Origin of the sequence: Actinomadura rayongensis (assembly GCF_009831215.1) — a bacterium.
GTDB lineage: Bacteria > Actinomycetota > Actinomycetes > Streptosporangiales > Streptosporangiaceae > Spirillospora > Spirillospora rayongensis.
This window is the reverse complement of sequence record NZ_WUTW01000003.1, coordinates 63,325-178,667: the sequence shown is the minus strand read 5'-3', so window position 1 is coordinate 178,667 and position 115,343 is coordinate 63,325. Positions and strand designations below refer to the sequence as shown.

Below are 115,343 nucleotides of genomic sequence, written 5' to 3'. Positions count from 1 at the left end.
GAGCCGACGCCCTGCCGGTCGCCCAGGCGGAAGACGCGCGGGCGCTCAGGGCGGCAAGCACTGCGTCGCGCTGGCCCTCGGCGTCCGCGCACAGGCCCTCGGCGTCCGCGCGCAGGCCCCGACATTCGCGCACAGGCCCTCGGCGTCCGCGCGCAGGCCCCGGCGCTCGCGCACGTCCTCGGCGTTCGCGTGCAACCTCCGGCGGTCGCGCGCGCGTCTGCGGCGTCTGTGCGCAGGCCCCGGCGCTCGCGCGTCCGCGCACGGGCCGTCGGCGTCCGCGCGCACATCTGCGGCCTCCATGCGCGGACCCCCGCATTCGCGCGCACGTCTGCGGTGTCCGCGCGCAGGCCCCGGCGCTCGCGCGCACGTCCTTGGCGTTCGCGTGCAGCCCCCGGCGGTCGCGCGCACGTCTGCGGTGTCCACGAACCGGCCCCCGGCGTCCGCGCGCACGTCGTTGGCGTCCGCGCGCAGGCCGTCGGCGTCCGGGCGCGGGCACTGCGGCAGGCCGGACATCGCTCGCTGAGCTGTGGGCGTGGCGCAGGCTCGTCCGGGGGACCGCGTCCAGTCCCGCGAGGACGCTGCGCCTACCAGGGCAGCGTTCCGTTCGCGTCGAAGTAGCCGCCGGTGGGGCCCTCGCGACCGATCGACGCCATCCGGACGATGATCTCGGCGCCCTCCTCGACGCTCTGGTGTCCCTGGTTCAGGTTGAGGTCCGTGCTCGTGTAGCCCGGTTCAACGGCGTTGATCCGGAACTCGGGGAACGCCTTGGCGTACTGGACGGTGACCATGTTCAGCGCCGTCTTCGACGCCGGGTACGCGACGCCCGGATACGCGTGCGCCGGGTGGCCGGGCGTCGTCACGGTGGCCAGCGACGCGAGGCCGCTGCTGACGTTGACCACCACCGGCGCCGCCGACCGCCGCAGCAGCGGGAGGAACGCGTGGAGGACGCGGACGGCGCCGAACACGTTGGTCTCGAACGTGTCGCGCATGATGTCGGCAGTCAGGTCGGCCGCGCCGACGATGCCGTCCTCGGTCATCTCCCGCTGGACGCCCGCGTTGTTGACCAGGACGTCCAGCTCGCCCACAGCCGCCACGGCGTCCTGGACGGACGCGTCGTCGGTCACGTCGATCAGGATGGAGCGGGCGCCGATCCGCTCGGCCGCGCGCCGCCCGCGCTCGGCGTCCCGGCTGCCGAGCAGGACGGTGTGCCCGGCCGCCACGAGCCGCCGCGCGGTCTCGAACCCGAGGCCCTTGTTCGCTCCGGTGATCAGTGTCGTCGTCATGCCCACCAGCATCCGGTACATCGTTCCGTTTAGCCTGGCCCTGGCGGTACCAGGACGTTCCGCCCGCGAGCGGGCACAGTGGAGGCCATGACAGGCACCGAATTCGGGCAGGCGGTGCGGCGCTGGCGGGACCGGACGGCGCCGTCCGCGTCCGGTCTGCCGGCGGGCGGACGCCGCCGCGCCCCCGGCCTGCGCCGCGAAGAACTCGCCCTGCTGGCCGGCATCTCGGTGGACTACCTGACGCGGCTGGAACAGGGCCGCGCCGCCCGTCCGTCCGAGCAGGTGGTGGCGGCGCTGGGCCGCGCGCTACGGCTGACCGACGACGAACACGCCCATTTGTACCGGTTGGCCGGACTCGCTCCGCCCGGCGAGGGGACGGTCCCGACTCACATCACGCCGGGCGTCCACCGGATGCTGGACCGGCTCGCCGGAACGCCCGTCGCCGTGTCCGACGCGGCGGGAAACCTGCTGCTCGCCAACCCGCTGCACGTCGCGCTGATGGGGGAGCGGCGCGGCCCGGAGCGCAACGCGGTCTGGCGGACGTTCCTCGGCGCGGGCAGCCGCGTCCACTACGCGCCGGACGCGCGCCGCGCGCTGGAGGCCGCCCAGGTCTCCGCCCTGCGGACGGCGACGCTCCGCTACCCGGCGGACCGTGGGCTGCGCCGCCTCGTCGCCGACCTGCACGCGGGCAGCGCGCGGTTCGCCGAGCTGTGGGACGCGGGGACCGTCGGACGGTACGCGGTGTCCCGCAAGACCGTCCAACATCCGCTGGTCGGTGCGATCACGCTGGACTGCGACATGCTGCACGTCGAGAACGGCGACCTGAACGTCATCGTCTACACCGCCGAGCCGGGCACCGAGGACGCCGGACGGCTCGCGCTCCTCGGCGTCCTCGGCGCGCAAGATCTCGCCGGTCAGGATGCGTAGGTACCGAGCAGCAGCTCAAGGAGCGCGGAATCGGCCCGGGCAAGGATGCCCTCGCGGCCGGCGATATCGCGCAGGACACGTCCCGGGGAGTGCTGAACAATGCTCCGGCCGACCTCGGGATAAAGAGCGCACCCGAACACGCTGCGCTTCTCGCCGTCGAGAACGAGCCCCTGACCGTCCTGAACCTCGATCTCCTCCCAGGTGAACTCCGCCCCGCTCACCCGCGCGGCCTCTTCCGCCACAGCGCGTTCCTCATCCCAACGCTCCCGCAGAAAGCGCACGGCCGCGTCATCGGCCGCGATCTCACGAGGCGGAGGCCGCCACGAGGGCCGATATCCAGGCTCGTCGGCGTACTTGAAAGCGAGCAGCCGAACAATCTCCCCGTCGGCCCGCTCCCGGACGGCCCGGCGCGTCCGATGCCACGCCGCACCGAGCCGCGCGCACATCCGAAGGTGCCGTTCCAACGCGTCCGGGACGGGCTCGGCATCGGCGAGGACGTCCTCCAGGTCGTCCTCGCCGAACCAGGCATCGCGCGCCAGCAACGGATCCAGGAATCGCTCCACGACGCGGCTCATGGCCCAGAGTTTGTCAGCCCCGGGCGGATCAGGAGACCCGAGTTGCGCGTCCGAGGCAAAGCCGCCCCGCGCGCTTTCCTGGATCCTTGGGCGGTCGGACATGGTGCCGGTCCGCCGCCGGTCGGGGCGGCGGACCCCCATGCCGTCGGGGAGGTCACCAGATGACGAACACCGGTTACTCGCTGGACCTGAGCGAGGACGTCCAAGAAGTCAAACAGTGGGTGCACGAGTTCGCACGGGACGTCATCCGCCCGGCCGCCCACGAATGGGACGAACGCGAGGAGACCCCCTGGCCGATCATCCAGGAGGCCGCGAAAGTCGGCATCTACTCCCTGGACTTCTTCGCCGCGCAATGGCTGGAGCCGACGGGCCTCGGCATCCCGGTAGCCTTCGAAGAACTCTTCTGGGGCGACGCGGGCATCGGCCTGGCGATCGTCGGAACGGGCCTGGCCGCCGCCTCTGTGGCCGCCGTCGGCACGAACGACCAGATCGCCGAATGGGTCCCGCAGATGTTCGGCACGGCCGACGACGTGAAACTGGGCGCCTTCTGCGCGTCCGAACCCGACGCCGGCTCCGACGTGGGCTCCATCCGCACAAGAGCCGTCTACGACGAGGCCAACGACGAGTGGGTCCTGAACGGCACCAAAACCTGGGCCACGAACGGCGGAATAGCCGACGTCCACGTCGTCGTGGCGTCCGTCCACCCCGACCTGGGCAGCCGAGGCCAGGCCAGCTTCATCATCCCACCCGGAACCCAAGGCTTGAAACAAGGCCAAAAGTTCAAGAAGCACGGCATCCGCGCATCCCACACAGCCGAGGTCATCCTCGACAACGTACGAATCCCCGCCCACCTCATCGTGGGCGGCAAGGAAAAGTTCGACGAGCGCATAGCCCGAGTCCGCGAAGGCAAGCGGAGCCGAGGCCAAGCAGCGATGCGCACCTTCGAATCCACCCGCCCCAGCGTAGGCGCCGAGGCACTAGGCGTGGCAAGAGCAGCCTACGAGTACGCCCTGGACTACGCCCGGCAGCGCGAACAGTTCGGCCGCAAGATAGGCGACTTCCAAGCCGTGTCCTTCAAGCTGGCCGACATGAGAATGCAGATAGATGCGGCCCGCCTGATGGTCCACCGAGCCGCATGGATGGCCCGCAACGGCAAGGACTTCGACAACGCCGAAGGCTCCCAGGCGAAACTCCTGGCCTCCGAAGTGGCAGTCCGAGTAACCGAAGAAGCCATCCAGATCCTGGGCGGCAACGGCTACACCCGCGACTACCCCGTCGAACGCATGCACCGAGACGCGAAGATCTTCACCATCTTCGAGGGCACCAGCGAAATCCAACGCCTCGTCATAGGCCGCACCATCACCGGCCTCCCTCTCCGCTAGGAGACCAGCCCCGGCGGCTAACGGGCACGCGCGGCCTCAAGGATGTGGTGCAGACCGGCGGCCCCGTTGAGCACCGCGAAAACCGCAGAGCCCGAGCACACCGCTGCCACGAGCACGATCCCGAAATGCGGCCGGGGCGGTGGGGCGAGGAGCGCGGCGACCCGCCGGGGCACGGCACTGCCGCGCCGAAGCGTCACGAAGGCCAGTCCGCAGCGCCCCGGAGACCGGGGCACGGCCAGCGCGGCCTTGGCGATCGCGTGCGCGACCGTCCGGCGGTCTCCCACGGCCACGGCGGCCCGCTCGTCGGCCCACCGTTCGAGCGAGTACTGCAGGGATCGGCGCAACGGGCGCAACAGCGGATTCGCCGCCGCGAGGACGCGCACCCAGGCGCGGAAGAGGTGGTGCCGATCGTGCAGGTGGCCGCGCTCGTGGGCGAGCAGTGCCTGGGCCTGCCGCTCGTCCAGCGCATCGAGCATCGCGGTCGACACGAAGATCCGCCCCGGCCGACCGGGAAGGGTGAACGCACGCGCCTCCGCGTCACCGACCACGACGACCTCGCGTGAGCCGGGCGTGCGGGCCGCGGTCCGATACGCCGTGCGAAGCGACAGCGCCTCGCGCAGAGCGGAACCGACGAACGCGGCCAGGGCGGTGCCGAACGCCACGGCCGCCGCGAGGCCCACCGGCTTCCCGGTCCGGTCGATCCGGTCGAGGCCGGTGGGGGACAGCCGCCCGAGCACCTCGACTGCATGGAACCGGAGGGCGCCGTCGGCCGCGATCAGCCCGAGCCCCGCGAGCCCGGTCAGGGAGAGGACCGTCGTGAGAGCCGTCGTCGTCCACACCGCCGACCGCGGCGGAAGCCGTTCGATCAACCGCACGCCCGGCGCGGCGGCGAGCAGCGGCAGCACGAACGGAAAGACGTCCTCCAGGTCCAACGTGTTCACGCAGGACCCAGCAGGTCGCGCAGGATCTCTTCCTCCTGCTCGGAAAGGCCGCCGACGAACTGGCTGAGCACCGCGCGACGGTCCGTCTCGGCCGCCAGCGCCTCCCGCATGCGCAGCGCCGCGAGCCCGGATTGGTCGGCCACAGGCGTGTAGACGTAACCGCGGCCGTCCTTGAGCCGGACGAGAAGCCCCTTGTCCCGCATGCGGGTGAGGATCGTGACCACCGTGCTGTAGGTGAGGTCACCGCCGAGCCGGGCCTTGACCTCGGCGGGCGGCAGTGCGTCCTCGGCCTGCTGGAGAAGGCTCATGACCTCGCGTTCCAGTTCGCCTGGAGCGCGCCTGGCGCGGCGTGGCATGGCCCCTCCCCTGGATGCCGGCCGATTCTCGCTCGGCTGCGGCCGGCGGCAGGGCCGGGCGCGCCGGGCTCAGAGCCTACAGCGCGCGGTGCGGACGAGGACGCGGGCATCGGGCCGGACGGGACGGCCGCAGGTGCCGGCCTTACGAGGGGCGCCCGTCCGCTTCCGGACGGGGAAGCGCGGGCTGCCTGCGCCGGGCCGGGAGAACGGCGGCGATGACGACTCCGGCGATCAGGAGCAGTCCCCACAGCCCGCCGCTGGTCAGTTCGGCCGACACCGGACGGTGGTTCGGCAGGGTCACCGATGGTTCACGGACGTGTGTCTCGCGGTGTGTCGGGCTCGGTGTCGGAGCGGGCGCGATCTCCGGCAGGATCGGGCTCGGCGACGGGGACGCCGCGCTCTCGACCGGAATGCTGGGCGACGCGGTCGGCGCCTCGGGAGCGGGCGGCGGTGCGGCCCGGTGCCCGGAACCGGGCGCCTTCGTCGCCGCAGGAGGACGGGCGGCCGGGGGCGCGAGCGTGATCCGCACGGTCGCGCGGCGTTCAACGGCGTTCCGGGCGGTGACGATCGCCGTCAGCGTCACCGTGTCCGTTCCGTGCCGCTTTTTCGTACCGAGGACGAAGGGGACGGTGATCCCGGCGGCTCCGACGTCGCCCAGCGCACAGCGTCCGCCCGCGTCGCGCGTGCACGTCGGGCGCACGGACGCCCCGCCGGACACGCGGAAGTGGAGCGAGGCGTTCCGCGCGACGGGACCGGTCGCCGCGATCCAGGACTGTCCACTCAAAGCGTCCCCGCTGTGCGCCCCGGCCGCGCCGACGACCGAATGGACGACGAGGACCGGTGCGACCGGCGTCGGGTCGGCGGTTCCGGAGCCGGGCGACGGGCTCGACGTCGTGCCCGGCCCGGCTGCGCGGGCCGGCGCGACCGGGCCGACCGCCGCGAGGAGCACGAGTCCCGCGACGGCCGCCCACCGCACGCGGGCCTTTGCGCCGGATGGATCGCCGGGCGATCGGACGGTCCCGGCCGGCATCACGGGACGATCCAGTACTGCGCCTTCGTCAGGTTGCAGTCGTAGATCTGGAGTTGCGTACCGCTGGTCGTGCTCGACTTCGGGTCGTCGAGGCACTTCCCGGCATTGGGATTCCAGATCTGTCCGCTGGAATCGAGGTGCCACATCTGGGCCACTGTGCCGTTGCAGGTATAAAGCTGCACCAGCGTTCCGTTGGCGGTGCCCGACTCCGTGACGTCCAGGCACATCGTAGTGCCGCCCGACGTCATCGAGATCGTCTCGTCCGGGTTGAGCGACCAGTTCTGCGAAATCCTGTTGTTGCAGGTCCAGATCTGGACCTTGTTCTTGTTGGTCATGGTGCCTCCGTTGTTGTCGACGCACAACCCGGCGGACAGAGCGGAGACGATGGGGCCGACCATCGGGGCGGCCTTCCAGTAAGGAGCCATTTGGGCGGTGCTAAGCGCGCTCGCGAAATACATCACGTTGGAGATCTGTCCGTTGAAGTAGCTGCTCCTGGTCCTGGTCGTGTCGCCCGGTGCGTTGACCCACTGCCGCGTGTCGGTGTTGGGCGGGAACGTGCCCGCCCCGACGAAGACGAGCGGGTCGGCGTTGTTGACGGCCTGGCTCCCGGCCATCCCGATGCGAAGGTCGTTGTCGAGGTAGAAGCCCTGGTGATTTCCCGTGCTGTTGAGCAGCACGGTGTGCCATTGGCCGTCGTCGACGCGCTGCGGCGAGATCATCGGCGTTACCCCGCCGTTCCAGAACTGCGCGTACAGCTTCCCGTCGGTGCCGATGTACATCACCGGCATCGCGTTGGCGTTCGGTGTGCTCGGCACGTCGTTGCCGGTCGAGAACAGGATGCCGCCGGTTCCGGGATCGGCGCGGAACGAGAGCCCGATGGTGAGAACGTTCGAGGCGTGGAGGAGGTTGGTGGGAAGGGTGATGTAACCGCTGCTGCCGTCGAGATCCGCGACCGTGCCGCGCGTCGGGTCGTCGGCGAGCGTGACGCCGCCCGTGATGGCGGCGTCCTGGCCGCCCGTCGTGTCGGGCGTGCAGACCGCCGCCGCGCAACTGGCGGTGGCCCCGCCGCTGCTGGTCAGCGGCCACTGGTGGGCGGGGATCAGCAGGTTCGTCGCGGTTCCGCCGGCGAGGGACGTGCCCGTCAGGGTGTACGGGGTGGCGGTGGGCGCGGTCGCCGAGCCCGTCCGCCCCCACAGCTCGATCTTCCCGGCCGCGTTGACGTCCCCGGAGATCGGCGTCGGCGGCGCGGACCCCCACGGTGCGGTGATCTTCGTCCAGGTGCCGGCGGTGCCGATCAGCGCCGTAGCGCTCTGGTTCGGGTTGGTGGACTCCCATGTCTCGCCGGTTGTCCTCTTTACGGCGAAGAGCACCGGGATCCCGTTCGGCTGGGCGGTGACCAGGGTGAAGTTGTTCCAGTCGGCGGCGCCGTCGGGGGACTCGTCCTTCGCGGCGAGCGTCGCCGTCGCCGTGTAGTTGGACGGCCCGCAGCCCCCGCACGTGGAGTAGAGGTCGAGCTGGTAGCCGTTGGCCGCATCACCGACGATGCCGATCAGGTCCGCGACCCCGGTGCTCTGCAGACCGGCGTTCCCGGCCGCGACGAGCTGGAGCGGTTCGTCGTCGGGGTCCAGCAGCGGATCGGCGAACGTGCCCGCCGGAAGCGCGACCTGTTCTCCCGAGACCGGCAGGAGCGGCAGCGCGTCGCCGTTGCCCGAGAGGACATAGGCGGACCCCTGATGGTCGCCGGACGGGTAGTAGGCGAGCACGTCCTGGACGTGATTGCCGGTGAAGTCGCCGTGCAGGACCTGGACGCCGGTCCAGTCTCCCGGAGAGCCGGCCGTCTGCACGCCGGTCCCGGCGGCACCGATGTCGGTGGGAGTGGCCAGCCCGCCGGCCCCGTCCCCGGACGCCAGCCAGAGGCCCGGTGCGGCGCCGCCGCCGATCGTGAGCAGGTCGGGCCGGTGCTGCGGATCGCCGTCGACATCGCCGTCCGGATAGGGACTGGCGGGGCCGGCGACGGTGAAGACGGCGGAGGCGGACTCGCCGGGGTTGCCGCCCGCCGAGATCGAGAACACCGTGAGCGCGTTGGGACCGGCGTGGTGCAGCGGCACGGTGACGGTCTGGGCGCCGCCGCTCGCGGTCACCGTCACCGGCGCGCCGGAGTTGAGCTGGTACTTGTACCGGTTCGGAGCGGTGCCCGTGCAGGTCGTCGCGGGATCGGCGAGCAGGTCGGCGCAGGGCGCCAGCGTGACGGTGGCGGTTCCGCCGAGCGTTCCCCCGTTGCCGTTCGCGTCCGTCGCCACCGCCAGTCCCGGCGCGGGCGGCTGCGTCGGATCGTAGGTGAAGGCGCACGGGGATCCGGCCGAGCCGGTTCCGGTGCCGGGGCTCGCGTATTTGCCGTCCGAAGTGACCGTGTACCAGGAGTACTGGTAGGGCTTCGTGCGGCCGTCGGCGTGCCAGCCCTGGATCTGCGAGCGTTTGAGTGTGAGCGACGCGACCTGGCCGGACGTGACGGTGAGCGCGGTCGATGCGTTCGCCGGGTCTCCGGAGTCGTACACGGTCGATCCGCCGTAGTTCTTGACGACGAACCGGGTGCCGAGCTGGCCGCCGTCCCGGTCGGTCGGGACGACCTGGAACTTCACGTCGTCGTTGCCGATCACCACGGCGCCCGGACCGCTGGTCTGGCACGGGCCTCCGGGCGACGTCGCGGGGTGGCCCGGCAGGTCGGGGGCGTGGTCGTAGGTCGTCGACATCGAGATGTCGGACGTCACGAACTGCTTCCACGTGTTCTTGTCGCCCGAGTCGGCGGCCTTCAGCCCGAACGTCATGCTGGACGCCCCAGCGGCGTGGGACTGCATGAACGACGTCAGGTCGAAGCCGGCCCGCGCGCCGGAGCAGGCCGCCGGAGCGGCGGTGTCGATCGTCTGCTTCCACGACGGTTGGTTGTTCCACGTGGTGCTGGTCGAGATGGTGCCCGTCCAGCCGAGGTCGATGGTGGGATTGGGTGCCCCGCTGCACGAGTTGTACGGACCGTACTTGAAGGTCACGTTGAGCTGTGAGCTGGTGATGTGCGCGTTGTTCTGGAGTTGCGACGGCACGCTCATCCGCAGGAACGACCTGGCGACGAAGTGCGCGGGCGTGCTGGGGGAGACGTAACAGGAGTCCCAGCCGCAGTACCCCATCTGCAGGGTCGAGGGGTTCCAGTAGTGCTGGCTGTCGAAATAGCTCTGGACCTCGGCGGACGCCTGCACCTTGGAACCGGCGTACTGGGGCGTCCAGGTGGGATCCAGGTAGACGGGGTAGGCGGTGGTCCGGCCCGTCAGCAGCGCGCGGTCCGGCCGGAGCGTGAGGATCGCGGTGGTCCGGCCGGGGCGCCGGGACGTCGTGACGGCATTCGCCCGGATGCGTCCCACCCGCGCCCGGCTGCCCGGTGCCGTGGCGGACGACGGCGTCGCGGTCCGGACGGCGGTGGCCGAGACCCCGGCCGGCGGGTTCGTGGAGGAATCCCACATGGTGGGGGCGACGGCGCTGAAGACGGGCAGCCCGTCCGCGGACTCGACGGCCTGGAGGTTGCCCTGCGGGTCGGTGCTCACCTCCAGCCCGTCGGTCTCGATCGTCAGCTTGAGCTGGGACAGCGCCGGGTTCTTGGCGGCCTCGGCGGTCTTGACGGCCAGGGTGTCGCTGAACGCGCCCTGCGGTGTGACGGTGACGATCAGGTCGACGTCGGGCAGCACGTCCGGGTAGGTGGCCGAGGCGCCGTCGATCTCCGGGGCGGGCAGTGCGGTCGGCCAGGTCAGCGACAGTCGGTGGCCTTCGGTCGTGAGCGTCGCGAGAGGGCCGGACCCGCCGGCGGAGAGCTGGAGTCCGGCCGCGCTGACGGCCGGGGAGATGCCGTGCCCCGGGTCGGCGTGGAGGGTCGGATCGAGCGTCCGCCATCGGCCCGACTGCCACACGCGCTGGGGCAGGAGGCTCTGGACGGTGGTGAACGTCCCGTCGGGGTTGGCGGTCGTGGTGGAGATCCCGGTCGTGGCGGAGGGCAGCTCCACGCTCTGCCCCGTGGCCTTCGCCCGGGCGAGCGCGCGGGCCGATTCGGCGGCGGCCCGCGGCCCCCGCTCGACCGGAGCCCGGCGGGAGGGCGGCCTGCCGGCGTGCGCGGCGCCCATTCCGGAAATGGTCAGGGCAGTGGCCAGGACTCCCGCCGACAGCGCGGCCAGCGTCCGGCCGAACCGTCCGGGAAAGCCGGTGACGCGAGGTTGACAGAAGCGGTCTACTTCCCGGGGTCTCCTGCCCACAGCGCTGATCCCTCCACGATGGCGACACACCGTAACGGTGCGTGGCGCTCTGAACGCGTTCGCGTGGCGGTCTGATGACCAGCGCAAACAGGACGCACAGCGGATCTAACAGCCCGTTGGAATCTGTGTCCACGTGGCGTGAATCACGTCGTCGTGGTTTCGGACCGTAATCCCTGGTACAGCTACTTTTACAAGTTTGTCGTTACCGATCTGTGCCTTTCGCGGCACAAACTTTCGTGCCACAGTTCGCCTGCTTTCACGTTTCGGCCCGGCCGCGCGTCCACGCGGAGCACCCCGGACCCGAACGCGTCGGAGGCGTCGTATGGGCGGGCGATCGTGCCGGACACATCGCCGCGAGAAGGCGGGTCGGCATGAGGCGGGCAGGCTTCACGGGCTGGATCGACCGTGGCTGGGCGGCGTGGGTCTCCCGGGCGCGGTGGGTCCGGGCGCTCGTCGCGCTGGCGCTCATCGCGCCGCCGGTGCTCGGGTACGAGTTCTTCGACCGCGCCTTCTCCGCGCCGCACGCGTCCAGCGGCACGGCGGTCCACGACGTCCGCCGGCTGCGCGCCGCCAGACCCGCCGTGCCGACGGACGCCGCCGCCCGCAAGTACCGGACGGGGAACCGGCGTCTCCCGTCGGGAGGATCGGGGCTGGCGTCGTTCGACCTGACCCGCCTGGCGGCCTCGCGCGGACCGGCGGCCGGACGCGAGCGCGCCGGACGCACCCCGGTGTGGGCGCAGCCCATCGTTCCGGGAGGGGGCGCCTACCGGGGGCCGAAACAGGTCGCGGTGCAGGTCGCCCCGCAGAAGCAGGCGTACGCCGCCGGAGTGCGCGGCGTCCTGTTCACCGTCGCGCCGCGCGGAGGGACGGGCGCCGTCCAGATCGGTGTCGACTACGGGACGTTCAAGAACGCCTACGGCGGCGACTTCGGCTCGCGCCTGCGCCTCGTGCGACTGCCGTCATGCGTGCTCACGACGCCGCAACTGCCGGCCTGCCGGACGCAGAGCGAACTGCGCGCCGCCGGGAACCGCGTCGACAACCACAACGTCTACGCGCCGGTCGCGCTCGCCGCCGCCCCGACCGTTCTCGCCGCCACCAGCGGCACGGGCGAGGGCGACGGCGGCGGAGCGGCCGGGACGTACGCGGCGACGACGCTGAAGCCGTCCGGGACCTGGGGAGCCGGGGGTTCGACCGGTTCCTTCACCTACTCCTACCCGTTCGACGTCCCCCCGGCGGCGTCCAGCCTCGTTCCCACGGTCGGGTTGAACTACGACTCGGGCGCCGTGGACGGGCAGACGGCCTCGACCCAGACGCAGGCGAGCTGGGCGGGCGACGGCTGGTCACTGCCGCAGTCGTTCGTCGAGCAGTCGTTCGTGCCCTGCTCGGATTCACCGGAGGGCTCGGCCGCTCCCAAGTCCACCGCCGACGAGTGCTACGACGGCCAGATCCTGACGCTCTCGCTCAACGGCGCGTCCACGCCGCTCGTCTGGGACGCCACGAAGAAGACCTACACCCCGGCGGCCGACCACGGCGAGATCGTCAAGCACGTCACCGGAGCGAACAACGGGTCGGGCACGCATGACACCGACTATTGGCAGATCACCGACCGGACCGGCACGACCTACACCTTCGGCCGCAACCGGCTGCCGGGCTGGAGCACCGGCAAGCCGACCACCAACTCGGTCGACAGCCTTCCGGTGTACTCCGCTCACTCGGGCGACCCCTGCTACAACGCGACTTGGACGTCCTCGTGGTGCACCATGGCGTACCGCTGGAACCTGGACTACGTCACCGACGTGCACGGCAACGCGATGGCGTACTACTACAAGCAGGACACCAACGCATACGCCCGCGACGCCGACACCAGTGGAAGCACCACCCCGAACGCGAACGCGACCTACGACCGCGACTCCCACCTCGACCACATCGACTACGGCTTCACCGATGGCGCCGCCTACTCGGTGAACAGCGGGCACGCGCCCGACCAGGTCCTGTTCACCACCGGCGACCGCTGCCTGTCGGGCACGTGCGACCCGCTGGGGCAGAGCACCGCCGCGAACTGGCCGGACGTCCCCTACGACCTCAACTGCACGTCCGGGCAGGCGTGCAAGGTCGTCGCCCCGTCGTTCTGGTCCACTGTGCGGCTCACCGGCGTCAAGACGCAGCAGTGGAACGGCAGCGCGTACGCGGCCGTGGACTCCTGGAGCCTCACCCACACGTTCCCGGCGAACGGCGACGGGACGTCCCCGACCCTCTGGCTCTCGTCGATCACCCGTACCGGCTCGGACACGACCGCCGGCGGTTCCGCGGTGACGCTGCCCTCGGTGACGTTCACCGCGAAGGCCCTGGCCAACCGCGTCGACACCGTGACCGACGGGCTGCCGCCGCTGACGCGGATGCGCATCTCCTCGATCACCACCGAGACGGGGTCGGTCATCGGCGTGAACTACACGCTCACCGATCCCTGCTCGGCGTCGGCCAAACCCGCGGCGGCCGGCAATACGTCGTCCTGCTACCCGGTGTACTGGACACCGCACGATGTCATGCAGCCGCTGCTCGACTGGTTCAACAAGTATCAGGTCTCGTCCGTCACCCAGTCCGACCCGACGGGCGGCGGCGCGACGCTCTACACCGGCTACAAGTACCTGGACGGCGGCGCCTGGCACTACGACGACAACGAACTCGTCAAGGCCAAGTATCGGACCTACGGGCAGTGGCGCGGTTTCGGACGCGTCCAGACGTTCACCGGTCAAGGCAGCGACCCGCAGACCAAGACGGAGACGACCTACTACCGGGGGATGTCGAAGAACAACGGCTCCACCGTCGTCACCCTCACCGACTCGCAGGGCGGCACGCACGAGGACACCGACCAGTTCGCCGGGGCCGTCCTGGAGAGCACGACCTACGACTACTCCGGCGGCCCGGTCACGGGCTCGACGATCACCTCGTACTGGACGTCGCCCGCGGTGGCGACCCGGACCCGTACCGGGCTGCCCGCGCTGACCGCCAACGCCGTCGCGCCCGTCGAGACCTGGACGCGCCAGGCCGTCACGTCCGGCGGCACCACGACCTGGCGCAAGACCGAGACCGACACGTCCTACGACGCCGATGCCTCCTCGCCCACCTTCGGGCTCCCGCTCGTCGTCTATACGCACGGCGACCTGGCCGACGCGACGCAGCGGCGCTGCGCCGTCACGACGTACGCGCCGGTCAACGCGACCGCCAACGTCGCCGGACTGCCCGCCGAGGTCGAGACCGACGCGGCGGCGTGCGGCGGCACCGGGCCCGACGGGGCGACGGCCCCCGGCTCCGGCCAGGTCAACGCCCTCACCGCGCCCGTGTCGGTGAACCGGCCGACCGATGTGGTCTCCGACGAGCGCACCTACTACGACAACGTGACGCTCGCGACGACGTGGCCGCAGCCGTCCGCCCCGGCCTGGCCGCAGGCCGCGCCGACCAAGGGCGACGTCTCGGAGGTGCGCGTCGCCGACGGCTACACGGGCGGCGCGTTCACCTATCGCGTCACCGAGGCGAAGGTTTACGACTCCTACGGCCGCGTCACCGACTCCTTCGACGGCCTCGGGCGCAAGACGCACGTCGACATCTCGATGACCAACGGCCTCGTCACCGGCCAGACGACCACGAACCCGCTGAACCAGACCACGACGGAGACCCGCGACCCCCTGCGCGGACTGCCGGTCCACTCGACCGACCTCAACGGCATCGCGACGACCACGCACTACGACGGCCTCGGCCGGGTGAGCGCCGTGTGGGGTGCGAACCGGGCGACGACCGTCCCCGCGACCGTCCAGTTCACCTACGACCTGTCCAAGACTGCTCCGACCGTCGTCACGACGAAGACGATGAACGAGGCGCAGGGCTACATCACGTCCACCACGCTCTACGACGCCCTGCTGCGCGCCCGCCAGGTCCAGAAGCCCACGCCGCAGGGCGGGCGGCTCGTCACCGACACCTTCTACGACTCGCACGGCTGGACGTGGAAGACGAACGGCTCCTGGTGGGATCCGAACACCACTCCCGGCGGGACGCTCGTCGGCGTGGACGACGCGCAGGTCGCGAACCAGACCGTCACCGAGTTCGACGGGTCGGGACGTCCGGTCCTCGCGACGTCGTACTACGACTCCCAGGCCCGTGAACAGACGGCCACCGCCTACTACGGCGACAAGACCGTCACCGTTCCGCCGCAGGGCAATCCCGCCACGGCCACGTACACCGACGCGCTAGGGCGGACCACCGAACTCGACAGGTACACGACCAGGCCGACGGTCACCGTCACCACCGGGACCGGTACCGCGCCGATCACCCGGGTCGCCGTCGGCGGCGGCTCGACCACGGCTGACAACGGCCGGCCCCAGGCGATCAAGTACGTCTTCAACAAGGTCGGCCAGCAGACGGGCGTCCAGAACCTCGCCGCCCAGCAGACGTGGACGACGACGTACGACCTGCTGAACGAGCCGATCGCCAAGGACGACCCGGACGCCGGATCCTCGACCCTCCGCTACGACGCTGTGGGCAATCTCGTCCAGACGACCGACGCACGCGGCAAGACGGTCTCCTTTACCTATGACGCGCTGAACCGTAAGACCGGGCAGTACGACGCACCGGTCACCGGGCAGGCGTCCGCGAACCAGATGGCGTCGTGGGTCTACGACAACTCCAACAACGCCGTCTCGGGAATGACGTACCCGGTCGGGCAGCTCACCACGTCCACGTCCTACATCGGCGGCTCCGGGACGAGCGGGCAGGCGTACACGACCCAGGTCAAGGGCTTCAACGTCTTCGGGAAGCCGCTCGGCGAGACCGTCACGCTGCCGTCCGCCGAAGGAGCGCTGGCCTCGTCGCCGTACACCTTCACCCATACCTACACGGCGAACACGGGCCTGCCGTGGCGGACCACCTACCCGGCGAGCGGCTCGCTTCCCGCCGAGACCGTCACCACCGGATACTCGACGGCGCTGGATCTGCCGAACAGCCTGGCCGGGCTCTCGTCCTACCAGTTGAGCACGACGTACGACGCGATGGGCCAGGCGACGCAGCGCAAGATCGGCAACACGAGCGTCAACGCCTACGTCACCAATACCTACGATCCGCACACCGGCCGCCTGGCCGACTCGCAGACGGCGAACACCAACGCGTCGTCCACGCCCATCGACCACAACGCCTACGCCTACGACGCCGCCGGCAATCCGATCCGGCAGACCACGACGCGGCTCGGCACGCAGTCGGAGACCCAGTGCTTCGGCTATGACACCCTCGACCGGCTCACGCAGGCGTGGACGGCCACCGACAACTGCGTCAAGGATCCGTCGACCAGTGCGTCCGTCGTCGGATCGGGCATCGCGGGCGGCGCCTACTGGACGACCTGGGAACTGGACGCGCTCGGCCAGCGCAAGAAGCAGGTCGAGCACGGTCTCGGCGGCACCGGCGACCGGATCACCGCCTACAGCTATGACGGCAACGCGACCGGACAGCCGCACACCCTGACGTCCACCACGACGACCGTCGGCGGTGCCCAGACGGGCACGTCGAGCTTCACCTACGACAAGAGCGGGAACACGACCCAGCGGAACGTCGCCGACGGGAACACGAGTGACCAGCAGACGCTCACCTGGGACGACACCGACGAACTGACGGCCGTCACCACCAAGTCGGGCGGCACGAGCTACATCTACGACGCGTCCGGCAACCTTCTGCTCCAGAAGAGCCCCACCAAGGCGACCCTTTTCGTCGCCGGTGAGGAGATCACTCTCGACCGGGGCACCGGATCGATCACTGGAAGCCGTTTCTGCGCGCTGCCGGGAGGCGGCCAGATCGTCCGGACGGGCTCGGGAAGCTCTTTCACCTTCAAGGACAGCGACCTCAACGGCACCGCGCTGTTCTCGATCGGACCCGCGTTCACCGACCCGAACTGGCGGCAGCAGACGCCTTATGGTGCTCCCCGCGGCACGGCTCCGAACACATGGCCCGACGGGCACGGTTTCCTCGACAAGCCGCAGGACACCGTCACCGGTCTGACGAGCATGGGCGCACGCTGGTACGACCCGGTGACCGGACGGTTCGTCAGCCTCGACCCGGTCTTCCAGCCGGACGACGACCAGCAGCAGAACGGCTACACCTACGCGGGCTCCAACCCCGTCACCCGCAGCGACCCGAGCGGCCTCGACGGCCCGCTCCCTCCCGGCGAGCAGAACTGCCTTTACGGCGGAAAATGCGACTCGGACGGCCTGCACGACCCCGGCTGGACGTTCTGCCACCTCTTCGGCCTCTGCGGCCACCACGGCGGCGGCGGGTCGAGCGGCGGCTACAACGGCGGCGGCAGTTACGGCGGCGGCGGTGGCACCTACGGCGGTGGAGGAGGGGGCGGCGGTCAGGCCGTCAACCCCATCAACGAGATTCTCGAAGAGATCCAGCGCCAGAACGTCGAGGCACTGCTGCAGAAGATCGCTGCGCTGAAGGCGGCGATCCAGGCGCGAAAGAAGCGCCTGACCTGCACCAATCCGGACGGCTGCATCATCGCCGGAGCCCCGGTGAAAAAGGAGTCGCATTTCGACTGGGGCCAACTGGCCAGCGATCTCCTCGTCGACGGCGGCATGCTCCTCGGTCTCCTGGCGGGAGCGGAAGGCCCCGACGAGGTGGCCGGTGTGGTCGCACTGGCCGAGGAGACCGAATCCGGCGGCGCGGGCCTGCGAGCGCTCTACACACAGCTCACCAGCCTCGGCAGAGCGGAGACCATCACTGAGTCGTTCGATGAGCTGGAAGCCTCCATTCCCCGCGCCGAAAAGGAACTGGAAGAAGAAGAGGCCGCGCTGGGCTGCCACAGCTTCGCGGGCGCCACGAAGGTCCTCATGGCCGACGGCTCCAGCAAGCCCATCGACCAGATCAAGGTCGGCGACAAGATCGCCAATGCCGCCGCCGGCGTCCCCAAGGGCACCCGCGACAAGACGAACACCGTCACCGCCGTCCACGTCACCCACACCGACCGCAACTACACCGACGTCACCATCGCCACCCCCGACGGCCCGAAGACGATCGTCGGCACCTCGAACCACCCCTACTGGGACGCCACCACCCACGCATGGACCCTGGCCTCCCAACTCCGCCCAGGCGACCACCTCCAAACCATCGCAGGCCAAACCGCCCGAATCCTCACCCTGCACTCCTACACCGCAACGCGAACCACCTACGACCTCACCGTCAACGGCGTCCACACCTACTATGTAGAAGCAGGCAACACGTCAGTCCTCGTCCATAACGGGTCTCTCGATTGTGAGCTCGGTTCGGACGGTTGGCCTAAGCCGACTATGGACAATTGCGAGGCTTGCGCTCAGAAGATCCAGGAAAAAATCGGCGGCAAAGTGTATCGGGTGTCAGACAGCATGGGTGCGCCTAAGCTCGGCCCGTCTGTCAATGATCCGACCGGGCAGTGGTTCGAGCATTACGCCGTCATCAAAGACGGAACCGTCTACGATGCCTTTACTGGGCCGAATGGAATGCCGTTGGGCGAGTATCGGTCTCAGTGGGAGTATGGTGAGTACCTTAAATTTACCCCACATAATCCCGGAGGTTGAGCTAAGTGGCGCTGAGTGAACTCTGCTTCCATTTGCAAGAACGCCGCGGTATGTATCTGCCTGATGGGCGGTATGCGAGTGCCGTCGCTTTCGTCGAAGGATACAACACGGCGCTTGGTGGTGCGTCTTTGCGCGGCTTCCAGCAGTGGTTGTCCAAGCGCGTCTATGGCAGGGATTCTGGCGTTCATTGGTCCTACATTGTTGCCTCGATTCGGGTGAACGAATTGCGTGATGGCGGCATGGGTTTCGATCGGATTCCGCCGGATCAGGACGAGATTTTGATCAATGATCTCGTAGAGTTGATCGCTGAATTTGTGACCTGGTCCGCACGCGGTTTCGATGGGTGATGTTGGGTCTGGGCAGATGGATGTTGCTACTGAATCTCTAGCAAATTGAGCGTTGCTATTACTCCTTGATTGGGCGCAAAAATGTGTTCGCCTCAGCAGGTCAATCCTCGTCTATAACTGTGGCGACTGGGTCGAGGATCAGTGGAAGCTTGGATATGCTGATCACCATTCAAAGGCCTTCGTGGCCAAGACTGTGGACGGAAACGTGAACACCGTGATAGACAACGTGAATCAAAGCTATATTAATCGCCTCATGGGGAGGTGAATGTGGTTGATCTGAGAGTCACTTACGATCGCCGGGCTAACGCTGCCTATCTGTACTTGGCTCACTCTGGAGTGGGTGCCCGGGTCGCACATACATACCCGTGTGATCCGATCGATGTCGGAGGAATGATTAATCTTGACTTCGACCAGGATGGGTGCCTGGTCGGTGTAGAGGTATTGGATGCCCGTTCGAAGCTTCCTCGGCAACTGCTTGATGCGGCGGAACGGTTGGATTTAGGGGAGTAAATGGAACTCGATATCGATCATGAACGAGTTTTGGCGCGGGACATCATCAAACAATTTCCGTCGACGCGTCGCCGAGCCGCGCAGATTCCGCCAGAAGTTCGACGATTTTTGGGAAATTGATGTGCAGTTGGTGGACGGCCCTGAATATTTCACCCATGCGGCGCGGCTCTGCGGGCGGGTAGAAGTTTGGGTGGTAAATGTGATGACCCAGGTGATGAATAGGATCCTGGCCTGGGCCATTTTGTTTGAGCGGGCGACGGGAATCGAACCCGCGTAGCCAGTTTGGAAGTCAGCGGTACATGATCTTGTAACCAGCGCCGTCGCAGCTCAAGCGGGCTACACCTCTCCCCGCATGTCCCCGCTGAACCCCCTTGATCACCGCCCCAACGGGCACGCAGCGGGCACGCCGAATGGCCCACGAGGGACGCTCACCGCATGGTCGTCCCGGCTGTCATCGTCCCTGCACCTGCCAGACGAGCCGAGCCACGAGCCGGAGTGCTCGTTCGCGCGGACGGACCTTGAGTGGCACAGATGGTTTCGCGCGAACGAGTGCTCCGGGCCGCCAGGGTGTTCGGGGGACAGCGTGTCCCCCGAGTCGGCAACCTCAACCGATCTGACTCAACAGCCGGCACAGGGGCGGCGGCGCGGACCCACGGACGGCCGGATGCCGGGAGCTGGCAGCGGCGGGGCTTTCGCTCGGCCGTCCGGGCCGCCGGTCGGTGACCGGCACCCACGCCGCACGCGCCGACCGGCGGAGCCGGGCGGCCGGTGCGGCTGCGGCGACGCGCCGCCGCCCTTGATCCAAAACAGCCAAATTCGGCAAAGAATGATGTACAGTCTGTTTACATTTCTTCGGCCTAGCTAGATCTGGGCCTAGGGTTTTGGAGGTGGTAGATGGATCGCGCTACCTGGGCTATCGTCTTGTCGACGATTAGTGTTGCCATTTCGATGGTGGGGATTTTTTGGCAACTCGTATCGTATCGATTGTCTGGTTCTAGAATTAAAGTCAAAATGAAACCGGCGATGATTGATTTGAATGACCACATAGTCCGAGGTCCAGAGAGGGGGTGGGGTGACGTCGATATACCGTTCAGCTCCCCAAGGTGGAAAGTGGACGTTGTCGAATTGTCGATTATTAATAGTGGGCGGACGGCAGTTTCTATATCCGAGGTCTCTTTGGACTTCGGACGGCCGCACGGGATCAAGCGAGGTAGTCATAGGATCAGCGGTACGCCGGTCGAGATGTTTGGTGCTATAAAAGACGAAACGTTTCGGCTTGATGCAGGGGAGAGTCAAAAGGTAATTTTCGATTTCTGGCCAATGGCGACTGCGGCGCGAAACTACCGGAAAGGGCTAGGTAAATCGGGATCTCTCACCGTGAGGGCTTCTGTCGTCATGGCCGGGACTCGTGTTAGGCGTTCCCCGTGGCGCAAAAGATGGAAAATTGGCAGCGATCAAAACACTTTGCGTCTTTCTGAAAATTTTGATGCCGAAGCCGCTGCCTATTCTGTACTCTGGGGTAGGTTCAGAATTTCTGAGAATTTCTATTTTTTGAGCGAAGTGTGGTACGTTTTTCGCTCGCAAGTAGCTGAAGGGAAAACTCCGCACGAGATAAGTGACTACCTTAAGGAAGAGTTGAATATCGTATGTGGGCTCGCTGTTCTAGATGCATATAAGGCGTATAAACAACGTGATAGCGGTCTCGAAGATGGTGCTGCGGCTTCGAGGGTTGGAGTTGATCAGCAAGAGGGTGAGTAGGTGGTGCAGCGGAAGCCAGTGTCGTCGTGCATGTGAGCTGAGGCGTCGTTGAAGGAGGCGGGGGTGCAGCGGAGGAACGGGCTGGTGAAGGCGCTGCCTTTGAGTTCGTAGCGGCCAGGGGCCGATGGGGTGGCGCACCATTCCCAGACGTTGCCGCAGAGGTCGTAGACGCCGTAGGGGCTGACGCCGCTGGCGTAGGTGTCTACGGGTGTGGTGGATCGGATGGCGTGTTCTCGGTAGTTGACTTTGGCGGGGGTGCGCTGGTTGCCCCAGGGGTAGAGGTCGCCTCGGGTTCCTCGGGCTGCTTTCTCCCACTGCTGGCTTGTGGGGAGTGTTTTGCCTGCCCACTCGGCGTAGGCGTTGGCGTCGTGCCAGGTGACGAAGACGACGGGGTGGTTGAGGAGTTCGGCGGGTGGTTCGCTGCCTTGCCAGTGGAGCGGTGGTTTGGCGTCGGTTGCCGCTACGAAGCGGGCGTAGTCGGCGTTGGTGGTGGGGAAGACGTCGATGTAGAACGCGGGCAGATCAACAGGAGTGTTGTCGGTGCCTGAGAAGAACGTTCCTGCTTCGACCAGGACCATCGATTTGCCGTCGATGGGGTGGCGGATCTGGTGTTCGTCTCCTACGGGGATGGTGTTGTCTGTGGCCGGGATCGTTGGCGGCTGAGTAGGTGCAGTGGCCGGCTGGGGGACCCGGAGTGTCGCCGTTTCGAGCATGACGGCGAACCGGGCGTGAACGTCAGGGCCGGGTGCGGCTAGGGACGAGTCGAGCGCCGATTGGTTGATGGGGCGGGGGATGATGTTCTCGCCGCCTGCCTCCCACTTGGAGACCATGCGTTCGCTGATGCCGAGGTGTCCGGCGAAGTCGCGGATGCTCATGCGTTTGGCTTCGCGGAGGGCTCGGACCTCGCGTCCTGACCAGCGTTGGACGGTGGTGCTCACTGGGGCTCCGGGGTGCGGTCGCGGTGCCTACAGGGGTTCGCCGGGGATCTCCTGGTACTCCTTGCGCAGCGTATCGAGGATCGGGTGATCGGCGGGGAACTCTGCGGAGTCGATGCTGGTGATCGCGCGGACGCCGATCGCGGTGTTGGTGGCGAAGGCCGCTTCCAGCTCGGGGAGATCGGTCAGGTTCACGGGGGCGAGGGTGGTTTGGTCGTGGACCTGCTGGAGGAGACGCATCGTCACGCCGGGCAGTACTTCGGCGTTGGGCCAGATCACCTGTTGGCCGTCGTAGAACGCGATGTTCCACGTCGCGCCTTCGGAGATGAAGGACTCCGTGTCGGTGAAGACCGAGTCGTCGAACCCTGCGAGTTGGGCGTTGCGGCGGTGCCACAGCGCACCGAACAGTCCGACGTGCTTCACCTCGGGGAGGTCGCGCGTGTAGGCGGCGGACTGGACGCGCAGCGGTGGAAGCGGGAGGTCCCCGGCCGGCCGGGTTGTGACGAGCACGTGGGGATCGGCCGTCGAACCAGGGTGCCCCAGCTCTTGAGCGGGGTCGTAGATGGTGACCCGGACGACGAACGTTCCGTCGCGGGCTCCGACCGCTTGGCGGATGAGCGAGCGCGTCCTGTCGCGGTCCAGGTCGGTCGCGAACAGCGTCCGGCAGTCGCGGGCAAGGCGTTCGAGGTGGTGCGACAGGCCGCGTACGCGCTGGTCCTCGACGCGCATCGATGTGAAGTGCCCGTAGTTGACCAGTGCCAGGGCCTTGAGCTGGTCGGGTGTGACCGGGAAGCCGTTGAGTTCTGCCATGAGGCCAGTTTGTCAGCGGTCATTGGGTCGGCTCATTCCCAGGTGCAGCGGAAGTTCCGTGCTGAGGCAGCGTCGCGACATGGGAGCGGAGCTGATCAACGAGCAATCTCGTAGGCATGACGGATCTGGGGTCAGTGTCCGAATGCCCTTGGTGTGACAGCCGTGGGTGGAAGCTCGTCAGTTCGGGGCGTTGGGTGATCGTCGGCCGGTCGCCCGGTGAGGACGGCGGGTTCGAACGGCGGCCGTGTTCGACGTGCTGACCCGCCACACGCTCTCGGGCGGCGTGATGAGCTGCGGGGCCAGTGCCATGGCATGGGTGGTTGCTGCTGCTTGCCAAGTGCACTCCGCGCTACGAGCTTTGATCCCCATTCGGTCGCCGGCCTTCTTGATCGTGATCGGCCCTTAATGCGCTTCGTCTCTCTCGCTCGTTCGCCGGGCACCTTCCGAATCCAAGAAAGGATCTTCCTCCATGTCCTCTCGTATGCGGTCTGCTCCTGCGGTGACTTCGGCGCGGTGGGGTGTGGTTCCTTATGTCACCGCGTGGTCGTCGGAGGAGGCGCCGCCGTACAACGTCGTCGTGCGTGGTGGGCGTATCGGGTACGCCGATGAGACCCAGTACGACCGTGACTCGGTCGGGGTGTTGTGGGCGCGGATGGGGATCAGTCCCAGGGTGGGGCGTCCGCAGTTCAAGAATGTTCACTATCTGCGGCAGCGGTTGGCGATGCGCAAGTTGTTGTGTCAGGTGTGCGGGACGCGGTGCGGTGATGACGGTGTGTGGGTGTTGTCGGCGCAGGAGTATGAGAACGGTGAAGGGCCGTGGCCTGCGCCGGTGCTCACGGCTCAGCCGCCGCTGTGTCCCGGTTGTGTGGAACGGTCGGCGCGGCTGTGCCCGCATTTGCGTGGTGGGCATGTGGTGCTGCGGGCGTCGCGGTTCCGGCCTGCCGCCGTGTCGGGGATGCTCTACGAGCCGACACCGGTCGGATTGAGGGCTGTCGGGCGTGAGACGGTCGCGCTCGACAGTCCGTGGGTTCGCTGGTTGCGGGCGACGCAGTTGCACATGCGGCTGGAGGAGTACACGGTCTTGGAGCCTGGTTCGTCGGCCTGACCGGCGCACTGTTATGGGGACTGTCTGCGGGAGTTGAGAAGCGATCGGGCACGCAACGGGCACGGACGATCGAATACGCCCGATGAAAGGCGAAGGTCCAGGCGGGAAATGTGTCCCTGGCCTGGACCTTTGTTGGGTGGAGCGGGCGACGGGAATCGAACCCGCGTAGCCAGTTTGGAAGACTGGGGCTCTACCATTGAGCTACGCCCGCGTGCGGCGCGACGGGTGGTCGGTCGCCGTATGTAGGGTACAGGGTTTTGGGCGTTGGTGTGATCGGTGGGTCAGGGGTGGACTACCGCTACCGGGCAGGCTGAGCGGTGGAGCATCGCGTTCGCCACTGAGCCTAAGAGCAGGTTCTTGAACCCTCCTCGGCCTCGGGCGCCTACTACCAGCAGGTCTGCTCGGGTTGAGGCGGTCGTTAGGGCTCTTACGGGGCGGGCTTGGTGGGCGTCGGGGATCACGCGGACGTCCGGGTAGGGCTTGCCCGCTTCGGCTAGGGCGTTCGCCAGGTCTGTTTCTACCTCTGCGTCCGCTACCAGGTCTGGGTCCGGGACGTGGGGAGTCGCGTCGGGTGGTGGGGTGGTCCAGGCGCGGACGGCTCGGAGGCGGTCTGATCGGACTTGGGCGGCTTTGAACGCGAAGTCCAGGGCTGCTTTTGAGCCTGGTGAGCCGTCTATGCCTACCACCACCTCGCCTTGGGTGGGGCGGGGGTTGCCTCGTACTGAGATCACGGGGCAGGGGGCGTGGGACGCCACCTGGAGGGCTACCGAGCCTAGGAGCAGGCCGGTGCGGCCTCCTCGGCCTCTTGAGCCGACTATCAGGATCGACGCGTCTGTGGCTGACTCGATCAGGGCGGCGGCTGGTTGGCCTGTTGCCACTGCGGTCGTTAGGTGCGGGGCTGGGATGTGGGGGCGGGCTACTGATACCGCTTTGTCCAGGATTGATTCGGCGTCCGGGGGACCTGGGGTCGTTACGCAGACGGCTCTTAGGGACGCCTTGCGGCGGGAGGCTTCGGCTGCTGCCCATTCGACGGCTGTGAGGCTTTGCGCTGAGCCGTCTACGCCTACTACCAGGGTTGTTGTCATCCGCCTGAGGGCTCGGGGGCGTGGGCCACCGCTACTGGGCAGGGGGCCTGGTCTAGTAGGGCGCGGCTTACGGAGCCTAGGAGGAGGCCTCGGAAGCCGCCTAGGCCGCGTGAGCCTACTACCAGCAGGCCGGCGTCTGCTGAGGCTTCTAGGAGGACTTCGCGTGGGGGACCGATCTCTACTCTCGCATCCACCTTGACCTCGGGGTATTCGTTGCGCCAGGGGGCGATCAGGTCGGCCAGGCGGTCTTGGGCCAGGCCTCGTAGGTCGTCGGCGTTCAGTAGGGGGAGGACGCCGCTTTCTACGCTTCTCGGCCACGCGAGCAGGATGACGAGTGATGTCTTGTGCAGGTGGGCCTCGGTGAAGCCGACGCCTACTGCCTCGCGGGAGGCTTCTGAGCCGTCTACGCCTACCACTACGTTGCCGGACTCTACGCGTTCGTGTGTTTGCTTCTCTTCGCGTACGACTACTACGGGGCAGGGGGAGTGGGCTGTCATTTCGACCGCGGCCGAGCCTAGGACCAGGTTGCCGAACTTGTTGTGGCTTCGGGAACCTACTACGACCAGTTCTGCGTCCGCGGCGGCGTCCATCAGGACTGAGGATGCCGAGCCTCGGCCTAGGACTGACTCGACGTTGTCCCATTCCTCGCGGGCGCGTTCTACGCCGTGTTCCAGGAGTTGTTCCGCGGCGAGTTTGAGGTCGGTGTCGGGGAACGCCATCGGACCGGCGCTCATGTAGACCTCCCACGCGTGGCACAGCGTCAGCGGCACCGCGCGTCGGCGGGCCTCCACGGCCGCCCAGAGCAGCGCCTTCTCGCTCTTGGGCGAGCCGTCGAACCCGACGACGACGCCGCGTGCCGCGTGCCGGTCACCCATCGGTCCTGCCTTCCGCAACGGGACGGTCTTCCGGCTGATGCCCGCGACGTTCCGTGGACGATCCCGGTGCCGGGTAAGTCTTGCGCCAAACCCCCATCAGGCGGGCGGGACGATGGCTACGGTTCCGGGGGCGTGTTGCAGTACCGCGCTGCTTGTTGCGCCTAGGCGTAGCGGTTCCAGGCCGCCTACGCCTCGGTTGCCCACGACGACCAGGCCGGCGGAGTCGGCCTCCTCCAGGAGGGTTTCGCGGGGTGGGCGTAGGTCCAGAGCGGTGCGGGTGGTGACGTCCGGGAACTTCGCCTGCCAGGGTGCTACCGCGCGTTCCAGGCGGGCGCCGCAGACGCGTCGCAGCTCCTCGGAGTCGCCGTAGAGCGCCAGGTCGCCGTTGGGCGCGGCGCTCGGCTCCCATGAGCCGTAGACCGCTCGGACGGCCCAGCCCCGCAGCGTCGCCTCCTCGTAGGCGAAGGCCAGTGCGGCGTCGCTGGCGGCCGAGCCGTCCACGCCCACGACGACCTCGGAGTAGGTCTCGGGGCGGTCCCGGACGACCAAAACGGGGCAGTGTGCCGTCGCCGCCAGCCGGATCGACGTCGACCCGAGCGGCACCCCGCCGGGCTGGTGGGAGCCCACGACGATCACCTCGGCGGTCTGGGCCTCGTGCATCAGCGCCGCGTACGGCGGGCCGTCCAGGAGCCGCTTGACGATCCGGACGGCCGGTACCGCATCGTGGGCCAGCGCCACGCCCTGGTCGAGGATGTGGTCGGCCATGCGCTTCACGATCGTGACGGTGTCAGCATCGACGTAGGAGTCCGGGTACGGCCAGCGCCAGACATGGCAGACCGTCAGCGGCAGGCGGCGCAACCGCGCCTCCCGCGCCGCCCAGTGCACGGCGTGCTCGCTCTCCTTGGTGCCGTCGTAGCCGACGAGGACGTGCGACCCCATGATCTCCCCCGATTTCCCCCGTTACCTGCGCAAAGAGCCCTTCCCCGCGTCCGCCGGATGAACCGGTGCCGGGACGGGCAGGGGCGCGCCATGACGGGAGCAGAGGTCCGCGAGACCCACACCGCCGTGGTGTTCTTCGTCGGCGACCGCGCCTACAAGCTGAAGAAGCCCGTGGACCTCGGGTTCGTGGACTTCCGCGACCGCGCGGACCGTGAGCGCGCCTGCCACGACGAGGTGCGGCTGAACCGGCGGTTCGCGCCGGACGTGTACCTCGGCGTCGCCGACGTGACCGGCCCGGACGGCGAAATCTGCGACCATCTGCTCGTCATGCGGCGGCTTCCGGCGGAGCGGCGGTTGGCGGCGCTCGTCCGCGCGGGGGAGCCGGTGGACGACGCGCTGCGCGCCACGGCGAAGCTCCTGGCGTCCTGGCACGCGCGGGCGCCGCGCGGCCCCGAGATCGCGGCGGACGGTGGCCGGGACGCGCTGCGCGCCCGCTGGGAGCAGGGGTTCGCGCAGGTCGGCCTGGACGGCCAAAACGAGATCGAGGAGCGCGTCCGCCGCTACCTCGCCGGACGGGCCGACCTTTTCGCCGCCCGCGCGGACCGGATCGTGGACGGCCACGGCGACCTGCTCGCCGATGACATCTTCGTCCTGGACGACGGCCCGCGCGTCCTGGACTGCCTGGAGTTCGACCCGAAGCTGCGCCATCTGGACGGCCTGGACGACGCCGCCTTCCTCGCCATGGACCTCGAACGCCTCGGCGCCCCCGAAAAGGCACAACAGTTCGTCGGCTGGTACGCCGAGTTCGCCGCCGACCCCGCCCCGACCTCCCTGCTGCACCACTATGTCGCGTACCGGGCGTTCGTCCGGGCGAAGGTCGCGTGCCTGCGCGCCGCGCAGGGCGCGCCGGACCCCGGCGCGAACGCGCTCGCCGACCTCGCGCGGCGGCATCTCGAAGCGGGCGCGGTGACGCTCGTCCTGGTCGGCGGCCTGCCCGGCACCGGCAAGACCACGCTGGCGGACGGCCTCGCGGCAGAACTTGGCGCGACCGTCCTCGCAAGCGACCGCGTCCGCAAGGAACTCGCCGGGCTGGCCCCGGAGACGTCCGCCGCCACGCCGTACGGCACCGGCCTCTACACACCCGAAAGCACCCGCCGCACCTACGCCGAGCTGGCCGGACGCGCGGCGCGGCTGCTCCGGCACGGCGAGACGGTCGTGCTGGACGCGTCGTGGACGTCCGCCGAGCACCGCGCGCTCGCGGCCGAGACAGCAAAGCAAGCGCACGCCGACGTCGTCGCGATCGAGTGCCGCGCCCCCGCCGACGTCAGGGAGGGACGGCTGCGCGACCGCAGACCCGGCGCGTCCGACGCCGACCGCGACATCGCGCGGCGAATGGAGGCGCGCGCCGACCCGTGGCCCGAGGCCGTCCCGCTGGACACGACCGGCCCGGCGCTGGACCGGGCGCTGAAGATCGTCCGGCCGGGCTAGGGCGCGCCGACGTCGATCAGCACCTTGCCGACCGCGCCACCCTCCACCGCGTCGTGCGCGGCGGCCGTCTCGGCGAGCGGGCAACGGTGCAGGGGCAGCCCGGCGTCCGCGCCGACCGGCAGCGCCCCGTCCCGCAGCGCCGCGCCCACGTCCTCCGCGCCCGCCCGCAACGCAGCAGGATCCAGCGTGTAAAGGACGAGGAACTGGTAGCGCGCGTTGAGGAAAAGGTTCGCGCCGAAGTCCAGCGTGAGCGCCCCGCCGCCGCGCTCGTTGCCGTAGACGGCGACGGTCCCGCCCGTCCGCAGCACGGACGCGTTCAGCGCGGCGTTGGCGGACGCGGCGACCTCGACCACGATGTCCACGCCGTCCGGCGCGGTCCGGCGGATGGTGTCGGCGGCGTCCGGACGCGTGTAGAACACGACCTCGTGCGCCCCGGCCGCGCGCGTCAGCTCGGCCTTGGCGTCCCCGCTGACCGTGCTGATCACCGTCGCGCCGGCCCAGCGGGCGAGCTGGATCGCGGCGTGCCCGACCGCGCCCGCGCCGCCCGGCACGAGCACCGTCCGCCCCGCGAGCGCGCCCGGCGCCAGCCGGGACGGCCCGTCCTCGGCGACGGTCAGCGCCCGGTGCGCCGTCACCGCCGGGACGCCCACGGACGCGCCGAGGTCGAAGCTCGCGCCGTCCGGCAGCGGGAACACGCGCTCGGCGGGCAGGACGGTGTACTCCTGCGCCGTGCCCGACAGCGGCCCGTAGTGCGCGGACATCATCGTCCAGACGCGGTCGCCCGGCAGCAGGTCCTCCACGCCGGGGCCGACGGCGTCCACGACGCCCGCGCCGTCCTGGTTCGGCACCGCCTCGCCGTCGACGGGACTGCCCTGCCGCTGCTTCCAGTCCGTCGGATTCACGCCCGACACGACGACCCTGACCCGCACCTCGCCCGGCCCCGGCTCGCGCGGCTCCCGCTCCACGAGCTTCAGGACGCTGGACGGCCCGTTCTCCGCATAAACGACAGCTCTCATGCCCCAAGCCCTACCCCGAAGGACGGGTCAGCAGCGCGACGGCGTCCGTCAGAGTCGTGACACGCGGCACGTCCGAAACGTCCGGGCCAAAGCCAGAGCGGTCGAGCCACACCCCGCGAAGCCCCGCGGCGGCCGAACCGCGCGCGTCCACGTCCAGCCGGTCCCCGACGTAGGCGACGCGGCCGGGCGCGAGCCCGAGCGCCGCGCACGCCGTCGTGAAGATCCGCGCGGCGGGCTTGGCGCACCCGGCCTCGGCGGACGTCAGGACGTAGGGGAGGTCGAGCCCGAGCGCCGCCACCTTGGCCCGCTGCTGCCCGGCATCGCCGTTGGTGACCACCCCGACCCGCAGCCCCGCAAGGGCCACCAGCGCGGGCGCCGCGTCGGGGAACGGACGCCACGCCGCCTGGTAACGCGCGACATACGCGGCGATCCAGGCGTCGGCGCGGGCGTCGTCCCAGGCGCCGAGCCCGAGGTCGGCGGCGAGCGCGGTGATCCGGAACCGGCGCTGCTCGGCGAAGGTCAGCTCGCCCGCGAGGTACCGGTCGACGGCGACGTCCGTCAGCTCCACCCAGCGCGGCACGAGCACGTCCGGGGAGATGTCCGGGAACGCGGCGGTGACGGCCTCGGCGGCGGCGCCGTCGTGGTCCAGCAGAGTGCCGTCGAGATCGAACAGCACGGCGTCGAGAGGCACGCCCCGATCCTAGGCGGGCCCGAACCAGCCGGGCAGGTCCAGGCGCCAGACGTCGGCGGGCGTGACGGCGGCCAGGTCGCGTTCCAGCGCCCGGACGCGGTCCTCGCCGAGCACGTCCGCCCAGCGCTCCCGCGCCCGCGCGAACCCGGCGGCCGACCGCGCGAGCGCGTCATGGGCGCGCGGCGTCAGCCGGACGGTCCGGCGCCGCGCGTCGCGGGGGTCGCGCCCGCGCTCCACGTAGCCGACGCCGGCGAGCGCGTCCAGCGTCTTGCCCGCCGCCTGCTTGGACACCCCGAGGCGGCGGCCCAGCTCGGCGGCCGTGGTGCCGTCCGGGCCGATGGCCTGGAAGACGAAGCCGTGCATCGGCCGCAGGTCCGGGTGGCCCGCGGCGGCGAGCTCGGCGTGGACGTCGTCGATGATCGCCCGGAAGCCGAGGAGCAGGCGCAGCGGGAGGTCCCAGGGTTCGCTTGACATGAAAGACAACCTCGTTGACTATTTGGACAACGACGTTGTCCATCTTAGGGAACCAACCATGTCCGTCATCCGACACACCGACGCACGGCGCACCGAGACCCCGAACGCCGTCATGACCACGCTCGCCTCGCCCGCGCAGGGCGGCGCCGACCTCTCCGTCTGGCGGACCGAGATGCAAGGCGGCGCGAAAGGCCCCCGGCACACGTCCGGCACCGAACAGGTCTGGACGTTCCTCACCGGGACCGCCGCCGTCGACCTCGGCGGCGAAAGCCTCGAACTGGCCGAGGGCGACACCGCCGTGCTGCCCGCCGACGTCCCGCGCCGGGTCACGGCGGGCCCGGACGGGTTCACCGCCGTCGTCGCCGCGCGGGCTGGAACCGTCGTCTACGACGTGGAAGGAAGGGACGACCGGATCGTCCCCGACTGGGTCCGCTAGACGCCGAGGTAGGCCAGGACGGCCAGGACGCGGCGGTTGTCGTCCTCCGACACCGGCAGGTCCAGCTTGGCGAAGATGTTCGCGGTGTGCTTGCCGATCGCCTTCTCGGTGACGACCAGGCGCGCCGCGATCGCCGCGTTCGACCGTCCCTCGGCCATCAGCCCGAGCACCTCGCGCTCGCGGGGCGTCAGCCGCTGCACCGGCTCCTCGGCGGCGTGCCGGGTGAGCAGGGTCGCGACGACGTCGGGGTCCAGCGCGGTGCCGCCCGCCGCGACGCGCTTGACGGCGTCCACGAACTGGGCGACGTCCGACACCCGGTCCTTCAGCAGGTAGCCGATGCCGCCGGAGCCGTCCGACAGCAGCTCGCGCGCGTACAGCCGCTCCACGTGCTGCGACAGGACGAGCACCGGCAGCCCCGGCCGCTCCTTGCGGGCCTCCAGCGCGGCGCGCAGGCCCTCGTCGGTGAAGGTGGGCGGCAGCCGGACGTCCACGACCGCCACGTCCGGCCGGTGCTCGGTGAGCGCCCGCAGCAGCGACGGACCGTTGTCCACCGCCGCGACGACCTCGAACCCGAACGCCTCCAGCAGGCGGATCAGCCCGTCCCGGAGGAGGGCGAGGTCCTCGGCGATGACAACGCGCACGGCAGCTCCAGAGTGACGATCGTCGGCCCGCCCGGCGGGCTCGTCACCGCCATCGTGCCATCGAACGCCGCCAGCCGCCGTTCCACGCCCGCGAGCCCGCCCCCGGGCGCCACGATGGCGCCGCCGGTCCCGTCGTCGCCGACGATGGCCCGCAGCCGCCGCCCGTCGTGCTCCAGTTCCACCCACGCGCGGGCCGCGCCGCTGTGCTTGACGACGTTCGCGAGCGCCTCGGCGACCGCGAAGTACCCCGCCGACTCGACCGGGGCGTCCAGGCGTCCGGGCAGGTCGCCGGACACGTCCACCGGGATCGGCAGCGACAGCGCGAGCGCCCGCACGCCGCCGTCCAGGCCGCGTTCGGCGAGCACCGGCGGATGGATGCCGCGCACGAGGTCGCGCAGCTCGGTCAGCGCCGTCCCGCTGGCCTGCCGCGCCTCGGCCAGCAGCCGCGCCGCCGTCTCGGGGTCGCGCTTCATCAGCTCCTCGGCCAGCCCGATGTTCATGCTGAGCGCGACCAGCCGGGCCTGCGCGCCGTCGTGCAGGTCCCGCTCGATGCGGCGCAGCTCGGCGGCGGACGCGTCCACGGCCTCCTCGCGCGTCGTGGCGAGGTGCGCGACGCGGCGCTCCAGCGCGTCGCGGGTCGGGGCGAGCAGCGCCCGGGAGAACCGGGCGTGCGCGCGCAGCAGCGCCGGGGCGAGCGGCAGGCCCGCGAGGACGAGCAGCGCCGCGAGCAGGATCGTCGCGGCCGTGCCAAGGAAGCCGTAGTCGGCGAGAGGCCAGAACGGACCCCAGCCGTAACCGGTGATCCGCGCGAGCCAGGGCGCGACGGCGAGGCCTTCCAGCCCGTAGACCAGGCACGCGGCCGGGACGAGCCCGAGCACGAACCCGACCGGGATGTTCACCAGCACCCACAGGACGTCCCGCCAGGTGGCCGGATCGCCGAGCACCCACGCGGCGCGCCGCCACGGCGACCGGCCCGCCGGCTCGGGGCGGTACGGGCGCGCGATCTCCACGCCCGTCCAGTCCGTGGCCCACGTCCGCTGCTGGTCCGCGAGCGCGCGCACCGAGAGCAGCGCGACCGGCGCGAGGATGATCCCCACCCCCGCCGCCGGGATCAGCGCGAGCGACACCACCGCGATCACGAACAGCGGGATCCCCGCCGCGAGCGCCACCGCCGCGACCGCGAGCCCGCGCGCCGCCATGACGGCCGCACGCCGTCCGGCCTGGGCTTCCATCACCGACCGCCTCCTTCCGACGGTCCCATTCTCACCGGCGGGGGAGCGCGGGCGCAGGGGGCCTAGACCCCCTGTCGGGGGAGGTCTTCGCCGCGCAATTACCGTCCGCGCCACGAGACGGTAATTGCGCGGCCCGTCTTCCATTCCATGTCCGGATCCGGCCAGTTAGCGACTCGGCGGAAACAAACGGGCGCCGCGCGCGTCTCATGGAGTGGCTCCCGGTTCTCCTCGACGTTCGCGGGGCCGGGTGGTGTTTGGACCGGTCCAGACAATCGGCCGGAATTCGCCTTGCATTACAGGGCGAACCGACTTGAGCGGCCCGGTAGGTTTGCCGTAAATAGGACGCACCAACTCAACGACTGGACGGGGGTGCCGGTGGAGCAGACGCTCGTCCTGCAGAAGTCCTTCGGGCAGCCGGGCCGGGTGCGGCTCGCGTTCGAGCCGGACGGCCCGGAGTACGAAGACGCCCTGTTCACCCACCGCCACGGCCGCACCGAAGGACGCCCGAGCCTTCTCAAGGTCGCCGTGTCGCCCGCCGGAGCGCGGGTGCTGCGCCGCGAGGCGGAGGTGTTCGACCGCGTCGGCGGACGGCACGCGTGCTTCGGCGCGCTGCTCGGCTTCCGCACCGCCGAGGACCCCGTCTGCCTGCTCGTCACCCGGCGCGGCCTGCCGATCGCCCGGCTCGACCCGGCGCCGCGCCTGGACGCCGTCCAGCTCGCGCGCGCGGCCCGCGACCTGTTCGGCGCGCTCGCCGCGCTGGAGGAGCACGGCTTCGCGCACCGGGCCGTGTCGCCCGAGAGCGTGTTCTGGGACGGCCGCCGCCTGGAGATCCAGGAACTCGGGCACGTCCAGCCGCTCGGCCCGGGCGCCGCGCTCGCCGGGTCCGCGCTCGCGACGCCCACCGGGCTGCCCGCGAGCGAGATGCCGGACGTGCAGGCGGCGGCCCGCGTGATCCACCGGCTCGCGACCGGCCGCCACCACGGCGGCCCCCCGGACGCGCTGCTCGCCGACCTCGCCCGGATCGACCCCGCGCTCGCGGCCGTCCTCGCGCCCGCCCTGCACGCCGGGCCGGGGCCGCTCGTGCCCCCGGCGGCGATCGCCGCGCAGCTCGTCGAGACCGCGCCGCGCCACGCGCCGGCCCGGACCGCGCCCGAGGCGCAGCCCGTCCAGCCCGCGCCGGCCCGCCGTCCGGCCGCGCCCGGCGACCGCGACCACGCGTTCCGGACCGAGTTCCGGGAGCTGCGCCGCCAGCAGCGCGAGTTCCGCCGCCGCACGACCGAGCGCACGCCGTCGCGCCGTCCGCGCGCGGCCGTCGACGCGTTCTCGCCCCCGACGGCGGCGCCCCGGCCCGCGACGCCCACCGGCGACGGCGCGTCGCCGGCCCTGTTCGTCTTCGCCGGGGCGATCGTCCTCGTGCTGATCGTCGTCGTCGTCCTGATGGTGAGGTGACCGTGAGCGAGCCACCGGCTCCGGAAGTCCCGTCGAGAATCGAGGGACCGTTCCTGATGCCGCCCGCCGACGGCGACCGGCCCGCGCCGGAGCCGCAGAGCGAGCGGAGCGCCCCCGACCCGGCCTCGGCGGCCGGGAGCAGCGGCGCGGCGGTGTCCAGCGCCCGCCTCCCGCAGGCCGTGCAGCAGCCCGCCGTGCAGCCCGAAGCACGGCAGGAGACGCGGCAGTCCGGTCCGCAGCCGGTCCGCGAGCCGGGCCCGTCGCGCGGGAAGGTCAAGCGCGAGCCCGGCCCGCCCGACGGCCCGGCCGGGCGCAAGATGACCTGCCCGTACTGCCTGAGCGAGTTCGACTGGAACAAGGCGCCGCTCGTCGACCGCGACGAGGCGGGGGTCGACACGCCGCTGCGCCCGCAGCCCGGCGAATCGGACGCCCGCTGGCGCACGCGCACGATGCACGCCTGGCGGATCTGCGACGTGGCGGGCGAGGACCACTACATCCCCGCGTCCCTCGGCGGGATGAAGCCGCTGATCATCGGACTCGTCGGCAAGTCCAGCTCCGGCAAGTCGCACCTGCTCGCGGCGATGATGCAGGAGCTGGAGAACGCCGCGCTCAAGATCACCCACCGGCTGAACGTCCTGCCGCTGGACGCGAGGCTCCAGCGGACGCTCACCGAGAAGTACCAGCTCGGCCTGCTCAGCGAGCGCAAGGTGCTGCCCCGCACATTCCGGGGCACGCCCGAGTTCACCTGCGCGTACCGCGTGACCAGCGGGCACACCGGCGAGCAGTACGCGCTGCTGGTCTTCGACGTCGCGGGCGAGATCTTTACCGCCGGGGACACGGCCGAGATGACGCCGTTCATGGCCGTCGCGGACGCGCTGGTCTTCGTGGCCGACGGCGCGGACCTCGACGTCCGGCCCGGCGCGCCCGTCGCCGACCCCGGCTTCACCGCCGTGCTCACCCACATCGACCAGGTGCGGGCGCGCGGCGGGCAGCAGTTCCTGCCGGTCCCGGCGGCGCTGGTCGTCGCCAAGTCCGACAGGCTGCGGACGTTCCCCGAGGTCGACCGGTGGATCGTCCGCGACGACGACCTCGACCTCACGACCGTCGAGCAGGAGTCCGAGGACGCCTACGTGTTCCTGCGGGCGCGCGGCGCGGGCTCGTGGCTGGCGCCCGTCCAGGAGTGCGCGGACGCCACGCTGCACTTCGCGTCCGCGACCGGCGTGGACCCCGAGGACGGCGAGTACCCCGAACGTTCGTTCCGCCGGCAGCGCGTGCTCCGGCCGCTGCTGTCGCTGCTCGCGATGCGGGGCGTCCTGCCCCGGCAGATGATCGACCCGGAGGCGTCATGACCGGGGACCGCGTCGACCACATCGTCTTCACCTGGTCCGACCGGCTGCTCATCGGCGGGAGCGGGCTCGGCCCGGTCGCGTCGTCGCTCGGCCCGGACGCGCTGCGCATGTGGAACCAGCGGCTCGCGGGCGGTGACATCGCCGTCGGGCAGTGGTTCCACGGCGCGCCCGAGTGCGTGGCGCTCGGCGCGCTGACGTTCGGCCAGACCGGCGGGGAGGGCGCGGTGCTGCGCGTGCTGCCCGCGCGCGACCCGAACGGGCGGATCTCGCAGGTCGTCCACGCGCTCGTCGGCGCGGCCGACACCGTCGACGCGCGGCTCGCCCTCGGCCTGCACGACTGGTCCGGCTGGATCACCGCCGACGCGGCGGGCCGCACGCCGCCGACCCTGCGTCCCGAGCACGCCCGCGACCTGCGCAAGCTCGCCGACGCCGGGCTGGACGTGCTGCCGGTGCGCCCGGACGCGCTGCGCGGCCTGCTCGCCGGGGTCCTCGCCGCGCCCGCCGACGCCTACACGGCCGAGATCGCGCCGGACGACTACGGGCTCGTCGCCGGGCTCGTCGCCCGCCTGGACGGCACCGCGGGCGACCTGCCGTGGACGGTCATGCTCGGCGCCGACGTCACCCGCGCCGCCGTCCGCCCCCGGGTGCTGGCGCTGGCGTCCCCGGAGGCGCGCCGGGGCCGCACCCTGCTCACGACCGCGCCGCCCGCCGACCCCCGGTTCGCGCGCGCGGCGGGCCTGCTGGCCGACCTCGGGGCGGGGGCGCTGACGCGTCCGGCCGCGCCGCTGTCGGACCCCGAACTGCTGCTGGACTGGGTGGAGGCCGAGCACCAGCGCGCGTCCACGGTCCTGACGCTGGTCGACCGCGCGCTCGACGGGACGCTGGACGAGCCCGGCCGCCGCCACCTCAACGGCCCCGCCGGGCAGGAGCGGCTGCGCGCGGAGACCCGGCTCGTCCCGATCGCCGTCCTCGCCGACCGGCTCGCGCGCTGGGCCGCGCACCCGCCGCGCGGGCTGGACGAGGCCGGGCGGACGCTGAGCCGCATCGGCGCCCTGCGCTACCTCGCCGACGCCGAGCAGGACCGCGAGGCCGCCAAGCGGCTGCTGACGGCCGCGGGGGCGCTCGGCGTCGGGCAGGAGGCCGCCGACGTCCTCGCGCAGTGGCGGGCCGGGCAGGCGGAGATCACGCCGACGCACGAGCACGGCGCGATCTTCTTCGCGCTGCGCTTCGGGCTGGACCTGTCGGCGGACCCGACGATCGGCGCGCTGCTGCCCGGCATGACGCCCGTCCGGCTGCTGCGCTGGAGCGCGGAGCTGGCGGCGGCGGACGACACCCGCGCCGCGCGCCACTTCCTCGCCACCGCGCACGCCGGGGCGGCCCGCTCGCGGCGCCGCCGGGGCGACGCGGACGTGCGGGAGCTGCTGCGCGAGACCGAGGCGTTCCACGACACGATCGCGCGGATCGTCCTCGCCGAGGACCTGGCGGGCGACGCGGAGACCGCCCTGTACCGGCAGGTGTTCGAGCTGGGCTACGGCGTGCCGGAGCAGGAGCTGCGGACCGTCCTCGCCGACCTGCCCGCCGACGGGACGCGCACCGAGTTCCGTCCCTGGCACGCCCTGGCCGACCTGCTCGGCGGCGGCAAGGAGGTCGTGGACGTCGCGTGCCACGCGGCGGCGTGCGGCGCCCGGACGGCGGACCTGCAGACGATGCTGGAGACGCTGCCGACCGCGGGACTGATCCGCGCGGCGCAGGCCCGGCCGGACGAGGGCATCTTCGTCAGCGCCGTGCTGTGGGTCCTCGACGCCCGCGAGTACACGCCGGACGAGCGCACGGCCAGTCGGCGCGTGCTGCTTTCGTCCCGGTTCCTCATCGACCCCGTCGAGCGGACGTGGCCGGCCGCCGCCGCCCGGTGCTCGGCGTACGGGATCCTGCTCGGCGTCGCCTACCGCGTCGCCGACGGCGACGGGCGCGCCGCCGGGCTCACCGCCGCCGAGGCGGAGGAGCTGCTGGCGCTGGACGGTCCCGAGCCGTTCCTGTTCGCGCTGCTCCAGGCGGCCGGGGAGGACGCGGTCGTGCCGGTGCTGCTGGCGCTGGCGCGGCGGTCGGGCGCCGAACTCGGGCTGCCCGCCGCCACCGTCGACGCGGCGCTGCGGACGCCGCACCACAAGGCGGTCGAGATCCGGACCGAGCGCGTCCCGGCCCCCGCGACGCCGCGCTGGGCCAAGGAGGAGCCGTCGCAGGCGCCGCTGCCGCCCGCGCCGTTCCGCTCGGAGGCGCAGGCGGCCAGCCACGGCGGCGGACAGGGCAACGGGCAGAACGGCGGGTCGCAGGACAAGCCCGCCGAGCCCGCCGAGCCGGTCGGGCGCGCGGCGGGCTTCGCCGCGTGGCTCGGCGCGCAGGACCGGCGGCTGCTGCTCGGCGGCGGCGCGATCGTGCTCGTGCTGCTCATCCTCGTGCTCCTGCTGGCCTTCACCGGCGGGTCGGGCGAGAAGCCGAAGCCCGGGCCGACGGTGTACGTCACCAAGACCGTGAGCCCGTCGCCGTCGGACGAGGTCAAGCCCGACGGGCAGAAGAAGCACCAGCAGAACAACGATGGGAACGGACCCTGATGGCGTCTGGATCGGCCCTCGCGGTCACCGCCCCCGACGAGGCGCTCGCCGCGATCAGCGGCCGGTTCCGCCGGTACGCCGAGGACGCGCTGCGCCGCGTCCGCGCGGCCGACCGTCCGGCGGCGACCGGCCCGGAGCTGCTCCTGCGGCTCGCCGACGAGCTGGACCCGGCCACCGGGCGCCTCCCGGCGGCGATCGACCTGGCCGCCGCCTACCCGGCCGAGGCGCTGCTGCCCGAGCCGCCGCCGTCGCGCGGGCTGGAGCGGCTGGTCGGCTGGGCGCGGACGCTGCGGGACGTGCTGGTGTTCGTCCCCATCCTCATCACCTGGTTCATGCTGCACGAGGCGCTCGCCGCGTACGGCGACGCGGGCAGCCAGGCGTCGTTCCTGCTCGGCTGGCAGGCGGGCTCGTTCGACCCCGACCACATCCGCCGGGGGATCGAGGACTTCACGCCGCTGTCGCAGACGGCGCTGTGGGTCGTCCTCGCCGTCCTCGGGATGATCGCGGTCGCGGTCGCGGTGAACGCGGGGGAGAACCGGCTGGAGCGGCCCCGCTACGAGGCCGAACGCGCCCAGATCGCGCAGGACCTCGCGCTCGCCGGCCACCTGATCACCGGGAACGCCGACATCGACGTCTCCTACCGGGAGCTGCGCGCGTACGTCCAGACGATGGAGGCGAGCGTCGGCGCGCTCGTGGACCGGCTCGCGGGCACCGCCGAGGAGGTCCGCGCCGCGCTGGAGAGCACCGGCGGCAAGCGGATCGAGGAGGCCATCCAGCGCTGGATCGACAAGGCGTCGGTGCTGGAGGACTCGCTCGCCGCGCTGCGCGTCCCGGCCGAGACGATCGACGCGTTCCGCTCCCTGCAGTCCGACATCGCCGCCGGGCAGCGCGAGCTGCGCGCCGAGCTGGCCGCGCTGCTGAAGGCCGTCGAGGACGCGACGCTCGCCACCGCCGACCACGCCGACGTCACCCGGCACTACCAGGAGGCGGGGAGCAAGGCGATGGCGGACACCGCGCTGCGGCTGTCGGACGCCGTCCGCGACCTCGGCGACTTCGTGGGCGAGTCCCGGACGTTCGTGGACTACCTGCGCCGCCGCGACGACGGCGCGCCGCGATGAGCCGCCGCCGTCCGCGCCGCCGGTTCGGGGGCGGGCACCTGGCCGGCTGGCTGTTCGCCGACCTGATGCTCGTGCTGTTCCTCGTCGCGATGGCCGTCCAGCCGCGCGCGCAGATCGCCGTCGGGAAGACGCCGGAGAAGCGGCCGACGCCGGACGGGCCGCGCGTCCTCGGCCAGGAGTTCTGCGAGTTCATGATCCCGGTGCGGGCCGACGGGCTGCTCGGCGGCGCGTCCTCGGCCCGGACCGATCTGCTGTCCAAGGTGCGGGGCGCGCTGCGCGGCGAGCACCCGTCCTGGCTGCACGGACCCGAGATGCACACCAAGGCGGGACGGGCGTCCTGCGACCGGCAGCTCCGCGACGGCCTCAAGGTCGGGTTCTTCCTCGTCTACGGCGCGCAGAGCGACGTCAACCGGGGCGTCCAGCTCGGCCAGCGGGCCGCCAAGGTCATCCGGACGGGCGACGACCGGTTCGGCGAGGCGATCTACCGCGCGGCGTGGACGGGCAGCGAGGGCGCCGACGCGGTCCAGATCATCACGTTCTTCTACCAGAACTGACCGAACCGGGAGGCGAGGCGATGAGAACCGAGCGGGTGCCGCTCTGGACGCCGTCCGGCGACCGGGTCGTGTTCGACCTGGCGCTGGAGGCCGCCGCCGTCGGCGGGGCGCGCTACACCGCGCACTTCGGCACCGTCGCCGGACCCGACGGCCGCCCGGTCGACTGCCTCTACAAGGTCGCCCACGGGCTGTCCGGCCGCCGCGCGCTCGACGCCGAACTCGGCGTGTTCGGCGCGTTCCGCATGGGCGGGCTGCGCGCGGACCAGTTCGCCGACCTGCTCGGCCACGACCTCGACGCCGAGGACGGCCGCGCCCGGCTGCTCCAGACCCGGCGCGGCAGGCCCGTCGACGCGCGCCGCCTCCCGCTGCGCGACCAGCAGCTCTGGCATCCCGTCCGGGACCTGTTCACGGCGCTGCGGCTGCTCGCCGACAACGGGTACGCGCACCGCAACATCACGCCCTCGACCGTCCTGTTCGACGGGACGCGGCTGCAGATCGCCGACCTCACCGAGGCGTACGGGCAGCCGTCCGACGACGACCTCGCCCGCGACGTGTCGGCCGCCGCCGCGCTGCTGCACTGGCTGGCGTCGGGCGGCCCGTCGGCGCTCGCGCCCGACGGCGACCACACCCAGCGCGCCAAGGAACTGCACTGGCTGACGAGCTTCCATCCCGACCTCGCGGTCGTGCTGCGTCCCGTCTACGAGGGCGCCGACGTGACGGCCGCCGCGCTCCTGGAGCGCATGACGGCCTGGCCGCGGCCCACCCCCGCCTCCGCGCCCGGCCCAGCGCCCGCGCCGGTGCAGCCGCAGGGCGCCGTGGCCGCGCCGGGGGAGCCCGGGACGGCGCGCGACTCCGCCGACCCCGACCACGTCGGCACCGACCGGGTCAAGTACCTGCCGCCGAGCGGGGGGACGCAGCCGAACCCCCGCCCGCAGCGTCCCCCGCAGCCACGCGAGCAGCCTCCCGAGCGGCCTCCGGCGCAGCCCGCCGACGACGAACTCGTCGCGGGCGAGGAGTTCGACCGGAGCTGGACGGGCCCCAAGCCAGCGGTGCCGCGCGGATCCGGCCCGCAGCCGCGGCCGGACGTCCCCGGGCCCGCGACGTCCGGCCCGCCGCCCCCGCAGAACCGGCAGCCGCAGCAGTACGGGCAGCAGCCTGCGCAGCAGTACGGGCAGCCTGCGCAGCAGTACGGGCAGCCTGCGCAGCAGTACGGGCAGCCTGCGCAGCAGTACGGGCAGCCTGCGCCGGGCCGCCCGTTCCTGCCCCCGGATTTCCCGTTCAGCAAGAACGAGGACGGCAACCGCCGTCTTCATCCCGCCGTCCTCTGGCCGGCGCTGTTCGTCGTCCTCGTCCTCGTCCTCCTGGTGGTGTTGCCATGACCGCCCCGCCCCGCCAGCCCGGCCCCTACGGTGACCCGAAGAACCCCTACGGCCTGCCGCCCGCGCAGGACGGGCGGACGCAGCAGTACGGGCAGCAGCCCCGGGCGTTCGGGCAGCAGTACGGCCAGCCCGCGCCGGGCCCTTCCGTGACCTGCCCGTACTGCCTCAACACGATCGACTGGCAGGACTTCGGGACGGTCCCGCTCATCCGGGAGACCACCGAGGGCCCCGAGGTGCTGACGCGCGCCCTCGGCGAGTCCGACGAGCGCTGGCGGCACCGGACGCTCGGCGCCAAGCGGCAGTGCCGGGGCGACGGCGAGCCGCACTACCTGCCCGCCGACTACGGCGAGCTGGAGCCGCTGATCATCGGGATCGTCGGCGCGTCGGCGGCGGGCAAGACGCACCTGCTCACCTCGATGATCGCCCAGCTGGAGCGGCGCCGCGCGATGCTGGCGGGCGAGCTGACCTTCCGGCCGCTGGACGGACGGCTGCGCCAGCGCTTCTACGAGGACCGCGTCCGCCCGTTCCTGGAGCACCGCCGCGTCTTGGCCCGGACGGCCCGCAGCGACCGGCCCGAGTTCGCCTACGGGCTGCGCGTCGCGAGCGCGCACACGGGCCGCTCCCACGCCGTCGTGTTCTTCGACGTCGCGGGGGAGCACTTCGTCGGCCACGAGTACGAGGCGACCCCGTTCATGAGCCTCGTGGACGGCCTCATCTACGTCGCGGACGGCAGCGGCCTCCGTTCGGGCGACCGCTGGAACCCGTGGCCGCCCGAGCCGGGCTTCGCCGCCGCGATCGCGCAGCTCACCGACGCGCCGTCGCGCGGCCCGGTCCCCGCGGTGATCGTCGTGGCCAAGTCCGACGTCCTGGACGGCGTGGCCGACGACGAGACCGTCACCCGCTGGATCGGCCGTCAGGACGAGACCCGCCTCGCCGACCTGCGCACCGCCAAGCTGGAGAGCCGCGAGGCGTTCCAGTTCCTGCGGCGGCGCGGCGCGGAACTGTGGCTGGAGCCGTTCCAGCCGGGCTCGCCGGTGACGCTGCACTTCGCGTCCGCGTCGGGCGTCCCGCAGCTCCCCGACCGCGAGCTGGGCGCGTTCCCCGACGACGGGTTCGGCCCGAAACGGGTCCTGCGCCCGTTGCTGTCGCTGTTCAGCATGACGGGGCTGGTCCCGGCGATCGAGATGGAGGAGCCGCCGGGCCCGCCTCCGCCCCCGCTTTATTACTGAGAGACGGCCGTCCGCCACGCGTGCCGGACGAGCAGCGCCGTCACCGCGAGGTCGGCGCGCCCGTCCAGCGTCGACGGGTCGGCGAAGGACCGCCGCTCGTCCCACCACGCGGCGCCCGGCGGGACGGCCCGGGCCAGAGCGTGGACCTGGCCCGCCGCGTCCGGGTCGAGCGTCAGTTCCGTCGCGCGCGCCCACAGCGCCGCCCACTCCGCCCCCGACGGCAGCTCGGCCGGACGCCGCCGCCCCGCGCGGTCGTAGCCGTGCAGCACCCGGTCGCGCAGCCAGCCGAGCCGGGACTCCGCGCGCCGCACCACCTCGGGCGCCTCGGCGTGGACGCGGCGCAGCAGCGCGCAGCCGTCCGCGCAGCCGTGGTGCCCGCAGCGGTGCCGGGCGGCCTCGGCGAGGATCCCGCCGTCCACCGCCTCCCACAGCAGCCGCTGCCCGGACTCGCCGCCCCGCGCCAGCGCGAGCAGCCCGGCCGCGTCGACCGGACGGCCCTGGAAGCGCGGCGGCAGGTCCCCGAGGACGTCGGCGGCGAGCCGGGCGAGGGCCAGCGGCGCCCGTCCGGCCGACACCGCGCGCAGGTGCCGGACCGACGCCGGGTCCGTGCCGCGCGCGACGAGCCAGTCCGCGAGCGCGTCGCCGTTCCCGTCCGCGAGCCAGACGGCGCCCGCCCGCCAGTGGCGTTCCAGATCGTCGGCCAGGTCCTCGATGGCCCGGTACGTCCGGCCCTGGAAGCGCGGCGGCGGGTTCTCCGCCGCGACCCACCCGGCGACCTGCTCGTACGTCCACCGCCGCGCCGGATCGACCGTCAGCAGCCCCTCGACCAGCGGGCGCCACGCCGGGTCGCGCACCGCGTCCAGCGGCGGCGGGCGCCGGGCCGTCAACGCCGCGCGGACCTCTTCGGGCGTCATGTTTCCGTACGGCGTGCGGCGCGTCAGCAGCTCGTGGACGATGATCCCGAGAGCCCACCACGCCGACCGCGCGTCCGGCCGTCCCCGCGCGGTCTCCGGCGCCGCGTACGCCCAGGTCGTCAGCACGACGATCCCGCCGGGGTCGCGCCGCCGCCGGACGTTGCGGCCCGTCCCGCCGAAGTCCCCGATGACCAGCTCGTACGGGTCGCGCGACCGGACGAGGACGTTCGCGGGCTTCACGTCGGTGTGCGTGAGGTTCAGGTCGTCCAGCCAGAAGTGCAGGCACTCGGCCAGCTCGGCGACGATCGCGTGCAGCTCCCGGTCGCCCGCCGGGGGCGCCGCGCCGTGGATGACGTCCCGCAGCGAGCCGTGGACGCAGTACTCCTCGGCCGTCCACCCGACCGTGCCGCCGTCGTGCTCGACGTTGCCGTACCCGTAGATCCGGGGCACGTGCCGCGCCGAGCCCCGCCGCGCGAGGACCAGCATCTGGTCCAGATCGGCCGGGAACTCCTTGTCCACCTTCACCACGACCGTGCCCGCCGCCGAGTCCGCCAGGTAGACCACCGACTCGGCGCCGACGTCCAGCACGGACCGGGGGGTGAACCGGTCCCGGAGCGCCGCCGGGAAGTCGGCCGCCTCCCACGTCTCCCGCGTCACACCGATCCTTCCGCCGCGTCGCAAATGTACCGTGGCGCGGCGCCGCCGGTCCGGCCGTCGCGCCGCCTCACTCCGACTCACTCCGACGGGGCGACAACGGGCCCGGGTTCCCGGAACAATGCACGAGCGACGCCACCGGGGAGAAAGAATCGAGACCGTGACAGCGACCATCAGCCACACCGCCGGACCCGACGACCAGGCACCGCCGCCGATCACCGCGCGGATCGCGGGCGAGCTGGGCGTCCGGGAGGGCCAGGTCCGCGTCGCCGTGGACCTGCTCGACGGCGGTTCGACCGTCCCGTTCATCGCCCGCTACCGCAAGGAGGCCACCGGCGCCCTCGACGACGCGCAGCTCCGCGCGCTGGAGGAACGCCTGCGCTACCTGCGCGAGCTGGACGAGCGGCGCGGCGCGATCCTGGAGTCGATCGACGGGCAGGGCAAGCTCACCGCCGAGCTGCGCGCCCAGATCGTGGCGGCCGACTCCAAGGCCCGGCTGGAGGACATCTACCTCCCGTACAAGCCCAAGCGGCGCACCAAGGCGCAGATCGCCCGCGAGGCCGGGCTCGAACCGCTCGCCGAACTGCTGCTGGCCGATCCCGGCCGCGACCCGCGCGCCGAGGCCGAGGCGTACGTCGACGCCGACAAGAACGTCGCCGACGCGACCGCCGCGCTGGAGGGCGCCCGGTCCATCCTCGTGGAGCGGTTCGCCGAGGACGCCGACCTCATCGGCGCGCTGCGCGAGCGCATGTGGACGCGGGGCCGCGTCGTCGCGAAGGTCCGTCCCGGCAAGGAGGAGGCGGGCGCCAAGTTCGCCGACTACTTCGACTTCGCCGAGCCGTTCGCCAAGCTGCCCTCGCACCGCGTCCTCGCGCTGTTCCGGGGCGAGAAGGAAGAGGTCCTGGACCTCGAACTGGAGCCCGAAGAAGACCCCGGCCCGGGCGTTCGCTCGTCGTTCGAGGCCGAGATCGCGCGCCGGTTCGGCATCGAGGACCGGGGCCGTCCGGGCGACGCGTGGCTCGGCGAGGTCGTCCGCTGGACGTGGCGGACGCGCGTGCTCGTCCACCTCGGCATCGACCTGCGCACCCGGCTGCGGCAGGAGGCCGAGGACGAGGCCGTCCGCGTCTTCGCCGCCAACCTGCGCGACCTGCTGCTCGCCGCGCCCGCCGGGACCCGCGCCACGATGGGCCTGGACCCGGGCCTGCGCACCGGCGTGAAGGTCGCGGTCGTGGACGGCACCGGCAAGGTCGTCGCCACCGACACGATCTTCCCGCACGAGCCGCGCCGCCGCTGGGACGAGTCGATCGCGACGCTGGCCCGCCTCGCCCGCGAGCACCACGTGGACCTCGTCGCGATCGGCAACGGCACCGCGTCCCGCGAGACCGACAAGCTCGCCGCCGACCTCATCGCCCGCCACCCCGACCTGAAGCTCACCAAGATCATGGTGTCGGAGGCGGGCGCGTCGGTGTACTCGGCGTCGGAGTACGCGGGCCGCGAGCTGCCCGGCATGGACGTGTCGCTGCGCGGCGCCGTCTCCATCGCCCGCCGCCTCCAGGACCCGCTGGCCGAGCTGGTCAAGATCGACCCCAAGTCCATCGGCGTCGGCCAGTACCAGCACGACGTGTCGGAGACCAAGCTGTCGCGGTCCCTGGACGCCGTCGTGGAGGACTGCGTGAACGCGGTCGGCGTGGACGTCAACACCGCGTCCGTCCCGCTGCTCACCCGCGTGTCCGGCATCAGCGAGGGCCTGGCGGAGAACATCGTCGCCCACCGCGACGCCAACGGCCGCTTCCGCTCCCGCTCCGGGCTGCGCGACGTGCCGCGCCTCGGCCCGAAGGCGTTCGAGCAGTGCGCGGGGTTCCTGCGCGTCCCCGGCGGCGACGACCCGCTCGACTCCTCCAGCGTCCACCCCGAGGCGTACCCGGTCGTCCACCGGATCCTCGCGGCGGCGGGCTCGGACGTCGCCGGGATCGTCGGCAACACGGCCGTCCTGCGCTCGCTGCGCCCCGCCGACTTCGTGGACGACGCGTTCGGCCTGCCGACCGTCACCGACATCCTCGCCGAGCTGGAGAAGCCCGGCCGCGACCCGCGTCCGGTCTTCCGCGCCGCCGCGTTCAAGGAGGGCGTCGACAAGCTGTCGGACCTGGAGAAGGGCATGGTCCTGGAGGGCGTCGTGACGAACGTGGCCGCGTTCGGCGCGTTCGTCGACGTCGGCGTCCACCAGGACGGCCTGGTCCACATCTCCGCGATGTCCGACCGCTTCGTCGCCGACCCGCGCGACGTGGTGAAGCCCGGCGACATCGTCCGCGTCAAGGTCCTGGACGTCGACCTGCCGCGCAAGCGCATCTCCCTCACGCTGCGGCTGACCGACGAGGCCCGCACCGAGAACGCGGGCCAGAACGCGGGCCAGAACCCGGGCCAGAAGCGGCGGCCCGCCCGTCAGCAGCCCGGCAACCGCAACGCGCCGCGCGGCCGGCCCGCCGCGCCGCCCGCGAGCGGCGCGATGGCGGACGCGCTGCGCCGCGCCGGGCTGACCGGCGGCCTGCCCGACCCCCGCGACAAGAAGAAGCGCTGACCGGACGCCCGGCGCGGGAGGCCGCGCCGGGCACCCGGCGTGATCACCACGAGCCCGAACGTGGCCGCGACCGGGCATGGCGGTGCGGCGTTCAGATCAGCGGGACGGGCTACTGCCAGGGCGGGTTGTGGTTGTCCTCGGGCATCCGGTGCCGTCCGCTGCCGGTCTCGGGCGGCGGGGGCTGCCGCTCGTCCGGGGCGTACGGGCCGCGTCCGAGGGGGTCGCGGCCGAGCGGGTCACCGGCCAGGGGGTCCGCGGCCAGCGGGTCGCGGTCCTGCGCGTCGGGCGCGAACGGGTTGCGGCCGAACGCCGGACCGTCCAGCGGCGTCGGCGCGGACGCCAGGCCGTACTCCGAGCGGGACAGGCCCGTCAGCCCCGACGACGACGAACGCGGACCGATCGGCGGCTCACCGAACGGGTCGCCCTCCAGCACACCGGCGTCCGCGCCGAGCGGAAGATCGCTGTGCGGGACGGGCCGGTGCCGGGGGAACTGGAGCACCGCGAGCAGCCCGATCGCCAGCGCCACCACGCGCAGCGTCGAGTTCAGCCGGTCCGTCGGCCACGGCTCGTCGTAGATGAACGTGCCCATGAGCAGCAGGTACGTCTTCGCGCTGACCGTCATGATCATCGCGACGACCGACACGCGGCAGCGCTGGAACGCCGCCACGAGGATCCCGAACCCGAGCGCCGCGGCCAGCACCGTCAGGTACGGGTACACGGTCGCGAGGACGCCGAAGCCCGACGCCTCCGAGTCGCTCCACCCCTTGATCGCCAGCTCGGCCGTCCCGACCGGGAACCCGGCGAGCATCCCGTAGGCGATGCCGGTGATGGGACGCGCGTGCCGGCCGTCGGGGCGGTAGTCCTGGAACAGCAGCAGCACGAGCGGCCCGAGCAGCGCCGGGATCGCCACGACGCCGATCTTCCACAGCGGCACGTCGACCGTCCGCACCGGCGGCGGGTTGCCCGTGGACGCCACCAGCAGCAGGATCGCCCCGCCGATGAGCAGCAGGCTCAGCCATTCGCGCGCCGACAGCCGCTCGCGGAAGAACACCATCGCGATCAGCAGCAGCGGGACGACGCCCGACATGAAGATCGGGACGGCCACGCCGAGCGACAGCTTGGACAGCGCCACGATCTGCAGGCTGAGCCCGCACAGGACGATCGCCAGCGCCACGAGGAACACCCAGCTCGACAGGATGGTCCAGATCATGTGCACGATTCGGTTGCCGCGCAGGGGCTCCATCCGGTCCGCCGCGAGCTTGAACACGGCGAAGCCGAGGTAGTACAGAGCCGTCGCGCCGAAGGCCGCAGCTATCCCGTTCATCCCGGAAGAGTATGGGGGGTCCGGGTGCTCCATGTCACATGCCCAGGTAGCGCGCTTGGTAGGGAATCGACGGCGCTGGGTGATCATGCGGCACGGGTCCCGTCCGGCCCGTCCGGCCCGGCGACGGACCCGGGCGAGGGGCGGGCGGCGGACGCGGTGTCCGCAGTTCGCGCCCGAACCCCATAGACTTGGCGCGCACGGGCGCGGAGCCGGTTTCTTCGGCGTGCCCGCGAGTGAGACCGAGCCGGAGAGACTGCCCGGCTGAGCACGCGTCGAACGCCCCGGCCGAGACAGCGCGGACCAAGGAGACCTACCCCAGTGAAGACCGATGTCGAGGAGCTGACCCCCACGCGGGTCAAGCTCACCGTCGAGGTGCCGTTCGACGAGCTCAAGCCGAACCTCGACAAGGCGTACAAGGAGATCTCGCAGCAGGTGCGGATCAAGGGCTTCCGGCCCGGCAGGGTTCCCGCCCCGCTGATCGACAAGTACGTCGGCCGCGGCGCGGTCCTGCAGGAGGCGGTCAACGACGCGCTGCCCGAGCTGTACGGACGCGCGGTCGAGGAGTCGGAGATCTTCGTCCTCGGCCAGCCGGACGTCGAGGTCACCGAGCTGGACGACGGCCAGCAGTTCGCGTTCACCGCCGAGGTGGACATCCGGCCGAAGTTCGAGGTGCCCGACTACGACGGCCTGGAGGTCGTCGTGGACACCGCCGAGGTCGACGACGAGAAGATCGCCGAGACGATCGACAACCTGCGCGAGCGCTTCGCGTCCCTGACCACGGTCGACCGGGCCGCGCAGGAGGGCGACTTCGCCACCATCGACCTGGCCGCGTCGATCGACGGCGAGGCCGTCGCGGACGCCTCCACCACCGGCTACTCCTACGAGGTGGGCTCCGGCTCGTCGGTCGAGGGCCTGGACGCCGCCGTCACCGGCCTGTCGGCGGGCGAGAGCGCCACGTTCACCGCGCCGCTGCCGGGCGGCGAGCGCGCGGGCGAGGACGCGGAGATCACCGTCACCGTCCAGAGCGTGAAGGTCAAGGACCTGCCGGAGGCGGACGACGAGTTCGCCCAGCTGGCGTCCGAGTTCGACACGATCGAGCAGCTCCGCGAGGACGTCCGGACGCGCCTCGGCCGCCAGGTCAAGCTGCAGCAGCTCTCCGACGCGCGCGACAAGGCGCTGGAGGCCCTGCTGGAGAAGGTCGAGATCCCGCTGCCCGACAAGGTCGTCGAGGACGAGATCAACCGCCGGAACCAGCAGTTCGAGCAGCAGCTCGCGATGTCCGGCACGACCCGCGCGGACTACCTCGCCGAGGAGGAGAAGTCCGAGGAGGAGTTCACCGCCGACGTCGAGAAGGCCGCGCGCCTCGCGGTCAAGGGCGGGTTCCTGCTCGACCAGCTCGCCGTCCAGGAGGAACTGGGCGTCGAGAACGAGGAGCTGAGCGAGTACGTCGTCACGCAGGCCATGCAGATGGGCGTGGCGCCGCAGCAGCTCGCCGAGTACCTCACCGAGAACAACCAGCTCCCGGCCATCGTCGCCGAGGTGCTGCGCAACAAGGCGCTGAACCTGATCGTCGAGCACGTCGTCATCAAGGACGAGGCGGGCACGACGATCGACGCCGCCGCCCTGCAGCGCGAGCTGAACGGCGAGACGGTCGAGGTCGAGTCCGAGGCCGACGCGGAGGCCGAGGTCGCCGACGAGGCGCAGGCCATCGCCGACGCGGACGCCGACGCCGAGGCCGCCGACGAGGCGGACGCGAAGGCCGCCGAGGAGGCCAACGCCGAGGCCGCCAAGAAGGCCGACGCCGAGGACGCCTGAGCATCGCCCGAACCGACGAACGCCCCGTTTCCCGGCCGCCGCGCCGGGACGCGGGGCGTTCGCCTTATCCGGCCGGGACCCGTTCCAATCCCGTCACGGCGAGCTACGCCGCCAGCGAAAAGCGGCCCCTCGCGGCTTAACACGGCCGTCCGGCGCGTTACTGTCCAGACATCCGAACCGATTAAAGGACCGGAGGAACACCGGTGAGCATGCCTCCGACTTTGGAGTCGTCGCAGGTTCAGGCGCGGGTCGCGGAGGCGCCCCTGCTGCCCCTCGGCGACCAGCTCTTCCAGCGGCTGCTGCGCGAGCGCATCGTCTTCCTCGGCCAGCAGGTCGACGACGACATCGCCAACCGCATCTGCGCCGAACTCCTGCTGCTGTCCGCCGAGGACGGCCGGCGCGACATCACGCTCTACATCAACTCGCCCGGCGGCTCGGTGACGGCCGGCATGGCGATCTACGACATCATGCGGTACGTCCCGAACGACATCGTCACGGTCGGCATGGGCCTGGCCGCGTCGATGGGCCAGTTCCTGCTCTGCGCGGGCACGCCCGGCAAGCGGTACGCGCTGCCGCACGCGCGGATCATGATGCACCAGCCGTCCGGCGGCATCGGCGGCACGGCCTCGGACATCAAGATCCAGGCCGAGCAGATGCTGTACGTGAAGCGGACGCTCGCCGAGAAGATCGCCGAGCACACCGGCCAGCCGCTGGAGCAGATCGAGAAGGACTCCGACCGCGACCGCTGGTTCACCGCCGACGAGGCCCGCGACTACGGCCTGGTCGACCACGTGGTGCTGAGCGCCACCCAGGTGCCCTCCGAGGGCCCCGTCTCCTGACGAACCCGAAAGCGACCTACGGAGGCACGCAAGTGAGCGACCTGATCCGTCCGCAGATCCAAGCCGGCGGGGTCATGCCCGTCGACAACCGCTACATCATTCCGTCGTTCGTCGAGCGCACCACGTACGGGGTCAAGGAGATGAACCCGTACAACAAGCTCTTCGAGGAGCGGATCATCTTCCTCGGCGTGCAGATCGACGACGCGTCCGCGAACGACGTGATGGCCCAGCTCATCACGCTGGAGTCGATCGACCCCGACCGCGACATCAGCATCTACATCAACTCGCCCGGCGGTTCGTTCACCGCGATGACGGCGATCTACGACACGATGCAGTTCGTCAAGCCGGACGTCCAGACGGTCTGCATCGGCCAGGCGGCGTCGGCGGCGGCCGTGCTGCTCGCCGCGGGCACCAAGGGCAAGCGGGCGGCGCTGCCGAACTCGCGGATCCTGATCCACCAGCCCGCGACCGAGGGCACCTACGGCCAGTCGAGCGACATCGAGATCCAGGCGCGCGAGATCATGCGGATCCGCGAGCTGCTGGAGGAGATCCTCGCCCGGCACAGCGGCAAGTCGCAGGAAGAGGTCCGCGTCGACATCGAGCGCGACAAGATCCTGACGGCGGACGAGGCCAAGGACTACGGCCTCATCGACGACGTCTTCGTCAGCAGGAAGCGCCAAGCCGAGGTAGTGTCGTCCTGAGACGGCGCCGCCGACGGCGCTCCGGGGACGCGGGAGACCCCCGCCCGGTCGTGACACTTCCGGGCGAGGGGCTCACCGGGTCCGCGGGAGACGGTAACGTCGAATCCAACGTCGAATGAACCTCCGGGACGCAATCGAGCCGGCCCACATCCTCCAGGCGGGCGGCCCCACGAAAAGGAGACAGTTGGGTGGCACGCATCGGCGACGGTGGTGATCTGCTCAAGTGCTCGTTCTGCGGAAAGAGCCAGAAGCAGGTCAAGAAGCTCATCGCGGGTCCGGGCGTGTATATCTGCGACGAGTGCATTGATCTCTGCAACGAGATCATCGAGGAAGAGCTGTCGGAGACCTCCGACCTCAAGTGGGACAGCCTGCCCAAGCCCCGGGAGATCTACGAGTTCCTCGACGGGTACGTGATCGGGCAGGAGACGGCGAAGAAGAACCTGTCGGTCGCCGTCTACAACCACTACAAGCGCATCCAGTCGGGTGAGGCGGCGGGCCGGGACGACGGCGTCGAACTGGGCAAGTCCAACATCCTGCTGCTCGGCCCCACGGGGTCGGGGAAGACGCTGCTCGCGCAGACGCTCGCCAAGCTCCTCAACGTGCCCTTCGCCATCGCCGACGCGACCGCGCTGACGGAGGCGGGCTACGTCGGCGAGGACGTCGAGAACATCCTGCTCAAGCTGATCCAGGCGGCCGACTACGACGTCAAGAAGGCCGAGACCGGGATCATCTACATCGACGAGGTCGACAAGATCGCCCGCAAGAGCGAGAACCCGTCGATCACCCGGGACGTGTCCGGCGAGGGCGTCCAGCAGGCGCTGCTGAAGATCCTGGAGGGCACGACCGCGAGCGTCCCGCCGCAGGGCGGACGCAAGCACCCGCACCAGGAGTTCATCCAGATCGACACGACGAACGTGCTGTTCATCTGCGGCGGCGCGTTCGCGGGTCTGGAGAAGATCGTGGAGTCGCGGATCGGCAAGCAGGGCATGGGCTTCGGCGCCGCGCTGCGCTCCAAGGCCGACTTCGGCGAGGTCGCGGAGATGCTCGGCGACGTCATGCCGGAGGACCTGCTGAAGTTCGGGATGATCCCGGAGTTCATCGGTCGGCTGCCGATCATCACGAGCGTCCACAACCTGGACCGGGACGCGCTGATCAACATCCTGACCGAGCCGAAGAACGCGCTGGTGCGGCAGTACCACCGCCTCTTCGAGATGGACGGGGTGGATCTGGAGTTCACCGACGACGCGCTCGAAGCCATCGCGGACCAGTCGATCCTGCGCGGCACGGGCGCCCGGGGCCTGCGCGCGATCATGGAAGAGGTCCTGATGTCGGTGATGTACGAGGTGCCGTCCCGGCAGGACGTGGCGCGCGTCGTCATCACCCGCGAGGCGGTGCTGGAGCACGTGAACCCGACGCTGGTGCCGCGCGAGCGCGCGACCAAGCGCGAGCCGCGCGAGAAGAGCGCCTGACCGCGCCCCGATTCGGCCGAACGCCCCTCTCCGGAGGGGCGTTCGTCGTTTCCGGCGGTGTTATTGTGCTACGAAGCTAGGGCAATGGAGGTTCGGTGATCGCGTTCCATCTGGACGACCGGTCGGGTCTCGCGCCCTATCTCCAGCTCGTCCGGCAGGTGCGGCAGGCGCTGCGCGTCGGGCTGCTGCGCGAGGGCGACCAGCTCCCGACCGTCAAGGAGGTCGTGGCGCAGCTCGCGATCAACCCGAACACCGTCCTCAAGGCGTACCGGGAGCTGGAGCACGCGGGGCTGGTGGCGGCGCGGCCGGGCGTCGGGACGTTCGTGACCGCCACGCTCGCCGACGCGTCCCTGGCCGCGCACGGCCCGCTGCGCCGCGACCTGCTGGCGTGGCTGGGCGAGGCGCGCCGCGCCGGGCTGGACGACGAGAGCATCGAGGCGCTGTTCATGACGACGTTCCGGCAGTCGTCGCTGCGGGAGGCGCGGTGACGCCGCTGCTGGAGGCGTGGGGCCTCGGCCGGCGGTACGGGCGGCGCTGGGCGCTGGCGGAGTGCACGGTGCGGATCCCCGCCGGGCGCGTCGCGGGGCTGGTCGGCGCGAACGGCGCGGGCAAGAGCACGCTGCTGGCGCTCGCGGCCGGGATGCTGGAGCCGTCGGCGGGGACCGTCCGCGTGCTCGGCGACCGTCCCGGCTCGCGGCTCGGGAAGGTCGCCTACGTCGCGCAGGACGCGCCGCTGTACGCCGGGCTGACCGTCGCCGAGCACCTGCGGCTCGGCGCGCGCCTCAACCCGCGCTGGGACGCCGCGTCCGCCCGCGCCCGGATCGACCGGCTCGGCCTGGACCCGGCGCGCCGCGCGGGGCGGCTGTCGGGCGGGCAGCGCGCGCAGCTCGCGCTCACGCTCGGCCTCGCCAAGCGGCCGGAGCTGCTGATCCTGGACGAGTCCGCCGCCGCGCTGGACCCGCTGGCCCGCCGCGACTTCCGGGCGACGCTGCTCGAGGCCGTCGCGGCGGACGGGCTGAGCGTCCTGCTGGCGTCGCACCTGGTGGCCGATCTGGAGCGGACGTGCGACCACCTCGTCGTGCTGGCGGACGGCCGGGTCCGCGTGGCCGGGGACATCGACGACCTGCTCGCCCGGCACCGCCGCCTCACCGGCCCCCGCCGCGACCCGGGCACGCTGCCGCGCGGCCAGCACGTCGTCGCGGCCGTCCACGCGGCGCGGCAGAGCAGCCTGGTCGTCCGCACGGACGACCCGATCCTCGATCCGGCGTGGGAGGTCGGCGACGTGGGGCTGGAAGACCTCGTCATCGCGTACATGAGCGGTGAGCCCGTCCTGCGTCCGGCGGCCGGGCGCGCGAAGGCGGCGTGGCGCGCATGACGATCCTGCCCGGGGCCGTCGTGCTGCCCGACGGGACGCGGGTGCGCGGACGCGGGCTGCGGCACGGCACGCCGGACGGCCCTTCGCCCGACTTCGGCCTGTACCTCGGCTCTCCGCGCATGCGCCGCCGCTTCGACGGCGACCTGACCTGGGAGCACGTCTGGCTGGACTGGCCCGACTTCCGGCTGCCGCGCGACCGGGAGCGCGCCGTCGCCGAGATCCGCGCGCTGCACGAGCGCGCCCGTGCCGGACGGGCCGTGGAGGTCGCGTGCGGCGGCGGCGTCGGGCGCACCGGGACCGTGATGGCGTGCCTGGCCGTCCTCGCCGGGGTGCCCGCGGCCGACGCGGTCCGTTGGACGCGCGTCCATTATCACCCGCGTGCGGTGGAAACGCCCTGGCAGCGGAGGTGGACAAGGGCCTTCCCACCGAGTCAGGCGAAGCAGTAACGCGGGATTAACATCCCATCCGGCAGAGTGCCGGTCATGAGCCATCCCGCCGACGCGCGGCGGTCCCGGTGAGTCCGGCCCGCCGCGACGCGCTCGCCGCCCTCGTGCTCGCCTCGGTCTCGGTCGCGGCGTCCGCCGGGGGCGCGCCGGCCGCCCCACGGGCCGCCGCGCCGGCCCGGTCCGGGCGCCACCGGGCGGTCCCCGACCGCGCCGTGCCCCGTCCCCGGCCCCCGGTCACGCCCGCACCGGCCCCGACGCCGACCGCCACGGCGCTGCGGGCGCGGCGCCGGGCGCTGCGGCGGACGCTCGACCGGTACGCCGACGCTCATCCGCAGCCGTTCACCGTCGCCGTCCGTGAACTGGACACCGGCTTCGCGTTCACCTACAACGCCGCGCTCCGGCCCGTCACGGCCAGCGTCGTGAAGGTCGAGATCGTCATCGCGGCGATGCTGCGCGCCCAGCGGCGGCACGGGACGCTCACCGAAACGGAACGGGAACTCGCCGGACGGGCCGTCCGGCACAGCGACAACGTCGCCGCGACGGAGCTGTGGCACGGGATCGGCGGGACGTCCGGCCTCGCCGCCGCCGGACGCGCCCTCGGGCTGCGCCACACCGCGCCCGGCCCCGGCGACTACTGGGGCTCGACCGTCACCAGCGCCGCCGACCAGATCCGCGTCCTGTCGGCGCTGACGTCCGCGCGCGGGCCGCTGACCGGCGAGCACCGGCGCCTGCTCCTCGGCCTCATGGCCCGCGTCGCGCCCGAGCAGGCGTGGGGGATCAGCGCCGCCGCCGGGGACGGCGACGAGGTCGCGCTGAAGAACGGCTGGCTCCCGCGCAAGCCCGACGGCGGCCTGTGGACGGTCAACAGCATCGGACGCCTGCGCCGCGCGGGCCACGACCGGCTCGTCGCCGTCCTGACCACCCGCCACACGTCCATGGCCGCCGGAATCGCCATGGCCGAGCACGTCGCCGCGACCGTCGCCCGGAACCCCGCGCGGTGACGCCCGCCCCGGAAGGGCGCGCCGGACCCCACCGGGCGCGCCCTTCCGGCCGGCTCAGCCGAGCCCGGCCTCGCGGGCCAGGACGATCGCCTGAGCGCGGTCCGCGACGTGCAGTTTCACGAAGATGTTCGACACGTGGTTGCGGACGGTCTTCTGGCTCAGGAACAGGGTCGCGGCGATCTCCGCGTTGCCCCGCCCCTGCGCGATCAACTCCAGCACTTCCCGCTCCCGGTCGGTGAGCTGCGGGAACGCCGTGCGCTTCGGATCGGGCATGTCGGTGAAGTAGGTGAGGACACGACGCGCGATGTCCGGCCCGTAGATCGCCTCGCCCGCCGCGACGGCCCGCACCGCGCGGCCGATCTCCTCCGCGCCCGACTCCTTGAGCAGGTAGCCGCGCGCCCCGGCCCGCATCGCCGCGAACACCGAGTCGTCGTCGCGGAACATCGTGAGGACGAGCACGCCGATCGACGGGTTGTTGCGCGTGATCGTCCGCGTCGCCTCGATGCCGTTGCCGCCCGCCATGTGCAGGTCCATGACGACGACGTCGGGCCGCAGCTCGGCGGCGAGCCGGACGGCGTCCGGCCCGCACTCGGCCTCCGCGACGATCTCGATGCCGCCGAGCGCGACGAGCAGGCTCTTGAGGCCCTGCCGGAAGACGGGATGGTCGTCGGTGACGAGGACCCGGATCGGGGAGCTGGTCATGTGTGCCGCCTCTGCCGCTGTGGAGACCGATGCTATCCGGCCCTGCTATCCCGCCATGGCCAGCGGCAGCCGCGCGGCGACGACCGTCCCGCCGCCCGGCCGCGACCCGATCGCGCAGTGCCCGCCGACCTCGGCGGCCCACTCGCGCATCGCGGCCAGCCCGCCGCCGCGCGCCCGGCTCGGCGGCGGCAGCCCCACGCCGGAGTCGGCGACGAGGATGTGCAGGTCGTCGGCGCGCGACAGCAGGATGAGCGCGCTCGGCGCGTGCGCGTGCGCGCGGATGTTCGCGACGGCCTCGGCGACGATCCGGTACGCGGCGACCTCGACGGCGGCGGGCAGGTCGGCGGGGGAGCCGTCGAACCGGACGTCCACCCGCTCCCCGCAGCCGTCGGCGAGCGTCTCGATCGCGGTGACGAGCCCGAGGTCGTCCAGGGCGGGCGGCCGGAGGCTGCGCGCGAGGTCGCGGATCTCCCCGACGGCGCCCGCGAGCCGGTCGCGCAGCTCGGTCAGCACCGGGCCGACCTGCTCGGGCTCCGACGACAGGGTGAGGCGGGCCGCGTCCACCGTCAGCGCGAGGCTGGCGAGGCTCGGGCCGAGGTCGTCGTGCAGGTCGTGCCGCAGCCGGCGGCGCTCCTCCTCGCGGGTCGCGAGGATGCGGGCGCGCGAGCGCTGGAGTTCCCCGGTGAGGCGCAGGGTGCGGGGCGTCCCGGCGAGCCGCGCCGTGACGACGCCCGCGGTGAAGGCGCCCGCCAGCACGGCGGCGCGGGCGACGACCGCTCGCATTCCGATCCCTTTCCGCGGCCGTGCGGGGAGGCCGCCGCCCCATCGTTCCGGGACCGGTGACCCGGTGTCAGGTGACCTGTGTCCCGACCCCCGTGGGACGCCCCGGGACGCGGGCGTCGCCACCGTGGGACGGGCCGTAGAATTGTTCGCCGTGACTCAGCCCACGACTCAGACCCCGAGCGGCGACGCCGTCGACCTGCCCACCCGCTACCAGCCGGCGGACGTCGAAGGCAGGCTCTACGAACGCTGGGTATCCGAGGGCCGATTCACCGCCGACCCGGCCCGGAACCCCGGCCGTCCCGCGTACTCGATCGTCATCCCGCCGCCCAACGTGACCGGCTCGCTGCACATGGGCCACGCGCTGGACCACTCCATCCAGGACACGCTGGTCCGCCGCCGCCGGATGCAGGGCCACGAGGTCGCGTGGATCCCCGGCATGGACCACGCGGGCATCGCGACGCAGAACGTCGTCGAGCGCGAACTGGCCAAGGAGGGCCTGTCCCGCCACGACCTCGGCCGCGAGGCGTTCGTGGACCGCGTGTGGAAGTGGAAGGCGGAGTCCGGCGGCCGGATCCTCGGCCAGATGCGCCGCCTCGGCGACAGCGTGGACTGGTCCCGCGAGGCGTTCACGATGGACGACGACCGCGCCCGCGCCGTGCGGACGATCTTCAAGCGGCTGTTCGACGACGGCCTCATCTACCGCGCCGAGCGCATCATCAACTGGTGCCCGCGCTGCCTGACGGCCCTGTCGGACATCGAGGTCGAGCACGCCGACCGCGACGGCGAGCTGGTCTCGATCCGCTACGGCGACGGGGACGACTCCATCGTCGTCGCCACGACCCGCGCCGAGACGATGCTCGGCGACACCGCCGTGGCCGTCCACCCCGACGACGAGCGTTACAAGCACCTCGTCGGACGCGACATCGAGCTGCCGCTGACCGGCCGCCGCATCCCGGTCGTCGCCGACGAGCACGTCGACCCGGCGTTCGGCACCGGCGCCGTCAAGGTGACCCCGGCGCACGACCCGAACGACTTCGAGATCGGCCGCCGCCACGACCTGCCGTCCCTGTCGGTCATGGACGAGCGCGGCGTCATCACCGAGCCCGGCCCGTTCCAGGGCCTCGACCGGTTCGAGGCGCGGCCCGCCGTCGTCGCCGCGCTGCGCGAGGACGGCCGGATCGTCAGGGAGATCCGCCCCTACGAGCACTCGGTCGGGCACTGCCAGCGCTGCCGGACGGTCGTGGAGCCGCGCGTCTCGCTCCAGTGGTTCGTCAAGGTCGCGCCGCTGGCCAAGGCGGCGGGCGACGCCGTCCGCGACGGCCGCGTCGCCATCCACCCGCCGGAGATGGCCGCCCGCTACTTCGAGTGGGTCGACAACATGCACGACTGGTGCGTGAGCCGTCAGCTCTGGTGGGGGCACCGCATCCCCGTCTGGTACGGCCCGGACGGCGAGACCGCGTGCCCCGGCCCGGACGAGGAGCCCCCGGCGGGCTGGACGCAGGACACCGACGTCCTCGACACGTGGTTCTCCTCGGCGCTGTGGCCGTTCTCCACGCTCGGCTGGCCCGCCGACACGCCGGAGCTGCAGCGCTTCTACCCGACGTCCGCGCTGGTCACCGGCTACGACATCCTGTTCTTCTGGGTCGCCAGGATGATGATGTTCGGGCTGTACGCGATGGACGGCGCGGTGCCGTTCCGGACGATCGTCCTGCACGGCATGGTCCGCGACCAGCACGGCAAGAAGATGTCCAAGTCGTTCGGCAACGTCGTGGACCCGCTGGACTGGATCGAGCGCTACGGCGCCGACGCCACCCGGTTCACGCTGCTGCGCGGCGCGAACCCCGGCGGGGACGTCCCGGTCGCCGAGGAGTGGGCGCAGGGCTCGCGCAACTTCTGCAACAAGCTGTTCAACGTGGCGCGGTTCGCGCTGATCAACGGCGCGAACGTGTCCGGTCCGGTGCCCGCCGAGCTGACCACCGTGGACCGCTGGGTGCTGTCCCGGCTGAACACGGTGATCGCCGAGGTGGACGCCCACCTGGACGACTACGAGTTCGCCAAGGCGTGCGAGACGCTCTACCACTTCGCGTGGGACGAGGTCTGCGACTGGTACGTCGAGCTGGCCAAGGTGCAGCTCGCCGACGACCGGGCCCCCGCGACGCGGCGCGTGCTCGGCGAGGTGCTGGACAAGGTGCTGCGGCTGCTGCACCCGGTGATCCCGTTCGTCACCGAGGAGCTGTGGACGACGCTGACGGGCGCGGACACGCTCGTCACCGCGGCCTGGCCCGCGGCTGATCCGGAGCGCCGCGACGCCGCCGCCGAGGCCGAGATCGAGTCGCTGCAGCGGCTCGTCACCGAGGTCCGCCGGTTCCGCGCCGACCAGGGCCTCAAGCCCGGCCAGCGCGTCGCCGCCGAGCTGGACTGGGCCGGGTCGCCGCTCGCCGCCCACGAGGAGGGCGTGCGGACGCTGCTGCGGCTGACCGTCCCCGGCGACGGGTTCGCGGCGACCGCGTCGCTGCCGGTCGAGGGCGCGACGGTCCGGCTCGACACCGCCGGGGCGATCGACGTCGGCGCCGAGCGGCGGCGGCTGGAGAAGGACCTCGCCACCGCCCGCAAGGAGGCCGACCAGACGCGCCGCAAGCTCGGCAACGAGGCGTTCGTCGCCAAGGCGCCCGAGGCCGTCGTCGCCAAGAACAAGGACCGGCTCGCGCAGGCCGAGGCGGACATCGCCCGGCTGGAGCACCAGCTCGCCGCGCTGCCCGCCGGCTGAGATCGCGGGGTGTCCCCGGGAACCCGGGGGCACCGCCGGTCGTCTCTTACACTGGCGGTAAGGCGACGTGCCCGCACGTCCATCGCCCTGGACGCGCGGGACGCCCCGGACGGCAGGGGAGAGCGATGTACGAGCAGCGGCCGGTCCGTCCCGATCTCGTGCGCGACGCGGCGCCCGGCTACCTGCCCGGCCCGGGGACGCGGCCCTCGTCCGGCACGCGCGGCGTCCCCGAACCGGACCCGCACGCCTCGGGCGAGCGTCCGGTCGTGCCGCCGAGCGAGCAGTACGGGATGCCGGTCGCGCCGCCTCCGCCGCCGCCCCTCCACGTCCACCATCTGCCGCGCCGGTCGCCGGACCCGTCGATCCACGTCGTCCACGGGGTGCTGACGGTCGCGACGTTCGGGCTGTGGCTGCCGGTGTGGATCGTCCACACGATCGTCATGGCCGCGCAGGACCCGCGTCCGGCGCCGCCGCCCGTCCCGGTGCGGCCGGTCGTGCCGCTCGGGCCGCCGGTGCCGCCGCCGTCGCCCGAGCAGATCAACCACGCGGCGGTCCAGCAGGCCGCCGCCCGCGCGCACCGGCGCCGCGAGGCGCGGGCGCTCGCGCTGCACAACCCGCTGATGGCGCGCGAGCTGCGCATCGGGCGGACGGACTTCCCGCCCTACCGGCGTCCCTACGACGACGGCGGGCTGATCGACGTCAACCTCGTCCCGGCGCAGGAGCTGACGCGGTTCGGGCTCACCGTCGAGACGGCCGAGCGCATCGTGGCGATCCGCGACCAGGTCGGCGGGTTCAGCTCGGCCGAGGAACTGGCGACGATCGCCGACCTGCCGCCCAAGCTGCTGCCCGAGCTGCTCGAATACGGCCTCTACCTGCCCTGACGCGAGCGGTCGCGCCGGTTCGCCACCGGTGGGATGCCCGGCAGGTTACGATTCCGGCTGATCGTGGGCTTTGTTGTGGATCCTGCCGGGAGTGTCATGGCCGACTCGTCCCCCCTGCCGCCGGAACCGGCCGAGCAGGACGGGCTGTGGGGCGCGTCCCCGCCCTGGTGGGCCGACGAGCCCGCCGCGCCGTCGGCCGGCCCGGCGGTGACGACCGGCCCGGTGGCGCTCGTCGCCGAACCACCGCCCGTCCCGGCCCCGCGCCCCGCCCCCGAATCCACGCCCGCGCCTGAGCCCGTCACCGCGCCTGAGCCCATCGTCGCGCCCGAGCACGTCGCCTCGCCCGTCTCAGCGCCCGCGCCTGTATCCGCGCCCGCGCCAACGCCCGTCACCGCGCCAGCGCCCGTCACCGCGCCGGCGTCCAGCCCCGCGCCGGGGTCCAGTTCGGCGTCCGCGCCGACGTCCAGCCCCGCGCGGACGTCCTTGCCTGCGGCGGCGCCCGTGGTGGCGGGTGGGGCGGTGCAGGGGGTGCGGCGGCGTGCGCCGCTGTACGGGGCGCTGGTCGCGGCGGCGGTGGCGCTCGTGCTCGGTGGCGGGACGGCGGCCGTCCTCGCGGGTGGCGGGGACAAGCCGCCCGCGATCGTCCCGGCGCCCGCGACGGCCGCCGGGCTCGCCCGCAGCGCCGACCTCCCGCAGGCGGCCGTCACGTACCCGTTCGCGACGGCGGCGCTGCGCGCGGCCGGGATCGAGCGGCCCCCGATCGTCGCCGCGCTCTACGGGACGGGCGCCCGCCAGGTCCTCGTCCTCGCGGGCGACGACGTCGTCGGCGACCCGCCGGTGTTCCTGCGCCGCGCGCGGCCCGCGACCGTCCTCACCGCCCGCCGCGCCCAGGCGATGACCTGCGGCACGTTCGCGGTGCTCGCCGAGACGCGTCCCTACTGCGCGTGGGCGACCGCGAGCACCTACGGGTTCGTCGCCGCCGAGGACGCGGGCGCCGCCGACCTCGCGCCCGTCGCCGCCCGGCTGCGCGCCGCGTTGGAGAAGTCCGGCTGACCGCGCCCCGGGACGGTCGACCGCGCGGGGTGAGTAGGCTTTCGGCGTGGCAGACACCCCGCTCTCCGACTACCGGTCCGTCGTCGCGGCGATCGACGCGCGCGGCGTCGAATGGGACTTCGACCCCTCCCTGGACCGCATGGCCGACCTGGTCGACCTGCTGGGCTCGCCGCAGCGCGCCTACCCGGTGATCCACGTCGCCGGGACGAACGGCAAGTCCAGCACGGCCCGGTTCGTCGCGGCGCTGCTGCGCGAGCGGGGCCTGCGCGTCGGCCTCTACACGAGCCCGCACCTGGTCACGCCGCGCGAGCGCATCGCGATCGACGGCGAGCCGATCAGTGAGGAGGCGTTCGTCGCGGCCTACGCCGACATCGCCCCGTATCTGCCGATCGTGGACGACAAGCACCCCGTCCGGCTGTCGTACTTCGAGGTGCTGACCGCGATGGCGTTCGCCGCGTTCGCCGACGCCCCGGTGGACGTCGCGGTCGTCGAGGTGGGCCTCGGCGGCACGTTCGACGCCACCAACGTCGCCGACGGTCAGGTCGCGGTCGTCACGCCCGTCGCCCTCGACCACACCCGCTACCTCGGCGACACGGTCGAGGAGATCGCGGCGGAGAAGGCCGGGATCATCAAGCCGGGCGCGGTCGCGGTGATCGCGCAGCAGTCCGTCGCCGCCGCCGAGGTGCTGCTGCGCCGCGTCGCCGAGACGGGCGCCACGGCCGCCCGCGAGGGCATCGAGTTCGGCGTGCTGTCGCGCGACGTCGCCGTCGGCGGCCAGCGCATCGCGGTGCGCGGCCTGCACGGAACGTACGACGACGTGTTCCTCCCACTGTTCGGCGACCACCAGGCGGCCAACGCGGCCACGGCGATCGCGGCGGTCGAGGCGTTCGCGTCCGGCGGCCCGACGCCCGGCGACGTCCCGCTGGAGGCCGCGACGCGCGTCGCGCCCGGCGAGACCTACACCGGCGGCGCCGAGGGCCAGCTCGACCCGGCGCTCGTGCGCAGCGCGCTCGCCAAGGCCGAGTCGCCGGGACGGCTTGAGGTCGTCCGCAGCGGCCCGGCCGTCCTCGTGGACGCCACGCACAACCCGGCGGGCATGGCCGCGACGGTCGCGACGATCACCGAGTCGTTCGGGTTCACCCGGCTGGTCGGGGTGTTCGCCGGGGCCGCCGACAAGGACCTCGCGGGCGTCCTGGACCAGCTCGAACCCGTCCTCGCCGAACTCGTCGTCACCCGCAACTCCTCGCCGCGCTCGATGCCGCCCGAGGAGCTGGGGGAGCTGGCCGAGAGCGTGTTCGGCCCCGAGCGCGTCCACGTCGTCCCGAGCCTGGACGACGCCATCGACCAGGGCATCGCCCTCGCCGAGGAGACCGGCGAGTACCAGGGCGCGGGCGTGCTCATCACCGGTTCGGTCGTCACGGCGGGCGACGCCCGGACGCTGCTGCGCGCGGACGGCCGCTCGTGACGCGCCCGGCCACGGCCTCCGCGCGGGGCGGACGCGCGCTGCTGTCGGCCGTCCTCGCCAGCGAGGCGATCGTCATCGCGCTGGCGATCCCGGTCGCGATCTCCATCCAGGACGTGGACGCGGGCCTCGCGGGCGGCGTCTGCGGCGGCCTCGCCGTGCTGTGCCTGCTGGTGACCGGGCTGCTGCGGCGCCCGTGGGGCGTCCAGGCCGGGACGGTCCTCCAGGTCGCGATCCTGCTGACCGGCTTCCTCGTCCCGACGATGTTCTTCCTCGGCGTCCTTTTCGGGGCGCTGTGGGCGACGTCGCTGTGGATGGCGCGCAAGGCCGAAGCCGTCCAGGCCGCCGCCGCGAATTCCGCGCCGGAAAACCCGGCCGGAAAAGACGCGCCGCCGCCCGGCGCGTGAATTCGTGCCGAATTCCGGCGCCCCCGGTCCCACCGGGCGCTCCCGGAGCCCGGTAAACTTCGCGGCCGGAGGCGCGCCGCCCGTCCGGCGGCCCCGTTCCGGCCGCCGCGTCCGCGCGCCACTCGCATCCATCCGTTTTGAGGAGAACCACCCGTGTCCGAGCGCACTCTCGTCCTGGTCAAGCCCGACGGCGTCCGCCGCGGCGTCGTCGGCGAGGTCATCAGCCGGATCGAGCGCAAGGGCCTGCGGCTCGTGGCGCTGGAGCTGAAGCGGCTGCCCCGGGAGACCGCCGAGGCGCACTACGAGGAGCACGCGAGCAAGCCGTTCTTCGGCGAGCTGGTGGACTTCATCACCGGCGGGCCGCTCGTCGCGCTGGTCGTCGAGGGGCCGCGCGCCATCGAGGCGTTCCGCGCCCTCGCCGGGGCGACCGACCCGGTGAGCGCGACGCCCGGCACGATCCGCGGCGACTTCGCGCTGGAGATCGGCGAGAACATCGTCCACGGCTCGGACTCGACCTACTCCGCCGAGCGCGAGATCAAGCTGTTCTTCCCCGAGCTGGGCTGACCGCGCACCCTCCCGCGCGGTCCCGTGCACACCGACCGCGCACGCCGACCGCGCACCCCGCCGCGACCGACACACGCGGGCCGGATCCGTCCGGCCCGCGTCTGTTTTACTCCGGCGATCCCAGGTCAACGCCGGTTTTTTGGGCGCGACGCACCGAATGGGCGGCTGACCCGGCCGCGCGTGGCACGTTACGATAGGGGGTGCCGCTCCGCACGCCCGCCGACATGAAGGGCTCCCTTTCTTCATGGGTAACAAGTTGTCGTTTCTCGGCCGTGACATGGCGGTCGACCTTGGCACCGCGAACACGCTCGTCTACGTCCGCGGACGCGGCATCGTCCTGAACGAACCCTCCGTCGTCGCGATCAACACCAACAACGGCAAGATCGTCGCGGTGGGGATCGAGGCCAAGCGGATGATCGGCCGCACGCCCGGCAACATCGTCGCCGTCCGTCCGCTGAAGGACGGCGTCATCGCCGACTTCGACGTCACCGAGCGGATGCTGCGCTATTTCATCCAGAAGGTCCACAAGCGGCGCCACTTCGCCAAGCCGCGCATCGTCGTCGCGGTCCCGAGCGGGATCACCGGCGTCGAGCAGCGCGCGGTGAAGGAGGCCGGCTACCAGGCGGGCGCGCGGCGGGTCTACATCATCGAGGAGCCGATGGCCGCCGCGATCGGCGCGGGCCTGCCGGTCTACGAGCCGACCGGCAACATGGTCGTGGACATCGGCGGCGGCACCACCGAGGTCGCGATCATCTCGCTCGGCGGCATCGTGACGAGCCAGTCGGTGCGCGTCGGCGGCGACGAGCTGGACCAGGCCGTCATCTCGTTCTCCAAGAAGGAGTACTCCCTGATGCTCGGGGAGCGCACCGCCGAGGAGATCAAGATGGCGATCGGGTCGGCCTATCCCGGCGGCGAGGACGAGCCGCACGCCGAGATCCGGGGCCGCGACCTGGTCAGCGGGCTGCCGAAGACCGTCGTGATCTCGTCCGAAGAGGTCCGCCGCGCGATCGAGGAGCCGGTCAACTCGATCGTGGACGCGGTGAAGACCACCCTGGACAAGTGCCCGCCGGAGTTGTCCGGCGACATCATGGACCGGGGGATCGCGCTCACCGGCGGCGGCGCGCTGCTCAAGAACCTGGACGAGCGGCTGCGCGAGGAGACCGGCATGCCGATCCACCTCGTGGACAACCCGCTGGACTCGGTCGTCCTCGGCACCGGCAAGTGCGTGGAGGACTTCGAGTCCCTGCGGCAGGTGCTGGTCCCCGAGCCGCGTCACTGACCTGCCCGGACGGAATTAACGTCCGATTCGCCCGTTTCGGTTCGGGGACCCGGCGGGCCGGGAAAGAGAGCAACGCGGACCGGGCCGCCCGGCCGTTTCATGCATGCGAGGCTGTCCCGGCATGTCGTGTCTCCAGCGGTCAGGCAACAGTGGGATAACAGTGGGACAGCCGAGACAACGGGAGGACGGTCGGTGAACGACACCCGGCGGACCCGGTCGGTCCTCGGCGTGCTGATCGTCGCGGCCCTCGTGCTGATCACGGTCGACTACCGGGGCGGGGAGAACTCGCCGCTGCGCGGCCTGCGCGATGTCGGCGCGGCCGTGTTCGGGCCGGTCGAGCGCGCGTCGGCCGCCGTGGTCCGGCCCGTCGGCAACACCTTCGACGCGATCACCGACGCGCCCGACCAGCGGCGCCGCGCCGAGAAGCTGGAGCGCGAGAACCAGCGGCTGCGCGAGCAGATCCGCGCGGGCGCCATCGACGCCGGCCGCGCCCGCCAGCTCGACCGGCTGCTCGGCACCGCCGGGATCGGCGGCTACAAGATCGTCGCGGCGCAGGTCATCTCGGCGGGCCAGGGCTTCGAGGACACCGTCACGCTCGACGTCGGCAGCAGCAGCGGCGTCCGCCGGGACATGACGGTGATGAGCGCGGACGGCCTCGTCGGCCGCGTCACCCGCGTCGGGCCCGCCACCGCGACCGTCCTGCTCGCGACCGACGCGGCGTCCTCGGTCGGCGCGCGGCTGGAGGACACCAAGGAGATCGGGATCGTCACCGGACGAGGCCGGCGCGGCCTCGGCGACGGCGGCGGCACGCCGATGAAGTTCCAGCTCCTCAACGCCAACGCGACGCTGAAGGTCGGGCAGCGGCTCGTCACGCTCGGCTCGCAGGGCGACTCGCCGTACGTGCCGGGCGTCCCGATCGGGGTCGTGGAGCGCATCGACCGTCCCGAGGGCGGGCTGAGCCGCACCGCCTACGTCCGGCCGTTCGCGCGGTTCACCAGCCTGGACGTCGTCGCGGTCGTCGTCGCGCCGCCCAAGTCCGACCCGCGCGACGCCGTGCTGCCGCCGCGTCCGGCGCCGCCGCCGTCCCCGTCGCCGTCCGTCTCCCCCTCGCCGCACAAGAAGACCGTGAAAGCCAAGCGCAAGAGGGAGGGCTGACCTTGCTGAACGCACCCGAGCCGACTCCGGCGGGCCGTCATCTCACGGCCGCGCTGGTCCTCGTCGTCGCGCTCGTTCTGCAGGTGTCGGTCGCCAACCGGCTGCCGCTGCCGGGCGCCGTCACGCCCGACCTGGTGCTGCTGACGGTCGTCGCGCTCGCCCTCGTGAACGGGTCGCTGACCGGCGTCGTCGTCGGGTTCTGCGCGGGCCTGGCCGCCGACATCATCCCGCCCGCCGACCACACGATCGGCCGGTACGCGCTCGTGTACTGCATCATCGGCTACGTCTGCGGCATGGCGTCGGCCGAGATGGACCGCAAGTCCGTCGTGCCGTTCCTCGCCGTCGCCGTCGGCGCGCTCGCCGGGACGACCGTGTACGCGCTCACCGGCGCGCTGCTCGGCGACCCGCGCGCGAGCTGGACGATCGTCGCGCGCATGGTCCCGCTCCAGGTGTTCTACGACGTCGTCGCCAGCCCGTTCGTCGTGTGGGCCGTGCTGCGCGTGACCCGCCGCTACGAACGCGCCGACCGCGCGTCCCGCGACCGGTTCGCGCTGCCCGCCGCCAAGTACCGCGCGATGTCGGGCCGGGGGACCGGGCTGTGAGCTCCCGGACGCACTTCCGCCTCGTCGTCCTGTACGTGGTCGTCGGAGCGCTGCTGCTGACGCTCGTCAGCCGCCTGTGGACGATGCAGGTGCTCCAGGGCGAGCACTACCAGCAGGTCGCCGCCGACAACCGCACCCGCGACATCGTGGTGCCCGCCGTGCGCGGCATGATCCTGGACGACACCGGGCGCCCGCTCGTCCGCAACCGCACCGCGCTCGTCGTCTCCGTCGACCGGACGACGCTGATGCGCCAGAAGGACCGCGGCGCCGCCGTCCTGACCCGCCTCGCGACCGTGCTCGGCACGACGCGGCAGGCGCTGGAGATGCGGATCCGGCTCTGCGGGCCGGTGACGCCGCGTCCGTGCTGGCCCGGCTCGCCGTACCAGCCGATCCCGGTGGACGACCGCGTCAACGACAAGCGCGCCCTGCAGATCGTGGAGCGCCAAGAGGACTTCCCGGGCGTCACCGCCGAGATGCAGGCCGTCCGGGAGTATCCGCGGCCGTCGGGCGCGGGCGCCGCGCAGGTCCTCGGCTACCTCCAGCCGATCACCCAGGCCGAGCTGGACCGGCAGAAGAACCTCAAGGTCACCGGGTACGCGGGCGCCGACCTCATCGGGCGCGACGGCCTGGAGGCCACCTACGACGAGCAGCTGCGCGGCGTCCCCGGCGAGCGGACGGTCCTCGTGGACAGCCAGGGCCGCGTCACCGGCACCGCGAAGGAGAAGGCGCCGGTGCCGGGCGCGAACATCGTCACCAGCATCAACTCCAGGATCCAGGCGGCGGCGGAGAAGTCGCTGGCCGAAGCCGTGCAGAGCGCCCGCGCGCACGGCCGCAAGGCGGACGCGGCGGCGGCCGTCGTCATGGACGTCACCAACGGCCACATCGCCGCGCTCGCCAGCTACCCCACCTACGACCCGAGCATCTGGACCGGCGGCATCTCCCAGCGGCAGTACGAGGCGCTGCTCGGCAAGAAGGAGGGGCAGCCGCTCGTCTCCCGCGCCATCCAGGGCCAGTACGCGCCCGGCTCGACGTTCAAGATCTCCTCGGTGGCCGCCGCCGTGAACAGCGGCTACCCGCTGAACGGCACCTACCCGTGCCCCGGCTCCTACAAGGTCGGCAGCCGCGCCTTCACCAACTTCGAGGGCGAGTCGCACGGGGACATGAACCTGCACCAGGCGCTCGTCGTCTCCTGCGACACGATCTTCTACAAGTTCGCCTACGAGCAGTGGCTCCGCGACGGCGGCACCCGGCCGAAGAAGCACCCGGCCGACCCGATGGTCGCGATGGCCCGCGACTACGGGTTCGGCTCCCGCACCGGCGTGGACCTGCCGAGCGAGGCGACCGGGCGCATCCCCGACCGGTCCTGGAAGAAGGCGTACTGGGACGCCACCAAGACGGCCGACTGCAAGGGCGCCAAGCAGGGCTACCCCGAGATCGCCAGGACCGACCCGGCCCGCGCCGCCTACCTCAAGGCCATCGCGGCGGAGAACTGCGCGCAGGGCTACGCCTGGCGCGCGGGCGACGCCGCGAACCTGTCGGTCGGGCAGGGCGACGTGCTCGCCACGCCGCTGCAGGTCGCGCGCGCGTACGCGGCCGTCGCCAACGGCGGGACGCTCGTCGTGCCGCGCGTCGCCACGTCCATCGTCCGGCCGGACGGCACCCGCGTCGAGCAGGTCGCCGTGCCGCCCGCGCCGAAGCTGCCGGTGTCCAAGAACGTCCTGTCCTACATCCGGGGCGGGCTCGCGGGCGTGGTGAAGTCCGGCACGGCCGCCGGGGCGTTCGGCGGGTTCGACGACAAGAAGCTCGCCGTCGCGGGCAAGACCGGCACCGCCGAGGTCTACGGCCACGATGACACGTCCTGGTTCGCCTCGTTCGCGCCGGTGCAGAACCCGCGGTTCGTCGTCGTGGTCATGACCTCGCAGGGCGGGACGGGCGCCGAGACGTCCGCGCCCGCCGTGCGGCGGATCTGGGAGGCCATGTACGGGCTGAACGGCCAGAAGCCCGCGCTGGTGAACGGGCAGCTCCCGAACGTCCTGCCCAAGCCCGCCGACGACGGCGCCGGGAAGGCCCCGTGACCGCCGCCCGGTCCGCGCCGCTCGGCACCCGCCGCGACCCCGCGCTGTGGCGCCGCCGCGCGTCCGCGCTGCGCCGCCTGGACTGGACGATGTTCCTGTCGGTCGCGGCGCTGTCGGTGCTCGGGGCGCTGCTCGTCCGGTCCGCGACGCACCGGCTGCTGCTCGACCAGGGCCGCGACCCGAACTCGTTCCTGGACCGGCACCTGCTGAACCTCGTCATCGGCGTCGGCCTGTGCGCGCTGTTCACCGTGCTGGACTACCGGCTGCTGCGCGCGTACGTCCCGATCCTGTACGGGCTGGCGTGCCTCGGGCTGCTCGCGGTGATCACGCCGCTCGGCTCGACCGTCAACGGCTCGCACTCGTGGATCATCATCGGCGGCGGGTTCCAGGTGCAGCCGTCGGAGTTCGCCAAGGTCGGGCTGGTCGTGCTGCTCGCGATGATCCTCGGCGAGCCGCGCGACGGCGAGGTCGGGCCCGGCCGCCGCGACATCCTCATGGCGCTCGCGTTGGCCGGGGTGCCCGCCGCACTGATCATGCTCCAGCCCGACCTCGGGACGACGCTGGTGTTCGCCGCCGTCGTCCTCGGGATGCTCGCGGTGTCGGGCGCGCGCAAGCGGTGGATGGCCGGGCTCGTCGGGATCGGCCTCGCGGGCGGGTTCGGCGTCTGGTTCTTCGGGCTGCTCAAGGCGTACCAGATCGCCCGGTTCACCGCGTTCCTGGACCCGTCCGCCGACCCCGCCGGCGCCGGGTACAACGCGCAGCAGGCGCGGATCGCGGTCGGGTCCGGGGGCGTCACCGGACGCGGGCTGTTCCACGGGCAGCAGACGCTCGGCCACTTCGTCCCCGAGCAGCAGACCGACTTCATCTTCACCGTCGCGGGCGAGGAGCTGGGGTTCCTCGGCGGCGCGCTGATCGTCGCGCTGCTCGGCGTCATCCTGTGGCGCGGGCTGCGCACCGCCAGCCAGGCCGCCGACCTGTTCGGGACGCTCGTCGCCACCGGCGTCGTGTGCTGGCTGGCGTTCCAGGCGTTCGAGAACATCGGGATGACCCTCGGGATCATGCCGATCACCGGGCTGCCGCTGCCGTTCGTCTCCTACGGCGGATCGGCGACGTTCGCCAACTTCATCGCGCTCGGGCTGCTCCAGGCCGTCCACCTGCGCCGCCGCACGTTCGATTGAGTTGTGCAGTGTCTACCCCGACCAACCAACCCCGACCGACCTCCCGGCTGTGCGGGTAGCCTGTCCCTCTGTCCCCTTTCGCTTCCGGAGGCCGCCGCCATGCCCGTCGAGTCGCTCTTCCCACGGCTGGAGCCGCTGCTCCCGCGGGTGCAGAAGCCGATTCAGTACGTCGGCGGTGAGCTGAACTCCGAGGTCAAGGACTGGGACGCCGCCCGCGTCCGGTGGGCGCTGATGTACCCCGACGCCTACGAGGTCGGCCTGCCCAACCAGGGCGTCCAGATCCTCTACGAGATCCTCAACGAGCGCGACGGCGTCCTCGCCGAGCGCACGTACTCGGTGTGGCCCGACATGGAAGCGATCATGCGGGAGCACGGCATCCCGCAGTTCACCGTCGACGGGCACCGGCCCGTCGCGGCGTTCGACGTCCTCGGCGTCTCGTTCTCCACCGAACTCGGCTACACCAACCTGCTCACCGCGCTGGACCTCGCCGGGATCCCGCTGGACGCCGCCGACCGCGCCGACGGGCACCCGATCGTCCTCGCCGGCGGGCACGCCGCGTTCAACCCCGAGCCCATCGCGGACTTCGTCGACGCGGCCGTCCTCGGCGACGGCGAGGAGATCGCGCTGGCGATCACCGAGCTGATCCGCGAGTGGAAGGACGAGGGCGAGCCCGGCGGACGCGACGAGGTCCTGCTGCGCCTCGCCCGCACCGGCGGCGTCTACGTGCCGAAGTTCTACGACGTCGAGTACCTGCCCGACGGCCGGATCCAGCGCGTCGCGCCGAACCGGAACGGTGTTCCGTGGCGGGTCGCCAAGCACACCGTCATGGACCTGGACCAGTGGCCGTACCCGAAGAAGCCGCTGGTGCCGCTGGCCGAGACCGTCCACGAGCGGTTCAGCGTGGAGATCTTCCGCGGCTGCACGCGCGGCTGCCGGTTCTGTCAGGCCGGGATGATCACCCGTCCGGTCCGCGAGCGGTCGATCACCACGATCGGCGACATGGTCGAGAACGGGCTGAAGGCGTCCGGCTTCGAGGAGGTCGGGCTGCTCAGCCTGTCCAGCGCCGACCACAGCGAGATCGCCGACGTCGCCAAGGGCCTCGCCGACCGCTACGAGGGCACCAACACCTCGCTGTCGCTGCCGTCCACCCGCGTGGACGCCTTCAACGTCACGCTCGCGGGCGAGTTCTCGCGCGGCGGGCGCCGCTCGGGCCTGACGTTCGCGCCCGAGGGCGGCTCGGAGCGGATGCGCCGCGTCATCAACAAGATGGTGTCCGAGGACGACCTCATCCGCACCGTCACGACCGCGTACGAGAACGGCTGGCGGCAGGTCAAGCTCTACTTCATGTGCGGCCTGCCCACCGAGGAGGACGCCGACGTCCTCGCGATCGCCGACATGGCCCGCCGCGTCATCCAGGCGGGCCGCGAGGCCACCGGCCGCCGCGACATCCGCTGCACGGTGTCGATCGGCGGGTTCGTCCCGAAGCCGCACACGCCGTTCCAGTGGGCCGCGCAGTGCGACCACGAGACCGTCGACCGCCGCCTGCGCGCGCTCAAGGACGCCCTGCGCGGCGACCGCGAGTACGGCCGCGCCATCGGCCTGCGCTACCACGACGGGAAGCCGTCGGTGATCGAGGGCCTGTTGTCGCGCGGCGACCGCCGCGTCGGCCGCGTGATCCGCGCGGTGTGGGAGGACGGCGGCCGGTTCGACGGCTGGAGCGAGCACTTCTCCTTCGAGCGCTGGCTGACGGCCGCCGAGAAGGCCCTCGCCGACGAGCCCGTGGACGTCGACTGGTACACCGTCCGCGAGCGCGACGAGGTCGAGGTCCTGCCCTGGGACCACCTCGACGCCGGGCTCGACCGCGAATGGCTCTGGCAGGACTGGCGGGACGCGGTCGAAGAGACCGAGGTCGAGGACTGCCGCTGGACGCCCTGCTACGACTGCGGCGTCTGCCCCACGATGGGCACCGAGATCCAGATCGGCCCGACCGGGCGCAAACTGCTCCCGCTGAACGTCGTCTGACGAATCGGAAGAAACGCCGGAAGCCCTTGCCGCACAAGGGTTTGCGCAGCGAAGACGATCTTCTGGTGCGGCGCGGCGGTCGAGGGGCTGTCGCGGCGCCGTATTCTGTTGGGTAGAGCGTCCGTCCGCACGGGCGGGCGCCGACGACTCGCGACGACAGTAGGAAGGACGACAGCCCTGGCACCCATGCCGGAGGGTCCCGCACCGGCCCCCGTGATCCAGCGCCTGCGGGTCCGCTACGCCAAGCGGGGCAGGCTGCGCTTCACGAGCCACCGCGACATATCCCGGGCCGTGGAACGCGCCGTCCGGCGCGCCGGGATCCCGGTCGCGTACAGCGCGGGATTCACCCCGCACCCGAAGATTTCCTACGCGGGTGCGGCGGCCACCGGGGTGGCCAGCGAGGCGGAGTACCTCGAACTCGGGCTCACCGAGCCGCGCGACCCCGAGCGGGTCCGGCGCGAACTCGACACGGCCCTGCCCGGCGGGCTGGACGTCGTCGACGTCGTGGCCGTGCCGCCGGGGTCCGGCCGGGCGAGCGCCCTGGCCGACCGGCTGGAGGCGTCGGAGTGGCGCGTCCGGCTGGACGGGATCGCGCCCGACGAGGCCGCCGCCGCCGTGGCGGCGTTCCTGGCCGCCGAGGCGGTCGAGGTCGAACGCCTCACCAAGAAGGGTCGCCGCCGTTTCGACACGCGGCCCGCCGTGTCCCGCTGCGAAGTGGACCGGCGTGCCTCGGAGGCGGCGGATGCCCCTTGTGCGATACTTCGCATGGTTGTCCGGCATACCACTCCTGCCGTACGACCCGACGACATCCTCACCGGACTGCGCCAGATCGCCGACCTCGCGCCGCCGTCACCACCGCTGGTGACCAGGCTGGCGCAGGGGCCTCTGGACGCGGCCACCGGTGGCCTCACGGATCCGCTCGGACCCGATCGGGAGACCGCGCAGCCGACCGGCGATGGTGCCGGTACGGCGGCCGTGCCTGCCCTTCGTCCGCCGGCCGTGGGCGTGGATGCCGCCGGCGCCCACCCCTAGGGGACCGTGCCGTTCCCGGCACGGGCCCGTGTTCTGCGGGCGGGCGCACCCCCGACGACTTCGTCGGCGTGCCCGGACGACCGTCCGGGCGCACCGGCACCGAGAACTGAGGAGAGTTCCCGCGCGGCGCACCGCACGTTCCCGCCCCGACCGGCGGGACGGCGGTCGCGCCCGGGAACCTGACGGGAGATTGCCCGGATGCTTGAGAACGAAGCCGAATCGGCCACGGCCGGCGGCACCGCACAGGTGAAGAAGCCCGCGCGCACGACACGCCGCGCCGCGAGCCGGCCCGCGGGCCCGCCGCCGGAGGTCGAGGAGGCCGCCGCGCCCGTCGTGCCGGCCCTGGAGACCGCGCCGCCCGCGCCGGTCCGCAAGCCGAAGGTCACGCGGACGACGCGCACGCGCAAGAAGGTCGTGCCGGTCGAGCCCGCCGACGAGCCCACCGGCGACACCGCCGCACTCGTGTCCGGCGCCGCGTCCGCCACGGTGTCCGCCACCCCGACCGAGGCCGCGCCCGAGACCGCGCCCACCGGCCGCAAGGCCACGCGCGCCCGCGGCGCCGCCCGGACCGCCACGACCACGCCGGAGCCCACCGCGTCCGAGAGCGCCGACGACGCCGCCGCCGGATCCGCACCCGAGGGCGCTCGCACCGCCGGATCCGCACCCGAGGGCGCTCGCGCCGCCGGGACCGCCGGGTCCGCGCCTGAGGGCGCTCGCGGCGCCGGGCGTTCGCGCGGAGCCGCCCGGGGCGCCGCCGCCGGGGCCGCGCCCGAAGGCGGCGACGAGGCTGCCGCCGGGGCCGCGGCCGAGGGCGTCGGCGACGCCGCCGCCGGCGAGTCCGACGCGGAGAGCGTCGGCGAGAAGCCCGCCGCGCGTTCGCGGACGCGGCGTCGCACCGCTGCCGCCGCGCCCGCCGTCGAGACCGTCGCGGCGTCCGCCGAGACCGAGGCCGAGCCCGCCGCCGAAACCGCGCCGGAGCCGCAGGCCGAGAAGCCCGCGCGGACGCGGTCGCGGCGCCGGGCCGTCGCGCCCGCCGGGCCGCCGCCCGAGCCGCCCGCCGAGGACACCGCGCCCGCGCCGGCCGCGCCCGTCACCGCGCCCGCCGACGGCACGCCCGCCGAGCCGGACACCGAGGAGGGCGAGACCGGCGTCCCCGCCGGGATTCCTTCGGTGACGTTCCAGCCGCCGATGGTCGTGTTCCAGCCGCCGCAGCCGACCGCGTCCACGCCGCGCCCCGAGCGCGAGGCCGCCGTCGTCGAGGAGGCCGCCGAGCCCGTCGCCGACGAGGCCGCCGAGGACGACGAGTCCGCCGAGCGGTCGGGCCGCCGCCGGCGCCGCCGGGGCGGCCGGGGCCGGGGCAAGAGCGGCAAGGACGGCGCCGCCGACGAGGGCGCCGAGGAGCCGGCCGAGGCCGAGCAGCCCGCGCCCGAGAAGGCGAAGAAGGAGCCCAAGAAGGAGGCCGCCGCGCCCGCCGCCGAGGCCGAGGCCGAGGACGACGAGCAGGGCGACGGCGAGGGCACCGGCAGCCGCCGGCGCCGTCGGCGCCGCCGCCGCGCGGGCGCCGAGGACGCGGTCGCGGCCGACGAGCCGAACACCGTCGTCCACGTCCGGGAGGCGCGGGCGGTCGAGGACGAGGTCCAGTCCGTCCGGGGCTCCACCCGGCTGGAGGCCAAGAAGCAGCGCCGCCGCGAGGGCCGCGAGCAGGGCCGTCGCCGCCCGCCGGTGATCACCGAGGCGGAGTTCCTGGCGCGCCGCGAGTCGGTGGAGCGGACGATGGTCGTCCGCCAGGAGGGCGAGCGGACGCAGATCGCGGTGCTGGAGGACGGCGTCCTCGTCGAGCACTACGTCAACCGCGCCACCAACCAGTCCTACGTCGGCAACGTGTACCTCGGCAAGGTGCAGAACGTGCTGCCGTCGATGGAGGCGGCGTTCGTCGACATCGGCAAGGGCCGCAACGCCGTCCTGTACGCGGGCGAGGTCAACTGGGACGCGTCCGGGCTGGAGGGCCAGCCGCGCCGCATCGAGGTCGCGCTGAAGTCGGGCCAGTCGGTGCTGGTGCAGGTCACCAAGGACCCGCTGGGCCACAAGGGCGCCCGGCTGACCAGCCAGGTCTCGCTGCCCGGCCGCTACCTCGTGTACGTGCCGGACGGCTCGATGACGGGCATCAGCCGCAAGCTGCCCGACAAGGAGCGCGCCCGCCTCAAGCAGATCCTCAAGAAGATCATGCCCGAGCACGCCGGGGTGATCGTCCGGACGGCCGCCGAGGGCGCCACCGAGGAGGAGCTGGCGCGGGACGTCGCGCGGCTGTCGGCGCAGTGGGAGAACATCCGCAAGCAGCAGAAGACGGCGTCGGCGCCGTCGCTGCTGCACGGCGAGCCGGACCTGACCGTCCGCGTCATCCGCGACATCTTCAACGAGGACTTCGCCAAGCTGGTCGTCGCGGGCGACGGCGCGTGGGACACCGTGTCGGAGTACGTCCACTACGTCGCGCCGCACCTGGAGGACCGGGTGGAGCGCTGGGAGGGCGGCCAGGACGCGTTCGCGGCCTACCGCGTGGACGAGCAGATCGCCAAGGCGCTGGAGCGCAAGGTGTGGCTGCCGAGCGGCGGTTCGCTGGTCATCGACCGCACCGAGGCGATGACGGTCATCGACGTCAACACCGGCAAGTTCACCGGCCAGGGCGGGAACCTGGAGGAGACGGTCACCCGCAACAACCTGGAGGCGGCCGAGGAGATCGTCCGCCAGCTCCGGCTGCGCGACATCGGCGGCATCATCGTGGTCGACTTCATCGACATGGTGCTGGAGAGCAACCGGGACCTCGTCCTGCGGCGCCTCGTGGAGTGCCTGTCGCGGGACCGCACCAAGCACCAGGTCGCCGAGGTGACGTCGCTCGGCCTCGTCCAGATGACGCGCAAGCGGGTCGGGCAGGGGCTGCTGGAGGCGTTCTCGGAGACCTGCGAGTGCTGCAACGGGCGCGGGATCCACGTGCAGCTCACGCCGGTGGAGTCCAAGGACGCCAAGGCGCAGAACGGCGGCAAGGAGACCGGACGGCGCCGCAAGCGCAAGGGCGACGTGGAGAAGGCCGTCGAGGACAAGCTCGCCCGCCAGGAGGCGGCGCGGGCCGAGGACGACGACGACACCGACGAGTCCGACCCGCAGGCCGTGGTGGAGGCCGCCGAGGCCGCCGCCGAGTCGGCCACGACGGCGCCGGGCGCGCTGACCGCCGACGAGCCGGTGGACGCCGAGGCCGACGCCCCGGCCGCGACGGCGGGCCGCCGTCGGCGCACCCGCCGGACGAAGAAGGACGAGCCCGCCGAGTAGCCGTCCGCGGGGCCCGGACGCGGTTCGCGTTCGGGCCCCGCGATCCGGTATTCTCAAATGTCGGCGCGCCGTCGGCGCGCCTGCGACCGCCCGGAATCTCCGGGCGCGTCCCCGCCGCCGCCGCGGCGGGTCCTGCACAGAGCGCCGGTGGATTCCTCCACCGGTGTGCCGCCCTCGGCGCGATCCGGGGGTAGGTCCTCGTCCGAGGGCTGGTTTCGACCACGCGTGGGACCGGTTCAGTCCGGAAGCGCGCGCAGACGAGAGGTTTCCGCGGTGTACGCGATTGTCCGCGCAGGCGGCAGGCAGGAGAAGGTCGCCGAGGGCGACGTTCTCACCGTCGACAAGCTGACCGGCGAGCCGGGTGACTCGCTGACCCTTCCGGCGCTGCTGGTCGTCGACGGCGACAACGTCGTCAGCAAGGCCGCCGACCTGGCCGGGTACGAGGTGACCGCCGAGATCGTCGGCGCCGTCAAGGGCCCGAAGATCAACATCATGCACTACCGGAACAAGACCGGGTACAAGCGGCGGATGGGTCACCGCCAGCCGTACACCGAGATCAAGATCACCGGTATCTCCGGGAAGTAAGGGAGCGGGGCAATGGCACACAAGAAGGGCGCATCGTCCAGCCGGAACGGTCGTGACTCCAACGCCCAGCGGCTCGGTGTCAAGCGCTTCGGCGGCCAGGTGGTCAACGCCGGCGAGATCATCGTCCGGCAGCGCGGCACCCACTTCCACCCCGGACCGGGTGTGGGCCGTGGCGGCGACGACACATTGTTCGCGCTGGTCGCGGGCGCTGTGCAGTTCGGGCGCTACCGTGGCCGTAACGCCGTGAGCATCGTCCCGGCGGAATAAGTCCGCGGGCCGAGAAGGCTTTTTCGAGGGGCGGACCGTACGGTCCGCCCCTCGCTCTGTCTGACGGCGGAGCGAAACGATGCCGAGGAGGGGCCGTGGCAGCGGGTGCCGGGTCGGGCGCGCAGTTCGTGGACCGCGTGGTCCTGCACGTCGTGGCGGGGAACGGCGGCAACGGCTGCGCGTCGGTCCACCGCGAGAAGTTCAAGCCGCTCGGCGGCCCGGACGGCGCCAACGGCGGCCGGGGCGGGGACGTCATCCTGGAGGTGGACAGCGGCGCGGCGAGCCTGCTGGAGTACCACCGCCGTCCGCACCGCCGCGCCCCGAGCGGGCGGCAGGGGCAGGGCGGGCACCGGACCGGCGCCGACGGCGACGACGTGGTGCTCACCGTCCCGGACGGCACGGTCGTCAAGTCCCCCGACGGCGAGGTCCTCGCCGACCTGGTGGGCGAGGGGACGCGGTACGTCGTCGCCGAGGGCGGCCGGGGCGGGCTCGGCAACGCGGCGCTGGCGTCGGCCAAGCGCAAGGCGCCGGGGTTCGCGCTGCTCGGCGAGCCCGGCGACGAGCGCGACATCGTGCTGGAGCTGAAAAGCGTCGCGGACGTCGCGCTGGTCGGCTTCCCGAGCGCGGGCAAGTCGTCGCTGATCGCGGCGCTGTCGGCGGCCAAGCCGAAGATCGCCGACTATCCGTTCACGACGCTCGTCCCGAACCTCGGGGTGGTGAGCGCGGGCGACACGACGTTCACGGTCGCCGACGTGCCGGGCCTGATCGAGGGCGCGAGCGAGGGACGCGGGCTGGGCCTCGAATTCCTGCGGCACATCGAGCGGTCGTCCACGCTCGTCCACGTCCTGGACTGCGCGACCCCCGAGCCGGGCCGCGACCCCGTCGCCGACTTCGAGGTCATCGAGCAGGAACTGCGCGCCTACGACCGGGCGCTCGGCGACCGTCCGCTGTCGGACCGGCCCCGGCTGGTCGTGCTGAACAAGGTGGACGTCCCGGACGCCCGCGAGATCGCCGAGATGGTCCGGCCCGAGTTCGAGAAGCGCGGCCTGACGGTGTTCGAGGTGTCGGCGGCGAGCCACGAGGGCCTGCGCGAGCTGACGTTCGCGATGGCCGAGATGGTCGGGGCGTACCGGGCGTCGCTGCCGCCCGCCGAGCCGACGCGGATCGTCCTGCGGCCGACGCCGGTGCAGGGCAAGACGGACTTCGCGGTCAAGGAGATGGGCGACAACACCTACCTCATCACCGGCGACAAGCCCGTCCGGTGGCTGCGCCAGACCGACTTCGCCAACGACGAGGCCGTCGGCTACCTCGCCGACCGGCTGGCCCGGCTCGGCGTCGAGGAGGCGCTGGCCGAGGCGGGCGCGGCGGCGGGCGCGACCGTCCTCATCGGCACCCCCGACGACGCGGTCGTCTTCGACTGGGAGCCGGAGATCGCGGCGGGCGACGGCGTGGCCGGCCCGCGCGGCACGGACCGGAGACTGGACGGACGTCGCTGACCGCCCCCGAACCCCCGAGGTAACGACCGTGAGCAGTCGTCGTGCAGAGATCGAGAAGGCGCGCCGCCTCGTCGTGAAGGCCGGGTCGTCGTCGCTGACGACCCACGCCGGGACGATCGACGTGGCGCGCATCGACGCGCTGGTGGACGTCCTCGCGGCGCGCCGCGCGGCGGGCACCGAGATCGTGTTCGTGTCGTCGGGGGCGATCGCGGCGGGCCTCGGGCCGCTCGGGCTGGCGAACCGGCCGCGCGACCTCGCGACGCAGCAGGCGGCGGCGAGCGTCGGGCAGGGCCTGCTGTTCGCGCAGTACACGGCGGCGTTCGCGCGGCACGGGCTGACGGTCGGGCAGGTGCTGCTGACCGCCGACGACATGATGCGCCGCTCGCACCACCGCAACGCGCAGCGCACGCTGGCGCAGCTCCTCGCGCTCGGGATCGTCCCGATCGTCAACGAGAACGACACGGTCGCGACCGACGAGATCCGGTTCGGCGACAACGACCGGCTGGCCGCGCTGGTCGCGCACCTGACCCGCGCGGACGCGATCGTGCTGCTGTCGGACGTGGACGCGCTCTACACCGGCGACCCCCGCAAGCCCGGGTCGCGGCGGATCGGCGAGGTGCGCGGCCCGGCCGACCTGGACGGCGTCGAACTCGGCGCGTCCGGCCGCGTCGGCACCGGCGGGATGATCACGAAGGTGGAGGCGGCGCGGATCGCGGGCGTCCCGGTCGTGCTGACGGACGCGGCGTCGGCCGCGCGGGCGCTCGCGGGCGACCCGATCGGCACCTACTTCCACCCCGAGTCGCCGCGCCTGATGTCGGGCCGCCACCTGTGGTTGGCGCACGCGACGACGGGGCACGGGCGGGTGCTGCTGGACGCGGGCGCGGTGGACGCGGTCGTCCGCCGCCGCAAGTCGCTGCTGCCCGCCGGGGTCACCGGCGTCCAGGGCGACTTCGCCGCGGGCGACCCGGTGGACCTGTGCGACAACGCGGGCCGCGTCGTCGCGCGCGGCCTGGTGAACTACGACGCGGGGGAGATCCCGGACCTGATGGGACGTTCCACCCGCTGGCTCTCCCGGGAGCTGGGCCCGGAGTACGAACGCGAGATCATCCACCGCGACCGCATGGTGGTCCTCGCCGACGGCTGACCCCTTATCCGAGATCGACCGTGAAGGAGCCGGTATGACGGAGCGCGAGAACTTCGAGCGCGCGGCGCGGCGGGCCAAGGACGCGGCGGCGGAGCTGGCGCCGCTGACCCGCGCGGTGAAGGACGCCGCGCTGCTCGCCGTCGCCGACGCCCTGGAGGCCGCGACCGCCGAGATCGTCAAGGCCAACGCGGTGGACGTCACGCGGGCGCGCGGGGCGGGCACCGCCGAGTCCATGATCGACCGGCTGAGCCTCACACCGGAGCGCATCGCGGCGATCGCCGAGGCGGTGCGGGCCGTCGCGGCGCTGCCCGACCCGGTCGGCGAGACGGTCCGGGGGAGCGTGCTGCCGAACGGGCTGGACCTGCGGCAGATCCGGGTGCCGCTCGGCGTCGTCGGGATCATCTACGAGGGGCGTCCGAACGTCACCGTCGACGCCGCCGCGCTCTGCCTCAAGAGCGGGAACGCGGCGCTGCTGCGCGGGTCGTCGTCGGCCTACGAGTCGAACTCGGTGCTGGTCGAGGTCATGCGGCGGGCGCTGGCGGGGACGCCGGTTCCGGCGGACGCGGTGCAGCTCGTCCCGGGTACGAGCCGCGAGTCGGTCAAGCACCTGATGCGGGCGCGCGGCCTGGTGGACGTGCTGATCCCGCGCGGCGGCGCGTCGCTGATCAACTCGGTGGTGGAGGAGTCGACGGTCCCGGTGATCGAGACCGGCGTCGGCAACTGCTCGGTGTACGTGGACGCCGCCGCCGACGTCGCGACGGCCGTGGAGATCCTGCTCAACGCCAAGACGCAGCGGCCGTCGGTGTGCAACGCGGCCGAGACGCTGCTCGTCCACGCCGACATCGCCGACGCGTTCCTGCCCGTGGCGCTCGCGGCGCTGGCGGAGAAGGGCGTGACCGTCCACGGCGACGAGCGCGTGCGGGCGTACGGGGACGCGGTCGTCCCGGCCACCGAGGACGACTGGGACACCGAGTACCTGTCGCTGGACATCGCCGCCCGCGTCGTGGACTCGCTGGACGACGCCGTCGCGCACATCCGCCGGCACGGCTCGGGCCACACCGAGGCGATCGTGACGACGTCGCAGCCCGCCGCCCGGCGCTTCACCGCGCGGGTGGACGCGGCGGCCGTCATGGTCAACGCCTCGACCCGGTTCACCGACGGCGAGGAGTTCGGGTTCGGCGCGGAGATCGGCATCTCGACGCAGAAGCTGCACGCGCGGGGGCCGATGGGGCTGCCGGAGCTGACGTCCACCAAGTACGTCGTGACGGGGGACGGGCAGGTCCGGTAGCCGTCGTGTGACAGATCGGGTCTTGCTGTAACAGTTCGGGTGTGGTCTGATCCGGGGGTGCGCCCTCAGATCAGCCGCCGCCGCGTCCTGCTCGGCGCGGGCCTCGCGTCCACCGGACTCGTCCTGCCCGCGCGTCCCGCGTCCGCCGCGCTGCGCGGCCCGGCGGCCGGGACGACCCTCGACCGCACGCTGCTGCTCGGCTCCGGCCGGTTCCGGTGGATCGTCGCCGGTCCCGGTGAGCCGCACCTGCTCCGCCGGGACCTCGGCGGCGCCGCCGCCCGCGACCGCGCCGCCCGCCGCGCCGGGCTGGTGGCGTTCGGGCAGCTCACGGACGTCCACGTCATCGACGCGCAGTCCCCGGCGCGGGTGGAGTTCGCCGACCGGTTCAAGGACCTGCTGTCCGTCCTGCCGGTCGAGGGCGCGTGGCGGCCCCAGGAGACGCTGACGACGCACGTCGCCGAGGCGATGGTCCGGGCGCTGAACCGGGTCGGGCGCGGCCCGGCGACCGGGCTGCCGCTCGCGTTCACGATCAACACCGGGGACGCGGCCGACAACGTCCAGTACAACGAGCTGCGCTGGATCATCGACCTGCTCGACGGCCGGACGATCCGTCCCGACTCGGGCGATCTCACCCGGTACGAGGGCGTGATGGACCGCGTCGTGTACGACGACCGGTTCTGGCACCCCGACGGGCCGCCGCCCGGTGGCCGCGCGGACGTGGCGCTCGCCGAGCACGGGTTCCCGCGCGTGCCCGGGCTGCTGGACGCGGCGCGCCGTCCGTTCCGCGCGACCGGGCTGGACTCGCCGTGGCTCGCGGTGTTCGGCAACCATGACGGGCTCGTCCAGGGGAACCTGCCGCCGAACCCGCTGGTCAGCGGGCTCGCCACGGGCGGGTTCAAGATCAACGCCCCGGCGGGCGGGGAGCGGGCGGCCCGGCTCGCCCGCGCGCTGGCCGACGCCGATCCTTCCGCGCTGCCCGCGCTCGGCGGGTTGCTGCGCCCGGTGACGCCGGACGCGCGGCGGCGGCTGCTGTCGCGGGCGGAGGTCGTCCGGGAGCACTTCACGACGTCCGGCGGGCCGCGCGGGCACGGGTTCACCGCCGCGAACCTGCGCGACGGGACGGCCTACTACGCCTTCGACCGGGGTCTTGTGCGCGGGCTCGTCCTCGACACCGTCAACCCGAACGGTTACGCCGAGGGCTCGCTGGACGCCGCGCAGTTCGCCTGGCTGGAGGCGCAACTCAAGGCGGGCAGCTCGCGGTACCTGGACGGCTCCGGGAAACGGGTCGGGCATCGCGTCAAGGACAGGCTGTTCGTGCTGTTCAGCCACCACACCATCGCCACGCTGGACAACCCGCTCGGCGGCGGCCGGATCCTCGGCGACCAGGTGAAGGCGCTGCTGCTGCAGTTCCCGAACGTCGTCCTGTGGGTGAACGGCCACACCCACCGCAACGAGGTCATCGCGCACCGGCGAGCGGGCGGCGGCGGGTTCTGGGAGGTCAACACGGCCTCGCACGTCGACTTCCCGCAGCAGAGCCGGATCGTGGAGATCGCCGACAACCGGGACGGGACGCTGTCGATCTTCGCGACCGTCCTCGACTCGGCCGCGCCGGACCTGTTCGGCGGACGCACCGGCGACCCGCTGCACCTGGCGTCCCTGTCGCGGCAGGTCGCGGGCAACGACTGGCAGGACGCACCGGCCGCGCGCCGGGGCAGGGTCGAGGACCGGAACGTGGAGCTGCTCGTCCCGGCCCCCTTCTAGCCGCCCGTCAGTTCTGCGAGGCCGTGTCGCCGCCGCGCCGCGACAGCTTGTCGAACAGGCCGCCCGCCGCGCCGGCCGCCGCGTCCGCGACGTCCTTCACCTTCCCGATGAACGGGTCGGCGCTGCGCTCCCACGAGTCCTTGTACGACCGGGCCGCGTTCTTCACCTCGTCGGTGACCTTGGCGTTCGCGTCGTCCGCGCGGCGCGGGTACTCGCCCGCGAGGATCCGCGCGTACTCGCCGTCGGACGCCCACCGGTCGATCTCGGCGAGCCGGACGACCGCGAACGGGTGCGACTGGCCGAGCAGGTTCAGGAACTTCAGCATGCCGTCCCGGACGTCGCCCGCCTCGTCGTACTCGCGGGCCTGCTGCAGGAACGCGTCGGTGTTCATGTCCGCCAGCCGCGTCCCGCCCGCCATCTTCATCAGCGCGCGCTTCACCGCCGCCGGGTCCTGGCCGGTCAGCAGGCCCGCGCGGTCGCACGACAGCTCGGACTTGCGGTGCCACTCGCGCAGGCCCATGAGGATCGCCGCGATCCCGATGTTGCCGAGCGGCAGCCACGCCAGCCGCGACCCGAGCCGCGTCAGGATCATCATCATCGTCTGGTACACCGAGTGACCGGACAGGATGTGCCCGACCTCGTGCCCGATGACGAACCGCAGCTCCTCGTCGTCGTGCAGGTCCAGCAGGCCCGTGGTGACCACGATGAACGGGTGGTCCGCGCCGATCGCGTAGGCGTTCGCGGCCGGGTTCTGCTCGACGTACACCTCCGGGACCTCGGGCATGTCCAGGATGTACGCCGCGTCCCGGACCATGTCGTACAGGTTGTGGAACTGGTTCTCGCTCGCCCGCACCGAGCTGGCGAGGAACGTCAGCCGGATCGCCCGCTCGTTGAACAGCCCCGAGAGCCGCCGCAGCACGACGTCGAAGCCGGTCAGGGAGCGCAGCGCGACCAGGGCCGAGCGGTCCGCAGGGTGTTCGTAGGCGCGGGAGCTGATCCCGGGGAAGCGCGTGCGCGCACGATCCGGTGTGTTCGTCATGTCCGGCATGCTACGTCCGACGACCGGAACGTCCCGCGAGTTCCCCGGTTCCTGCGAATTGGGTCCCTGTGGGGCGGAAGATCGTCCTGATTCCGGGGCGACTATTCTCGTCGGCATGACGCAAAAGCGGCGGCTGGGGATCATGGGCGGGACGTTCGATCCCATCCACCACGGCCACCTCGTCGCGGCCAGCGAGGTCGCGCACGTGTTCGCGCTGGACGAGGTCGTGTTCGTCCCGACCGGGGTGTCCGCCCACAAGGGCCACACGAACGTCACCCCCGCCGAGGACCGCTACCTCATGGCCGTGATCGCCACCGCGTCCAACCCCCGCTTCTCGGTCAGCCGGATCGACATCGACCGTCCCGGCGCGACGTACACCGTCGACACCCTGCGCGACATGCGCGCCCTCCACGGCCCCGACACCGACCTGTTCTTCATCACCGGCGCGGACGCCCTGGAGAAGATGCTGACCTGGCACGACAGCGAGGAGCTTTTCGGGCTCGCCCATTTCGTGGGCGTCACCCGTCCCGGCCACCGCCTCGCCGACCCCGGCCTGCCCACCGGCCGCGTCAGCCTCATCGAGGTGCCGGCGCTCGCGATCTCGTCCACCGAGTGCCGGGAGCGGGTCGAGGCCGAGGAGCCGATCTGGTACCTCGTTCCGGACGGAATCGTCCAGTACATCAACAAACGTTCCCTCTATCGGCCCGACGGCGCCTGAACAGGAAAGACGGAACGGGGACGCCGGATGCCGCCTACCCTGGAAGGGACATGACCGCAGCCGGACGGACCATCCGGAACCGGTGGGCAAGGGTCATTTCGGGGTCGTCATGAGAGGCTGTCCCCGGAATCGACCCCCGACAGGGAGGATCGCGAGCGCATCGTGACCGCATCCGACAGGGCCGCGCAGCTCATCCGGACCGCCGCCGAGGCGGCGGGGGACAAGCTGGCCGACGACATCCTTGCCTACGACGTGAGCGAGCAGCTCGTCATCACCGACGCGTTCCTGCTCTGCTCGGCCGCCAACGACCGCCAGGTCCGCGCCATCGTCGACGAGATCGAGAAGCGCCTGCGCGAGGAGGCCGGGGCCAAGCCCGTCCGCCGCGAGGGCGAACGCGAGGGCCGCTGGATCCTCCTCGACTACGTGGACGTGATCGTCCACGTCCAGCACCAGGAGGACCGCGTGTACTACGCCCTCGAAAGGCTCTGGAAGGACTGCCCGCTCATCGAGCTGCCCGCGGGCGTCAACACCCACCGCGCCCCCGTCGGGAGCGCCGGTGACTGAGACGCGCACCCCCGGCAAGCGCCGCCTCGTCCTGTGGCGCCACGGCCAGACGACCTGGAACGTCGAGAACCGCTTCCAGGGCAAGACCGACGTCCCCCTCGACGACACCGGCCGCGCCCAGGCCCGCCGCGCCGCCGCCCTCCTCACCGCCCTGCGGCCCACCGCGCTGCTCGCCTCCCCGCTCCAGCGCGCCGCCGACACCGCGCAGGCCCTCGCCGACCTGACCGGCCTGCCCGTCCGGCACGACCGCGACCTCATCGAACGCGACGGCGGCGCCTGGGAGGGCCTCACCGGCGCCGAGATCCGCGAGCGCTACCCCGCCGAGCGGGCCATCTGGCAGCCGCCCGGCGGCGAGACCAGCGCCCAGGTCGCCAAGCGCGTCGGCACCGCCCTCGAGCGCGCCCTCGACGACCTGCCGCCCGACGGCGTCCTCGTCGTCGCCTCCCACGGCGCCGCGCTCCGCCTCGGCCTCTGCCACCTCCTCGGCCTCCCCGAAGAGACCTGGGAACACCTCGGCGGACTCTCCAACTGCTGCTGGTCCGTCCTGTCCGAACGCCGCGACGGCGGCTTCCGCCTCACCGAGCACAACGCCGGAACGCTGCCCGAACCCGTCCTCGGCGACGACAGCCCCGCCGTCGGCCGCTGACGGTCCGCCCCACGACAACCGATTCGACCCCCATCGCCACCTCGGCTAAACTGGCCACGCGCTACGGGATGAACGTCCACGTAGCGGCACGGGGCTATGGCGCAGTTGGTAGCGCGCCTCCATGGCATGGAGGAGGTCTGGGGTTCGAATCCCCATAGCTCCACGAGTCGGGCCATCGTGGTCGGCGCAGCTGCGCCTTCCCCGGTGGCCCGCAGTGCTTTCCGGGGGGACGACCCCCCGAACCCCCCGATGCGGGGGCTCCGCCCCCGCACCCCCTCCGGCTCGGGTTGCGCCGTGCTTCGGACGTTGTTTGGGGGTTTTATGGAGGCCAGCGGTTACTTCATCCTTCCGCTGTTCGGTCTGTTCGCCATCGGGCTCGGTGCGGCCTGGCTGCGGTGGTCGCTTCGCTACGTCGCTTGGATGAAGGGGTTTTCGGGTCCCGACAAGGACTTGCGTCTGCAGGAGTTTGAGCCGCTGCGCCAGTCGGTTTACTTTCCCAAAGCGGTCGGAATCATATGTATCGCGTCGACCGTTGTTTGGGCCGTATTGGCCATCTGTGGCGTGGTTACGGCTTAGCGGCGGTCCGGGTGTTCGACAGCATCGGGAGTCGCGTTGTCACCATGCGCTTCCAGGTGCCGTCCTGCACCATCTTCTGCAGCGCCGAGTCGACCTTCTGCTTCGCGCGTGCGTCTTTGGCCGGAAGGTAGATGCTGTAGCTCGTTGCCGTGCCGTTGAGTCCAAGCAGCTTGAAGCGACCGGGGTTCTGCTGGGCGTATCCGGCGAGGACGGCGTCCTTTCCGAAGGCGCCGGCGACCTTGCCGTTGAGGAGGGCGACGAGGCATTCGCTGATGCTCTTCGTCGGTGCTGGCTTGGCCTTGAGGTCGGCCGGGATGGCGCTGCCCGGAAGCACGCAGAGCTTCTTGCCCGCGACGTTGCTTTTCTGCTTCGTCTTCTTGTCCTTGGACAGCAGCATCACGTCGTCATGCATGGTCAGGTAGGGGTTCGACGCGGTGATCGCGCTGTTTTTCTCCGCCGGAGCCGGTGACGCCGCGATGACGAGCTGAGCCTTGCCGCTGGTGAGCGTGGCGACCCGGTCCCTGCCGGTCACGGGAACGAAAGTGATGCCGGTCGCGGGTACGCCGAGCTGCTTGGCGATCTGGGTCGCGACATCGATGTCGAAGCCCGCATAGGTTTTTTCCCCGACCCGCTGGCTGAGGCCGGGCTGGTCGGGGAGAACACCGATGGTCACCTTCTTGTTCTTGTCGATCGTGTCCAGGAACGAAGGCGAATTCGCTTTGGAACAGGATGACAACGCGAACGTGAGCGCGGCGACGGCGACGATGCCGGCCAAGGGGCGATGGGTCACTAGGGCTCCGTTGGTTCGAGGTGCCTGCTGACCCTACGTGGTGTCCGCTGATGCAGCCAGTTGACAGGCGTGCCCAAACGGACGACACGTGTCATCCGAACGGAGGACATGATCCTGGTTTTCTGCTTGTCGGGCGCAAGGGCATGCGGCTGGTCGCCTTCTCGGCGTCTCACGATGTGGGCCGCTGTCGCGCGGCGGGATGGCCCTCGACAAAATGGCTGCCGGGATGTAAGAAATGTCCTCGTAGTTGGACTGGCGCTGAGCCCGCTGCCGTGCACTGTAGATCACTGTTGATCAACGCACGGTGACATGCCTCGGCTTGCAGAAGATGAGGTCGCATGCGGGTCAGTCGGCAGAAGCTTTGGCGTGCGCTGCGGATCGTCGTTCCGATCCTCCTGCTGCTGAACCTGGCCGTCCCGAATGGTCGTGCCTTCGCCGACCCGGCGGCGGAGAAGCCTGAAGGCGCTAAGCCGACAGGTGCCGAGCCGACAGGTCCTGATGGTCAGTTCGTGCCATTGCGGGCCCGCGCACTCGGTTCGGAGCTGACCATTCCCGCAGGGGGTGAGATCCCCGTTCTGGTGGCGGGTCAGGCCGGGATTCCCGACCGGTCGGTGGCGGCGGTCGCGGCCCAGATCACCGTGTCGGGCCGGGGCTCGGGTGAGCTTCTCGCCCATCCGAACGGTGATGTGCGCCAGGGCGAGGAGACCGCACGCACCCTCGCATATGAGCCGGGGGCCCGAACCCGTGCCTTCGCGCTGCTCAGGCTCGGCACCGACGGACGAGTCCTGCTGGTCAACCGTGGGTCCGAGTCGGTGAAGGTCGGCATCGACGTCGAGGGCTACATGCTCGACAGCCCCGGAACCGTCCCCGCGGGCGGGTTCGCCGCCCGCCCGTACGATCCGATCGGGCGCATCGACGCGTTGCCGGGGGAGAGCGCCCGCACGCTGACTCCGCCGAAGGACCTCGGACTGCCGGCCAAGACCCAGGCGGTGATGCTCCAGATCGCCGTCCGGGCACCGGGTGGGTCGGCACCGGGCACGGTGAGTCTCACACCCGTCGGACGAAACGGGACCGAGCGCCCGCAGGTCACGTACGCAGCGGGCCGGACGACGACCAATACGCTGGTCACGACGCCGTCCAGTGCCGGCTACATCGTCCGTAACCATGGCTCGGCCGCCGTCGAGGTCTCCGTCGCGCTGGCCGGCTACTTCAGCGACACCGGTGACCGGGCTGATCGGGGCCAACGCCTGGTGCCCACGGCACCACTTCCGCTGACGTCGGGCGACGTCACGCTCAAGCCCGGTCATACGACGACCCTCGACCTCAGCACCCAGAAGCGGCTTCCGATGCAGGAGTCCGTGCTGACCGCGCTCGTCCTCGGGCTCACGACGCGCAGCTCCGGAGCCGGAACATTGCGCGTCCGTCCCGAATCCGCCGGAAGCGGCGCGGCCCGGCCGGCCGCGCTGCCGTATAACGCGGGGGCGAGGACCACCGGGTCCGTGATCGTCGGACTGCCGGGGACCGGAACCCGCAGGGTCGTGATCGAGAACGGCGGAGACTCCGCGGTGACGATCAACGCGGACCTCCAGGGCTACGCTCGAACCCTGGGAACACCCGGTGTCCCGGCCGCTGTGACGGCCACGCCCGGTGACACCGAGGCCACGGTCACGTGGACGGCGCCCGCCGACGACGGCGGCTCCGCGATCACCGGCTATACGGTCACCTCCGCACCCGGCGGGATGACGGCGCACGTCTCCGCCGACAAGACGAGTGCCACCGTGACGGGCCTGACCAACGCCAGGGGGTACACGTTCACGGTCACCGCCGAGAATCCGCTCGGCCGGTCCGCCGCGTCGCCGCCGTCCGCAGGTGTGACGCCCGTGGGTCCGCCCGGCGCACCCACGGCGGTGTCGGCATCAGCCGGGAACACCACCGCGACACTCACCTGGAAGGCTCCCGCCGACAACGGGGGACGTCCGATCACCTCCTACACCGTCACCGCGAAACCGGGTGGGAAGACGGCGACCGTGGTGGGCGGCAAGACCACGGCGACGGTGACCGGTCTGAAGAACGGGCAGCCGTACACCCTCACCGTCACCGCGGCCAACTCCACTGGGACGGGCACGGAGTCGGCGGCGTCCCGCGTCGTCACTCCCGCGGCTCCCGCAGAAGCACCCACCGCGATCAGAGCGACCGCGGGTGACGGCCGGGCGACCGTGAGCTGGACGCCGCCGAGCAGGACCGGTGGCTCTCCGGTCACCGGTTACACGGTCACGTCCGCGCCCGGTGGGAAGACCGTGCAGGTCACCCGCGGCCAGAAGCAGGCCCTGATCACGGGCCTGAAGAACGGCACCGCCTACACGTTCACCGTCGCGGCCCGTAGCGCTGCGGGGCCGGGGAAACGTTCGGCGGCATCCGAACCCGTCACCCCCACCGGGAAGCCCGCGGCACCCACCCAGGTCACCGCCGCGCCCGGGGACCGCAGCGCGACCGTGTCCTGGACCCCGCCGCGCGACAGCGGGGGCGCACCCGTCTCCGAGTACACCGTGACGGCCACGCCCGGTGGCGCCACGATGCGGACCCGTCGTACGTCGCTGGCCTTCTCCGGTCTGCGCAACGGCACGACGTACACGTTCACCGTCCGTGCCCGCAACGCCCGGGGCACGGGTGCCTCGTCCGAGGCGTCCACGCCCGTGACCCTGTCGAGGACGTTCACCGCGCTGACGTCCCCCTCCGCGCCCGGCGCACCCACCCAGGTCACCGCGGTGCCCGGCGATCGGCAGGCCAGGGTGTCCTGGACGGCCCCCGCCGACGACGGCGGTTCCCCGATCACCGGCTACACCGTGACGTCCTCACCGGGCGGACTCACCGCCACCGCCGCGGCCGGCGACACCAGCGCCACCGTGACCGGCCTGACCAACGGCACGGCCTACACCTTCACCGTGAAGGCCACCAACAGCGTCGGCGACAGCCCGGGCTCGACACCGTCAACGTCCGTGACGCCGCCAGGCGCCATCGTGCTCGATGCTCAGATCGGCGGGCCGAAGGTCACCCTGACCACGACCGTCGCGCTTCAAGACGGGCGTATTCGTTTTTCGGGTGTTGCTGGTCAACGGGTGAGCGTGCATTTCTCGGGGTCGTCGTTTGCGTATGGCAAGGCTGCGGTGTCGTTGGTGGGTCCGAGTGGATCTGGGCTGGTCGCTCCGTACAAGTATTGGTCTGGTTCGTATGTGATTGAGCCGTTGGTTTTGCCGTCGGCTGGTGAGTATTCGGTTGTGGTGGATCCGTTGGATGATGTGACGGGTTCGGTGGGGGTTCAGGTCTTCGAGGTTGCCGATCAGGTTCTTGCGGCGTCTGTTGGTGGTTCGGCGGTTCAGGTTTCTACGTCGGTTCCTGGTCAGCGGAGTTTGGTTCGGTTTTCTGGTTCTGCTGGTCAGCGGGTTAGCGCTGGGTTTTCGGGGTCGTCGTTTGTGTATGGCAAGGCTGCGGTGTCGTTGGTGGGTCCGAGTGGATCTGAGTTGGTCGCTCCGTACAAGTATTGGTCTGGTTCGTACGTGATTGAGCCGTTGGTTTTGCCGTCGGCTGGTGAGTATTCGGTTGTAGTGGATCCGTTGGATGACGTGACGGGTTCGGTGCGCGTTCAGGTTTTCGAGGTTGCCGACCAGGTTCTCTCGGCCACCGTCAACGGTCCGGCCGTCCAGGTCGCCACCTCGATTCCGGGCCAGAACAGCCGTATCCAGTTCGCCGGAACCGTCGGACAGCAGGTAAGCCTCAAGCTCTCCAATTCGACCTATGGCTACGGCAATGCCACCCCGTCCCTGCTGAAGCCCGACGGCACCGTCATGCAGACGGGTTCGCCCTACTGGAGTAACGGGGCGTACACGTACGGTCCGCTGACTCTGCCCGCAGACGGGACATACACCTTCCTCATCGACCCCAAAATGGATGCCGCTGGCGGAGTGGCTGCTCAGGTCACCGGCGAATCGGGAGATGTCGCCACCTCGGTCACGGTCGGCGGCGCCACCACCACCGTCATCACCGCGGCAGGAAAGAACGGCACCGTCACCTTCTCCGGTCAGAAGGACACCCCTGTGGTGGTCAACCTGACGGGTAACTCCTACGGCGCCGGGAACCTGAAAGTCTCGATCGTCGGCGCCGACCAGTCCGAACTGGTGGCCGCGCAGACCTTGACCTCGACCGCCCGTACCTTCGGCCCGATCACTCTGCCCGCCACCGGCCCGTACACGATCGTCCTCGACCCCCAGGCGGACGCTGTCGGCCAGGTCACCGTGGGGGTCGACATCCCGCCCGGCCCGCCGACCCAGGTGTCGGCGACCGCCAAGCCCGGCGGCGCCACCGTCACCTGGACGGCGCCGGCTGCGAACGGCGGGTCGGCGCGCACCGGCTATGTCGTCACCTCGTCGCCGGGCGGGCTCACCGCCACCGCGTCCGCCGGAGCCACCAGCGCCACCGTGACCGGCCTGACCAATGGCACGGCCTACACGTTCACCGTCGCCGCCCGGAACGCGGGCGGCGACGGCGCGCAGTCGAGTCCGACCGCTCCCGTCACGCCGGTCGACGTCCCCGGAAAGCCCGCCGCGCCGACGACGCAGCTCGGCAGCACCCAGGTGACCGTCTCGTGGACGGAGCCGGGCGACACCGGCGGTCTCCCCATCACCTCGTACACGGTCAAGTCCTCTCCCGGCGGGCAGACGACCACGGTCTCCGGTGATCAGCGCTCGGTCGTCGTGACCGGCCTGACCAATGGCACGGCCTACACCTTCACCGTCACCGCGACCAACGCTCGTGGGACGGGCCCTGTGTCGGACCAGTCCGCGCCGGTCACCCCGGCCGCGGTCCCGGACCGGCCGACCGGGGCCGCCGCCGTACTCGGGGACCGGCAGGCCACGGTGACATGGACGGCCCCCGCCTCTGACGGCGGTGCCCCCATCAGTTCGTACACCGTTGTGTCGTCACCGGGCGGGCGTACGACGACGGTGCCCGCCGATGCCCGCACCGCGGCGGTGCAGGGACTGACCAACGGCACCGCCTACACGTTCACCGTCTACGCCACCAACGTCGCCGGAAACGGCGCGGCGTCGGAACCGACCACTCCCGTCATCCCCGTGGGACCGCCCGGGAGCCCCACCGAGGTCGCGGCCACGGCGGCGAACGGCACTGCCACGGTGACCTGGCGGGCCCCTGACGACGACGGAGGCGCGCCCCTCACCGGTTTCGTCGTCACCTCCGATCCCGGCGGCTTCTCGGCGACTGTGCCTGCCACGGCGACCTCCGCCGACGTCACGGACCTGGTTCCCGGAGCGGGCTACGTCTTCACCGTGCGAGCCGTCAACGCGGCCGGGATCGAGAGCGCGCCGTCGGAGGCGTCCACCGAGGTCTTCGTCGACCCGCCCCCGGGTGCTCCCGGCCGGGTCGAAGCCACTCCCCGGGACGGCTCTGCGACGGTGAGCTGGCTCGCCCCTGATGGCCGGAACGAGACGGAGATCAGCTCCTACACCGTCACGACGACCCCGAACACCCAGACGACCACGGTCGCGAGCGACGTCACCTCGGCGACCATCGGGGGACTCACCAACGGCACGGCGTACACCTTCACCGTCACCGTCCATTACCGCGACGGGGGCAGCGTTACATCGGCGCCGTCCAGAGCCGTCACCCCCGCCGCCGTGCCGGGCGCGCCCACCCAGGTGACCGCGCTGCCCGGTGACCGGCAGGCGAGGGTCACCTGGGCGGCGCCCGCGGACCTGGGCGGCCTGGCGCTCACCGGCTACCGGATCCGGGTGATGTCCGATCTCGGTGACACCGTGATGACCGTAGGGCCTGTGGCCACGACCGCGACCGTCACCGGCCTCGTGAACGGAACTGCGTACACCTTCGACGTCGCCGCCGTTAATGACATGGGGATCGGTCCGCGGTCCGCCCCGACCACCCCCGTGACGCCCGCGTCCGGCCAGGTCCCGGGCAGGCCGACGCAGGTCGTGGCGACGGCGGGCGCGGCTCAGGCCGCGATCACGTGGTCCGCGCCCGCCGATGGCGGCTCCCCGATCACCTCGTACACGGTGACCGCGACGCCGGGCGGCCGGACGGTCACTACGACGACGACCACCGCGACGGTCGCCGACCTCAGGCCGGGGACCGCGTACACGTTCACGGTCGCGGCCACGAACGCGGTCGGCACCGGACCCGCGTCCGAACCCTCCGCGTCGGTCGTTCCCACCGGCACGGTCACGGCGCCCAGCCATGTGACCGCCGTCGCGGGTGATCGCCGAGCCACGGTGAACTGGGCGGAACCGGCCCCCGGCTCCGCGACGACGGTCACGTCGTACACGGTCACCTCGACGCCCGGCGGCAAGACCGCGACCGCCGCGCCCGGCAGTCCGACCGCGACCGTCACGGGGCTGACGAACGGGAACTCCTACACGTTCATCGTCACGGCGTCGTACTCGGACGGCACCTCCGTGACCTCGGAGCCTTCCGAGCCGGTGGTTCCGGTCGGTCTTCCCGGCAGTCCCGGCTCGGTCACGGCCTGGCCGGGCGACGGCGCCGCCGGACTAAGCTGGGGCCCACCGACCGACGGCGGCGACCTCACCGGCTATGTGATCACCGTGGCACCGGGCGGACGGACGGTCACCACGGACGCCCGGACCTCCTGGACACAGATCGACGGGCTCACGAACGGAACCGCCTACACGTTCACGGTCGCGGCCACCAACGCGTTCGGCACGGGGACGCTGCGGACGTCGAGCGCGGTCACCCCCGCCCGAGCGCCCGGACCTCCGACCAATGTCGTCGCGACCTCCGGAGACGGTTCGGCGGCGGTCAGCTGGACGAAACCGGCCGGCGTCGACAACGTCACGTCCTACCTCGTGGTGGCGTCGCCCGGCGGCGGCGCCCAGGACATCCCTGGCGGCACGACCTCCGCGACGTTCACCGGCCTGACTAATGGAACGCCGTATACCTTCAAGGTCTCGGTCGGCGCCGGCGGAGCAGTGTCGACCTCGAATCCGGTCATACCCAAAGCCGGGACCGGCCCCGCTCAGCCCCCACCCGCGAGGAATCCGAATGCGCTGATCGAGCCGGTCACCACTCCGGGACCGACAATCCTCGATTCCATCGCGCGAATCGACGCAGACACTACGTGGGGACCAACGGGATCGCCGTACGTGGTCGAGAACCTCTCTGTGTCCTCTGGGGCGACTCTGACCCTCCTTCCCGGAACTGTCGTCAAATTCAAGCGCTACAACTCGGCTATTTCGGTTAGCGGTAAGGTTCTTTCGCTAGGGACCCCCGGTCGCCGGGTCATCTTCACATCGATCAAGGATGACGCCGTGCTCGGGGACACCAATGGCGACGGGAGCGCATCCACGCCGCAAGAGGGCGACTGGATGAACGTCATGTTCGCTAATGCCAGCAAGGAGGGATTGAGCGTACTGGACAACACGGATGTCCGCTATGGGGCATGGGGCGGAGGCGCTTCCATCTGCGGTGGCGTCAATGGCGGCGCTGTTAGTGCATGGAATTCGAACCTTGTCATCTCATCGTCGACATTCATGCACAACGAGTATGACGGAGTCGAACTCAGCAACCAAGGTTCGGATCCGCGCAGCTATTACGGCATCTATGGTAATAGGTTTGGGAGTTCTCATTGTGGCCTAACGGTATCAGGCTCGGGGGGAGTGGTAGAGGCGATTGGGAATACTTTTGACGACTCAATCGAATTCTCTGGATTCGGCTTCTTGAGTGACCATGATATAAAAGTGAGATTTTGGTTCAATACTGTCTATAGTAAAATCGATGTAGCCGGAATTGAGAATACCCCGGTCCGCAGTGGAGTCGATGTGCGCTACAACGCGCTCGTTGGCGGAGTAAGGAGGATGTCCGGATACGGCGGGAGAGACCTGGCTGAGTATTCCCAGAACTGGTGGAATTACGATCTCAATTCCAGTCATCTTCCTGAATGCATGGACAAGGCGGCGGCGGACGCCAACAACCCGCCGATCCAGTATTCAACGGACCCGAAGTGCGCCGCGGGCCAGGTGAAGCCGCTGTCCTACACTTTCAACGCCGGCCCGGCCCTCTCCGTGCCTCCCGCTTCGATTCCGATCTCCCTCAATCGCTCCCAAAGCCCCCGAATCGGGCCGGTGGACACGTTCTCCGGAACGCTGGAGTACACCGCCACGGACATGTCCGTTGAGGACGCGGGCAAGGCCATCGCCGCGACCCGCACCTACCACTCGGGCGATGCCACCACCTCCGGAGACCTGGGGAACGGCTGGGTATCGGCGTTCTCTGAGAAACTGTCGAATGTGAACGGCATGCTGAGCATGTCGCTTCCTGACGGCAGCACGCTGCCGTTCATGACTGATCCCGCCGCGGGAAATGTCCCCGTCCCCGGAGTAAACGCCGATCTGGAAACCGAGGCGAACGGCACCACCGTGCGGCTGGCCGACAAGACCGGCTACCACTTCGACACCGCCGGCGCGCTCACCCAGATGACCCTCGGGGACAAGAACCACAAGATCCAGGTCGAGCGGGAGAACGGTCATCCCGTCAAGGTCGTCGGTGTCTCGGGCCGGTACCTCGCCTATGACCGTGCGTCGGGTGTCGTGCAGCGGATCACGGACTCCCAGAACCGGACCACCCAGTACGGCTACACCGGTGAGCGTCTGACATCGGTCACCGGAGTCGACGGCAAGACCGAGACCTATTCCTACGACGCCGATGGCCGGCTGACCCGGGTCACCACCCCCGACGGCAAGGTCAAGCTCAACGTCGGCTACAACGCCGAGGGCAAGGTCGCCTGGATCGAACAGCAGGGTCAGGGGCGAACGTCGTTCACCTACGACGCCGCCGAACGCACGACCACGGTGACCCGGCCGGACGGCGCCGAGACCGTACAGCAATACGACTGGGCCGGACGCCTGGTGCACGAGCAGACGGAGAGGTCAGGCCGGCACATCGTCTATGACGGTGAAGGCCGACCGATCGTCACCGTTGAAGGCGTTCCGAACCAGCGGCTTCGCAACTACAGTGCGTCCGCCACAGGGCGGCTGTACGACGCGAAGGGGAACCCGGTGCTGGAGATGAGCCCCGGGGGAACCATGGCCAGCACAACGTTCAACTCCGAACGCCAGCCCCTCGTCAGCACCTTTTCCGACGGCACGACGGTCAAGCGCACCTATGACGAGAACGAGCGCCTGGCGACCTACACCGACCAACGCGGCAAAGTGACCCGCTACACCTATGACTCCATCGGCCGGGTCACCACCGTCACCGATCCACTCGGGCGGAAGCAGACTCAGGAGTTCGGCACCGGGGTCGGCGATCTGGTCGCCACGGTGGACAACACCGGGGCGCGAACGGTCTTCGGGCATGACCCGCTGGGCCGTGTCACGTCGGTGTCCGATCCGCTCGGTGAAAAGCGCATGTTCGAGTACACCCCGTGGGGCCAGCTCAAAAAGGTCACCCAGCCGAGGGGCGGGACCTACACGGTCGCCTTCAACGACGACCGGCAGCCGGTCTCGCTCACCGATCCACTCGGCCGCGTGGCTGAGTACCTTTATGACTCCGACGGAGTGCTGAGCGGTGTGAAGAATCCCGCCGGGCAGACCTCCACCTTCGGATACGACCCGCTCGGGCGACCCACGCGCTATACCGACCCGCGCGGCGAGACGATCCGTCAGGAGTACTCGCCCGAGGGGTGGGCGACGAAGCTCGTCGCCCAGGACGGCGGCATCATCACCTACGGCCATGACCCCGCCGGACGCGTGACGCGCACGACCGATTCGCTCGGCAACGTCTCCCGGGTCGTCTACGACATCGACGGTCGGATGGTGCGGAACGACACTCCCGACGGTTTCTCCGAACGCTACGAGTACAACGCGATGGGGTTGCTCGTCGGCTACTGGTCCCCGCAGAGCACCGACTGGACGGGACCGAAGTGGACCTACGACTACGACCCAGCGGGCAACCGCACCGTCGTGACAGGCCCGGACGGCAAGAAGATCACGCTGGCCTACGACGCGACCGGCCGAGTGACCAGGAGAACCGATCCGCTCGGCCGTGACACGATCATCAACTACAGCGACCGCACCCGGACTCAGACCATCCGGGACGGGGTCGGCCTGGTGGAGATGGTCGTCCGCGACCCCCTCGGCAGAATGGTTCGCCGGCTCGACGGCCGCGAGACCACCGACATCGGTTACGACGACGACGGAAACGTCTCCACGGTCGAGTCGTCAGGGCGCCGTACCGAACGCGAGTACGACCTGGCCGGACAGATGCTCAAGCAGACCGACCCGATGGGGCAGGTCACCACCGCGACCTACGACCCGCTCGGCCGGATGAGCACCCGGACCTTCCGCGGCAACACGACGGACACGACCGACGACAGCACCGAGTCGTTCACCTACGACCTGAGCGGGAATCTCAGCACACGCACCGACCGTGTCGGTCAGAAATGGACCTATCAGTACGACGGCGCCAACCGGGTCATCAGCGCCACGGACCCGCTTCAGCACACCACCCTCTACGCCTATGACACCGCCGGGAACCGGACGGCGACGACCGATCCCACGGGCGTCGTGCAGCGGACCGGCTATGACGCGATGGGGCGTCCCGCTGTCACCAGTGACATCACCGGGGCGAGCTGGACCGTCCAGTACGACGCCATGGGCAATCCGGTGAAGACCGTCGACCCCGCAGGCGTCACCGCCACCGCCACCTATGACGACTACGGACGGGTGCTCCGGGCCTTCGACGGCTCCGCCACCACCGAATACACCTATGACGCCGCCGGCCAGCCGACCCAGATCAACCGATTGACCGGCAGTACGCAAATCTCCGGGCAGACGATCGCCTACGACTCGAGAGGCCGCCGCACCCGGGTCACGGACCAACGCGGCCGATCCACGAAGTACGCCTACGACATCACCGACAACGTCACCAAGGTCACCTCTCCGAGCGGACGTGAATACACCTATACCTACGCTTCTTCCGGCGAACTCACGTCTGCCACCGATCCCTTGGGCAATCGGAGCAGCTACCGCTATAACGCGGCAGGCCAACCGACCCGGTTGACTCTGCCCGGCGGCGGAACCCGCACCTTCGCCTATGACGGCCTCGGGCGTCTGGCCAGTGAGACCGACCCCACGGAACGAGTGACCACCTATTCCTACGACGCCGAGGGCAGGCCGCTCACCACCAGCCGTCCGTCGGGTCGCACGACCACGGCCACCTACGACGATGCGGGAAGGCTGACCGGGCTCACCTCGGGAACCGACCAGCGTACGTTCGCGTACGACGACGCCGGCCGTCTGACCCACGCCGTCACCGGGCAGCGGGCGGTGGATCTGACCTACGACAATCGGGGCTTGCCCCTGACCAGCAACGACGGTACCGGTCAGGTCACCTACACGTACGACGTCGCGCGACGTCTGGCGGGACGCGCACCGCCGGAGGGCGAGCCGACTACCTACCGGTACGGGGCCGACGGTCGGCTCGCGGAGATTCGCGGTCCGACCAACCTCAACCAGATCTACAGTTTCGGGGCCGATCGGCAGACGGTCGAGACCCGTGACCCGAATGCCCGGGTGTCGCCCGTCACCCGTGAGTTCGACGGATCAGGGCTTCCCACCTCGATTCAAGGAAAAGTCAAGGTCACCGGTGCCCAGACCGAGCCGTACGACCTGCGGGCCTCCTACAACGACGACGGTCAGATCACCAAGCTCGTCCAGCACGTCCCGGGCAATGACGGTTCGGGAACGACGACCTACCGGTACGACGGAGCCGGGCGGCTGATCACCGCGAATCCCGACAACGGCGACACCCAGAACTACGAATGGGACGCCAGGGGCAACCGGACCTCCATTCGCTACGGCAGCGGCCCCAAGGTCACGACGACGTACGACGCGTCGGGTCAGGCCACCGGATCCAGCGACGGTGCGGTCCGCACCTACGACGCCGACGGCAACCTGACCGGCGTCACCCGTACGGACGCCCCGACGGTCACCTACGGCTACAACGGATTCGGGGAGCTGACATCGGCGCAGGCCGGCGCCGAGGCCATCACCTATCGACGGGACGCGCTCGGCCGGACCGCCACCCGGACGGGAGCCCCGGGCACCGAGACGTTCGGCTACGACGGGACCTCCACCGCCGTCACCGGATACCGGTCACCGACGGGCGTTGCGAGCTCGCTGATCCGTGATCCCGGACGTCCTGGAGGCCCTCGTGGACCCGGTGCGGCGCGGCATCGTCCGCCAGCTCGCCAACGCCCCCGGGGACATGGCCTGCGGCACGTTCGACTTCACGGTCTCCCGCTCCACCGGCACGCACCACTTCCGGGTCCTGCGCCAGGCCGGGATCATCCGGCAGTACTACGTCGGCACCTCGAAGATGAACACGCTGCGCGACGACTTCGACGCCGCGTTCCCGGGCCTGCTCGCGGCGGTCGTCGCCGCCGCCGACGCGGAGGCCGCGCGGACGGCCTGAGCCGCCGTCAGGTCAGGAGGGGGATCTCGGCGGTCGGGGTGAAGCGGGCCTGGAAGAAGCGCAGCGTGGACGGTTCGTGGGTGAAGGCGAGGCCGGCCGTGATCTCGGTGCGGTGCTCGTGGACGCGGATCATGCTGTCGGCGACGAGGTCCAGGTGGCTTTGCGTGTAGACGCGGCGGGGCACGGTCAGGCGGACGAGTTCGAGCCGCGGGAACCGGTCGCGGCCCGTCGCGGGGTCCCGGCCGGCGGAGACCGCGCCGCGTTCGGCGGCCCGCACGCCAGAGTCCAAGTAGAGGACGGCGGCCAGCGTTTGGGCGGGGAACTCGGCGCGGGGCAGGTGGGGGAGGATCGCCGCCGCGTCCACGCACACCGCGTGGCCCCCGACCGGGCGGACGATCGGGACGCCCGCGTCGGCGAGCCGTCCGCCGAGGTAGGCGACCTGGCCGACGCGCGCGCGGATGTTGGGCTCCTCGACCGACTCGGCGATGCCGCGCGCGACGGCCTCCATGTCCCGTCCGGCCATGCCGCCGTAGGTGTGCAGGCCCTCGTAGAGGACGACCAGCTCGCGGGCGCGCTCGGCCAGCTCCGGGTCGCGGACGCCGAGCCAGCCGCCGATGTTGGCGTAGCTGTCCTTCTTCGCGGACATCGTCGCGCCGTCGGTGAGATCGCACATCGCGCGCAGAATGTCCGCGATGGTGCGATCACCCCATCCGGGCTCGCGTTGCTTGATGAACCAGGCGTTCTCGACGGCCCGCGCCGCGTCCAGGATGACCGGAATGCCATGCCGCCGGGTGAGGTCGCGCACCGCGGCGAGCCCGGCCATGCTGATCGGCTGCCCGCCCGCCATGTTCACGGTCGCGGCGAGCGAGAGGTACGGGATGCGGTCCGCGCCGACGTCCGCGATGAGCCGTTCGAGCTTCGCAATGTCCACGTCGCCCTTGAACGGGTGCTCGCACGACGGGTCGTGCGCCTCGTCCCGGATGACGTCGTGGAACGTCCCCCCGTTGAGCTCCTGGTGCGCGCGGGTGGTCGTGAAGTACATGTTCCCGGGCACATGGTCGCCGGGACGGATCAGGCAGCGCGACAGCAGGTTCTCCGCCCCGCGCCCCTGATGGACGGGAATGACGTGCTCGTACCCGTAGTACGCGCGCACGGCGTCCCGGAGGCGGTAGAAACTGCGCGCCCCGGCGTACGCCTCGTCCCCGGCGAGCAGGGCCGACCACTGCCGGTCGGACATCGCGTTGGTGCCCGAGTCGGTGTAGAGGTCGATGAGGACGTCCTCGGACCGCAGCAGGCTGATGTTGTACCCCGCAGCGCGCAGGGCGTCCCCGCGCTCGGCGCGGGTGGTGGGCCGCAGCGGCTCGACCATCTTGATCCGCCACGGTTCGACGGGGTGCGGGACGGACATCGCGGGCGTCCTCCTCACCGTTTGCGGGCGACCAGCACGCCGTTGGCGCCGGGCGCGTCGAACGGGACGAACGCCTCGACCCGCAGGCCGGCACCGTCCAGCCACGCCCCGTACTCGGCGGCCGTGTAGTTGCGGCCCCAGGTCTCGACGAGCATGTTGAGGCTCATCAGCGCGGCGAGCGGCGGCCCGGTCTTGTCGTCGGCGACGAACGCCTCGCAGATCAGCAGGCGGCCCCCGGACGGCAGCGCGGCGGCGCACGCGGCGAGGATCCGCGCGACGTCGGCCTCGCCCCAGTCGTGCAGGATGTTCGACAGCAGCAGCGCGTCGTGCCCGGCGGGCAGCGGGTCGGCGAAGAAGTCCCCGGCGGCGAGCGCGATCCGGTCGGTGAGGCCGGCGGACGCGACGCGCTCGCGAGTGAGGTCGCACACGAACGGCAGGTCGAAGATCGTCACGGCCAGGCCGGGCAGCCGCCGGCACAGCTCGACGGCGAACGCCGCGCCCCCGCCGCCGACGTCCAGCAGGCGGCGGACGCCGGTCAGGTCGAACGCGTCGGCGAGCGCGGCGGCGGTGGGGGCGGCGAGGGAGTGCATGCCCTCCCAGAACAGGTCGGCGACGGCCGGGTCGAACAGCGATTCCTGCCGCTCGACGTCCCAGGTCACGGGGTGGTTCCCGCGCAGCGACCCGGCGAGCCGCTGGTAGGCGGGGTACTCGTGGCGGTCGACGACGGCGATCCAGCCGCCGAAGTAGTACGGCCGTCCGCGCACGAGGAACCGTTCGGACAGCTCGGTGTTGCGGTAGCGGCCGTCGGCGTCGCGGCGCAGCAGGCCGAGCGACGTGCAGGCGGTCAGCAGCAGCTCGGCGGGACGGCGCGCGATGCCGTGCCGGACGGCGAACGCCGCCGTGTCCGTGCCGCCGCCGTCGGCCAGCTCGGTGAACACGCCGAGGTCGGTGGCGAGCGCGAGCGCCTTGAAGGCGTAGACGCCGGACGCGATCTCCATCAGGGGCAGGGGCGACGGGTTCATGATCCTCCTCCCGTCGGGTCGGGGAGCCGGCGGGCGAGCGTGAGGCCGTCGGCGATCGGCAGCAGGACGGCCTCCACGCGCGGGTCGGCGCGGACGCGGTCGTTGAACGCGCGGATCGCCGCCGCGTTCCCGACGACCGCCGGATCGGCGACGGCGCCGCCGTACAGGACGTTGTCGGCCAGCACCAGGCCGCCCGGACGGACCCGCGGGACGATGAGGTCCCAGTACCGGACGTAGGACGGCTTGTCGGCGTCGATGAACGCCAGGTCGACGACGGGGTCGCCGGGCAGCGCGGCGAGGCCGTCGGCGGCGGGGCCGAGACGCAGGTCGACGCGGTCGTCCACGCCCGCCTCGCGCCACGCGGCGCGCGCGATCGCCGTCCACTCCTGCGACAGGTCGAACGTCACGACGCGTCCGCCGGGCGCCAGGCCGCGCGCCAGGCACAGCGTGGAGTAGCCGGTGAACGTCCCGACCTCGACGGCCAGCCGGGCGCCGAGCAGCCGCGCGAGCCAGGTGAGCAGCGCGCCCTGCTCGGGCGGGACCTGCATCTCGGCGACGCCGCCGAGCGCGGCCGTCCGGTCGATGAGGCGCCGGGCGACCGCGTCCGGCGGCAGGCCGTGCGCGACGACGTACGCGCGCAGCTCCGCCGTCAGCGCGACACTCTCGGCACTGGCCATGCCCCCTCCTCCCGTACCGCGCGGAAGTGCTCCCGGACGACGTCCGCCGCCCGCTGCTCCAGCGCGGCGACCTCGGTGCCCGCGCGCGGCGGCGGGCCGTCGTAGCGCAGGCCGGTGGACTCCAGGTCCGAGACGACCTTGAGCGTCCAGTGCGCGTCCTGGACGGCCTCCAGATGCGGGCACACGTCCGTCCGCTCGGTGTCGAAGAACCGGTCGTAGAGGTCGTGCTCGTGCGCGGCGGGCGCGGCGCCCGCGCGGCGTCCGGCGTCCTGGAGCAGCGAGCCGCCCTGCGGGACGAGCCGTTCCGCGACGGCCGCGTGGACCCGCACGTTCGTCCGCCAGGCCGCCCGGATCGGCGGGCTCGCGTCCGCCGCGCGCTTCACCAGGCCCGGGACGTCCCGGTGGTCGCGCGCCCATTCGCCGGTGAAGGCCGGGTGCCAGCGCGTCATGCGCGGACGGATCCGGTCCCGGTACAGCGCGGGCGGGCAGCTGCCGGCGTAGAGGAGCAGGACGGAGTACAGGTCGACGAGCGCGGCGACGTCGTGCTCGGGCGCGCCGCCGTCCAGGGCCGCGCGCAGCGCCCGCCAGCCGAGGAAGGCGGCCTGGTGGCCGGTGATCCACCGATACCAGGCGAGGTCAGGGGCGCGTACCGGGGGCAGGAGAACTTCGGCGGGCAGGCCCAGCCGGACGGCCGTGGCGGCGCCGTCCAGTTCGGCCGCCCACGGCGCCGCCGGGCACGCGGCCCCGCACGCGGCCCCGCACGCGGTCCGGCGGCCGGGCAGCCGCAGCGTCTCGTGGCGCGCCCAGACGGCCACGCGGCCGGAGAACAGGGGTGCGGACATTGTCTTGATCTTTTCGTGGGAGTCGTCAGCGCTCCCTGGCGTGCCCGTTCGCGGGCGCCTACTGCTTACCTTTTCGCCATAATGCGCTCACTTCTGGTTTCATGCGGAAAATGGAGCGTTCCGGCGGTCCGACCACCCCGCTCGGCCGTGCGACGACGGGCGCGGGATGCTGGGCGGGTGGACGGGTTCGTTGAGCATCGAGAGCGGCTGGTCGGGGTCGCGTACCGGGTGCTGGGGCGGGTGGCCGACGCTGAAGACGTCGTTCAGGATGCGTACCTGCGGTGGGCTGCTGCGGATCGCGGTGACGTCGAGGATCCCGAGGCGTTTCTGGTGCGGGTCACCACGCGGCTGGCGATCGATCGGTTGCGGCGGGCTCGGGCGCGGCGCGAGGTGTATCCGGGGGAGTGGCTGCCCGAGCCGGTGCTGACCGAGGACCTGGCGGAGCGGGTCGTCCGGGACGAGTCGGTGACGTTGGCCGTGCTCGTGGTGCTGGAGTCGCTGTCGCCGCTTGAGCGGGCGGTGTTCGTGCTGCGGGACGTGTTCGGCGAGTCGTACGGCGCCATCGCGGAGATGATCGGGCGGCGGGAGCCCGCCGTCCGGCAGCTCGCGGCGCGGGCCCGGGCGCATGTGCGGGAGGCCAAGCCGCGTTACGAGGTCGATCGGGAGCGGTGGCGAGAGGTTTCGGACCGATTCTTCCTGGCCTGCGCCACGGGTGGGGTGGACGAGCTGCTCGCCACCTTGGCGCCGGACGTCCGGCTCACCGGGGACGGCGGTGGCCTCATGCCGAACGCGCGGCGCGTCGTGCGGGGGCCGGAGCGGACGGCCCGGCTCCTGCGGGGGATTCTGCACGGCGCCGGGCGCGACCATTTCCTGGACCGGCTCGGCGCCGACGCGGACGATGTCGGTGTCGCGTTCGTCCAGGCCAACGGGCTGCCGGGCGTGGTGCTGACGCTCAACGGCCGTCCGGTCGCGTTCTTGCAGCCGTTCGTGGCGGACGGCCTGGTCCGCGACGTCTACGTCATCACCAACCCGGAGAAGATGGCCGGGCTGGTGCCGGGCGGGGTCGCGCCGATCAGGGCCTGACGGCGGGGGCGTCCCGACGCGGACGCCCCCGCCGGGCGGGGTCAGGTCACCGGGTTGTCGACCAGGTAGACGGTCGGGGACGGCTTCCCGCACGTCGCCGTGGTGGCCGCGCCGCCGTCGAAGGACAGGGACGCCGTCGCGCCGCCCAGCGACACCTGCACGCTCGACGCGCCGGACGTCGGCTTGAACGGACCGGCCGTCAGCGTGCCGTCCTGCGGCAGCGGCACGACGATCTGCTGATCCCGCGTCAGCGTGGTCTTCGGGATGTCGATGCCCGCGGACGGGATGACGTTGAGGCTCTGCGGCGTGCCGCCCTCGACGTCCAGGGTCAGGTTCGTGACCTTGCCCGAGATGGTCGTGACGCCCTGGTCCAGCAGCTTGTTCACGGTCTCCTTCGGCACGGTCAACGCCCCGGACGCGTTCGTGAACGAGAACGAGCCGGACTTGCTCACCGTCAGCGGGATCCCGTCCGCGCCGACCGCGATGCCCGCGCCGTAGGTCTGGCCGTTCCAGACGCACTGGTACGGCGCGTTGATGATCCCGGTCAGCTCACCGGACTTGGGCTCGCCGAAGTTCAGCGGCGCGCCCTGGATCTTGGCGGGGGCCTGGCCGGACGCGCCGCCGACCGCGATCGTCAGCAGCGCGTTCCCGCCGCGCGGCTTGCAGTCGGCGGTGATGGGCAGGGAGAAGCCCCAGCTCGACTTGAGGTCGACCTTCGCGAACGCGCTGTTGAAGCCGAGCGTCACCTTGCCGCTCTGCGGCGCCGTGTAGGGGCCGACGTCGAACGCCTTCTGCCCCGCCGCCGGGAGCCCAACCTTGAGCGGCTTGCCCGCGACGATCGGGATGTCCTTGATCGAGATCGGGTCCTTGGCGAGGTTGACCGCGTCCGGGGTCGAGTGCGTCGCCCCGATCGACATGTCGCTGATCGTCGCGTCGGCCTTGTCGATGCCGAGGATCGGGGCGAGGGCCGTCAGCCACTCGGGGAACGTGATGCTGCCCGAGCCCTGCGTCAGCCAGAACTCCTGGCCCGGGCCGAGCTGCACCGGCGCGACGCCCTGGATGTCCACGTCCAGCGGGAGCCACAGGACGGGCAGGGCGCCCGCGAAGTTGATCGTGCAGGCGATGGGCAGCTTGAACCGTCCGGTGTCCACGCCGACGGCCGGCAGGTCCGCCGGCTGGATCGCCCGCGCGGACGGCAGCGCGGTCAGGCTCGACGCGAGCAGGGCCGCGCCGGCGGTGAGCGCGAGCGCGGCGCGGCGCCGACGGGAGCGGGGGCGGGGGGCGCCGGCGGAGTCGGCGCGTCGTGGTCTCGGCCGCATGGGCTTCTCATCCTTCGCTCGGGGGGCTTGCGTGCCACAGTTTGTGTCACACAGTTGGGCCGTGCCTATGCAGCCGGATGAGCGTTCTCAGGAGAAATTCTGCGTACTTTTGAAGGGCTCAGCCCGTCGGCTGGGCCTGAAGCGCGACCCGCAGCCGCTCGGTCACCTCGGCGTGCCACGGGTCCAGCAGCGTGAGCGCCGCGCGCGCCGCCTCCGCGTCGCCCTTCTCCCACGCGGTGACGATCTGGTCCCACCACCACACGTGGGCGCCGGCGTCGTGGAACACCGCGTCCAGCACCTCGGGGACGTCCCCGAGCATCGGGCCGAGCGAGTTCAGGACGCCGAGCAGGATCCCCCCGCCGATCGCCGACGACCCGGCGCGCAGCACGTCCAGGACGCCCTGGTGGACGTCGGTCAGGGACGCGGTCCCGCTCGCGACCAGCCGGTCCAGCCGGGACAGCGCCTGCCGCACCGGACGCGGGTCGTAGGCCGAAGGATCGGCCTCCAGCTTGGTGACCACCGACGCGTAGAAGATCGCCAGCGTCTCCAGCAGGTCCCGCAGGATGCGCACCGACGTCTCGGGCAGCCGCCGCGAGAAGCGGAACAGGTAGCGCCACGTCTCGATCCCGCCGCGCGCCTCGATGTCGTTCACGACGACCCCGAGCCCGTGGTGCGGCTCCACGAACCCCATCGCGCGCAACCGGGCCAGCACGAGCTGGACGGTCGTCGGATTGACCGCGTGCTCCTCGGCGAGCCGGCGGATCGACGGGAGGCGGTCGCCCGCGCGCACCTGCCCCGAGGCGATCTGGAACGCGATGCGCTCTGTGATCTCGTCGACCATCGTGCTGCGGGTCATTGGGGTTCCTGCCGCTTCCTTCGAGACGTCCCGGCGGGGCCGGGTGACCCACAGTGTAAGGCCGCCCTGTCCGGCGGGGTCAGGCCAGCACGGACCGCATCAACACCGGCCACGCTCGGTGCAGCTCCCGCTCCCAGTAGGGCCAGGAGTGCGTCCCGTCGCGGTAGAGATGGGTCGTGTACGGGATCCGGTGGGCGCGCAGACGGCGCAGGAACGGCCCGACCGTCGACCGGACGACCGGCTCGGCGAGGTTGGCCGGGCTCCACGGCGCGTCCGGCGGGTCCAGCGGCCCGGGCCTGCCGGTCAGCCCGGCCGACAGGTGCAGCCGCGTCCCGCGCAGGCGCGCCGCGAGGTACAGCGGGTCGCTGGCGCGCCAGTACCGGTCCTGGACGATCGGCAGGCCCCACATGTGCAGCGGGTTCACCCGTCCGGCGATGCCGGTGGCGGCGAGCAGCCCGACCATCGTGACGGGCGTCCGGATCGAGCACGGCGCGCTGAGCGCCGCGACCGCCCGGAACGCGCCCGGCGCCAGCGCCGCGCTGAGCAGCGCCCCGTACCCGCCGCCCGACACCCCCGCGACGGCGCGTGCCGAACCGGCCCGGTACCGATCGCGCATGAGCCGGTACACGTCGCGGACGTGGAACGTCTGCCACTGCGGCCCGCGCCGCCAGTTGGTGTAGCCGCCCGCGCGTCCGCCGTCGGGCATGACGATGAGGACGTCGTCGTCGCGACTCAACCGTTCGAGATCGGTGCATCGCGTCCACGACGTGCAGTCGTCCAGCCCGCCGTGGTGCAGCGTGACCAGCGGCCATGTGCGGGACGCGTTCGGCGACCAACCTCGGGGCAGCAGCACTTGGACGCGCAGCTCCTCGCCGGGCACCGAGTCCGCCCGGACGGTCAGGATCCGCAGCCGCTCCCCGGCGCGCGCGTCGTCCAGGACCGTGACGCTCACCGGAACCGGCCGGCGCGGTAGGCGTCGCGGCAGGCCGTCCGGGTCAGCTTCCCGCTGCTGGTGCGGGGCAGCGAGCCGGGCTCGACGAGCACGAAGTCGTCCACGGTCAGCCCGTGGTCGCGCTGGACGGCGCCCCGGACGGCGTCGGCGACGGCCGCGCGGTCCAGCCGCCGGACGGGCACGCGCCGGTTGCGCTCGGCCACGACGACCAGGCGCTCGCCGCCGCCGGACGCGTCGGCGAACGCGGTGACGTAGCCCGCGCGGACGCCCGGATGCGCCGCCGCGGCCGTGTGCTCGACGTCCTGCGGGTAGTGGTTGCGGCCGTCGATGATGATCAGATCCTTGATGCGGCCGGTGACGTAGTACTCGCCCGCGTGGCGGAACCCGAGGTCGCCGGTGCGCAGCCAGGGCTTGGCGGGCAGACCGTCCGGCGGGTCGGCGAGGACGCCCCGGAACGTCTGCTCGGTGGCGTCCGCCCGGCCCCAGTACCCGGCGGCGACGTTGGCGCCGTGGACCCACAGCTCGCCGACGCGGCCGTCGGGCAGGGCGCGCCCGTCCGGGTCGACCACCGCGACGTGCTGCCCGAACGGCGCGCCGCACGACACCAGCGCGGTGCCGCCGTCAGCGGGACGGGCGACCCCGGCGGCCAGCGCGGCGCGGTCGAACGCGACGGTCGTGGGCGGCGTGCTCGGCGAGCACGCGGTGACGTAGACCGTGGCTTCCGCGAGCCCGTAGGCGGGGGACTGGGCCTCGGCACGCAGCCCGCAGCCCGCGAACGCAGTGAAGAACCCCTCCAGCGTGGCTGGCCGGATCGGTTCGGCCCCGTTCAACAACATCCGCACCCCGCTCAGGTCGAGGCGCTGCTTCTCCTCGTCCGTGACGTGGCGCGTCAGGTACTCGTACGCGAAGTTGGGTCCGGCCGTATAGACGTCGCGCTGTGTGCTCAGCAGCTCCAGCCACCGCAGGGGCCGCATGACGAACGCGACGGGGTCCATGAACAGGCACGGGTTGGCGTGGACGAGCGGGAGCGCCGCCGTGAACACCAGCCCCATGTCGTGGAACAGCGGCAGCCAGCTCACGCCGCTGGACGTGCGCGGCGTCCCCTGCCCGGCGTGGTGGAGCTGCACGGCGTTGGCCGTCAGGTTGCGGTGCGTGATGACGACGCCCGCGGGCACCCGCGTGGACCCGGACGTGTACTGGAGATACGCGATGTCGTCGGGACGGATCGGTTCGTCGGCCCACTGAGCGTCGCCGATGCGGTCCGCGAGCAGGACGCCTTTGGGCCGCGTCCCCTGCTCGTCCAGGAACGTCTCCACGTGGTCGGCGGACACCGACGTCGTGATGACCGTGGACGGCTCCGCGTCGCGGTACACGGCCGTCAGCCGGTCGGCGTGGCCGGGCAGGTCCGGGCTGAACAGCGGCACCGCGACGACCCGCGCGTACAGGCAGCCGAAGAACGCGACCAGGTAGTCCAGCGACTGCGGCGCGAGGATCGCGGCCCGGTCGCCGGGGCTGCTGGTCTCGCGCAGCGCGGCGGCGACGGCGCGGGCGCGGCGGTCCAGCTCCGCCCACGTCAGGTGCGTCGCGACACCGGCTGGATCGGTGCCGTAGTCCACGAACGTGTACGCGGTCTCGTGCGCGAACTCCCACGCCCATCCGGAGAGTCGGCTGATCAGCGGGCTTTCGTCGGCGGGGAAGAGGCTCATCGGGACGCTCCGAGCGCCCGCATGATGAGCGGCCAGGCGGTGTGCAGCTCGTGCGTCCACTCGGGCCACGCGTGCCAGCCGTCGCCGTAGATGTGGCTGGTCACCGGGATGTTCAGCGTGTGCAGTCGGTCCACGAACGATCGGTTCATCTGGCCGATGAGGATCTCGCTGAGCTGCGTGAGCCGCCACACCACGCCGGGCGGCGTGTACGGGCCGTTCATGCCGGTGGTGCCGCTGGAGATGTAGAGGCCCGTCCCGCGCAGGTTCGCGGCCTTCACGTACGGGTCGTGGGCGCGCCAGTTGGCGTCGTCGCGTCCGGGCATGCCGAAGATGCGGAACGCGTCCAGGCCGGAGCCGAGCAGGTTGACGGACGTCAGGAAGACCTGCATCCCGTCCATCGTGAGATGGGTGGAGCCGCTGAACGACGCCGCGTACTTGTACATCCCGGGATGCCGTGCCGCGTAGGCCACCGCGCCCTGCCCGCCGGACGAGACGCCGAGCGTCGCGCGCCGCGTCCCCGCGTGGTAGCGCGCCATCAGCTTCGGGAGTTCGACGGTGTGGAACGTCTCCCAGCGCGGGGTCCCGCCCTTGCCGTCGTTCCACCAGTCGACGTAGCTGCCGTTCTCGCCCCCGGACGGCATGACGACCATGACGTCGTAGCGCGCGGCCAGCTTCTCGATGTCGGTCTCGCGCGTCCACGAGGTGTAGTCGTCGCGTCCGCCCTGGAACGCGTACACCACGGGCCACGTGCGCTGCGTATTGCGTTTCCATGTTCTCGGCAGCAGGACGCGTGCGCTCACGTTCTCGCCCACGTTCGCGGAGTGCCACGTCAGGTCGAACGTCCGGGAGTCCACCCACCGCTCTTTGACCCCGGTGCCCGCGTTGGCGGGGGGCGCCGCCACCAGACCGAGGGCGACGATCAGTGCGCCCAGGAACTTCTTCATCCCGCCTGCTTCCGTGCCAGAATCCGATACGCGTTGCTGTTGGTGCGCCGCAGCGGCAGCGTCGCGACGTCCGCGACGATCGCGGCGCCCATGAGCGGCCCGGCGAGCAGGAGCGTTCCGAGGACGCCCGCGTACTCGCGGCGGCCGGGCGGGCGCGGCCACCACGGCCGGTCCACGTCCAGGCCGAGCCGGTTGACGACGGCGGCGGCGGACGCGACGAAGTCCGGCCCCTGGTCGGCCTCGCGCCGCTCGACCGCGAGGACCTCCATGCCGCGCAGCTCCAGCGCCTGCCGCAGGTTGCCGAGCGGGATCATGTTGAGGTGCTGCGGCGCGAGCCACGGCACCCACTGGCCGCGCAGGACGCGCCCGAACCACGACTCGGGGTCGGGCATCTCGATGAGCAGGTGCCCGCCGGACGGCAGCGCCTTCACGGCCGCGTCCAGTTCCGCCAGCGGCTCGGCGGTGTGCTCCAGGTAGTGGTGCATGCTGATGACGTCGTAGCGTCCGTTCAACCGGTGCGCCGCCGCCAGGAACGCGCCGCGATAACCGTTGTGCACCCAGCCGCGGGCGACCGCCTCCTGCACGCCGGCGCTCATGTCCAGGCCGTCGAACCGGGTGCCCGGCAGGACGGTCTTCGCCGCGCGGCAGAAGTGCGCCTTGCCGGTGCCGACGTCCAGCCACGCGCCCGGCTCGGCGAAGCGGCGGACCATCGCGACGCGGGCCAGGTACCAGGCGGTGTTGGCGCTGAAGATCCGCTCGGCCAGGACGTCGCCGAGGCCGTCGTAGACGTCCTTGTAGTAGAAGTCCAGGCCCTCGGCGGTGAGGCGGGGGTTCTGGAAGACGTGGCGGCAGGCGCGGCAGCGGTCCAGGTGGAACTTCCCGGGTTTGCCCTGGAGGACGTCCCGGACGGTCACGAGCCGACCGATCCGCTCGGAACCGCACCACGGGCAGTCGTTGCGGCGGGGTCCGGCGAACCGTTCGACGCCCTGGTCGATCTGCGCCCGGTACCAGACGCGGGCCTCCTCGCGCCGGGCGATGAGGCGTCGTTCCCAGCGGGTGCGCGGGGCGCGCAGCGTCCGCCAGATGGACCACGGCGTGTGGACGAGGCGGGTCACCGTCACCCTCGGCAGGTCGCGGGGGATAACCGCCGTGCCTACGAACACCACGCACGGCAGTGCGCAGTACAGGGCGGCGACCAACAGCCCGTACGGCCAGGCCAGCGCCACGCACGCCAGCATCAGGAGGTAGCCCGCCGCCGCGGCCATGAGCGTCTGCGGCAGGGCCAGCGTCTGGGGGATGACCAGGGCCAGCGAGCGTAGGCGCGACCTCCGGAACCGGGTGCGGTCGTGTGATCGCACGTCCGCCACCACCAGGTCGGCCGTCCCGGTGTACAGCCTCAGCCTGGCTGTGGCCTCGCCCAGTTCGTCAGGGTCGAGGTCCTCGGTCGCAGTGATTCCGGACCGTGCCAGTGCCTCGGTATCGACCAGCAGGGCATAGCAGGCACCGCGTCCCATGCCGAGGGTGTCCTGTCGGTAGCGCCGGACGTCCAGGTGCCGGATCAGGTCGAGCGCTTCGTCCACCGGGAGGTCGGACGGGACGAGGTCCAGCATCGCGAGCCCGTGCTCGCGCGCGTGGGCCTCGGCGGCGGCGCGCACCGCGTCGGCGACCGTCACGCCGTGCGCGGTGAGCAGCGTGTACGCCGTCCGGTTCCCGCCCCCGCTGGGACCGGACGGCCGCAGGCGACGCAGCGCCGTCAGACGCCGCCGCAGCCGGATCGCGTTCGCCGCCATGCAGGCGGCGACCAGGCACGCCAGTGCGATCGTCATGGCCTCCGCCCTCCTGTGTCGCTTGCTGACCCGCATTCTGTGTCACACAGTGTGTGCACAACAATGTGGCCAACTGCTGATCACGGGAGCCCGACCCTTCAGCCGGGTGAGCAAGCGGAGGTCACCAGGACAGGACGAGCGTCGTGTGGCGCTTGCGCACGACCGTCCCGCGCTCGGGCTTCGGAGGCTCCGCGCCCGCCCGGTGGACGGTGAGCAGCGGCGCGGGCGCCGCCTCGTGCCACAGGGCGATCTGGTCGGCCATGCGGTCGGTCAGATCGCCCGAATCGTGGCCGATCGCCCCCAGTTCGGCCAGGTCCGGGCCGGCGGGACGCGTCGCCAGATACGCCAGCGACGGGCCGTCCACCACCGCCGGGCTCGTCCCGGGCAGCGCCGGGGACACCAGGCCGCCGTCGATCGCCGCCGGCCGCGCCGCCAGCGCGCACGTGCCGGGCTCGGCCGCCGCCAGCCGCAGCCACACCGCGTGCACCGCGTCCGACCCCGTCACGTGGACGCCCGACCATGTCTCGGCGCGCGGCCGGTCCAGCACGGCCGCCAGCGCGTCCGCCCCGACGGCCTGGTCCTCGTCGTGGACGAGCCGGACGCGGCCGTCGGCGACCAGGTCCAGCGAGCGCTCGCCGTCCGCCGTCCGCATCGGGAGGAAGCCGCACGCGTCCGCCGACCGCGCCACCAGACGGTCGCCGTCGCGGACCAGCGCGACCGAGCGCGTCATGCCGCGCCAGCGAAGCGGAACGACGATCCGGCCGTCGTCGGCGAGCTGGTCCCACCACGCCGGCGGGACGTCCCAGGCGCCCGTCGTCACGATGATCCGGTCATAGGGCGCGCCCGCCGCGTGGCCCGCCGCGCCGTCGGCGGCCACCACGGTCGCCGCCGCGCCGAGCCGCTCGCGCGCCGCCGCCGCGAGATCGGGATCGACGTCGACCGTCGTGACCTCGCCGTCCGCGCCGGTCAGCTCCCGCAGCAGCGCCGCCGTGTACCCCGAGCCCGTCCCGATCTCCAAGACGCGGTCGCCGGGCCGCACCGCCAGCCGCTCCAGCATCGACGCCACGATCGTCGGCTGGCTCGCCGAACTCAGCGGCGCGCCGCCCGCCGACCGCTTCACCACGACCGGACGGTCCGCGTACGCCTCCTCGACGCCCGCGTCCGGCAGGAACCGGTGCCGGGGCACGGCGCGCAGGGCCTTCTCGACCACGGGCGACTCGACCGCCCCCTCGTCCAGGAGTCGGTCGACCAGCCGGTCCCTCGCCCGCTCGGCGGCATCGTCGGCGCTCATCGCCCGCAGCCTAATCCGCCGAAGGTCTCCTCCCCGCAAGCGTACGGTCACAGAGCGCTACGGGTACCGTCTGGGCAGGGAGGTCCGTTGACATGAAGAGCCGAGAGATCCGCCTCGTCGCCCGGCCGCGCGGCGAACCGTGCCCGGCCGACTTCGCGATGGCCGAGACCGACGTGTCCGCGCCCGGGCCCGGCGAGTGCGTCGTCCGCAACGACTGGATCTCCGTCGACCCGTACATGCGGTTCCGGATGGACGAGGACCCCGGGTTCGCGTCGCCCTACCCGCTCGGGGAGGCCCTGACGGGGGCGGCGGTCGGCGAGGTCGTCGCGTCCGCCGACCCGGACCGTCCCGTCGGGACGACGCTGCTGCACTCCTTCGGGTGGCGCGAGTACGCCGTCGTCCGGGAGGGGCGCGTGGTCGACACGTCCGCCGCGTCCGCCCAGGCCTACCTCGGCGTCCTCGGCCTGCCCGGCCTCGCCGCCTACGTCGGGCTGACCGAGATCGCCCGCGTCCGGCCCGGCGACGTCGTGTTCGTCTCCGCCGCCGCCGGAGCCGTCGGCAGCGCCGCCGGCCAGATCGCCCGCCGCCTCGGCGCCGCCCGCGTCATCGGCTCCGCCGGAGGCCCCGCCAAAAGCGCCCGCCTCACCGACCTGTTCGGCTTCGACGCCGCCATCGACTACCGCGAGGGCGACCTCGACCGCCGCCTCGCCGCCGCCGCGCCCGACGGCGTCGACGTCTACTTCGACAACGTCGGCGGCTCCCACCTGCGCGCCGCCCTCGACGTCATGCGCGACCACGGCCGCATCGCCCTGTGCGGCGCCGTCTCCCGCTACCGCGAGTACCCCGCCCCCGGCACCGACCTCTGGCCCGCCATCGCCCGCCGCCTCACCCTGCGCGGCTTCCTCGTCCTCGACCACTACCACCTGCTCGACGAGTACGAGGCCCGCGCCGCCGCCTGGGTCCACGAGGGCACCCTGCGCAGCGAGGAGACCGTCGTCCACGGCATCGACAACGCCGTCGGCGCCTTCCTCGGCCTGCTCCGGGGCGCCAACACCGGCAAGATGCTCGTCCGCCTGACCTGACGCGCGTCCACGACCGTCCCGATCATGCACTAGGCTTGCCCCCGTCCCCGCACCACGCGAGGACGCGGGGCTATGGCGCAGTTGGTAGCGCGCCTCCATGGCATGGAGGAGGTCTGGGGTTCGAATCCCCATAGCTCCACGAGTCGGGCTC

85 protein-coding genes, 3 tRNA genes and 1 pseudogene are annotated in these 115,343 nt (G+C 71.8%); 55 read left to right on the top strand and 34 right to left on the bottom strand.

The window, feature by feature from the left end:
- Window positions 1-584: 584 nt before the first annotated feature.
- Entirely contained in the window at window positions 585-1,283 is a 699-nt protein-coding gene (locus GQ466_RS17695) for an SDR family NAD(P)-dependent oxidoreductase (protein WP_161104075.1), read from the bottom strand.
- A gap of 87 nt (window positions 1,284-1,370) precedes the next feature.
- Here GQ466_RS17695 and GQ466_RS17690 point away from each other — a divergent pair, with 87 nt between their 5' ends.
- Window positions 1,371-2,210, top strand: a complete 840-nt coding sequence (locus GQ466_RS17690) for a helix-turn-helix transcriptional regulator (RefSeq protein ID WP_161104074.1) — start codon at window positions 1,371-1,373, stop codon at window positions 2,208-2,210.
- Here GQ466_RS17690 and GQ466_RS17685 read toward each other — a convergent pair.
- Window positions 2,198-2,887 (bottom strand): DUF6221 family protein, encoded by a 690-nt coding sequence (locus tag GQ466_RS17685; RefSeq protein ID WP_272918052.1) that lies wholly within the window; start codon window positions 2,885-2,887, stop codon window positions 2,198-2,200. The two genes, GQ466_RS17690 and GQ466_RS17685, sit on opposite strands and share 13 nt — an antisense overlap.
- Window positions 2,888-2,946: 59 nt before the next feature.
- Here GQ466_RS17685 and GQ466_RS17680 point away from each other — a divergent pair, with 59 nt between their 5' ends.
- Window positions 2,947-4,167, top strand: a complete 1,221-nt coding sequence (locus GQ466_RS17680) for an acyl-CoA dehydrogenase family protein (protein ID WP_161104072.1) — start codon at window positions 2,947-2,949, stop codon at window positions 4,165-4,167.
- Window positions 4,168-4,184: 17 nt separating this feature from the next.
- Here the strand turns inward: GQ466_RS17680 and GQ466_RS17675 are convergent, their stop codons facing one another.
- The 4 genes from GQ466_RS17675 to GQ466_RS17660 all read right to left on the bottom strand — a co-directional run bounded on the left by GQ466_RS17675 (window position 4,185) and on the right by GQ466_RS17660 (window position 10,654).
- A complete protein-coding gene (locus GQ466_RS17675; RefSeq protein WP_202420711.1) occupies window positions 4,185-5,108 on the bottom strand; it encodes a M48 family metalloprotease in 924 nt (307 codons plus the stop codon).
- Window positions 5,105-5,464 carry a BlaI/MecI/CopY family transcriptional regulator gene (locus GQ466_RS17670; RefSeq protein WP_161104071.1) on the bottom strand — a complete coding sequence of 120 codons (360 nt, stop codon included), beginning with the start codon at window positions 5,462-5,464 and terminating at the stop codon, window positions 5,105-5,107. The genes GQ466_RS17675 and GQ466_RS17670 overlap by 4 nt, the downstream gene beginning before the upstream one ends.
- A 142-nt stretch (window positions 5,465-5,606) precedes the next feature.
- On the bottom strand, window positions 5,607-6,494 hold the full coding sequence (locus GQ466_RS17665; RefSeq protein WP_161104070.1) for a hypothetical protein: 888 nt from the start codon (window positions 6,492-6,494) through the stop codon (window positions 5,607-5,609).
- On the bottom strand, window positions 6,494-10,654 hold the full coding sequence (locus GQ466_RS17660) for a ricin-type beta-trefoil lectin domain protein (protein ID WP_161104069.1): 4,161 nt from the start codon (window positions 10,652-10,654) through the stop codon (window positions 6,494-6,496). The genes GQ466_RS17665 and GQ466_RS17660 overlap by 1 nt, the downstream gene beginning before the upstream one ends.
- A 500-nt stretch (window positions 10,655-11,154) precedes the next feature.
- On the opposite strand from GQ466_RS17660, the gene GQ466_RS17655 reads away from it, so the two are divergent.
- The 5 genes from GQ466_RS17655 to GQ466_RS17635 all read left to right on the top strand — a co-directional run bounded on the left by GQ466_RS17655 (window position 11,155) and on the right by GQ466_RS17635 (window position 20,987).
- A complete protein-coding gene (locus tag GQ466_RS17655; protein WP_161104068.1) occupies window positions 11,155-18,372 on the top strand; it encodes an RHS repeat-associated core domain-containing protein in 7,218 nt (2,405 codons plus the stop codon).
- Window positions 18,373-18,377: 5 nt separating this feature from the next.
- A complete protein-coding gene (locus GQ466_RS17650; protein WP_161104067.1) occupies window positions 18,378-18,719 on the top strand; it encodes a hypothetical protein in 342 nt (113 codons plus the stop codon).
- 261 nt (window positions 18,720-18,980) lie between these two features.
- The gene (locus tag GQ466_RS17645; RefSeq protein WP_337193518.1) at window positions 18,981-19,229 is read left to right on the top strand and encodes a DUF2283 domain-containing protein; all 249 of its coding nucleotides are present in this window, start codon (window positions 18,981-18,983) and stop codon (window positions 19,227-19,229) included.
- Between the two features lie 19 nt (window positions 19,230-19,248).
- Window positions 19,249-19,506: a hypothetical protein gene (locus tag GQ466_RS17640; RefSeq protein ID WP_161104065.1), complete on the top strand. Its 258-nt coding sequence runs from the start codon at window positions 19,249-19,251 to the stop codon at window positions 19,504-19,506.
- Window positions 19,507-20,123: 617 nt separating this feature from the next.
- Window positions 20,124-20,987: a hypothetical protein gene (locus GQ466_RS17635; RefSeq protein ID WP_161104064.1), complete on the top strand. Its 864-nt coding sequence runs from the start codon at window positions 20,124-20,126 to the stop codon at window positions 20,985-20,987.
- Here the strand turns inward: GQ466_RS17635 and GQ466_RS32850 are convergent.
- Both GQ466_RS32850 and GQ466_RS17625 read right to left on the bottom strand, forming a co-directional pair.
- The gene (locus GQ466_RS32850) at window positions 20,969-21,925 is read right to left on the bottom strand and encodes an SUMF1/EgtB/PvdO family nonheme iron enzyme (RefSeq protein WP_161104063.1); all 957 of its coding nucleotides are present in this window, start codon (window positions 21,923-21,925) and stop codon (window positions 20,969-20,971) included. The genes GQ466_RS17635 and GQ466_RS32850 overlap by 19 nt on opposite strands.
- Window positions 21,926-21,952: 27 nt before the next feature.
- On the bottom strand, window positions 21,953-22,732 hold the full coding sequence (locus tag GQ466_RS17625; RefSeq protein ID WP_161104062.1) for an aminotransferase class IV family protein: 780 nt from the start codon (window positions 22,730-22,732) through the stop codon (window positions 21,953-21,955).
- Between the two features lie 499 nt (window positions 22,733-23,231).
- On the opposite strand from GQ466_RS17625, the gene GQ466_RS17620 reads away from it, so the two are divergent.
- Window positions 23,232-23,837: a hypothetical protein gene (locus GQ466_RS17620; RefSeq protein WP_337193517.1), complete on the top strand. Its 606-nt coding sequence runs from the start codon at window positions 23,232-23,234 to the stop codon at window positions 23,835-23,837.
- 137 nt (window positions 23,838-23,974) lie between these two features.
- On the opposite strand, the gene GQ466_RS17615 is transcribed toward GQ466_RS17620, so the two are convergent.
- The 4 genes from GQ466_RS17615 to GQ466_RS17600 all read right to left on the bottom strand — a co-directional run bounded on the left by GQ466_RS17615 (window position 23,975) and on the right by GQ466_RS17600 (window position 26,736).
- Window positions 23,975-24,048, bottom strand: a tRNA-Gly gene (locus GQ466_RS17615).
- Window positions 24,049-24,118: 70 nt separating this feature from the next.
- Window positions 24,119-24,922 carry a universal stress protein gene (locus GQ466_RS33165; protein WP_161104060.1) on the bottom strand — a complete coding sequence of 268 codons (804 nt, stop codon included), beginning with the start codon at window positions 24,920-24,922 and terminating at the stop codon, window positions 24,119-24,121.
- Complete coding sequence (locus tag GQ466_RS17605) at window positions 24,919-25,797, bottom strand: universal stress protein (protein ID WP_161104059.1); 879 nt, start codon at window positions 25,795-25,797, stop codon at window positions 24,919-24,921. Before GQ466_RS17605 ends, GQ466_RS33165 begins: the two co-directional genes overlap by 4 nt.
- 96 nt (window positions 25,798-25,893) lie before the next feature.
- Window positions 25,894-26,736, bottom strand: coding sequence for a universal stress protein (locus GQ466_RS17600; RefSeq protein ID WP_161104058.1), 843 nt, complete (start codon window positions 26,734-26,736; stop codon window positions 25,894-25,896).
- A 90-nt stretch (window positions 26,737-26,826) separates the two neighbouring features.
- Here GQ466_RS17600 and GQ466_RS17595 point away from each other — a divergent pair, with 90 nt between their 5' ends.
- Window positions 26,827-28,224, top strand: coding sequence for a bifunctional aminoglycoside phosphotransferase/ATP-binding protein (locus tag GQ466_RS17595; RefSeq protein ID WP_161104057.1), 1,398 nt, complete (start codon window positions 26,827-26,829; stop codon window positions 28,222-28,224).
- On the opposite strand, the gene GQ466_RS17590 is transcribed toward GQ466_RS17595, so the two are convergent.
- The 3 genes from GQ466_RS17590 to GQ466_RS17580 are packed head-to-tail and all read right to left on the bottom strand — an operon-like array spanning window position 28,221 to window position 30,405.
- Complete coding sequence (locus tag GQ466_RS17590) at window positions 28,221-29,240, bottom strand: NADPH:quinone reductase (protein ID WP_161104056.1); 1,020 nt, start codon at window positions 29,238-29,240, stop codon at window positions 28,221-28,223. The genes GQ466_RS17595 and GQ466_RS17590 overlap by 4 nt on opposite strands.
- 10 nt (window positions 29,241-29,250) lie before the next feature.
- Window positions 29,251-29,931, bottom strand: a complete 681-nt coding sequence (locus tag GQ466_RS17585; RefSeq protein ID WP_202420710.1) for an HAD-IA family hydrolase — start codon at window positions 29,929-29,931, stop codon at window positions 29,251-29,253.
- 9 nt (window positions 29,932-29,940) lie between these two features.
- Window positions 29,941-30,405 carry a MarR family winged helix-turn-helix transcriptional regulator gene (locus GQ466_RS17580; protein WP_161104055.1) on the bottom strand — a complete coding sequence of 155 codons (465 nt, stop codon included), beginning with the start codon at window positions 30,403-30,405 and terminating at the stop codon, window positions 29,941-29,943.
- Between the two features lie 58 nt (window positions 30,406-30,463).
- On the opposite strand from GQ466_RS17580, the gene GQ466_RS17575 reads away from it, so the two are divergent.
- Complete coding sequence (locus GQ466_RS17575; RefSeq protein WP_161104054.1) at window positions 30,464-30,841, top strand: cupin domain-containing protein; 378 nt, start codon at window positions 30,464-30,466, stop codon at window positions 30,839-30,841.
- Here GQ466_RS17575 and GQ466_RS17570 read toward each other — a convergent pair.
- Complete coding sequence (locus GQ466_RS17570; RefSeq protein WP_161104053.1) at window positions 30,838-31,482, bottom strand: response regulator; 645 nt, start codon at window positions 31,480-31,482, stop codon at window positions 30,838-30,840. The two genes, GQ466_RS17575 and GQ466_RS17570, sit on opposite strands and share 4 nt — an antisense overlap.
- Window positions 31,434-32,714, bottom strand: coding sequence for a sensor histidine kinase (locus GQ466_RS17565; RefSeq protein WP_161104359.1), 1,281 nt, complete (start codon window positions 32,712-32,714; stop codon window positions 31,434-31,436). Before GQ466_RS17565 ends, GQ466_RS17570 begins: the two co-directional genes overlap by 49 nt.
- Window positions 32,715-33,089: 375 nt before the next feature.
- On the opposite strand from GQ466_RS17565, the gene GQ466_RS17560 reads away from it, so the two are divergent.
- The 7 genes from GQ466_RS17560 to GQ466_RS17530 are packed head-to-tail and all read left to right on the top strand — an operon-like array spanning window position 33,090 to window position 42,401.
- Window positions 33,090-34,163 carry a hypothetical protein gene (locus GQ466_RS17560; RefSeq protein ID WP_161104052.1) on the top strand — a complete coding sequence of 358 codons (1,074 nt, stop codon included), beginning with the start codon at window positions 33,090-33,092 and terminating at the stop codon, window positions 34,161-34,163.
- 2 nt (window positions 34,164-34,165) lie between these two features.
- Window positions 34,166-35,512 carry a TRAFAC clade GTPase domain-containing protein gene (locus GQ466_RS32845; RefSeq protein WP_161104051.1) on the top strand — a complete coding sequence of 449 codons (1,347 nt, stop codon included), beginning with the start codon at window positions 34,166-34,168 and terminating at the stop codon, window positions 35,510-35,512.
- Window positions 35,509-38,121, top strand: coding sequence for a hypothetical protein (locus tag GQ466_RS17550; RefSeq protein ID WP_161104050.1), 2,613 nt, complete (start codon window positions 35,509-35,511; stop codon window positions 38,119-38,121). The genes GQ466_RS32845 and GQ466_RS17550 overlap by 4 nt, the downstream gene beginning before the upstream one ends.
- Entirely contained in the window at window positions 38,121-39,239 is a 1,119-nt protein-coding gene (locus GQ466_RS17545) for a hypothetical protein (protein ID WP_161104049.1), read from the top strand. The genes GQ466_RS17550 and GQ466_RS17545 overlap by 1 nt, the downstream gene beginning before the upstream one ends.
- Window positions 39,236-39,793: a hypothetical protein gene (locus GQ466_RS17540; protein WP_161104048.1), complete on the top strand. Its 558-nt coding sequence runs from the start codon at window positions 39,236-39,238 to the stop codon at window positions 39,791-39,793. The genes GQ466_RS17545 and GQ466_RS17540 overlap by 4 nt, the downstream gene beginning before the upstream one ends.
- A gap of 20 nt (window positions 39,794-39,813) precedes the next feature.
- Window positions 39,814-41,172 carry a hypothetical protein gene (locus GQ466_RS17535; RefSeq protein ID WP_161104047.1) on the top strand — a complete coding sequence of 453 codons (1,359 nt, stop codon included), beginning with the start codon at window positions 39,814-39,816 and terminating at the stop codon, window positions 41,170-41,172.
- Complete coding sequence (locus GQ466_RS17530) at window positions 41,169-42,401, top strand: molybdopterin-guanine dinucleotide biosynthesis protein MobB (RefSeq protein ID WP_161104046.1); 1,233 nt, start codon at window positions 41,169-41,171, stop codon at window positions 42,399-42,401. The genes GQ466_RS17535 and GQ466_RS17530 overlap by 4 nt, the downstream gene beginning before the upstream one ends.
- On the opposite strand, the gene GQ466_RS17525 is transcribed toward GQ466_RS17530, so the two are convergent.
- Window positions 42,395-43,972 (bottom strand): protein kinase domain-containing protein, encoded by a 1,578-nt coding sequence (locus GQ466_RS17525; RefSeq protein ID WP_161104045.1) that lies wholly within the window; start codon window positions 43,970-43,972, stop codon window positions 42,395-42,397. The genes GQ466_RS17530 and GQ466_RS17525 overlap by 7 nt on opposite strands.
- Window positions 43,973-44,129: 157 nt before the next feature.
- On the opposite strand from GQ466_RS17525, the gene GQ466_RS17520 reads away from it, so the two are divergent.
- Window positions 44,130-46,544, top strand: a complete 2,415-nt coding sequence (locus GQ466_RS17520; RefSeq protein ID WP_378186472.1) for a Tex family protein — start codon at window positions 44,130-44,132, stop codon at window positions 46,542-46,544.
- A gap of 109 nt (window positions 46,545-46,653) precedes the next feature.
- On the opposite strand, the gene GQ466_RS17515 is transcribed toward GQ466_RS17520, so the two are convergent.
- Window positions 46,654-47,868, bottom strand: a complete 1,215-nt coding sequence (locus GQ466_RS17515) for a DMT family transporter (protein ID WP_237418108.1) — start codon at window positions 47,866-47,868, stop codon at window positions 46,654-46,656.
- A gap of 318 nt (window positions 47,869-48,186) precedes the next feature.
- On the opposite strand from GQ466_RS17515, the gene tig reads away from it, so the two are divergent.
- The 8 genes from tig (at window position 48,187) to GQ466_RS32840 (ending at window position 55,514) form a co-directional block, all read left to right on the top strand.
- Window positions 48,187-49,683 carry a trigger factor gene (tig, locus tag GQ466_RS17510; RefSeq protein WP_161104043.1) on the top strand — a complete coding sequence of 499 codons (1,497 nt, stop codon included), beginning with the start codon at window positions 48,187-48,189 and terminating at the stop codon, window positions 49,681-49,683.
- A 209-nt stretch (window positions 49,684-49,892) separates the two neighbouring features.
- Complete coding sequence (locus GQ466_RS17505) at window positions 49,893-50,522, top strand: ClpP family protease (protein ID WP_161104358.1); 630 nt, start codon at window positions 49,893-49,895, stop codon at window positions 50,520-50,522.
- Between the two features lie 74 nt (window positions 50,523-50,596).
- Window positions 50,597-51,223, top strand: a complete 627-nt coding sequence (locus tag GQ466_RS17500) for an ATP-dependent Clp protease proteolytic subunit (RefSeq protein ID WP_202420754.1) — start codon at window positions 50,597-50,599, stop codon at window positions 51,221-51,223.
- Window positions 51,224-51,411: 188 nt separating this feature from the next.
- On the top strand, window positions 51,412-52,692 hold the full coding sequence (gene clpX, locus GQ466_RS17495) for an ATP-dependent Clp protease ATP-binding subunit ClpX (RefSeq protein WP_161104041.1): 1,281 nt from the start codon (window positions 51,412-51,414) through the stop codon (window positions 52,690-52,692).
- A gap of 95 nt (window positions 52,693-52,787) precedes the next feature.
- Window positions 52,788-53,180 (top strand): GntR family transcriptional regulator, encoded by a 393-nt coding sequence (locus tag GQ466_RS17490; protein WP_161104040.1) that lies wholly within the window; start codon window positions 52,788-52,790, stop codon window positions 53,178-53,180.
- Window positions 53,177-54,067, top strand: a complete 891-nt coding sequence (locus GQ466_RS17485) for an ATP-binding cassette domain-containing protein (RefSeq protein WP_161104039.1) — start codon at window positions 53,177-53,179, stop codon at window positions 54,065-54,067. The genes GQ466_RS17490 and GQ466_RS17485 overlap by 4 nt, the downstream gene beginning before the upstream one ends.
- A complete protein-coding gene (locus GQ466_RS17480) occupies window positions 54,064-54,513 on the top strand; it encodes a protein-tyrosine phosphatase family protein (RefSeq protein WP_161104038.1) in 450 nt (149 codons plus the stop codon). Before GQ466_RS17485 ends, GQ466_RS17480 begins: the two co-directional genes overlap by 4 nt.
- Before the next feature lie 68 nt (window positions 54,514-54,581).
- Entirely contained in the window at window positions 54,582-55,514 is a 933-nt protein-coding gene (locus GQ466_RS32840; protein WP_161104037.1) for a serine hydrolase, read from the top strand.
- A 54-nt stretch (window positions 55,515-55,568) separates the two neighbouring features.
- On the opposite strand, the gene GQ466_RS17470 is transcribed toward GQ466_RS32840, so the two are convergent.
- Together GQ466_RS17470 and GQ466_RS17465 are read right to left on the bottom strand one after the other, a co-directional pair.
- On the bottom strand, window positions 55,569-56,216 hold the full coding sequence (locus tag GQ466_RS17470) for a response regulator transcription factor (RefSeq protein WP_161104036.1): 648 nt from the start codon (window positions 56,214-56,216) through the stop codon (window positions 55,569-55,571).
- A 45-nt stretch (window positions 56,217-56,261) separates the two neighbouring features.
- On the bottom strand, window positions 56,262-56,999 hold the full coding sequence (locus GQ466_RS17465) for a sensor histidine kinase (protein WP_161104035.1): 738 nt from the start codon (window positions 56,997-56,999) through the stop codon (window positions 56,262-56,264).
- 151 nt (window positions 57,000-57,150) lie between these two features.
- Here GQ466_RS17465 and GQ466_RS17460 point away from each other — a divergent pair, with 151 nt between their 5' ends.
- From GQ466_RS17460 to GQ466_RS17365, 20 genes are all read left to right on the top strand, one after another.
- The gene (locus GQ466_RS17460; protein ID WP_161104034.1) at window positions 57,151-59,766 is read left to right on the top strand and encodes a valine--tRNA ligase; all 2,616 of its coding nucleotides are present in this window, start codon (window positions 57,151-57,153) and stop codon (window positions 59,764-59,766) included.
- Between the two features lie 125 nt (window positions 59,767-59,891).
- Window positions 59,892-60,647, top strand: coding sequence for a ComEA family DNA-binding protein (locus tag GQ466_RS17455; RefSeq protein ID WP_237418107.1), 756 nt, complete (start codon window positions 59,892-59,894; stop codon window positions 60,645-60,647).
- A gap of 96 nt (window positions 60,648-60,743) precedes the next feature.
- Entirely contained in the window at window positions 60,744-61,700 is a 957-nt protein-coding gene (locus GQ466_RS17450) for a hypothetical protein (protein WP_161104033.1), read from the top strand.
- A gap of 46 nt (window positions 61,701-61,746) precedes the next feature.
- Window positions 61,747-63,165: a glutamate ligase domain-containing protein gene (locus GQ466_RS17445; protein ID WP_161104032.1), complete on the top strand. Its 1,419-nt coding sequence runs from the start codon at window positions 61,747-61,749 to the stop codon at window positions 63,163-63,165.
- Window positions 63,162-63,569 (top strand): DUF4233 domain-containing protein, encoded by a 408-nt coding sequence (locus GQ466_RS17440; RefSeq protein ID WP_161104031.1) that lies wholly within the window; start codon window positions 63,162-63,164, stop codon window positions 63,567-63,569. Before GQ466_RS17445 ends, GQ466_RS17440 begins: the two co-directional genes overlap by 4 nt.
- A gap of 153 nt (window positions 63,570-63,722) precedes the next feature.
- Window positions 63,723-64,133 (top strand): nucleoside-diphosphate kinase, encoded by a 411-nt coding sequence (gene ndk / locus GQ466_RS17435; protein WP_161104030.1) that lies wholly within the window; start codon window positions 63,723-63,725, stop codon window positions 64,131-64,133.
- A 244-nt stretch (window positions 64,134-64,377) separates the two neighbouring features.
- On the top strand, window positions 64,378-65,412 hold the full coding sequence (locus GQ466_RS17430; protein WP_161104029.1) for a rod shape-determining protein: 1,035 nt from the start codon (window positions 64,378-64,380) through the stop codon (window positions 65,410-65,412).
- Window positions 65,413-65,604: 192 nt separating this feature from the next.
- The gene (gene mreC / locus GQ466_RS17425; protein WP_161104028.1) at window positions 65,605-66,567 is read left to right on the top strand and encodes a rod shape-determining protein MreC; all 963 of its coding nucleotides are present in this window, start codon (window positions 65,605-65,607) and stop codon (window positions 66,565-66,567) included.
- Window positions 66,568-66,569: 2 nt separating this feature from the next.
- Entirely contained in the window at window positions 66,570-67,169 is a 600-nt protein-coding gene (gene mreD / locus GQ466_RS17420; protein WP_161104027.1) for a rod shape-determining protein MreD, read from the top strand.
- The gene (gene mrdA, locus GQ466_RS17415) at window positions 67,166-69,244 is read left to right on the top strand and encodes a penicillin-binding protein 2 (RefSeq protein ID WP_161104026.1); all 2,079 of its coding nucleotides are present in this window, start codon (window positions 67,166-67,168) and stop codon (window positions 69,242-69,244) included. Before mreD ends, mrdA begins: the two co-directional genes overlap by 4 nt.
- Window positions 69,241-70,422 (top strand): rod shape-determining protein RodA, encoded by a 1,182-nt coding sequence (gene rodA / locus GQ466_RS17410; RefSeq protein WP_161104025.1) that lies wholly within the window; start codon window positions 69,241-69,243, stop codon window positions 70,420-70,422. Before mrdA ends, rodA begins: the two co-directional genes overlap by 4 nt.
- A 99-nt stretch (window positions 70,423-70,521) precedes the next feature.
- The gene (locus GQ466_RS17405) at window positions 70,522-72,444 is read left to right on the top strand and encodes a TIGR03960 family B12-binding radical SAM protein (RefSeq protein WP_161104024.1); all 1,923 of its coding nucleotides are present in this window, start codon (window positions 70,522-70,524) and stop codon (window positions 72,442-72,444) included.
- Between the two features lie 186 nt (window positions 72,445-72,630).
- Window positions 72,631-73,476 carry a TIGR03936 family radical SAM-associated protein gene (locus GQ466_RS17400; RefSeq protein ID WP_161104023.1) on the top strand — a complete coding sequence of 282 codons (846 nt, stop codon included), beginning with the start codon at window positions 72,631-72,633 and terminating at the stop codon, window positions 73,474-73,476.
- A 198-nt stretch (window positions 73,477-73,674) separates the two neighbouring features.
- Window positions 73,675-76,797, top strand: a complete 3,123-nt coding sequence (locus GQ466_RS17395) for an Rne/Rng family ribonuclease (protein ID WP_237418106.1) — start codon at window positions 73,675-73,677, stop codon at window positions 76,795-76,797.
- Window positions 76,798-77,070: 273 nt separating this feature from the next.
- Complete coding sequence (gene rplU / locus GQ466_RS17390; protein ID WP_161104022.1) at window positions 77,071-77,382, top strand: 50S ribosomal protein L21; 312 nt, start codon at window positions 77,071-77,073, stop codon at window positions 77,380-77,382.
- A gap of 12 nt (window positions 77,383-77,394) precedes the next feature.
- Window positions 77,395-77,649 carry a 50S ribosomal protein L27 gene (gene rpmA, locus GQ466_RS17385; RefSeq protein WP_161104021.1) on the top strand — a complete coding sequence of 85 codons (255 nt, stop codon included), beginning with the start codon at window positions 77,395-77,397 and terminating at the stop codon, window positions 77,647-77,649.
- Window positions 77,650-77,744: 95 nt separating this feature from the next.
- The gene (obgE, locus tag GQ466_RS17380) at window positions 77,745-79,145 is read left to right on the top strand and encodes a GTPase ObgE (RefSeq protein ID WP_161104020.1); all 1,401 of its coding nucleotides are present in this window, start codon (window positions 77,745-77,747) and stop codon (window positions 79,143-79,145) included.
- A gap of 28 nt (window positions 79,146-79,173) precedes the next feature.
- Window positions 79,174-80,289 carry a glutamate 5-kinase gene (gene proB / locus GQ466_RS17375; protein WP_161104019.1) on the top strand — a complete coding sequence of 372 codons (1,116 nt, stop codon included), beginning with the start codon at window positions 79,174-79,176 and terminating at the stop codon, window positions 80,287-80,289.
- A 34-nt stretch (window positions 80,290-80,323) separates the two neighbouring features.
- A complete protein-coding gene (locus GQ466_RS17370) occupies window positions 80,324-81,577 on the top strand; it encodes a glutamate-5-semialdehyde dehydrogenase (RefSeq protein ID WP_161104018.1) in 1,254 nt (417 codons plus the stop codon).
- A gap of 57 nt (window positions 81,578-81,634) precedes the next feature.
- A complete protein-coding gene (locus GQ466_RS17365; protein WP_161104017.1) occupies window positions 81,635-83,338 on the top strand; it encodes a TIGR03767 family metallophosphoesterase in 1,704 nt (567 codons plus the stop codon).
- 7 nt (window positions 83,339-83,345) lie between these two features.
- Here GQ466_RS17365 and GQ466_RS17360 read toward each other — a convergent pair whose 3' ends face one another.
- Window positions 83,346-84,386: a M48 family metallopeptidase gene (locus tag GQ466_RS17360; RefSeq protein WP_202420707.1), complete on the bottom strand. Its 1,041-nt coding sequence runs from the start codon at window positions 84,384-84,386 to the stop codon at window positions 83,346-83,348.
- A gap of 106 nt (window positions 84,387-84,492) precedes the next feature.
- Here GQ466_RS17360 and nadD point away from each other — a divergent pair, with 106 nt between their 5' ends.
- The 5 genes from nadD (at window position 84,493) to GQ466_RS17335 (ending at window position 86,881) form a co-directional block, all read left to right on the top strand.
- A complete protein-coding gene (nadD, locus tag GQ466_RS17355; RefSeq protein ID WP_161104015.1) occupies window positions 84,493-85,095 on the top strand; it encodes a nicotinate-nucleotide adenylyltransferase in 603 nt (200 codons plus the stop codon).
- Between the two features lie 162 nt (window positions 85,096-85,257).
- Window positions 85,258-85,659, top strand: coding sequence for a ribosome silencing factor (gene rsfS, locus GQ466_RS17350; protein WP_161104014.1), 402 nt, complete (start codon window positions 85,258-85,260; stop codon window positions 85,657-85,659).
- Window positions 85,652-86,305, top strand: coding sequence for a histidine phosphatase family protein (locus tag GQ466_RS17345; RefSeq protein WP_161104013.1), 654 nt, complete (start codon window positions 85,652-85,654; stop codon window positions 86,303-86,305). The genes rsfS and GQ466_RS17345 overlap by 8 nt, the downstream gene beginning before the upstream one ends.
- 90 nt (window positions 86,306-86,395) lie before the next feature.
- A tRNA-Ala gene (locus GQ466_RS17340) sits at window positions 86,396-86,468 on the top strand.
- Between the two features lie 131 nt (window positions 86,469-86,599).
- The gene (locus GQ466_RS17335; protein WP_161104012.1) at window positions 86,600-86,881 is read left to right on the top strand and encodes a hypothetical protein; all 282 of its coding nucleotides are present in this window, start codon (window positions 86,600-86,602) and stop codon (window positions 86,879-86,881) included.
- Here the strand turns inward: GQ466_RS17335 and GQ466_RS17330 are convergent.
- Entirely contained in the window at window positions 86,871-87,671 is an 801-nt protein-coding gene (locus GQ466_RS17330) for a transporter substrate-binding domain-containing protein (RefSeq protein ID WP_161104011.1), read from the bottom strand. The two genes, GQ466_RS17335 and GQ466_RS17330, sit on opposite strands and share 11 nt — an antisense overlap.
- Window positions 87,672-88,009: 338 nt before the next feature.
- Here GQ466_RS17330 and GQ466_RS31715 point away from each other — a divergent pair.
- A pseudogene (locus GQ466_RS31715) lies at window positions 88,010-99,790 on the top strand (fibronectin type III domain-containing protein); the annotation flags it as partial.
- Between the two features lie 401 nt (window positions 99,791-100,191).
- Here the strand turns inward: GQ466_RS31715 and GQ466_RS17320 are convergent.
- From GQ466_RS17320 to GQ466_RS17305, 4 genes are read right to left on the bottom strand one after another with little or no spacing between them, the layout of a single operon-like run.
- Window positions 100,192-101,592 carry a tryptophanase gene (locus GQ466_RS17320; RefSeq protein ID WP_161104009.1) on the bottom strand — a complete coding sequence of 467 codons (1,401 nt, stop codon included), beginning with the start codon at window positions 101,590-101,592 and terminating at the stop codon, window positions 100,192-100,194.
- 14 nt (window positions 101,593-101,606) lie between these two features.
- Window positions 101,607-102,614 carry a methyltransferase gene (locus GQ466_RS17315; protein WP_161104008.1) on the bottom strand — a complete coding sequence of 336 codons (1,008 nt, stop codon included), beginning with the start codon at window positions 102,612-102,614 and terminating at the stop codon, window positions 101,607-101,609.
- On the bottom strand, window positions 102,611-103,291 hold the full coding sequence (locus GQ466_RS17310; RefSeq protein ID WP_161104007.1) for an O-methyltransferase: 681 nt from the start codon (window positions 103,289-103,291) through the stop codon (window positions 102,611-102,613). The genes GQ466_RS17315 and GQ466_RS17310 overlap by 4 nt, the downstream gene beginning before the upstream one ends.
- Entirely contained in the window at window positions 103,264-104,133 is an 870-nt protein-coding gene (locus GQ466_RS17305; protein WP_161104006.1) for a hypothetical protein, read from the bottom strand. Before GQ466_RS17305 ends, GQ466_RS17310 begins: the two co-directional genes overlap by 28 nt.
- Window positions 104,134-104,310: 177 nt before the next feature.
- Here GQ466_RS17305 and sigJ point away from each other — a divergent pair, with 177 nt between their 5' ends.
- Window positions 104,311-105,216, top strand: coding sequence for an RNA polymerase sigma factor SigJ (sigJ, locus tag GQ466_RS17300; RefSeq protein ID WP_337193516.1), 906 nt, complete (start codon window positions 104,311-104,313; stop codon window positions 105,214-105,216).
- Between the two features lie 41 nt (window positions 105,217-105,257).
- Here the strand turns inward: sigJ and GQ466_RS17295 are convergent, their stop codons facing one another.
- From GQ466_RS17295 to fxlM, 7 genes are all read right to left on the bottom strand, one after another.
- A complete protein-coding gene (locus GQ466_RS17295) occupies window positions 105,258-106,535 on the bottom strand; it encodes a hypothetical protein (protein ID WP_161104004.1) in 1,278 nt (425 codons plus the stop codon).
- Window positions 106,536-106,653: 118 nt separating this feature from the next.
- Complete coding sequence (locus GQ466_RS17290) at window positions 106,654-107,391, bottom strand: GntR family transcriptional regulator (protein WP_161104003.1); 738 nt, start codon at window positions 107,389-107,391, stop codon at window positions 106,654-106,656.
- Between the two features lie 79 nt (window positions 107,392-107,470).
- Window positions 107,471-108,343 carry an alpha/beta hydrolase-fold protein gene (locus GQ466_RS17285; RefSeq protein ID WP_161104002.1) on the bottom strand — a complete coding sequence of 291 codons (873 nt, stop codon included), beginning with the start codon at window positions 108,341-108,343 and terminating at the stop codon, window positions 107,471-107,473.
- Window positions 108,340-110,049, bottom strand: coding sequence for a fatty acyl-AMP ligase (locus tag GQ466_RS17280; RefSeq protein ID WP_161104001.1), 1,710 nt, complete (start codon window positions 110,047-110,049; stop codon window positions 108,340-108,342). The genes GQ466_RS17285 and GQ466_RS17280 overlap by 4 nt, the downstream gene beginning before the upstream one ends.
- Window positions 110,046-110,993 (bottom strand): alpha/beta hydrolase, encoded by a 948-nt coding sequence (locus GQ466_RS17275; protein WP_161104000.1) that lies wholly within the window; start codon window positions 110,991-110,993, stop codon window positions 110,046-110,048. The genes GQ466_RS17280 and GQ466_RS17275 overlap by 4 nt, the downstream gene beginning before the upstream one ends.
- Window positions 110,990-112,819 carry a class I SAM-dependent methyltransferase gene (locus GQ466_RS17270; RefSeq protein ID WP_161103999.1) on the bottom strand — a complete coding sequence of 610 codons (1,830 nt, stop codon included), beginning with the start codon at window positions 112,817-112,819 and terminating at the stop codon, window positions 110,990-110,992. The genes GQ466_RS17275 and GQ466_RS17270 overlap by 4 nt, the downstream gene beginning before the upstream one ends.
- Window positions 112,820-112,940: 121 nt before the next feature.
- Window positions 112,941-114,110, bottom strand: a complete 1,170-nt coding sequence (fxlM, locus tag GQ466_RS17265; RefSeq protein WP_161103998.1) for a methyltransferase, FxLD system — start codon at window positions 114,108-114,110, stop codon at window positions 112,941-112,943.
- Window positions 114,111-114,202: 92 nt separating this feature from the next.
- Between fxlM and GQ466_RS17260 the strand changes: the two genes are divergently transcribed.
- Together GQ466_RS17260 and GQ466_RS17255 are read left to right on the top strand one after the other, a co-directional pair.
- The gene (locus tag GQ466_RS17260; protein WP_161103997.1) at window positions 114,203-115,192 is read left to right on the top strand and encodes an NADP-dependent oxidoreductase; all 990 of its coding nucleotides are present in this window, start codon (window positions 114,203-114,205) and stop codon (window positions 115,190-115,192) included.
- Window positions 115,193-115,258: 66 nt separating this feature from the next.
- Window positions 115,259-115,331 (top strand) — tRNA-Ala (locus GQ466_RS17255).
- Window positions 115,332-115,343: the final 12 nt, after the last annotated feature.

Excerpts from the sequence above, each read along its gene's own strand:
- GQ466_RS17695 (WP_161104075.1), bottom strand. The coding sequence starts at position 1,283 with ATGACGACGACACTGATCACCGGAGCGAACAAGGGCCTCGGGTTCGAG.
- GQ466_RS17690 (WP_161104074.1), top strand. The coding sequence starts at position 1,371 with ATGACAGGCACCGAATTCGGGCAGGCGGTGCGGCGCTGGCGGGACCGG.
- GQ466_RS17685 (WP_272918052.1), bottom strand. The coding sequence starts at position 2,887 with ATGTCCGACCGCCCAAGGATCCAGGAAAGCGCGCGGGGCGGCTTTGCC.
- GQ466_RS17680 (WP_161104072.1), top strand. The coding sequence starts at position 2,947 with ATGACGAACACCGGTTACTCGCTGGACCTGAGCGAGGACGTCCAAGAA.
- GQ466_RS17670 (WP_161104071.1), bottom strand. The coding sequence starts at position 5,464 with ATGCCACGCCGCGCCAGGCGCGCTCCAGGCGAACTGGAACGCGAGGTC.
- GQ466_RS17665 (WP_161104070.1), bottom strand. The coding sequence starts at position 6,494 with ATGCCGGCCGGGACCGTCCGATCGCCCGGCGATCCATCCGGCGCAAAG.
- GQ466_RS17660 (WP_161104069.1), bottom strand. The coding sequence starts at position 10,654 with ATGGGCGCCGCGCACGCCGGCAGGCCGCCCTCCCGCCGGGCTCCGGTC.
- GQ466_RS17655 (WP_161104068.1), top strand. The coding sequence starts at position 11,155 with ATGAGGCGGGCAGGCTTCACGGGCTGGATCGACCGTGGCTGGGCGGCG.
- GQ466_RS17640 (WP_161104065.1), top strand. The coding sequence starts at position 19,249 with ATGAACGAGTTTTGGCGCGGGACATCATCAAACAATTTCCGTCGACGC.
- GQ466_RS17635 (WP_161104064.1), top strand. The coding sequence starts at position 20,124 with ATGGATCGCGCTACCTGGGCTATCGTCTTGTCGACGATTAGTGTTGCC.
- GQ466_RS17625 (WP_161104062.1), bottom strand. The coding sequence starts at position 22,732 with ATGGCAGAACTCAACGGCTTCCCGGTCACACCCGACCAGCTCAAGGCC.
- GQ466_RS33165 (WP_161104060.1), bottom strand. The coding sequence starts at position 24,922 with ATGACAACAACCCTGGTAGTAGGCGTAGACGGCTCAGCGCAAAGCCTC.
- GQ466_RS17605 (WP_161104059.1), bottom strand. The coding sequence starts at position 25,797 with ATGGGTGACCGGCACGCGGCACGCGGCGTCGTCGTCGGGTTCGACGGC.
- GQ466_RS17600 (WP_161104058.1), bottom strand. The coding sequence starts at position 26,736 with ATGGGGTCGCACGTCCTCGTCGGCTACGACGGCACCAAGGAGAGCGAG.
- GQ466_RS17595 (WP_161104057.1), top strand. The coding sequence starts at position 26,827 with ATGACGGGAGCAGAGGTCCGCGAGACCCACACCGCCGTGGTGTTCTTC.
- GQ466_RS17590 (WP_161104056.1), bottom strand. The coding sequence starts at position 29,240 with ATGAGAGCTGTCGTTTATGCGGAGAACGGGCCGTCCAGCGTCCTGAAG.
- GQ466_RS17580 (WP_161104055.1), bottom strand. The coding sequence starts at position 30,405 with ATGTCAAGCGAACCCTGGGACCTCCCGCTGCGCCTGCTCCTCGGCTTC.
- GQ466_RS17575 (WP_161104054.1), top strand. The coding sequence starts at position 30,464 with ATGTCCGTCATCCGACACACCGACGCACGGCGCACCGAGACCCCGAAC.
- GQ466_RS17565 (WP_161104359.1), bottom strand. The coding sequence starts at position 32,714 with ATGGAAGCCCAGGCCGGACGGCGTGCGGCCGTCATGGCGGCGCGCGGG.
- GQ466_RS17550 (WP_161104050.1), top strand. The coding sequence starts at position 35,509 with ATGACCGGGGACCGCGTCGACCACATCGTCTTCACCTGGTCCGACCGG.
- GQ466_RS17545 (WP_161104049.1), top strand. The coding sequence starts at position 38,121 with ATGGCGTCTGGATCGGCCCTCGCGGTCACCGCCCCCGACGAGGCGCTC.
- GQ466_RS17540 (WP_161104048.1), top strand. The coding sequence starts at position 39,236 with ATGAGCCGCCGCCGTCCGCGCCGCCGGTTCGGGGGCGGGCACCTGGCC.
- GQ466_RS17535 (WP_161104047.1), top strand. The coding sequence starts at position 39,814 with ATGAGAACCGAGCGGGTGCCGCTCTGGACGCCGTCCGGCGACCGGGTC.
- GQ466_RS17530 (WP_161104046.1), top strand. The coding sequence starts at position 41,169 with ATGACCGCCCCGCCCCGCCAGCCCGGCCCCTACGGTGACCCGAAGAAC.
- GQ466_RS17515 (WP_237418108.1), bottom strand. The coding sequence starts at position 47,868 with ATGAACGGGATAGCTGCGGCCTTCGGCGCGACGGCTCTGTACTACCTC.
- GQ466_RS17505 (WP_161104358.1), top strand. The coding sequence starts at position 49,893 with ATGCCTCCGACTTTGGAGTCGTCGCAGGTTCAGGCGCGGGTCGCGGAG.
- GQ466_RS17500 (WP_202420754.1), top strand. The coding sequence starts at position 50,597 with ATGCCCGTCGACAACCGCTACATCATTCCGTCGTTCGTCGAGCGCACC.
- GQ466_RS17480 (WP_161104038.1), top strand. The coding sequence starts at position 54,064 with ATGACGATCCTGCCCGGGGCCGTCGTGCTGCCCGACGGGACGCGGGTG.
- GQ466_RS17470 (WP_161104036.1), bottom strand. The coding sequence starts at position 56,216 with ATGACCAGCTCCCCGATCCGGGTCCTCGTCACCGACGACCATCCCGTC.
- GQ466_RS17465 (WP_161104035.1), bottom strand. The coding sequence starts at position 56,999 with ATGCGAGCGGTCGTCGCCCGCGCCGCCGTGCTGGCGGGCGCCTTCACC.
- GQ466_RS17455 (WP_237418107.1), top strand. The coding sequence starts at position 59,892 with ATGTACGAGCAGCGGCCGGTCCGTCCCGATCTCGTGCGCGACGCGGCG.
- GQ466_RS17450 (WP_161104033.1), top strand. The coding sequence starts at position 60,744 with ATGGCCGACTCGTCCCCCCTGCCGCCGGAACCGGCCGAGCAGGACGGG.
- GQ466_RS17430 (WP_161104029.1), top strand. The coding sequence starts at position 64,378 with ATGGGTAACAAGTTGTCGTTTCTCGGCCGTGACATGGCGGTCGACCTT.
- GQ466_RS17405 (WP_161104024.1), top strand. The coding sequence starts at position 70,522 with ATGCCCGTCGAGTCGCTCTTCCCACGGCTGGAGCCGCTGCTCCCGCGG.
- GQ466_RS17400 (WP_161104023.1), top strand. The coding sequence starts at position 72,631 with ATGCCGGAGGGTCCCGCACCGGCCCCCGTGATCCAGCGCCTGCGGGTC.
- GQ466_RS17395 (WP_237418106.1), top strand. The coding sequence starts at position 73,675 with ATGCTTGAGAACGAAGCCGAATCGGCCACGGCCGGCGGCACCGCACAG.
- rpmA (WP_161104021.1), top strand. The coding sequence starts at position 77,395 with ATGGCACACAAGAAGGGCGCATCGTCCAGCCGGAACGGTCGTGACTCC.
- GQ466_RS17370 (WP_161104018.1), top strand. The coding sequence starts at position 80,324 with ATGACGGAGCGCGAGAACTTCGAGCGCGCGGCGCGGCGGGCCAAGGAC.
- GQ466_RS17360 (WP_202420707.1), bottom strand. The coding sequence starts at position 84,386 with ATGCCGGACATGACGAACACACCGGATCGTGCGCGCACGCGCTTCCCC.
- nadD (WP_161104015.1), top strand. The coding sequence starts at position 84,493 with ATGACGCAAAAGCGGCGGCTGGGGATCATGGGCGGGACGTTCGATCCC.
- GQ466_RS17320 (WP_161104009.1), bottom strand. The coding sequence starts at position 101,592 with ATGTCCGTCCCGCACCCCGTCGAACCGTGGCGGATCAAGATGGTCGAG.
- GQ466_RS17315 (WP_161104008.1), bottom strand. The coding sequence starts at position 102,614 with ATGAACCCGTCGCCCCTGCCCCTGATGGAGATCGCGTCCGGCGTCTAC.
- GQ466_RS17310 (WP_161104007.1), bottom strand. The coding sequence starts at position 103,291 with ATGGCCAGTGCCGAGAGTGTCGCGCTGACGGCGGAGCTGCGCGCGTAC.
- GQ466_RS17305 (WP_161104006.1), bottom strand. The coding sequence starts at position 104,133 with ATGTCCGCACCCCTGTTCTCCGGCCGCGTGGCCGTCTGGGCGCGCCAC.
- GQ466_RS17295 (WP_161104004.1), bottom strand. The coding sequence starts at position 106,535 with ATGCGGCCGAGACCACGACGCGCCGACTCCGCCGGCGCCCCCCGCCCC.
- GQ466_RS17290 (WP_161104003.1), bottom strand. The coding sequence starts at position 107,391 with ATGACCCGCAGCACGATGGTCGACGAGATCACAGAGCGCATCGCGTTC.
- GQ466_RS17280 (WP_161104001.1), bottom strand. The coding sequence starts at position 110,049 with ATGAGCCTCTTCCCCGCCGACGAAAGCCCGCTGATCAGCCGACTCTCC.
- GQ466_RS17275 (WP_161104000.1), bottom strand. The coding sequence starts at position 110,993 with ATGAAGAAGTTCCTGGGCGCACTGATCGTCGCCCTCGGTCTGGTGGCG.
- GQ466_RS17270 (WP_161103999.1), bottom strand. The coding sequence starts at position 112,819 with ATGACGATCGCACTGGCGTGCCTGGTCGCCGCCTGCATGGCGGCGAAC.
- fxlM (WP_161103998.1), bottom strand. The coding sequence starts at position 114,110 with ATGAGCGCCGACGATGCCGCCGAGCGGGCGAGGGACCGGCTGGTCGAC.
- GQ466_RS17260 (WP_161103997.1), top strand. The coding sequence starts at position 114,203 with ATGAAGAGCCGAGAGATCCGCCTCGTCGCCCGGCCGCGCGGCGAACCG.